Source organism: Enterococcus saigonensis (assembly GCF_011397115.1).
Lineage (GTDB): Bacteria > Bacillota > Bacilli > Lactobacillales > Enterococcaceae > Enterococcus_C > Enterococcus_C saigonensis.
In genome coordinates this window covers 2,434,235-2,549,577 of sequence record NZ_AP022822.1, presented here as the reverse complement: position 1 = coordinate 2,549,577, position 115,343 = coordinate 2,434,235, and the positions used below count along the sequence as shown (strand labels likewise).

General features: G+C 36.6%; 107 protein-coding genes and 3 pseudogenes (2 of these 110 running past the window's edge). 90 read left to right on the top strand and 20 right to left on the bottom strand.

Features of this window, described 5'->3' with window-relative positions:
- From EsVE80_RS12285 to EsVE80_RS12275, 3 genes are all read left to right on the top strand, one after another.
- A protein-coding gene (locus EsVE80_RS12285; RefSeq protein ID WP_173103948.1) for an ABC transporter substrate-binding protein crosses the window boundary here: on the top strand, positions 1-1,079 show its 3' portion. The gene continues 259 nt to the left of window position 1, outside the view; 1,079 of the gene's 1,338 nt are visible here — the last part of the coding sequence; the start codon falls outside the window, past its left edge; its stop codon occupies positions 1,077-1,079.
- Positions 1,080-1,147: 68 nt separating this feature from the next.
- A complete protein-coding gene (locus EsVE80_RS12280; RefSeq protein WP_173103947.1) occupies positions 1,148-2,029 on the top strand; it encodes an ROK family protein in 882 nt (293 codons plus the stop codon).
- A gap of 35 nt (positions 2,030-2,064) precedes the next feature.
- Positions 2,065-2,913, top strand: coding sequence for a MurR/RpiR family transcriptional regulator (locus tag EsVE80_RS12275; RefSeq protein WP_173103946.1), 849 nt, complete (start codon positions 2,065-2,067; stop codon positions 2,911-2,913).
- A 49-nt stretch (positions 2,914-2,962) separates the two neighbouring features.
- Here the strand turns inward: EsVE80_RS12275 and EsVE80_RS12270 are convergent, their stop codons facing one another.
- Positions 2,963-3,826 (bottom strand): LysR family transcriptional regulator, encoded by an 864-nt coding sequence (locus EsVE80_RS12270; RefSeq protein ID WP_173103945.1) that lies wholly within the window; start codon positions 3,824-3,826, stop codon positions 2,963-2,965.
- Positions 3,827-3,966: 140 nt separating this feature from the next.
- Here EsVE80_RS12270 and EsVE80_RS12265 point away from each other — a divergent pair, with 140 nt between their 5' ends.
- Together EsVE80_RS12265 and EsVE80_RS12260 are read left to right on the top strand one after the other, a co-directional pair.
- Positions 3,967-4,521, top strand: a complete 555-nt coding sequence (locus EsVE80_RS12265; protein WP_173103944.1) for a chromate transporter — start codon at positions 3,967-3,969, stop codon at positions 4,519-4,521.
- Positions 4,522-5,076 carry a chromate transporter gene (locus EsVE80_RS12260; RefSeq protein WP_173103943.1) on the top strand — a complete coding sequence of 185 codons (555 nt, stop codon included), beginning with the start codon at positions 4,522-4,524 and terminating at the stop codon, positions 5,074-5,076. It begins immediately after the preceding gene.
- Positions 5,077-5,199: 123 nt separating this feature from the next.
- Here the strand turns inward: EsVE80_RS12260 and EsVE80_RS12255 are convergent, their stop codons facing one another.
- From EsVE80_RS12255 to rsxC, 3 genes are read right to left on the bottom strand one after another with little or no spacing between them, the layout of a single operon-like run.
- Positions 5,200-5,775 (bottom strand): hypothetical protein, encoded by a 576-nt coding sequence (locus EsVE80_RS12255; RefSeq protein ID WP_173103942.1) that lies wholly within the window; start codon positions 5,773-5,775, stop codon positions 5,200-5,202.
- 11 nt (positions 5,776-5,786) lie between these two features.
- Positions 5,787-6,785, bottom strand: a complete 999-nt coding sequence (locus tag EsVE80_RS12250) for an RnfABCDGE type electron transport complex subunit D (RefSeq protein ID WP_173103941.1) — start codon at positions 6,783-6,785, stop codon at positions 5,787-5,789.
- Positions 6,775-8,100 (bottom strand): electron transport complex subunit RsxC, encoded by a 1,326-nt coding sequence (gene rsxC, locus EsVE80_RS12245; protein WP_173103940.1) that lies wholly within the window; start codon positions 8,098-8,100, stop codon positions 6,775-6,777. Before rsxC ends, EsVE80_RS12250 begins: the two co-directional genes overlap by 11 nt.
- A 341-nt stretch (positions 8,101-8,441) precedes the next feature.
- On the opposite strand from rsxC, the gene EsVE80_RS12240 reads away from it, so the two are divergent.
- Positions 8,442-9,884 carry an aldehyde dehydrogenase family protein gene (locus tag EsVE80_RS12240; protein WP_173104209.1) on the top strand — a complete coding sequence of 481 codons (1,443 nt, stop codon included), beginning with the start codon at positions 8,442-8,444 and terminating at the stop codon, positions 9,882-9,884.
- Between the two features lie 107 nt (positions 9,885-9,991).
- On the opposite strand, the gene EsVE80_RS12235 is transcribed toward EsVE80_RS12240, so the two are convergent.
- Positions 9,992-10,885 carry a diacylglycerol/lipid kinase family protein gene (locus tag EsVE80_RS12235; protein ID WP_173103939.1) on the bottom strand — a complete coding sequence of 298 codons (894 nt, stop codon included), beginning with the start codon at positions 10,883-10,885 and terminating at the stop codon, positions 9,992-9,994.
- A 117-nt stretch (positions 10,886-11,002) separates the two neighbouring features.
- A complete protein-coding gene (locus tag EsVE80_RS12230) occupies positions 11,003-11,197 on the bottom strand; it encodes a hypothetical protein (protein ID WP_173103938.1) in 195 nt (64 codons plus the stop codon).
- A 208-nt stretch (positions 11,198-11,405) separates the two neighbouring features.
- Between EsVE80_RS12230 and EsVE80_RS12225 the strand changes: the two genes are divergently transcribed.
- The 5 genes from EsVE80_RS12225 (at position 11,406) to EsVE80_RS12205 (ending at position 14,711) form a co-directional block, all read left to right on the top strand.
- A complete protein-coding gene (locus EsVE80_RS12225) occupies positions 11,406-11,873 on the top strand; it encodes a TspO/MBR family protein (protein ID WP_173103937.1) in 468 nt (155 codons plus the stop codon).
- 329 nt (positions 11,874-12,202) lie between these two features.
- Positions 12,203-12,520, top strand: a complete 318-nt coding sequence (locus EsVE80_RS12220; RefSeq protein ID WP_173103936.1) for a rhodanese-like domain-containing protein — start codon at positions 12,203-12,205, stop codon at positions 12,518-12,520.
- Positions 12,517-14,169: an FAD-dependent oxidoreductase gene (locus EsVE80_RS12215; protein WP_173103935.1), complete on the top strand. Its 1,653-nt coding sequence runs from the start codon at positions 12,517-12,519 to the stop codon at positions 14,167-14,169. Before EsVE80_RS12220 ends, EsVE80_RS12215 begins: the two co-directional genes overlap by 4 nt.
- Positions 14,162-14,467 carry a rhodanese-like domain-containing protein gene (locus EsVE80_RS12210; protein ID WP_173103934.1) on the top strand — a complete coding sequence of 102 codons (306 nt, stop codon included), beginning with the start codon at positions 14,162-14,164 and terminating at the stop codon, positions 14,465-14,467. Before EsVE80_RS12215 ends, EsVE80_RS12210 begins: the two co-directional genes overlap by 8 nt.
- Positions 14,451-14,711: a metal-sensitive transcriptional regulator gene (locus EsVE80_RS12205; protein WP_173103933.1), complete on the top strand. Its 261-nt coding sequence runs from the start codon at positions 14,451-14,453 to the stop codon at positions 14,709-14,711. Before EsVE80_RS12210 ends, EsVE80_RS12205 begins: the two co-directional genes overlap by 17 nt.
- Before the next feature lie 87 nt (positions 14,712-14,798).
- Here EsVE80_RS12205 and EsVE80_RS12200 read toward each other — a convergent pair whose 3' ends face one another.
- Complete coding sequence (locus tag EsVE80_RS12200; protein WP_173103932.1) at positions 14,799-15,821, bottom strand: LLM class flavin-dependent oxidoreductase; 1,023 nt, start codon at positions 15,819-15,821, stop codon at positions 14,799-14,801.
- Positions 15,822-16,338: 517 nt separating this feature from the next.
- Between EsVE80_RS12200 and EsVE80_RS12195 the strand changes: the two genes are divergently transcribed.
- From EsVE80_RS12195 to EsVE80_RS12130, 14 genes and pseudogenes are all read left to right on the top strand, one after another.
- Positions 16,339-17,097, top strand: coding sequence for a coiled-coil domain-containing protein (locus EsVE80_RS12195; RefSeq protein ID WP_173103931.1), 759 nt, complete (start codon positions 16,339-16,341; stop codon positions 17,095-17,097).
- A gap of 20 nt (positions 17,098-17,117) precedes the next feature.
- Positions 17,118-18,875: pseudogene (locus EsVE80_RS14095) on the top strand (glucosaminidase domain-containing protein).
- A 70-nt stretch (positions 18,876-18,945) separates the two neighbouring features.
- Positions 18,946-23,136, top strand: a complete 4,191-nt coding sequence (locus EsVE80_RS12185) for a pectate lyase-like adhesive domain-containing protein (protein WP_173103930.1) — start codon at positions 18,946-18,948, stop codon at positions 23,134-23,136.
- A 17-nt stretch (positions 23,137-23,153) separates the two neighbouring features.
- Complete coding sequence (locus tag EsVE80_RS12180) at positions 23,154-23,513, top strand: LPXTG cell wall anchor domain-containing protein (RefSeq protein WP_173103929.1); 360 nt, start codon at positions 23,154-23,156, stop codon at positions 23,511-23,513.
- Positions 23,510-24,274 (top strand): WxL domain-containing protein, encoded by a 765-nt coding sequence (locus tag EsVE80_RS12175; protein ID WP_173103928.1) that lies wholly within the window; start codon positions 23,510-23,512, stop codon positions 24,272-24,274. Before EsVE80_RS12180 ends, EsVE80_RS12175 begins: the two co-directional genes overlap by 4 nt.
- Before the next feature lie 19 nt (positions 24,275-24,293).
- Positions 24,294-25,061 carry a WxL domain-containing protein gene (locus EsVE80_RS12170; RefSeq protein WP_173103927.1) on the top strand — a complete coding sequence of 256 codons (768 nt, stop codon included), beginning with the start codon at positions 24,294-24,296 and terminating at the stop codon, positions 25,059-25,061.
- A 90-nt stretch (positions 25,062-25,151) separates the two neighbouring features.
- Positions 25,152-26,243, top strand: a complete 1,092-nt coding sequence (locus EsVE80_RS12165; RefSeq protein ID WP_173103926.1) for a DUF916 and DUF3324 domain-containing protein — start codon at positions 25,152-25,154, stop codon at positions 26,241-26,243.
- Positions 26,244-26,255: 12 nt separating this feature from the next.
- Positions 26,256-26,915, top strand: coding sequence for a hypothetical protein (locus tag EsVE80_RS12160; protein WP_173103925.1), 660 nt, complete (start codon positions 26,256-26,258; stop codon positions 26,913-26,915).
- A 10-nt stretch (positions 26,916-26,925) separates the two neighbouring features.
- Positions 26,926-27,531: a signal peptidase I gene (gene lepB, locus EsVE80_RS12155; protein WP_173103924.1), complete on the top strand. Its 606-nt coding sequence runs from the start codon at positions 26,926-26,928 to the stop codon at positions 27,529-27,531.
- 13 nt (positions 27,532-27,544) lie between these two features.
- On the top strand, positions 27,545-28,216 hold the full coding sequence (gene lepB / locus EsVE80_RS12150) for a signal peptidase I (protein WP_173103923.1): 672 nt from the start codon (positions 27,545-27,547) through the stop codon (positions 28,214-28,216).
- Between the two features lie 164 nt (positions 28,217-28,380).
- Positions 28,381-28,809, top strand: coding sequence for a MarR family transcriptional regulator (locus tag EsVE80_RS12145; protein WP_173103922.1), 429 nt, complete (start codon positions 28,381-28,383; stop codon positions 28,807-28,809).
- On the top strand, positions 28,802-29,668 hold the full coding sequence (locus EsVE80_RS12140; protein WP_173103921.1) for an NmrA family NAD(P)-binding protein: 867 nt from the start codon (positions 28,802-28,804) through the stop codon (positions 29,666-29,668). The genes EsVE80_RS12145 and EsVE80_RS12140 overlap by 8 nt, the downstream gene beginning before the upstream one ends.
- Positions 29,669-29,840: 172 nt before the next feature.
- Positions 29,841-30,659: a hypothetical protein gene (locus tag EsVE80_RS12135; protein ID WP_173103920.1), complete on the top strand. Its 819-nt coding sequence runs from the start codon at positions 29,841-29,843 to the stop codon at positions 30,657-30,659.
- A 330-nt stretch (positions 30,660-30,989) separates the two neighbouring features.
- Positions 30,990-34,547 (top strand): SpaA isopeptide-forming pilin-related protein, encoded by a 3,558-nt coding sequence (locus EsVE80_RS12130; RefSeq protein ID WP_173103919.1) that lies wholly within the window; start codon positions 30,990-30,992, stop codon positions 34,545-34,547.
- Between the two features lie 208 nt (positions 34,548-34,755).
- On the opposite strand, the gene EsVE80_RS12125 is transcribed toward EsVE80_RS12130, so the two are convergent.
- Positions 34,756-35,349 carry a TetR/AcrR family transcriptional regulator gene (locus tag EsVE80_RS12125; RefSeq protein ID WP_232061206.1) on the bottom strand — a complete coding sequence of 198 codons (594 nt, stop codon included), beginning with the start codon at positions 35,347-35,349 and terminating at the stop codon, positions 34,756-34,758.
- Between the two features lie 118 nt (positions 35,350-35,467).
- On the opposite strand from EsVE80_RS12125, the gene EsVE80_RS12120 reads away from it, so the two are divergent.
- From EsVE80_RS12120 to EsVE80_RS12005, 23 genes and pseudogenes are all read left to right on the top strand, one after another.
- Positions 35,468-36,169, top strand: a complete 702-nt coding sequence (locus EsVE80_RS12120) for an ABC transporter ATP-binding protein (RefSeq protein ID WP_173103918.1) — start codon at positions 35,468-35,470, stop codon at positions 36,167-36,169.
- A 10-nt stretch (positions 36,170-36,179) separates the two neighbouring features.
- A complete protein-coding gene (locus EsVE80_RS12115) occupies positions 36,180-39,941 on the top strand; it encodes an FtsX-like permease family protein (RefSeq protein ID WP_173103917.1) in 3,762 nt (1,253 codons plus the stop codon).
- A 205-nt stretch (positions 39,942-40,146) separates the two neighbouring features.
- Positions 40,147-41,076: an amidohydrolase family protein gene (locus EsVE80_RS12110; RefSeq protein WP_173103916.1), complete on the top strand. Its 930-nt coding sequence runs from the start codon at positions 40,147-40,149 to the stop codon at positions 41,074-41,076.
- A gap of 548 nt (positions 41,077-41,624) precedes the next feature.
- Positions 41,625-42,815 carry an IS256-like element ISLgar5 family transposase gene (locus tag EsVE80_RS12105; protein WP_002299749.1) on the top strand — a complete coding sequence of 397 codons (1,191 nt, stop codon included), beginning with the start codon at positions 41,625-41,627 and terminating at the stop codon, positions 42,813-42,815.
- A gap of 133 nt (positions 42,816-42,948) precedes the next feature.
- Positions 42,949-45,138, top strand: coding sequence for an ATP-dependent nuclease (locus EsVE80_RS12100; RefSeq protein WP_173103915.1), 2,190 nt, complete (start codon positions 42,949-42,951; stop codon positions 45,136-45,138).
- A pseudogene (locus tag EsVE80_RS12095) lies at positions 45,135-46,911 on the top strand (UvrD-helicase domain-containing protein). The gene EsVE80_RS12100 and the pseudogene EsVE80_RS12095 overlap by 4 nt, the downstream one beginning before the upstream one ends.
- A 199-nt stretch (positions 46,912-47,110) precedes the next feature.
- Positions 47,111-47,425: a YdcP family protein gene (locus EsVE80_RS12090; RefSeq protein ID WP_000421279.1), complete on the top strand. Its 315-nt coding sequence runs from the start codon at positions 47,111-47,113 to the stop codon at positions 47,423-47,425.
- Between the two features lie 20 nt (positions 47,426-47,445).
- Positions 47,446-47,823 (top strand): YdcP family protein, encoded by a 378-nt coding sequence (locus EsVE80_RS12085; RefSeq protein WP_001234191.1) that lies wholly within the window; start codon positions 47,446-47,448, stop codon positions 47,821-47,823.
- A gap of 9 nt (positions 47,824-47,832) precedes the next feature.
- The gene (locus tag EsVE80_RS12080; protein ID WP_000185761.1) at positions 47,833-48,606 is read left to right on the top strand and encodes a Mom family adenine methylcarbamoylation protein; all 774 of its coding nucleotides are present in this window, start codon (positions 47,833-47,835) and stop codon (positions 48,604-48,606) included.
- A gap of 21 nt (positions 48,607-48,627) precedes the next feature.
- Entirely contained in the window at positions 48,628-50,031 is a 1,404-nt protein-coding gene (locus EsVE80_RS12075; protein ID WP_001130244.1) for an FtsK/SpoIIIE domain-containing protein, read from the top strand.
- 181 nt (positions 50,032-50,212) lie between these two features.
- The gene (gene mobT / locus EsVE80_RS12070) at positions 50,213-51,397 is read left to right on the top strand and encodes a MobT family relaxase (protein ID WP_000426689.1); all 1,185 of its coding nucleotides are present in this window, start codon (positions 50,213-50,215) and stop codon (positions 51,395-51,397) included.
- 283 nt (positions 51,398-51,680) lie between these two features.
- A complete protein-coding gene (locus EsVE80_RS12060) occupies positions 51,681-51,902 on the top strand; it encodes a hypothetical protein (RefSeq protein ID WP_001009054.1) in 222 nt (73 codons plus the stop codon).
- A 59-nt stretch (positions 51,903-51,961) separates the two neighbouring features.
- A complete protein-coding gene (locus EsVE80_RS12055; RefSeq protein ID WP_001565981.1) occupies positions 51,962-52,723 on the top strand; it encodes an abortive infection family protein in 762 nt (253 codons plus the stop codon).
- A 66-nt stretch (positions 52,724-52,789) separates the two neighbouring features.
- Entirely contained in the window at positions 52,790-53,284 is a 495-nt protein-coding gene (locus EsVE80_RS12050; RefSeq protein ID WP_000870467.1) for an antirestriction protein ArdA, read from the top strand.
- A 55-nt stretch (positions 53,285-53,339) separates the two neighbouring features.
- Positions 53,340-53,978 carry a DUF6037 family protein gene (locus EsVE80_RS12045; protein WP_000248477.1) on the top strand — a complete coding sequence of 213 codons (639 nt, stop codon included), beginning with the start codon at positions 53,340-53,342 and terminating at the stop codon, positions 53,976-53,978.
- A gap of 71 nt (positions 53,979-54,049) precedes the next feature.
- Positions 54,050-54,445 carry a conjugal transfer protein gene (locus tag EsVE80_RS12040; protein ID WP_000723887.1) on the top strand — a complete coding sequence of 132 codons (396 nt, stop codon included), beginning with the start codon at positions 54,050-54,052 and terminating at the stop codon, positions 54,443-54,445.
- Positions 54,429-56,882: a conjugal transfer ATPase TcpF gene (tcpF, locus tag EsVE80_RS12035; RefSeq protein ID WP_000331165.1), complete on the top strand. Its 2,454-nt coding sequence runs from the start codon at positions 54,429-54,431 to the stop codon at positions 56,880-56,882. The genes EsVE80_RS12040 and tcpF overlap by 17 nt, the downstream gene beginning before the upstream one ends.
- The gene (locus EsVE80_RS12030) at positions 56,879-58,906 is read left to right on the top strand and encodes a CD3337/EF1877 family mobilome membrane protein (RefSeq protein WP_173103914.1); all 2,028 of its coding nucleotides are present in this window, start codon (positions 56,879-56,881) and stop codon (positions 58,904-58,906) included. Before tcpF ends, EsVE80_RS12030 begins: the two co-directional genes overlap by 4 nt.
- The gene (locus EsVE80_RS12025; protein ID WP_000768373.1) at positions 58,903-59,925 is read left to right on the top strand and encodes a bifunctional lytic transglycosylase/C40 family peptidase; all 1,023 of its coding nucleotides are present in this window, start codon (positions 58,903-58,905) and stop codon (positions 59,923-59,925) included. Before EsVE80_RS12030 ends, EsVE80_RS12025 begins: the two co-directional genes overlap by 4 nt.
- 16 nt (positions 59,926-59,941) lie before the next feature.
- A complete protein-coding gene (locus EsVE80_RS12020) occupies positions 59,942-60,871 on the top strand; it encodes a conjugal transfer protein (RefSeq protein ID WP_173103913.1) in 930 nt (309 codons plus the stop codon).
- A 313-nt stretch (positions 60,872-61,184) separates the two neighbouring features.
- Positions 61,185-61,232: pseudogene (locus EsVE80_RS14090) on the top strand (hypothetical protein); the annotation flags it as partial.
- 15 nt (positions 61,233-61,247) lie between these two features.
- Positions 61,248-63,167 carry a tetracycline resistance ribosomal protection protein Tet(M) gene (tet(M), locus tag EsVE80_RS12010; protein WP_000691737.1) on the top strand — a complete coding sequence of 640 codons (1,920 nt, stop codon included), beginning with the start codon at positions 61,248-61,250 and terminating at the stop codon, positions 63,165-63,167.
- A 100-nt stretch (positions 63,168-63,267) separates the two neighbouring features.
- A complete protein-coding gene (locus tag EsVE80_RS12005) occupies positions 63,268-63,453 on the top strand; it encodes a cysteine-rich KTR domain-containing protein (RefSeq protein WP_413926387.1) in 186 nt (61 codons plus the stop codon).
- Between the two features lie 57 nt (positions 63,454-63,510).
- Here the strand turns inward: EsVE80_RS12005 and EsVE80_RS12000 are convergent, their stop codons facing one another.
- The gene (locus tag EsVE80_RS12000) at positions 63,511-63,864 is read right to left on the bottom strand and encodes a helix-turn-helix domain-containing protein (RefSeq protein WP_173103912.1); all 354 of its coding nucleotides are present in this window, start codon (positions 63,862-63,864) and stop codon (positions 63,511-63,513) included.
- Positions 63,865-64,394: 530 nt separating this feature from the next.
- On the opposite strand from EsVE80_RS12000, the gene EsVE80_RS11995 reads away from it, so the two are divergent.
- The 4 genes from EsVE80_RS11995 (at position 64,395) to EsVE80_RS11980 (ending at position 66,962) form a co-directional block, all read left to right on the top strand.
- On the top strand, positions 64,395-64,817 hold the full coding sequence (locus tag EsVE80_RS11995) for an RNA polymerase sigma factor (RefSeq protein WP_000804879.1): 423 nt from the start codon (positions 64,395-64,397) through the stop codon (positions 64,815-64,817).
- Entirely contained in the window at positions 64,814-65,044 is a 231-nt protein-coding gene (locus EsVE80_RS11990; protein ID WP_000845143.1) for a helix-turn-helix domain-containing protein, read from the top strand. Before EsVE80_RS11995 ends, EsVE80_RS11990 begins: the two co-directional genes overlap by 4 nt.
- Before the next feature lie 497 nt (positions 65,045-65,541).
- Positions 65,542-65,742, top strand: a complete 201-nt coding sequence (locus tag EsVE80_RS11985) for a DUF3173 family protein (protein WP_000633907.1) — start codon at positions 65,542-65,544, stop codon at positions 65,740-65,742.
- A 26-nt stretch (positions 65,743-65,768) separates the two neighbouring features.
- Complete coding sequence (locus tag EsVE80_RS11980; protein ID WP_173103911.1) at positions 65,769-66,962, top strand: site-specific integrase; 1,194 nt, start codon at positions 65,769-65,771, stop codon at positions 66,960-66,962.
- A 160-nt stretch (positions 66,963-67,122) separates the two neighbouring features.
- Here the strand turns inward: EsVE80_RS11980 and EsVE80_RS11975 are convergent, their stop codons facing one another.
- The 4 genes from EsVE80_RS11975 to EsVE80_RS11960 all read right to left on the bottom strand — a co-directional run bounded on the left by EsVE80_RS11975 (position 67,123) and on the right by EsVE80_RS11960 (position 70,010).
- Positions 67,123-68,325: a tyrosine-type recombinase/integrase gene (locus EsVE80_RS11975; RefSeq protein ID WP_197745899.1), complete on the bottom strand. Its 1,203-nt coding sequence runs from the start codon at positions 68,323-68,325 to the stop codon at positions 67,123-67,125.
- Positions 68,318-68,521 (bottom strand): DUF3173 domain-containing protein, encoded by a 204-nt coding sequence (locus EsVE80_RS11970; RefSeq protein WP_173103910.1) that lies wholly within the window; start codon positions 68,519-68,521, stop codon positions 68,318-68,320. Before EsVE80_RS11970 ends, EsVE80_RS11975 begins: the two co-directional genes overlap by 8 nt.
- A gap of 48 nt (positions 68,522-68,569) precedes the next feature.
- Positions 68,570-69,421: a rolling circle replication-associated protein gene (locus EsVE80_RS11965; protein WP_173103909.1), complete on the bottom strand. Its 852-nt coding sequence runs from the start codon at positions 69,419-69,421 to the stop codon at positions 68,570-68,572.
- 217 nt (positions 69,422-69,638) lie between these two features.
- On the bottom strand, positions 69,639-70,010 hold the full coding sequence (locus EsVE80_RS11960; protein ID WP_173103908.1) for a hypothetical protein: 372 nt from the start codon (positions 70,008-70,010) through the stop codon (positions 69,639-69,641).
- Positions 70,011-70,192: 182 nt separating this feature from the next.
- Here EsVE80_RS11960 and EsVE80_RS11955 point away from each other — a divergent pair, with 182 nt between their 5' ends.
- The 3 genes from EsVE80_RS11955 (at position 70,193) to EsVE80_RS11945 (ending at position 73,107) form a co-directional block, all read left to right on the top strand.
- Positions 70,193-71,056 carry a helix-turn-helix domain-containing protein gene (locus EsVE80_RS11955; RefSeq protein ID WP_173103907.1) on the top strand — a complete coding sequence of 288 codons (864 nt, stop codon included), beginning with the start codon at positions 70,193-70,195 and terminating at the stop codon, positions 71,054-71,056.
- Positions 71,057-71,228: 172 nt separating this feature from the next.
- A complete protein-coding gene (locus EsVE80_RS13770; RefSeq protein ID WP_179957297.1) occupies positions 71,229-72,230 on the top strand; it encodes a hypothetical protein in 1,002 nt (333 codons plus the stop codon).
- Positions 72,220-73,107 carry a DNA-methyltransferase gene (locus EsVE80_RS11945; protein ID WP_197745898.1) on the top strand — a complete coding sequence of 296 codons (888 nt, stop codon included), beginning with the start codon at positions 72,220-72,222 and terminating at the stop codon, positions 73,105-73,107. Before EsVE80_RS13770 ends, EsVE80_RS11945 begins: the two co-directional genes overlap by 11 nt.
- Before the next feature lie 276 nt (positions 73,108-73,383).
- Here EsVE80_RS11945 and guaA read toward each other — a convergent pair whose 3' ends face one another.
- The gene (gene guaA, locus EsVE80_RS11940; RefSeq protein WP_173103906.1) at positions 73,384-74,949 is read right to left on the bottom strand and encodes a glutamine-hydrolyzing GMP synthase; all 1,566 of its coding nucleotides are present in this window, start codon (positions 74,947-74,949) and stop codon (positions 73,384-73,386) included.
- Between the two features lie 82 nt (positions 74,950-75,031).
- The gene (gene coaA / locus EsVE80_RS11935) at positions 75,032-75,955 is read right to left on the bottom strand and encodes a type I pantothenate kinase (protein ID WP_173103905.1); all 924 of its coding nucleotides are present in this window, start codon (positions 75,953-75,955) and stop codon (positions 75,032-75,034) included.
- Positions 75,956-76,195: 240 nt separating this feature from the next.
- Here coaA and EsVE80_RS11930 point away from each other — a divergent pair, with 240 nt between their 5' ends.
- The 23 genes from EsVE80_RS11930 to EsVE80_RS11820 all read left to right on the top strand — a co-directional run bounded on the left by EsVE80_RS11930 (position 76,196) and on the right by EsVE80_RS11820 (position 98,891).
- Entirely contained in the window at positions 76,196-76,768 is a 573-nt protein-coding gene (locus tag EsVE80_RS11930) for an SGNH/GDSL hydrolase family protein (RefSeq protein ID WP_173103904.1), read from the top strand.
- A 4-nt stretch (positions 76,769-76,772) separates the two neighbouring features.
- On the top strand, positions 76,773-77,378 hold the full coding sequence (locus EsVE80_RS11925) for a class I SAM-dependent methyltransferase (RefSeq protein WP_173103903.1): 606 nt from the start codon (positions 76,773-76,775) through the stop codon (positions 77,376-77,378).
- A gap of 182 nt (positions 77,379-77,560) precedes the next feature.
- Complete coding sequence (locus EsVE80_RS11920; protein ID WP_173103902.1) at positions 77,561-77,842, top strand: hypothetical protein; 282 nt, start codon at positions 77,561-77,563, stop codon at positions 77,840-77,842.
- A gap of 21 nt (positions 77,843-77,863) precedes the next feature.
- On the top strand, positions 77,864-78,787 hold the full coding sequence (locus EsVE80_RS11915) for a LacI family DNA-binding transcriptional regulator (protein WP_173103901.1): 924 nt from the start codon (positions 77,864-77,866) through the stop codon (positions 78,785-78,787).
- Positions 78,788-78,975: 188 nt separating this feature from the next.
- Entirely contained in the window at positions 78,976-79,986 is a 1,011-nt protein-coding gene (locus EsVE80_RS11910) for a LacI family DNA-binding transcriptional regulator (RefSeq protein WP_173103900.1), read from the top strand.
- 60 nt (positions 79,987-80,046) lie between these two features.
- Positions 80,047-80,361 (top strand): PTS sugar transporter subunit IIB, encoded by a 315-nt coding sequence (locus tag EsVE80_RS11905; protein ID WP_173103899.1) that lies wholly within the window; start codon positions 80,047-80,049, stop codon positions 80,359-80,361.
- Positions 80,362-80,422: 61 nt separating this feature from the next.
- Positions 80,423-81,769 (top strand): PTS sugar transporter subunit IIC, encoded by a 1,347-nt coding sequence (locus EsVE80_RS11900; protein ID WP_232061203.1) that lies wholly within the window; start codon positions 80,423-80,425, stop codon positions 81,767-81,769.
- A gap of 20 nt (positions 81,770-81,789) precedes the next feature.
- A complete protein-coding gene (locus tag EsVE80_RS11895; RefSeq protein ID WP_173103898.1) occupies positions 81,790-82,881 on the top strand; it encodes a DUF871 domain-containing protein in 1,092 nt (363 codons plus the stop codon).
- 5 nt (positions 82,882-82,886) lie between these two features.
- Entirely contained in the window at positions 82,887-84,884 is a 1,998-nt protein-coding gene (locus EsVE80_RS11890; protein ID WP_173103897.1) for a beta-galactosidase trimerization domain-containing protein, read from the top strand.
- Positions 84,885-84,905: 21 nt separating this feature from the next.
- The gene (locus EsVE80_RS11885) at positions 84,906-85,247 is read left to right on the top strand and encodes a PTS lactose/cellobiose transporter subunit IIA (RefSeq protein WP_173103896.1); all 342 of its coding nucleotides are present in this window, start codon (positions 84,906-84,908) and stop codon (positions 85,245-85,247) included.
- On the top strand, positions 85,238-85,555 hold the full coding sequence (locus EsVE80_RS11880) for a SemiSWEET family sugar transporter (protein WP_173103895.1): 318 nt from the start codon (positions 85,238-85,240) through the stop codon (positions 85,553-85,555). The genes EsVE80_RS11885 and EsVE80_RS11880 overlap by 10 nt, the downstream gene beginning before the upstream one ends.
- A gap of 151 nt (positions 85,556-85,706) precedes the next feature.
- Complete coding sequence (locus EsVE80_RS11875; RefSeq protein WP_173103894.1) at positions 85,707-86,726, top strand: LacI family DNA-binding transcriptional regulator; 1,020 nt, start codon at positions 85,707-85,709, stop codon at positions 86,724-86,726.
- Positions 86,727-86,850: 124 nt separating this feature from the next.
- Positions 86,851-88,152 (top strand): pyrimidine-nucleoside phosphorylase, encoded by a 1,302-nt coding sequence (locus tag EsVE80_RS11870; protein WP_173103893.1) that lies wholly within the window; start codon positions 86,851-86,853, stop codon positions 88,150-88,152.
- Between the two features lie 136 nt (positions 88,153-88,288).
- Positions 88,289-88,951 (top strand): deoxyribose-phosphate aldolase, encoded by a 663-nt coding sequence (gene deoC, locus EsVE80_RS11865; RefSeq protein WP_173103892.1) that lies wholly within the window; start codon positions 88,289-88,291, stop codon positions 88,949-88,951.
- 44 nt (positions 88,952-88,995) lie between these two features.
- Entirely contained in the window at positions 88,996-89,394 is a 399-nt protein-coding gene (locus EsVE80_RS11860; protein ID WP_173103891.1) for a cytidine deaminase, read from the top strand.
- A gap of 77 nt (positions 89,395-89,471) precedes the next feature.
- Positions 89,472-90,593 carry a BMP family lipoprotein gene (locus EsVE80_RS11855; RefSeq protein WP_173103890.1) on the top strand — a complete coding sequence of 374 codons (1,122 nt, stop codon included), beginning with the start codon at positions 89,472-89,474 and terminating at the stop codon, positions 90,591-90,593.
- A gap of 293 nt (positions 90,594-90,886) precedes the next feature.
- Positions 90,887-92,449 (top strand): ABC transporter ATP-binding protein, encoded by a 1,563-nt coding sequence (locus tag EsVE80_RS11850; protein ID WP_173104204.1) that lies wholly within the window; start codon positions 90,887-90,889, stop codon positions 92,447-92,449.
- The gene (locus EsVE80_RS11845; protein WP_332107360.1) at positions 92,442-93,593 is read left to right on the top strand and encodes an ABC transporter permease; all 1,152 of its coding nucleotides are present in this window, start codon (positions 92,442-92,444) and stop codon (positions 93,591-93,593) included. The genes EsVE80_RS11850 and EsVE80_RS11845 overlap by 8 nt, the downstream gene beginning before the upstream one ends.
- Complete coding sequence (locus EsVE80_RS11840) at positions 93,593-94,546, top strand: ABC transporter permease (RefSeq protein ID WP_173103888.1); 954 nt, start codon at positions 93,593-93,595, stop codon at positions 94,544-94,546. The genes EsVE80_RS11845 and EsVE80_RS11840 overlap by 1 nt, the downstream gene beginning before the upstream one ends.
- A 141-nt stretch (positions 94,547-94,687) precedes the next feature.
- Entirely contained in the window at positions 94,688-95,854 is a 1,167-nt protein-coding gene (gene deoB, locus EsVE80_RS11835; protein ID WP_173103887.1) for a phosphopentomutase, read from the top strand.
- A gap of 114 nt (positions 95,855-95,968) precedes the next feature.
- Entirely contained in the window at positions 95,969-96,787 is an 819-nt protein-coding gene (locus EsVE80_RS11830; protein WP_173103886.1) for a purine-nucleoside phosphorylase, read from the top strand.
- A 68-nt stretch (positions 96,788-96,855) separates the two neighbouring features.
- Positions 96,856-97,563 (top strand): purine-nucleoside phosphorylase, encoded by a 708-nt coding sequence (deoD, locus tag EsVE80_RS11825; RefSeq protein ID WP_173103885.1) that lies wholly within the window; start codon positions 96,856-96,858, stop codon positions 97,561-97,563.
- A gap of 143 nt (positions 97,564-97,706) precedes the next feature.
- Positions 97,707-98,891, top strand: a complete 1,185-nt coding sequence (locus EsVE80_RS11820; RefSeq protein WP_173103884.1) for an iron-containing alcohol dehydrogenase — start codon at positions 97,707-97,709, stop codon at positions 98,889-98,891.
- A 288-nt stretch (positions 98,892-99,179) separates the two neighbouring features.
- On the opposite strand, the gene EsVE80_RS11815 is transcribed toward EsVE80_RS11820, so the two are convergent.
- The 3 genes from EsVE80_RS11815 to rpiA all read right to left on the bottom strand — a co-directional run bounded on the left by EsVE80_RS11815 (position 99,180) and on the right by rpiA (position 101,468).
- Positions 99,180-99,866 (bottom strand): 2,3-diphosphoglycerate-dependent phosphoglycerate mutase, encoded by a 687-nt coding sequence (locus EsVE80_RS11815; RefSeq protein WP_173103883.1) that lies wholly within the window; start codon positions 99,864-99,866, stop codon positions 99,180-99,182.
- 136 nt (positions 99,867-100,002) lie between these two features.
- Positions 100,003-100,587, bottom strand: coding sequence for a recombinase family protein (locus EsVE80_RS11810; RefSeq protein WP_173103882.1), 585 nt, complete (start codon positions 100,585-100,587; stop codon positions 100,003-100,005).
- Between the two features lie 197 nt (positions 100,588-100,784).
- A complete protein-coding gene (gene rpiA, locus EsVE80_RS11805; RefSeq protein WP_173103881.1) occupies positions 100,785-101,468 on the bottom strand; it encodes a ribose-5-phosphate isomerase RpiA in 684 nt (227 codons plus the stop codon).
- A gap of 429 nt (positions 101,469-101,897) precedes the next feature.
- On the opposite strand from rpiA, the gene rpsL reads away from it, so the two are divergent.
- The 4 genes from rpsL (at position 101,898) to tuf (ending at position 106,373) form a co-directional block, all read left to right on the top strand.
- Positions 101,898-102,311: a 30S ribosomal protein S12 gene (gene rpsL, locus EsVE80_RS11800; RefSeq protein ID WP_003127956.1), complete on the top strand. Its 414-nt coding sequence runs from the start codon at positions 101,898-101,900 to the stop codon at positions 102,309-102,311.
- A gap of 63 nt (positions 102,312-102,374) precedes the next feature.
- Complete coding sequence (gene rpsG, locus EsVE80_RS11795; RefSeq protein WP_071864205.1) at positions 102,375-102,845, top strand: 30S ribosomal protein S7; 471 nt, start codon at positions 102,375-102,377, stop codon at positions 102,843-102,845.
- Positions 102,846-102,948: 103 nt separating this feature from the next.
- Positions 102,949-105,033 carry an elongation factor G gene (gene fusA, locus EsVE80_RS11790; protein ID WP_173103880.1) on the top strand — a complete coding sequence of 695 codons (2,085 nt, stop codon included), beginning with the start codon at positions 102,949-102,951 and terminating at the stop codon, positions 105,031-105,033.
- A gap of 152 nt (positions 105,034-105,185) precedes the next feature.
- Positions 105,186-106,373, top strand: coding sequence for an elongation factor Tu (gene tuf / locus EsVE80_RS11785; protein WP_173103879.1), 1,188 nt, complete (start codon positions 105,186-105,188; stop codon positions 106,371-106,373).
- Positions 106,374-106,522: 149 nt separating this feature from the next.
- On the opposite strand, the gene EsVE80_RS11780 is transcribed toward tuf, so the two are convergent.
- Together EsVE80_RS11780 and EsVE80_RS11775 are read right to left on the bottom strand one after the other, a co-directional pair.
- Entirely contained in the window at positions 106,523-107,245 is a 723-nt protein-coding gene (locus EsVE80_RS11780) for a nitroreductase family protein (protein WP_173103878.1), read from the bottom strand.
- A gap of 37 nt (positions 107,246-107,282) precedes the next feature.
- The gene (locus tag EsVE80_RS11775) at positions 107,283-108,704 is read right to left on the bottom strand and encodes an aminotransferase-like domain-containing protein (protein ID WP_173103877.1); all 1,422 of its coding nucleotides are present in this window, start codon (positions 108,702-108,704) and stop codon (positions 107,283-107,285) included.
- Between the two features lie 190 nt (positions 108,705-108,894).
- Here EsVE80_RS11775 and thiD point away from each other — a divergent pair, with 190 nt between their 5' ends.
- The 8 genes from thiD to rplC all read left to right on the top strand — a co-directional run.
- Positions 108,895-109,716, top strand: coding sequence for a bifunctional hydroxymethylpyrimidine kinase/phosphomethylpyrimidine kinase (gene thiD, locus EsVE80_RS11770; RefSeq protein WP_173103876.1), 822 nt, complete (start codon positions 108,895-108,897; stop codon positions 109,714-109,716).
- The gene (locus tag EsVE80_RS11765; RefSeq protein ID WP_173103875.1) at positions 109,716-110,264 is read left to right on the top strand and encodes an ECF transporter S component; all 549 of its coding nucleotides are present in this window, start codon (positions 109,716-109,718) and stop codon (positions 110,262-110,264) included. Before thiD ends, EsVE80_RS11765 begins: the two co-directional genes overlap by 1 nt.
- A 371-nt stretch (positions 110,265-110,635) precedes the next feature.
- Positions 110,636-111,694 carry a phosphate/phosphite/phosphonate ABC transporter substrate-binding protein gene (locus tag EsVE80_RS11760; RefSeq protein ID WP_173103874.1) on the top strand — a complete coding sequence of 353 codons (1,059 nt, stop codon included), beginning with the start codon at positions 110,636-110,638 and terminating at the stop codon, positions 111,692-111,694.
- A gap of 262 nt (positions 111,695-111,956) precedes the next feature.
- Complete coding sequence (phnC, locus tag EsVE80_RS11755; RefSeq protein WP_173103873.1) at positions 111,957-112,709, top strand: phosphonate ABC transporter ATP-binding protein; 753 nt, start codon at positions 111,957-111,959, stop codon at positions 112,707-112,709.
- 9 nt (positions 112,710-112,718) lie between these two features.
- Complete coding sequence (gene phnE / locus EsVE80_RS11750) at positions 112,719-113,519, top strand: phosphonate ABC transporter, permease protein PhnE (RefSeq protein WP_173103872.1); 801 nt, start codon at positions 112,719-112,721, stop codon at positions 113,517-113,519.
- 9 nt (positions 113,520-113,528) lie between these two features.
- Positions 113,529-114,338 (top strand): phosphonate ABC transporter, permease protein PhnE, encoded by an 810-nt coding sequence (phnE, locus tag EsVE80_RS11745; protein WP_173103871.1) that lies wholly within the window; start codon positions 113,529-113,531, stop codon positions 114,336-114,338.
- Between the two features lie 409 nt (positions 114,339-114,747).
- Positions 114,748-115,056, top strand: coding sequence for a 30S ribosomal protein S10 (gene rpsJ / locus EsVE80_RS11740; RefSeq protein WP_002290443.1), 309 nt, complete (start codon positions 114,748-114,750; stop codon positions 115,054-115,056).
- A gap of 28 nt (positions 115,057-115,084) precedes the next feature.
- Positions 115,085-115,343, top strand: partial view of a 50S ribosomal protein L3 gene (gene rplC, locus EsVE80_RS11735; protein ID WP_173103870.1) — the beginning only. It continues 371 nt past the right edge of the window; 259 of the gene's 630 nt are visible here — the first part of the coding sequence; the start codon lies at positions 115,085-115,087; the stop codon falls past the right edge of the window.

Genomic DNA, 115,343 nt, shown 5'->3' with positions numbered 1-115,343 from the left:
GTGTAGCTACGCAAACAAATACGTTACCAGATGTCTTTTTTGACTCTACCTTTGTGTTATCTACGTTTGCACATCAAGGTTTATTGGAACCTTTTAACGACGTCATTGATTCAAATAATGAAGCGGATATTTCAGAAGCAATTTGGAAGAATGTTCAAATTGAGGGGAAGACGTATTTTTATCCTTTCGCACAAAATCCGGGCACATTAGCTTACAATGCAGATATGTTTAAAGCTGCCGGCTTAGAGAAATATATTGGTGGTCAACATGAAATTGCCACATGGACAACGGATGAATTCTATCAAATTCTGACAAAATTAAAAGCAACCAATAGCAAAGTTGCCCCTTTGGGATTCTTTTGTAAAAACAATCAAGGGGATACGTGGAACATGATGTATTTGCGAATGTTTGGCAATCAATTCTTTGATGAAAAAGGTGAATTGATTACAAATGAGCCATCCGGTGTAAAAGCATTGAGCTTTTTGGAAAAACTAAAGGAAGAAAAGTTGATGGCGGCTGGTCCTGAATCTTTGGTAAGCAACGATGTGAATGCGATGTTTCAAAATCAGCAAGTAGCTGTAAGTTTTACCAATGCCATGCTTTTTAACGGAATGTTAGGGGCGATGAAAGACGGTACAGTGGAGAACTTCGATGCCAGACTTGCAAATGTACCTGGAGATAAATCACCGGTTTCTTTTACTTATGTACTAGGTTCAGGGGTGTTTAATACAAATGGGGAGAAGCGTAAAGCGCTTGCTCAAGATTTCGTTAAGTTTTATTCTGAAAATAAAGAGTTGGTGGAAGCAAGTACCAATTTCTTGCCGGTCCGCAATAGCGTAGCGGATGCACATAAGAAAGATTTGCCTTATTTGGATGCGTATTTAACCAATGATAAATACGTCGTGAATTTCTCCAATAATAGCCCTGGTTATGCAGAAATACGCAATGCTTTATACCCAGAATTACAGGCAGTAATGACTGGTGATAAAACACCGCAAGCTGCTTTAGATAATTTTGTCAAAACAGGAAATAAAGTTATTGATCGTGGCTTACGTCGTTCTAAAGCGTTGGAAAAGTAATAGTAAATAAGCCGGGAGTCTGGTGACTTGCCGGCTTATACTACTCTTTTAGGAAAGGAATTTTTGAGATGACAAATTATTTTTGTATTGATATTGGCGGCACTTCAATTAAAAGTGGTGTTTATAATGAAAAAGGAGAAGCAATTTCACCTAGTAAAACAACGCCTTGTCAAAATACTAAAACACAAAATATGATTTTGGACACCGTCCTTGACTTAACAGCTCGTATATCAGTAGAATATAGCATAGCCGGCGTAGCAATCTCTAGTTCTGGTGTAATTGATCCGGAAAAAGGAGAGGTGGCGTATGCGGGGTATACCATCCCAAATTTTCAAGGAACAAATTTTAAAGATGCTATCCGAGCGCATTTTGATTTACCTTGCGAAGTTGAAAATGATGTCAACTGTGTTTTGTTAGCTGAAGCGTGGCAAGGAAAACTATTGGAACAAAAAAATATTGTTTGTTTAGCGGTTGGAACGGGCGTGGGTGGCGCAATTTATCAAAATGGAAAGCTTGTACGTGGAATCAGCTTTTGTGCAGGAGAAATTGGTTATTTGAATGTCGACGGTCACAAATTTCAAGACCTTGCTTCGACAAACGCCTTAACAAAACGGGCACAAGAAGTGCTGCAAAAAGAGTTAAACGGACATGAAATCATGGCATTAGCTAAAGCTGGAAATCCGCAAATACTGCAAGTCTTAGATCATTGGTTAATAGATTTAGCCAAAGGAATCAGTACAATTATGTATTTACTAAATCCGCAACAGATTATTTTAGGCGGGGGAATTATGGAGCAAGTTGCGTTTTTGAAACCACGCTTAGAAGAAAAAATTACAGAACAGCTCATCTCACCAATTTTTGGTCAAAGCCAGCTTTATTTCGCAAAACTAGGCAATAAAGCTGGAATGGTGGGGGCGTTGTATCACTTTTTAACACGACAAAAAAATTAAACATTGCGTTGACAACGAGAAAAGGGGCCAATAGCATGGATATCCTACAAACTATCCAACAAAAATATAATGAATTATCCGATAAAGAAAAGGCTATTGCCAACTATGTTTTACAAAATGATAGCAGCTTGCAAAATATGAATATTACGAGTCTTTCTCAAGTAACGGGTGCCTCCACGTCAACCATTACGCGGTTTTGTCGTAAAATGGGTGCGGCCTCTTATGTCGATATGAAAATGAAAATTAACTCCATTTCCAATCAATTTGAAGTAAAACAAGATAACTATTTTGATCAGATTTATTATTACTATAATAAAATCATTGATCGAACCAATAAAAGTCTGGATAAAGAATTAATTTATGAAGCTATTCAAAAAATTAAGACAGCAAAGCGAATTTATATATATGGGTTAGGCAGTTCTGGCTTTACGGCAGAAGAGTTGAATTTACGTTTTTTAAAGATGGGTATGACAGCTCGGTGTCTAACCAATACCCATTTAATGTTAATTGGAAGTCGTTCTTTAACAGCAGATGATTTGGTAATTGCCATTTCGTCATCTGGCGCTACAGATGAAATTGTGGAGACATTAGATATATGCAAAGAGCAGGGAGCAGGAATTATTTCGATTACCTCCTTTGCAGACAGCTATATTTCTGAAATTAGCGATATTTCATTAGTTGTTTTTAGCAGTAATTTTGCTGATGAAAAGAAGTTTGTCAATACTCAGTTTGCGATTATCTATTTATTAGATATTATTACAACAATTTTAATGAGTGGAAAAGAAGAGTACGAAAGAAATTATGAAGAAGTCGATGAAATGATGACCAAACGTAATCGACATGCTAAACATAATATTCCTTCTAAAAATCATTTTACAAAATAAATAAGCGAGAGAATCAAATTCGATTCTCTCGCTTATTTTGTGTTAGCTGTTACAACAGTTCCCATAATTCTTCTAGAGCAGGTAAACGGTTAGCCCCAGCAGGACGCAATGCAGTAATTTCATTATGCAATTTTATCTTCGTAACGGAAACTGCGACCAATTCTTTTTTTTTCAAGTGCGTAACGACTAAAGAATACGGCAATAAACTAATTCCCATTTTATTTTTGGCAGCAGCAATTAGACTTGCAGAATCAGTGCTTTCCCACGTTGGAGAACAATGTAATCTTTTTAAGGTTAAAAAAGCTTCAAAAGTTTCGCGTACAGCTGAACCTCGCTCTCTTAAGAGGAGAGGCTGATTTAAAAGTTCGGATAAGCTCAGCGTAGGGGAAGCTTTTGGTAAAAAATCTGGTGCAGCAACAAAAACCAAGGGGTAGTCGGCAATTACTTTTTGTTGATAATTCCCACTAGGAACACGTCCTTCTAAAATAGCTAAGTCCACTTTACCGGCAGCCAATTTTTGAAAGCAGTCTTCAGCTGGAGAAATATGGACATTGATTTTTTGTTGAGGACGATTTTTTTTAAATTGATGTAATACTTTGGAAAGTGTGATTTCACCATATGTTATACAAGAAGCAAGCCGTAAAGGGGCAGTCTGTTCTAAATTTTGCAACTGATTTTCTACGCGTTGAAATTCTTCAATAAGTGGTGTAACCGTGGCAAGTAGTGCAACACCAGCAGCTGTCAGGGCAATTTGGCGGTGGAGACGTTCAAATAAAGCAGTCCCCGCTTCAGTTTCTAAATCTTTCATACTATGAGAAATAGCAGATTGCGTCATGAAAAGTTTTTGCGCAGCCCGGGTAAAACTTTTTTCTTTTGCTACAGTATAAAAAATTAAACATTGCCGATAGTGCATAGAATTTTCACCTCTTTTTATACATGAATTCTATTCATCTTATAATAGAAATAATAGCATTTCACACATGTTAAAACAAATCGTATACTTAAGTAATAAGGAAATACGACGCAAAAAATGAAATTAGAAGAGGTGAAAAAATGGAGAAGTTTAAGTTTTACGCTTGGCTTTGCCGGGTTAATTTATATATCAGTGCGTTTACTTTCGGTGGGGGCTATGTAGTAGTCCCGATGATTCGCAAATTTTATGTTGATGAAAAAAAATATTTTTCAAAAGATGACTTAATGGAAATGGCAGCAATTGCGCAATCCTCACCTGGGGCAATTGCAATTAATTTAAGTGTGTTAGCAGGGAAAAAAGCTGGTGGTTTTGCGGGCGCAATTTTAAGTGCTATCTGTGGCATTATTCCACCGATTGTCATTCTAGCTGTAATTTCTAGTTTTTACGTCGCTTTTAGTCAAAATATAGTTGTAATGGCTGTTTTGAGAGGAATGCAGGCCTGTGTGGCAGCTATGATTGTCGATTTACTCATTGATATGGTGCAATTAATTGTACAGGAGAAAAAACTGCTATTAACGTTTTTAATCCCTTTTAGTTTTATTGCAAATGCCTTTTTTCAGGTCAATGTTTTAGTGATCTTAGGAATAACTGCAGTTTTGTGTATATTGACGGTTTGGAAAAAGGGGGAAATTTAGATGATGCAATTATTTTGGCGCTTTTTAACCATAGGCTTTTTAAGTATTGGGGGAGGATATGCAATTATTCCCTTGATTCAAGAACAAATTGTCGATGAGCTGCATTGGCTATCTGAAAAAGTTTTTTCCGATATTATTACGATATCCCAAATGACACCAGGACCTTTAGCCGTGAATACTTCGACTTTTGTAGGAATGCAGCTTTTTGGTATTCCTGGGGCGATCGTTGCCACTATTGGTTGTATTTCAGGTGGTGTGGTCATCTCCTTAGCGCTAGCAGCATTTTTTCAAAAGAAGCGGGAGTCAAAACCAATTCAAGGATTATTAGCTGGTTTAAAAGCTGCTTCGGTTGGATTAATCATGTCGGCTGGTTTAACCATTTTGTTTTTAACACTTTTTAACAATAGTGATTTAGCACGTCTCAACTGGGCTAATTTAGATTGGATAGCGTTACTTTTAATGGGAATAATGCTTTTTATTATGCGCAAATCAAAAATTAATCCCATTTTACTAATGATTGTATCCGGCATCGTAGGCGGCATTATTTACAAGTAAAAAGGCTAACAAAACAAGGTCCCGCCATATCCAAATAGTAAACTGGGATAAAAATAGTTTTTCGAATTTTCCAGCCGGTTAACTGGCTAAATTATTTTTTGGGGGCTAGTTTAATTGGAAAAATTAAAATAATGCTGTGAAGAAAACACCTTTAAAAAAAGAAAGGCTTAAAAAAATCAACATTAGTACCGTAAATTGAATGGGCAAGCCTTGTAAAAGAGGTGGAATCGGCGCAATCTTTATCCGTTCCATAATGCCAGCTGAAACTAAGCTGACAACGAAAAAGAAAAGCAAACTTAGCAGGTAAAGATACCAAAAGCGTGAGAGACTTCCTGTTAGTGGTTCTGGTATAAGTGTTAAGTTTACAGCAAGCGGTAAAACAAAAAGATACGGTTGCAAAGAAGATGTAATTTTTTTTCTCGTTAGCACAAGTAAGCAGCCACTGGTTAACAAACTCATCAAACCGATCAAAAAAGGAAGCATCACGACTTCATTCGTACCATCTATCCCCCAAGAATTGTAGTAGAGCCAAAATAAACCTCCTCCCCCCAGTGCTGCAATGGTGATTAGAGCAGTAAGTTGGATTTGCCGTAGAAATGGCGTGGCGATTTTTTTGCCGATTTTTGCAGGGAACTGATTAACGCTAAATTGTACTATTAAAATAATGAAAAAACAGGTTAATCGCATGAGTAAAGACATCTTCTTTCCTCCTATCTTCTTAATTTTATTCCAAGTGGCAGTGTTGCTTGCTCGCCTAAGACACGGCGACGTAATATGCGATCAATTAAAGGTGTGGCGCAATTCATGGTCAAAATTGCGTAGCTGACGCCTTCATTTGTTGCACCCCAAAAACGAAAGACAATAATTAAGCAGCCAATACCAAAAGCATAGCAACATTCGCCCACTTTTGTACTGGGGCTAGAAGCGTAGTCTGTTGCCATAAAAACTGCTCCTAATAACAATCCTCCCCCTAATAAGTGACCGATGACCGTTTGCCATGGTGCAAAACCACCATCACCAGCAAAGAACCATGCGCCAATAGTAACCGTAGTTAAGATAATGAAAGGAATGTGGAGTTGAATAATATTTTTACGCCATAAAACAAAACCGGCTAATATAATTAATAAACTGCAGGTTTCACCAATTCGGCCACCTGTTAGGCCTAAAAAATTCTCCCATAGTTCAGCCGTACTTAATACTTCTGTCTTCATTTGTGCCAATGGTGTAGCTTTTGTGACAACATCTGGTGAATAATTAGCAAAAGGTGGGTTTGGCCAGCTGATTTTAAACATGTCTTGGAAAAATAAACCGACTAGTAAAGCTCGTCCCCCTAAAGCAGGATTTAAAAAGTTATAACCTAAACCACCAAAAAATTCTTTTACAACAATAATAGCAAAAACAGCACCGATAACTGGAAAATACCAAGGAGCAGAAGGTGGTAAGTTCATGGTCATTAAAACAGCTGTCACAATAGCACTCAAATCCCAAGTAAATTCTTTTTTCAAAAGTTTAAACCAAATCACTTCACATAATTGTGCCGTAATAATGGCAATTAAAAATAAAAGATAAACGTACCAGCCAAAAAAATAGCCCGCAATAAGGATAATTGGAAGTAAAGTAATTAACACCCACTTCATAATTTCACGGGTGGTGGAATCGCCGAACAGATGAGGGGAGTCTGCTGTTTGCAACGAAATTTTATTTGCCATCTTCTTGCGCCTCCTTTTGTGCCTTAATTTCACTACTAGCTTTAGTAATGGTAGCAGCTAAATTACGTTTAGCTGGACAAACATACGTACAACAACCGCAATTAATACAAGCTGTTGCCAATAATTGATCGCAAGTAAACAAATCGCCACTACGATAGGCCAAATCAATATTTTGTGGTTCTAAACGAACAGGACAGACTTCTACGCAACGATTGCAACGAATACAAGGTGATTCAGGGAGTTTGCCATCATGGGCTTCATTAAAAACGATAATGCCATTGCTGGCTTTCGTTAAGGGCAGTGACAAATCAGTGACACTTTTTCCCATCATGGGACCACCATGAATAATACGTGAGGGAGTTCCTACGAAACCTCCGCAGTAGTTGATTAAGTCTTTAACTTGTGTTCCGAGGGGAAAACAAATCACTTGTGGCGTTTTGACATCTCCGCATATAGTAACGTAACGATGGGTCAAAGATTTTCTTTCATCGACACTCTCCGCAATTGCAAAAGCAGTGGCAACATTAATTGTAAAAGCCCCCGTTTCCACGGATCGGCCCTCAAGAGGAGATTCAGCACGAAGTAAAGTTTCTAAAAGTTGACCTTCACCACCTTGAGGGTATTTGACCGGTAAACAGACGACATGACAATTGTCTATTTCAATAGCAGCATTTTTCATCGCTGCAATCGCTTTAGGCTTATCTTCTTCAATTCCAATTAAAATTTGCTTTGCTGCTAAAATTTCTCGGGCAATTTCACCACCGCGCAAAATTTTTCGACTTTCTTTTTGCATCAAAAAATCATCCGAAGCAATAAAGGGTTCACATTCGGCGCCATTTAAAATAATTGTTTGGACATCAATATGGTCGGCAGGATTCAACTTGACGTGGGTTGGGAATGTGGCCCCGCCAAGGCCGACAATTCCTGCAGCGCGGACTTTTGTTTCGGATGAAAGATTCTCGTCAATTAAGCTTTCTAGATGATTTTTAGATGGAATATGTTGAATGACTGCTGCTGTCTGTTTTCCTCCACCAAGTGCAGGAACATCACAAATGTCAATAACTTGACCGGTGATAGATGTATGGACATGACCACTAATATCGGCAGAACTTTTGGCAATAATTTCCCCTTTTGTGACAAAATCGCCAACTTTAACAATTAATTCATTTGGTGCACCAATATGCTGATCAAAAGGAATGACAACTTTTTGTGGTTCAAAGTAGGCAATATCTTTTTGGTGGACTTTAAATAATTCTTTTAATTTGTTCGTGCTAGAGTCAAAAAAGAAACCACCGGAAAAATGATTTATTTTCATGCTTCTCCCTCCTTTTGAAAACGGTTATATAGTTATCGTAACATAAGGAAAAAATTCACAAAAGAAATATGGGAAGTTATACACTGGTATTCTTAACTTGAAACTCTCTTAATAAAATCTTAAAAAATAAAAAAGCGACGTTTTAAATCCAGTGGGACGTGTTTTGAATGAAAATTTTAGCAATCACAAAAAGAAAGCGGATACATATTGTTTGAAGTCACTTTACATTCTTCTTTATACTGAAATTAACGGGTGTAAATACGTTGACTGATTTTTACACCAATCAAAAAGTAAACAAACAAAAATTAGGAGGAGATTTGGTGAAAAAAGTAGAAGAAATAATGGATGAAAAGTATTTAATGTACATTAATGGAGAGTGGACCAAAGGGGTTAAAGGTAAGACGTTAACGTCAAAAAATCCCAGTGATGGCGCCACGTTAGCAACCTTCATTAGTGCAGAAGAAGAAGATGTCGATAATGCAGTAAAAGCTGCAAAGACAGCATTTGCGACTTGGCGTGTAACGAGCGCAGAAGAACGTAGTAAGATTTTGCTAGAAATTGCAGATGTTTTAGAAGAAAACGCAGAAAAATTAGCATGGATTGAAACGTATGATAACGGCAAGCCTTTGCGGGAAACTAAAAGCGCAGATATTCCTTTAGTGGTTGATCATTTCCGTTACTTTGCGGCACTTGTGCGCTCAGAAGAAGGCGCAATTAAAGAGTTAGATGAACATACATTGACGATGGTTTTAAAAGAGCCAATTGGCGTTGTTGGTCAAATCGTACCTTGGAATTTTCCACTGTTAATGGCTGCTTGGAAAATTGCACCAGCCTTGGCTGCAGGAAATACGATTGTCATTCATCCTTCATCCTCTACGCCGCTTAGTTTATTAGAAGCGACAAAATTAATAGGTCCGCTATTACCAAAAGGAGTATTAAATGTTATTACCGGTAAAGGTTCTGAATCGGGAAATTATATGTTAACCCATCCTGGCTTTGATAAAATTGCTTTCACTGGTTCCACAGAAGTAGGCTATAAAGTAGCAGAGGGCGCTGCTAAAAATTTAATTCCTGCCACCTTAGAATTAGGCGGAAAATCAGCGCACATTATTTTTAGTGATGCTAATCAAGAGCGAGCTTTGGCGTTTGCTAAAAATGGAATTTTGACGAATCAAGGCCAAGTTTGTTCTGCGGGTAGTCGCTTATTAGTACAAGCCGATATTTACGATGATTTCATTGCCAAACTAACAGAAAGTTTCAAAGAAGTGAAAGTGGGATTGCCTTGGCAAGAAGATACTGAAATGGGCTCACAAATTAATGAAGGCCAAGTTGAGACAATTTTAGATTATATTAAAATTGGAAAAGAAGAAGGGGCACGGGTTGTTGTTGGTGGAGAGCGGTATACAGACGGTCCTCTAGCACAAGGCGCTTTTGTCAAACCAACAATCTTAGCAGATGTTACCAACGAGATGCGTGTCGCGCAAGAAGAGATTTTTGGTCCGGTAATCGTGGTGATTAAATTTAAAGATGAAAAAGAGGCTATTAAAATTGCCAATGATTCAGATTATGGTTTGGCTGGAGGCGTCTTTACTGAAAATATTAACAAAGCATTCCGCGTAGCACGCGCTGTTCGGACAGGTACCATGTGGGTGAATACCTATGGGGAATTACCTGCGGGGACGCCTTTTGGGGGCTATAAAAAATCCGGTATTGGCCGTGAAACATATAAAACAATCTTAGATGCCTACTCGCAAATTAAAAATATTTACATGTACATTGAGTAAAATAAATATTTGCTTTATTAGCTAAAAAAGCGGTCTACTTTTTTAATTAGAAAAGTAGACCGCTTTTTAATGGGGATTTTTGTGAGATTTTACAATCTTTTTTAGAATTAATCTTGTTCAATTGCTGTATAAATTGGTAAAAATCCGTCTAAAAATTCAATTGTTAAAGGTAAGGCGGGGCCTTTATCCCCATCGATACGACTATAAATTGTTTTTTGTTCCAACGGGTGTAATGTAATTTTTTTTGGCTTTAAATACGTCAAAGTATTATTTTTTCTTTGACGTAAATTTCCCGTCAAGACAAAAAATAGTAACTGAAATAATTTACGCAAGCGCATATTATGCAAAATACTAACATGAAACGCGTGAGGGCTGGATGGGACATAATCAATGCCGCCAACTAAATGTGTAGTTGTGAGTAAGAAAATCCAGACTTTCATTTTTTTGTCAAAATTTCCAGCATGAATATGAACGTGATAAGAAGCTTTTTGACTGATTTGCTTTAATCCTTTTAAAGGATAAATGAGCAAGCCGAATTTTCGCTTTTCACTTTGGCGAACTTGGTTGGAAATATCAGCTAAAGTTCCGAAGGTTAATGAACTGACAATCGCTTTTTGTCTGTCTTGACAAGAACCAATGCCAACGTATTTGATTTTTTGTTTTAAAATTAAAGAGATTGCCTGATTAAGATCTGTAGGAATTTCCCAACGCGTAGCGAAATTATTAACTGTACCGCCACGAATAACACCAAGAGGAATTGTCTTTTTTGCTTGTAAAAAGGCAGTGGCTACTAAATTGAGCGTTCCATCACCGCCAATTGAGATCAAGGCATCGTAATCTGTCAATGAGTTGCAAATCTTTTTAATCGCCTGTTCAGGATTGGGGGCAGTCAAAGGCTGGCACGTATGTCCTGCTTCTTCTAATTTTATAGCAATTTTTTTTGCTGTCTCTTCATTGTCACCATGTCCAGCCGTAGGATTATAAAAAATGGCATAATGCATGCTGATCACCTCTTCTTAACAGTAACACGTTTGAATACAATTAAAGCGTTTGAAGACTTAGACAATCTTTTAATTTCTTTGACGGAAAAATTTCAAAAGAATTTTTTGCACCTACTATTACTCGCTGTGTTTCGGTACTTTATTTTCGTGAGGAGTGATAAAGTCACTTAGGCGGGCAACGGCTAATTCATTTGTATCTAAGCACTCTACAATAGCTATATTTTGATATTGTTTTACTAGAATAACCTCGTGAATCCCTTCTAAACCTACTATTTTTGCTTGGCATGTTTGTTTTGCATGTATATTTGTCATAAGAGCACTATCCTTCATTTTTTAGGTAGAATACCGCATTTAGATAAAATAATCGAATAATTCGTCTTGTAAATAGCAAAATTATGAACTATTAATTTTAAATTTGACCAAAAACATTTATAACCCTATTTGAAAAGTGTAAGATAAATAAAAGAGACTATTTTAAAAGATAATTGCCTATCTTTTACGAATAGGGGAGGAGAAAACTATGAGAAAAATTGGGCAATGGTTGTTGTGTGTAGTGGGCGTTGAAGCGGTTGGCGTTTTATCGGGATTATTCGCTGGTGATAGTGCAGCAACATATGCGAAATTGAATACACCGCCTTTTTCACCCCCAGGCAATATTATTGGAATTATTTGGACTATTTTGTATGGATTAATCGGGACTGCGCTATTTTTCATTTTAGATGCGAAGGTAAGTAAAAAGGTCAAAAATCAAGCGCTATTTTTGTTTGCGTTACAACTAATTTTGAATTTTATTTGGAGTATTGTTTTCTTTGGTGGAGAGAATTTCTTTGGAGGAGTTGTTATTGTTTTACTATTATTAGGGACAGTTTTTGCTTGTCTCATTCGTTTTTATTCGATTCAACGATTAGCGACATTTTTATTTACACCGTATTTTATCTGGTGTGTGTATGCTGCATATTTGGCAATCGGATTAGCAATCAAAAATTAAAAAAGTTAAAAAACTACGGCGTAATGTCGTAGTTTTTTATAGTAAGAAGTAATTTTTACGAGGAAATCTGGTATTCCAATAAGTTCTGGGTTACTGTGCTGCGTAAATGTAAACTGGCGCTCCTTTTAAGGGGAAATTTTTCAAAGTTTAGTTTAAGGTTGACCGTATACAAAGAGTAAAATAATTTTTAAAAATACCTCTTATAGGTATTTGTTTATGGAAACTATCCAATTTTGATGCCTTTTTATTTGCTTCAATAACCTATTTAGTTTGACAAAGCGTTTTTTCTAGTGTTCAATATACCTATCAGGGTATATTGGGAGGGAAGTATGTTTTCATTTTTTTCAATGGTAAAAAGTATAACAATCAGGGAACTTGCGACAAAGTTAAATGATAATATTCTATTATTAGATGTTCGAACTCCGGCTGAATACCGTCAGGGGCATATTATAAAAGCGAAAAATGTCCCGTTAAACAAAATTGCCGCATACAAAGAAAAGGGCGACAAAGCTATCTACGTGATTTGTCAATCTGGGATGCGAAGTAAGCAAGCAGCACAACAATTGAAACGAAAAGGTTACAATGTCATAAATGTTAAAGGTGGAATGAATCAATGGTCTGGTAAAGTCAAAGGAGGAAAATCATGAAAGTAATTATTATCGGTGGGGTTGCAGGAGGAATGTCTGCGGCAACAAGATTGCGCCGGTTAGATGAAACAGCAGAAATCGTTGTTTTGGAGAAAGGGCCGTTTGTGTCTTTTGCCAATTGCGGCTTACCTTATTACGTTTCAGGGGAAATCTCAGCAAAAGAGGATTTACTTGTTCAAACACCAGCAAGCTTGCAGGCACGATTTAATTTAGATGTTCGCCCATTTCATGAAGCGACAGCCATTGATTCAGCAAAAAAAGAAGTAACGATTCAAAATCAAAATGAAGTTTATCGTGAAAAGTATGATTTTTTAGTGTTATCACCGGGAGCAAAAGCATTTATTCCCCCGATTTTGGGATTAGCAGAGGCAAAAAATGTTTTTACTCTCCGCAATGTGCCGGATTTAGATAAAATTATGCAGGCGCTAACGTCGGAAGTTAAATATGCAACGGTTATCGGGGCTGGGTTTATCGGTTTGGAAATGGCAGAAAATTTACAAAAAGCGGGATTGACTGTCACAATTATTGAAAAAGCACCTCACGTCCTGCCACCGCTAGATGAAGAAATGGCATGTTTTGTTCAAAATGAATTGGTGAAAAATGGAATCAATGTTATCACCGGACAATCGGCGGCAGCATTTCAACAGGCAGGTCAGGAAATTATTTTAGACGATGGTAGTAGTCTTAAATCAGATATTACTATATTATCTGTTGGTGTGCAGCCTGAAACTCAACTTGCTAAAGACGCGGGAATTCAATTAGGTTTAAAAGGTGGCATTGTAGTAGACGAAAATTATCAAACGAATTTACCAGGGATTTTTGCAGTCGGGGATGCAGTTGTGACAAAACAACGAATTACAAATGAAGAGGCTCTAATTTCTCTAGCCTCACCAGCTAATCGACAAGGACGACAAGTTGCAGATGTAATTTTTGGCTTGCCACGCAAGAATCAAGGCAGTATTGGGACGGCGATCGTACGCGTCTTTAATTTAAGTGCTGCCGTAACGGGCTTGAGTGAAAGAGCTGTGCAACAAGCCGGATTAGATTATGCGATTGTTCACGTTAGTGGCAAAGATCACGCAGCATATTACCCTGGGGCCACCGAATTAACCTTAAAATTAATTTTCAATCCCAAAACGGGAGTAATCTATGGTGCGCAAGGAGTAGGTCAAAAAGGTGTCGATAAACGGATTGATATACTTGCTACCGTAATTAAAGGTGGACAAACCATTTTTGATTTACCAGAATTAGAATTCACTTACGCACCACCCTTTGGCTCTGCTAAAGATCCTGTCAACATGCTAGGCTATAGTGCAATAAATATTGCAGAAGGACTTAGTCAAAATATTCAATGGTATAACTTGGCTGATGAAATGCAAAAGGGCAAACTATTACTAGATGTCCGCAGTAAATCAGAGTTAACCAATAATGGTAGATTCTCACAAGCCCTTCATCTTCCCTTGGATACTTTGCGAGACAATTTGAATCAATTAGATAAAACAAAATCTTATATTGTAACTTGCCACAGTGGTTTACGTAGTTATCTTGCAGAGCGAATTTTAAAACAAAATGGGTTTGATGTAGTAAATTTGGATGGTGCTTTTGCTTTATATAAAATGGTAAATCCCAAGGAGATTGATTATGAATAATACGATCAAAAATGATGATTTTGCTGAATTGTGGCAAAAAGAAACACTTATAGATGTTCGAGAAGTCGCTGAATATACTGAAAGACATATTCCTACTGCACAAAATATTCCCTTAAGTCAACTAGAAAATCGTTTTAATGAGTTGGATAAAAATGTACATTATTATATTATCTGCCAATCTGGTCGACGCTCGGCGCTTGCATGTGATCTCTTAGCGAATCAAGGTTATCAGGTCACGAATATTTTAGGTGGTATGGCAGAATGGAAAGGGAAGATAGCAGATGGCCAATTGCGATAAAAATATAATAAATCGCTTAAAACGTACAGAAGGACAAGTTCGTGGTATCCAAAAGATGATTGAAGAAGAAAAAGAGTGTGTGGATGTAATTACTCAATTGAGTGCCGTACGTTCCAGTATTGATCGCGTAATGGGCATTATTGTAGCCGAAAATTTAAAAAATTGTTTGGAAAATCCAACTCCGGATACAACAGTTCAACAACAAAAAATTGAACAGGCGATTCAAATGATTATTAAAAAATAGCAAAAAAACGACAAAACAACGGCTGTAGCTTGAAGTTTACCTTCAAGTTTGCAAGTAGTTTTGTCGTTTTTTGTACATAAAAATTTTTTAACGCCAACCCAAATCAGGAGCCACGTCTTTAATGATTGTTTCTAAAATGTGCATGTTGTATTCCACGCCCAAAGTATTTGGAATTGTAATTAAGACAGTGTCTGCTTCTTTAATTGCTTCATCTTCAGCTAATTCTTTTACCAATTTGTCTGGTTCGCCAGCAAAAGTACGCCCAAAAATTGTCGGATTGCGATGATAAGCTAAGTAACCAACTGAATCTTGTTGTGGTTGGCCATCTTGTCCGAATAACTGACGGTCCAAATCAGTTGTGATTGGTTGAATGGAACGAGTAACAAGTGTCCGAGGTTCAAAATCATGACCGGCTTCTTTCCAAGCTTGTTTAAAAGCACGTAATTGATTGGCTTGTTGCACATGGAAAGGTTCATTACTTTCATAATTTACTAAAGTAGAAGATTGTAAATTCATACCGTGTTTTGCTGCCCAAATAGCAGTTTCTTTTGAACCTGCGCCCCACCAAATACGTTGACGCAAACCTTCTGAATAAGGCTCAATCCGCAGTTTTCCAGGAGCTTGTGGGAACATAGGTTGCGGATTTGGTTCAGCAAAATGATTTCCTTCCAATAAATCAAGAAATTCTAACGTTCGTTCTCGGGTAACGTCTTTAATTTCTTCTTCAGAATAATCATAGCCAAAATATTTCCAACCATCTAAAACCTGTTCTGGTGAACCACGGCCCACACCTAGTTGCACGCGACCTTGTGTGATGATATCTGTTAAACCAGCATTTTCTGCCATCATATATGGGTTTTCATAACGCATATCAATTAAACCTGTACCCACTTCAATTTTGCTTGTTTTAGCACCAATTGCAGATAGAAGTGGAAATGGGGAACCAATTTGTGGGGCAAAATGATGAACGCGATAATAAGCGCCATCGATCCCAAGCTTTTCTGCTTCAACAGCCAATTCAATCGATTGTAAATAAGCATCGCTTGCGGTTTTAACTAATGAACCACGATCCATCCAATGACCAAAACTTAAAAAACCAATTTTTTTCATGGAAATTATCCTCCTTTTTACCTTACTTTTTGTAAGCTAAATATATTTTACTACTATTTTATTTAAAAAGCGATTAATTGTGCCGCAAAAACATCATAATTACGCTGCTAGTCAAAATAAATAATTTGTTTGAGGAACTTTGATAATAAAAGAAAACTTACGCAGAAAATGATTTTTGTCCCAATCAAATTTTTTTGAATTATAGAAAGTTTTGATAGAGAAAAAATGCTTTCAAAAGCAAATGGATTTTTAAAATACGGATAAATAAAGGAGTAAAGCCATAAAAGAAAATCTAATTCTCAGTTTTTTTCAAAAAAAAATAAAACTGTGATAAAAAAACAACTTTTTATTTTTATTTTTATTAAATAATCAAAATAAATTTGAGAAAAGTATTTCAAAAATTTTTATATACTAAAAATGTGGCCTAAAACTATTTAGGTAGAAAAAATGAAATCAACTTAGGTCGTTGACTTCATTTAAATTAGACGGAATTAAAAATTGGAAAGGGGAAAAGAATATGTTTGGTAAAAAAAAGAAAGATGATCTACTGGCAGAGTTGGAAGAATTAGGGTTCCACGATGAAGGTGATGATGAGGCTGTCAAAGAATTAGAAGAAAAGAATGCAAAATTAGCTAAAGAAATAGAAGCTTTGAAAGCTAAAAACCAAGTCTATGAACAAGAAAAAAAAGAAGCAATAGCAAAAAACCAAGATTTACAATTAACAGTAGAAAAGATGGAAAAAGAATTGGCTTCTGTTGAGGCAATTCCAGCAGATTATGAAGGACGCGTAGAAGAAATAGAGCGATTGAACAAAAAAATAGAGACATTAAAAGCTGAAAATAAGCAATTAACCACTAACTTAGAATTTGCGAGCAATCGGGCAATGGAATTAACTCAGCGGTTGGAAATGCAGACTGTAAAAATGGAATCTAACGAAACTGAAAACAATAGTTCTGCCGAATTTGCTGAACTTCAAACAAAATATCAACAAGTAAAAGATCAGTTGGCGACTTTAAAGTGTCAACAAGCAAAAGATGATTTAGAACTGACAAAAAATGAATTAGCAGATGTCTTAATTGAAGCCAAGTCAAAGGCTAAAGAAATTGTTCGTAAAGCAGAATTTGATGCACATGACATCAAGTTGAAATCGGAAGAAGAGCTTGCTGAATTAAGACAAGGTTGTATTCGTTATCAAAATTATATTGAAAAAATGCGCAATGATTCCATTTCATTATTGGATCAATTACTACAACAATCACAACGGGCTTCAAAATAAAAATATGAGAGGGGAATATTATGAAAAAAATAATTACGCTACTAACGGGCACCATTATTGCTGTTTCATCTTTTCCAGCGATGTTTCCAGAGCAAGCAAAAGCCAAAAATTTTGATAAAGATCAGAATAATCAAAATACAAAAAAAGAAAATAGTCAGTTAGAAGTTCCCCTCTCTAGTAATGATGAATTAGTTGAGACTACAGAATCTGAAGCTATCAAACAAAACAAAGAAAATTCTTCAGATTCTGATGAAAAATCTGACCTAGCCAAAGAAGAGGAAAAGACACCAACAGCTACTGATAGCTCTGAAGAACAACTGTTGTCAGAAACTACAAACTCTGAAGCTACGGAAGTTTTACCGAGCCAATCAGAAGTAGATGATGAAACCAAAGACAATTCCAACTTAAAAACAGAGAAAAGTAAAGATAAAGCAACAACTACCATAAAAGAAGTTGAAAAAAATATGGCTAGTAAGAAAAACAAGGATAATCCGATAGCAAAGAAAGTAAATAAAAATACCAAATTAGGTAACAAAAAGAAAGCGTCTGATTCTTATTCCAGTACGAATAGAAAAATTTCGCCAATCGCAAAACCTACGCTGAAAGATTCGAGTAAAATAACAAACAACGTATCAATTGGAGAAAACAGCTATACTTTTTCACCTAATTTTACAACGCAACGTTTTGTCCGGACAATTGGTGAAGATGCCAGACAATTGGGGCAAAAGCATGGATTATATGCGTCCGTTATGATTGCACAGGCTATTTTGGAAAGTGCATCAGGGAATAGTTAGCTTGCAAGTCCTCCTAATTACAATTTATTTGGTATTAAGGGAAGTTACCACGGGACAAGTGTTAATTTTGCGACACAAGAAGATGACGGAAGTGGTAATCATTTTACTATTCGGGCGAATTTCAGAAAGTATCCTTCCTACAAACAATCTTTGGAAGATTATGTGCAGTTGATTCGTGGAGGGCTTCCATATAATCATGGATTTTACAGCGGTGTGTGGAAAAGCAATACTCACTCGTATCAAGACGCAACTCGATTTTTAATGGGGCGTTATGCAACCGATACAAGTTACGCAGCTAAATTAAATGGCTTAATCAAAGCTTATGGTTTGACCCGTTATGATACACCGAATGGGAAACCTGAAAATATAGCAAGGTATTCATCGGTTGAAAATACAGAAAAATCTGAAAATAACGTGCGAGAAATGAATAGATATATTGATAAATCTTCAAAAGAAATATCTCAGTTAAAAGGTTCAATTAATCAAAATGAAAACAATGAGACAATCCAACACAAAGTGAAATCAGGGGAATCTTTAACGTTAATTTCTCAATTGTATCACATACCTATACACCAGCTTGTCTCTAGCAATAACTTAAATAGTTATCTTTTAACTGTAGGCCAAGTGTTAAATATTGGTAAAACAGTTCGCTTAAAAGAAGAAGAAACATTGCATTATCCTGAAAAATATTTTGAAACAAGCTTTGAACATTTTAGTAAGCCAGCAGGAAGTCATCTGTTTTTGAGATTGAACACACCCTTTTTCAAAAATTATTCCGTCAAGGCCTACAGAGAACGTCCTGCTGGTTTTTATAGTGTTCAACGTGGCGATACGTTAGCTAAAATCTCAAAGCGATTTGGTTTATCGATTCAGTCGCTACGAAGATGGAATAATTTAAACAGCTATTTAATTTATGAAGGACAACAACTGCGGTTAACACCTTGGTTGCATGATCCGCTTAACCAAGGTTTCATCACGATTTAGTGATTGAAAGTATCGTTCATTGCTTTTCTCCAATGAGCAGAAATCGACATAGAAAGGAGTTGAGAATTGAATGAAGAAAGAGAAAAAAGGGTTGATTGTTTTAATGGCAATTGCGGGTTTGTTGCTAGTTGGAAATGTTATTGGCTATTTACAACCGATTTTTGCGGGTGAAGATCAGACCGTCCAAACGACAGATGGTACAAATATAAAAACTACTGCTAGTTCAGCTATTTTAGAAGAAATTGACGACTCAGACAACCGTGATCACTCAACACAAGTCTCGTCATCTGAAACAGCTGAAGAAGCTGATGAATCAGATGAATCAGATGAAAAAATATCAAAAGCACGATTGATAAAAGCCGCAGCAGATGAAACCGCGGTTTGGGGTACAGAAGCAGCTGCGACGAAAATTATTGAAGTAGATAACTGGTCAGACTTTAATAAGGCAGTCACCAATGGTTTTTCAGGAGATGAAGCAGAAAAAAATGATGCGGATTATATTAAAGTAACCGCAAGTTTTTCAAATCCTCAGACTGGAACAGGGTCTAGTTCTGAACGCCCTACTCTTCCAGTTAATCGTGTAGATTTTGTTGTAGACGGACTAGGAAATACGATTCATTTCCATGGGACGTCATACAGTTGGCGCTCCAATAGTAGTGATGTCAGAAAAGTTTATGTCAAAGATTTAGCGATGTACGGAACGAATTATTACGGACCTTTTCAAATAGGAACTGCAACTTCACTTGAATCAGAATTAGCAATTGAAAATGTCTATTATGAAGGTGGCCAGTTAACCGCTTCATACCAAGCGACCATGCGTTTTATTGGTAAAAATACTATTAAATCTGTCAATAGTTACGAAGACCCCTTTACCCCTGGGAGAATTATTAGTACTCAAGGAAACCAATCGGGTTTAGAAGCTTTTCGCGCCGTCTTTGAAGAAAATAGTGAAACCGAGGTGGAAGTTGAAAATGGTAATGGTTTTATCTTAGCAAGTTACTATGGAAACACAGGCTCCACTTCAGGAGAAGACGCTTATGCGCTATTGAAAAGTAAAGCTAAAGTAAATATTACTACTCTTGGAAGTACCGGAGAAAACTATGGTGTTGGCTACTATGTTTTAGCGCTTAATAAAGGCGATGTCATTGTAGAAGACGAAGCGGAATTAACTTTGAATACAGCAAAGGATACAACTAAAGGTGGGATAGAACTTGCGGGCGGAACAAGCATTGATATTTCCAATAAGGCAAAAGTAAATATCAATATCAACGGCCAAATGGGTGGAACTAGAAATGCGATATCAATCGGTAATGATTCAATCCTGAAAGTTCGGGATGAAGGTGAGTTACACGTTAATTTGGCAAACCAAGGGAACGATAGCCGGGATGTCATCACTGCTGGTAGCGATAGTACTTTTGAAATTGGGCGAAAATCAGTTTTCAATATTAAGTTAGCAGATGGAACAGGCACGCGAAATCTGATTAATATTGGATCCGGGGGAGCTTTCCGCTTCGCTGATGCCTTCTCTATTGATTTAGATGCTCGAGCTAATACGAACGCTCATTTAATTAATATGTCAAATCCAGGTCATTTTATTGCCGATGTCCAAAAAGTATCTACATGGCTGAAATCAGATCCTACCACATTATATAAATCTTGGGCTCCAATTTATGGAGTAGATGTTACGTATAATGGTCGAAATCAAACAGGTTTAGTCGGACAAAGTGTAACGAGCAATATCACTGATGACTTCTTGGCGAATTATTATACGAGTGGACGCTCTGGCAGCGCTGTTCCGTCAGCTACCCATACCGGTTTTTCACGGGTTTTGTTTGAATTTATTGAGGATGTCAATATTGGCATAAACGATATTACAGATAATCCAAGTGAAGATACGCACAAGGAATTTAGTGGGGTTGTTAATCCCGATCCAGAGTACGGCAATGGAACTGCTATTACTTTTTACTATGTTGAACGGGATGATTATACAGAAGATGATCCGCCACCATTAGATCGACCAGTAGGAACACCATCTGTTGCTTCTCCTTTAGAGGGTGATAGTCGAGTTTTTCATACGATTGCTGATTCTTTTACAGGTGACTATCAGTTTACAGTTCCTGCCGAAGAACAAGCTAAATTAGTTGCCGGTCAAAAAATAATGGCTGTTGGTTGGTTAAATGGTAAGGAAAACTACGTTATTACGACCGTAAAAGATACAACTGCCCCAACTGCAGATGGACGGTCTTACATTGTTGAAAAAGGAGTAATGCCACCAAGTGCTGATGTCTTTTTAGAAAATATTCAGGATACAAACCCGATGGAGAATCAAACGTTTGCTATTTCTTACAAGACAGATATTTCTGAGTTAGTTCATCAGCCGACTAAAGAAGGCCATGTGATTGAAATTAACGTAACAGATGAAGCTGGCAATACAGCTACAGTTGAAGCCAAATTGATTGTTTACGGCGAAGGAACCGGCATTGATGCTAAAGATATTGAAATTGACGCAACAGACATAAAAGATAAAACAGAATCAGAAATTAAAGATTTTATTTTGTCTGAAAGTAGCGCAAGCGCATTTTATTTAAAAGATGGTGCTGAAGTTGATGTGACAGAGAAGATTGAAGTAGCAGATCTAGGTGGATTATCAACAGCATCTGGAGAATATACCGTTAAGTTAATTGTACCGGCAGATGTCGAAAATGGGTTACAAGAAAGTATCACAAAGGAAATAGTGGTGACAGTAAAAGATGTAGAACCTCCGACTGGTACAGGAAAACATACCTTGGTACCACTAAATAAAGCAGACTACCTCATTGGATCAGATGTCGATTTATTTAAGCTTTTAAGTACGTATCAGGATAATGTAACCGAAGCTGAGGAACTTCAAATTCGCTTGGTAGAAAATGCAAATGAAATTGAAACCTTAGTAAGTTCAGTCGGTAGTAAAGTTATTCATGTGATTTTAACGGATAAAGCCAAAAATGATAGTGAACCAATCGAAATCCCAATTACTGTAGTAGAAGGCGAAGTAAGCGGTAATGTTGCGATTACCGGAGAAGATTTTCGCTTAGATCGAAATGAATGGGAAAATGCAGTTACAAAAGATCAATTAAAAGAATTCATTTTAACAAATGGGCAAGTAGAAGCTGTGGAGCTGGTTGAAGGTGTAGTTACTTCTGTGACCGATACAGATAAAGTCAGTATTGATGTGGAAGAAGTCATCGTCGATAGTGCTCATGAAGAACAACCGATGACGATTACATTAACTGTCGACAATGGAACGGATAAAGTTTCTAAAACTATTCAAGTGACTTTTAATGATAAAACAGCGCCAACAGCAGATTCTAAACCGACAGAGATTAATATTGGGAATGTTAATGCCATTCAAAATGCAGATCCCAAAATATTTTTAGAAAACTTGGCCGATAATGTGAGTGAAGTAGAAAAGATAAGTGTAAAATTTGCTGAAAATCAAGATTTTGATGAAATGGTACAAACTCCAGGTACAAAAGATTTGCTGATTGAACTAGTAGACGAAGCCGGCAACAAAGCGACTATTACGGTAGAAATTACAATTTTTGATAATAGTTTAACGATTCGATTTGTCGATAGTAAAGATCAAGATATTGTGACACCAGTCGTAATTAGCGACAAGATTCCAGGCGATAAAGTTGATTTAACGGCAGACCAAGCTGTGTTAAAAGGATTGCAAGATGCAGAAGATTTACATTACTTGCTTTTAACTAGACCTGAAGATGAGGATCAAGTAGAAGTGACTTCCACCGGTAAAATTGTGAAATATGAATTTGACGGTACTTTATTTATCTCTTCTTATCCTGAAACATTGGATTTTGAAACACATCAAGTTTGGTTTTCTGACATTCGCGTGGATAAACCACAATACCAAGAACCATTAGTGATTTGGGATAATCGTGGCATAAAAGCTAACTGGACATTAACGGCAACCTTGACAAAGGACTTCACATTGCAAGCAGGAGATGTTGATGACCCAAACTTTGTTTTGACGGATGTCTTAAGTTATCAAAAAACTACTGATGAAAATTCAGCAGTGGTACTTCACGATGAAGCAGAAGCAGTTTATTCAGCACAGCATGCAGAAAATCAATCAGAGTACAACATTAGTGATACCTGGGATGAAAATGGTCCAGGGCTGAAATTTGAAGCACCTGCGTCAAAAGTCAAAAAACTTGGTGAATATCAAGCCGAAATTCTTTGGACACTAGGAGATGCGAAATAGAGGGGATGTGAGAAAAAATGAAGCGAAAGTTTTTTAGATTAAGTTCAATTGTAACAATCGCAATGATTTTTCTTGCATTGTTCGTCTCTTTTTCCACAGTAGATGCTGAAGAACAGGGGCAAAAATCGCAAAGTGTAACGACAGAAGGTGTCATTGTATTTGAAGAAGGTGAACATGGAAGTGTTGATTCCACGCAACAATCACAAAGTATTACATCAGTTGCAAAACCGAGTGGCACGTCAAAACCACATGGCAAAAGTTACCCAGCTACAGGGGAAATGATAAAGAAAAGTTTGATGTACACAGGTATTGGCCTCATCTTACTATTCTTCTTGTTACTTTTTTGGAAGAAACGCAAAAAGGAGGAGAAGAGATGAAAAAATTCTTTTTACTATCTTCTTTCCTTTTCTTGATGATGCCACAGGTGGTATTGGCACAAAGCGATACTGCTGGAACAGGAAAAATTGAATTTAATGATCAGCAACAAGTAGCCGATCCTGAAAATCCAGTAAATCCAATTGAACCAGAAGATTTAATTCCTCCTAGTTCAGATTTATTACGGTTGGATTATGTTCCGAGTTTAAATTTTTCAACACAAAAAAGTGATACAAATGATCAAAAATATGCAGCAAATGCCATGATGTTTGCAGATGACACAATGCCACGAGCACACTTTATTCAAGTAACCGATCGCAGAGGGACAAAGGCAGGGTGGAATGTTAGTGTCAGACAAGAAAAACAATTTGCTACAGCAGAGAATAAAGAATTAGACGGTGCGATGTTGTCTTTTGATTATTCTTGGACGAATGGTTCAGATAAAACCAAAGCGCCTGTTGTAAAAAAAGACATTATTGAAATGAAAATTGGGGAAACACAAGAAATCGCCAATGCTAAAAAAGGCACAGGTGATGGCACTTGGTTTATCTCATTTGGCGCATCACAAAATAATTTGCAGGGTGTAAAAAATACTTTAGAACCTAGACTTGATCGTGACGATCAAGTAATTATGCACGAGACATTTGATAAACCACTATTCTTAAATTCTGCTATTCAACTGGCAGTACCAGGACGAACAGAAAAAGTTATCGGTAAACCTTATAAAACAGAGCTAACTTGGATTTTATCTGAGTTACCATAAAAAATTGGAGGAAAAGAAGATGAAAAACATTACAAAATTAACTACGGCAGCATTACTAGGAGCTTTGGCGTTAGGTGTGGTTGCCCCAATCGCAAATGCAAATACAGAGCCAGAAAAAGAAGTTACGGGCAAAGGTGTGATTCGCTTTGATCAAAGCAATCCAGAAATTCCTGAAGTAACACCACCAGGAAAAGATGAACCTGAAATTGACGAACCCGGAATTAACCCAGATAAAGGGGCATTAATGATTGTATCGGTAACGGATTTAGACTTTGACACGCATTCAATTCCAGTCGGTAATGCGGATCGAGAATACTTTGCGAAACCTTTTACAACCAAAGAAACAGGTACAGAAAAAGATGTAACAATGGCACATTTTGTTCGCTATATGGATATTCGGGCAGATGGTCAACAAAATCATCATAGTATTACTGCGCAACTGACATCACCATTTACACACGAAACAAATACAAATAGCACACTAGAGGGTGCATCGATTATTTATAACGATATTTCCATTTTGCCAGTAACACCAACACCAACAGCGCAAGTTCCTCAAACTGGAGTTAAAACGAGTGTTGAAATTTCAGATGAGCCGGTTGAAATAGTAAACAACAATCAAGATGCAGATGGCGGTCGTGGTCTATTTGATTTAGTTTTTGGTTACGATGAAAATGATAATTATGATAATTACGATAGCGTATCCTTAAAAGTACCGGCTGCAGTAAATATGCAAGAAGGTGTATATACCGGTGAGGTTACGTGGACTATTGGTGATGCACGATAATTTGTAAGACATAGTTTTACCATTCAGACGGCTGCGGTGTGTGGTCATTTTCAAGTGGCCGTCTGATTAATGACTAAAGGGGTGTGTACCATGAATAAAAAGGCCTGGTTAGGAATAATCTTAGTCTACATAACAGGATTATTTCTCGGAAATGCAACTATCAGTTACGCTGATGAGAGCGGTGAGGTGGAAGGTGGCTTCTCTTATGAAGTCATCCGACCGGAAAATCAAATAGATAAAGGTGTCGGCTATTTTGATTTGTTAATGAAGCCGGAACAAAAACAGACAGTCAAAATAAAACTGAATAATACAAGTGATAAAGAAATTACCATTTTAGTAGGAGCTTATGGTGGAAAAACCAATAGTAGTGGTGTGATTGAGTATAGCAATAATGCGATTGAAAATGACAAATCCTTAAAGTATCCTTTTGAATCGATTGTAAAAGTTCCAAAAGAAGTCAAGCTTGCGGCAAGTTCATCAGAAGATTTAAACATTGAAATTGCAATGCCAAAATCAGAATTTGACGGCTATATTGCCGGTGGTATTTTATTACAAGAAAAAGATGCAGAAGGAGCAAAATCACAAAGTGAGCAAGGAATGGTTATTAATAAATTTGCTTACTTAACAGGAATGCTATTAAGTGAAAAAGATACAAATGATATAAAAGAAGATATGAAATTAAACAAAGTATATGCCACTTCAAAGAATCATCGAAATGTTATTAGCGTAAATTATTCCAATATCCAACCAGATTTCGTTGATGGCATGACGACAGATGTTCAGATCATGAAGGCAGATGCCGATGAAGTAGTATATGACGCTAAAAAATCTCAAATGCGTATGGCACCAAACTCAATGATTGATTTTCCAGTCAGTTTGGAAGGTTCTGAGATGAGGCCAGGTGATTATCGTGCTAAAATATTAGTGACAACAGAAAAAGGTGGACGTTGGGAATGGGGAAAAAAATTCACCATTACCGATGAAGAGGCAGATAAATATAACGCACGAGATTTGACTTTGGTTGAAGATCCAGGTCTTAATTGGCGGCTTATTGCGATGATTGTTGGGGGATTGTTGGTACTATTACTTATCATTTATTTAATTGTTCGCAAAATTAACAAAGAACGTAAGACAAAACAATTAATTGAGCAAAAATTAGCTGCAAAAAATAGAAAAAGATAGGAGTGCAGCGCAATGGAACTATTAGATTGGCTTTTTGTAATCCTCCTTTCTCTGGCGATTTTTACAAGTATATTCATACTTATTTCTGGCATTGGTTGGATAACTGAATATCAGAAATTAAATAAGGTCAGCGCAATGAAGCCTAGTAAAAAACACATGCGGGCTTGGTTGCGCTATCGCCTTAATTTGACAGATAAAGTAAGTAAGTATCGAAATAACGTTATTTTTGCCGTGATTTTTTCGATATTGTTTGCTGGTGGAAGCTACTATATTCGTTATTACCAATCCACGAGTCTAACAATAAAGGATTCTGAAAATGTTGTTCAAGGCTATTTCATTGTTCAAGAATTGGAAAAGTATTTAACTGAATTGCCAACCACCACTAACGAAAAGAAAGTGCAAAATACAATCTATGATTTATCGTCACGTTTAGTTAGTTATGGCTCCAATGTTCCAGAGCCGCGTTTAGGAAAAGACGAGAAACTGGTATTGAAACAATTGTATACACGAATGAAACAGTTGGGTATCAATTTAGCTGGACTTTCTATCGAGCAACTAAAAATTAAGGAAGTTAATTCCGGTTATCTGAAGGATATTAAACGAACACAGGACGCTCAAGAGCAAGTTTTTGCACAATTTAAAGTAGATAAATCAGCCCTCCAACAAGAATAGGAGGATACTGATGAAAAAAAGATTGAATCAACGGCAATTACAACTGATTGCGCAAAATATCCAAAGAAAAAGACGAAGAAGTCATATTCAAGATTTGCTTGTTACCTTTGGAATTTTTATTGCGGTGGTTGCGAGTTTATTTTTGATTTTTTTCCAAGTTGAGACAGTGAAAGATTTTAGCATGTTACCAAATTTGCAAGCAGGAGATCGATTAATTATAGGAAAATATGACGAAATTGAACGATTTGATATTATCGCTTTTCAAGTTCCAGGAAGAAAACAACAATCGATACGACGTGTTATTGGTTTGCCTGGAGAAGAACTTCGCTATCATGAAGATATTCTCTACGTTGGTACTCGCGAAATACCTGAACGCTTTTTAAGTGAAGAATTAATTAAAGCAAAAGATAACGCATACCAGCTAACTGCCGATTTTACTACTAATGATATTAGAGGGGTGAAAAATCAACGCATTCCCGCTGATTATTATTTAGTTTTGTCAGATAATCGTAGCTTTGGGATTGATAGTCGTGACTACGGATTAGTACCAAAGAAAGATATTTTTGGTGTTGTAGTAGGAATATTTTTACCAATTCCTCGTATGATGCAATTGTAGGAGTTGAAAAAGTATGATAGAAAAAAATCAAAAAAATTCTGAAATTGTGTCTCAAGTAGCTTCTAAAAAGAAGGTGCGAAAAAAATTAACGTCGGAGCAAATAGAATTAATTTTACAACACCGAAGAAAAGAGCAATTGCGACAATACTGGGATTTATTTTTATTACTGGTGACGATTGTATTGTGTGTGTTGTTCTTAATAAACTACAAAGCACATCAAATTGTCGGTGATTCTATGGCTTCCACGCTTCACAATGGGGATCGAATTTTAATCAAAAAAACGCAAGAAGTGCAACGTTATGATATTGTGACCTTTGTACCAGATAACCAAGACTCGCCGGATGAGACGTATATTAAACGTGTTATTGGTATTCCAGGTGATAAATTTATTATCCAGGGCTCAACATTGTATTTATTTCACCAAAAAAATGTAAATACAGAGTATGAGGCCCTTCGTTATGCAGTTAATTTGCCGGATAGTACACAGATTTTTAAGTTAGATAAAAAAATTGCTGATAATTTGCGTAATCAAACACAGATCCCTGAAAATGCTTATCTTGTATTAGGAGATAATCGCAAAAACTCTGAAGATAGCCGCATTATTGGCTTTGTACAAAAAAATGCGATTGAAGGAGTTATGAAATTACGTTTTTATCCATTTAACAAAATGGGTTGGGTACACTAAGTAATCTTTTAATATTGTGATAATAAAGAGTATCGAATTTTAAGACTGAGCGCAATAAGCTTAGTCTTTTTATATTTTAAAAATTAAGATTGATTTAGTAAATAGAGTGTACTATAATGAGCGAGTAGTAAATCTGATGTACTAAATAGTTGGGAGAAATAGTAATGGATAATTTCATGCATGCTTCGGAACAAATTGCGCTTTTTTGCCGCATGAATACGAATGTTAAAAAAAATTTGCCCATTCGCGCAAGTGAAATGGGGATGTTAATTTATTTGGTTAAAACACAAGGGGAAAAAACTCCGAATGCTGTCGCAAAGTTTTTTAATGTAACAAAAGCAATGGCCACCAATATGACAACGGCACTACTGAAAAAAGAATACATTATAAAAGAGCAGTCGTTAGTTGATAAGCGTAGTTTTAGTTTAATTCCAACCCAAAAAGCAATTACGTTAGTGGAAAATGCTTATACTGAATATTTTAAAACAATGAGCTTATTACAAGAAAAAATGGGGAAAGAAAAATTTATAGAATTTGTTGATTTGTTAGAGGTGGCAAATGCTATTTTAGTGGAGGAAAAAAATAATGGGTAGAATTTTAGTCACAGGAGCATCTGGTAATGTAGGAAAATACGTTGCGGAATATGTGTTAAAAAATGAACAACAGGTGACTGTTGCTGGTGTTCATACGAAAGTTTTGCAAGATATGTTTGGAGAAGATCCAAATGCTCGAATTGTACATTTTGATTTTACTGATAGTAAAACATATGCTGAAGCACTACAAGATGTAGAGACTGTTTTTATTATGCGCCCTCCTCATTTAGGCAATCCGGCTGATTTATATCCATTTATTGATGCGTTGAAAGATAGCGGTCATATTAAGTTGGTTAGCTTTTTGTCTTTAATTGGTATTGAACATAATCCGGTACCACCTCATTATAAAATTGAGAAATACATTGAAAAATCAAACGTACCTTATTGCCATATTCGGCCAAGTTTTTTCATGCAAAATATTAGTGGCGTCCATGCTTTTGAAATCAAGCATTTCAACAATATTGTGGTACCGGTGAAAAAGGCTTTGACAAGTTTTATTGATGCCGAAGATATTGGTGAAATTACAGCAAAAGTTTTGTGCGAACCTGAAAAGCATCAAAACAATGCCTATTCAATTACCGGTGGACAAGCCATTGATTATTATGAAGTTGCCATGATTTTAAGTGAAATACTGGGACGAAAAATACAGTATAGTAATCCTAGTCCGCGTTTGGCTAAAGAATATTGGCTAACTATTCGCGGATTGGATAAAGAATATGCGACAGTAATGGAGATGCTTTATATGATGACACGTTTAGGTACAGCCAAGAAAGTCACGACAACGTTTCACGATGTTATGGGGAAAAATCCGCGGACCTTTAAAGAGTTTGCTCATAAAAATATAAAAGCATGGGAATAAACACTAATAGCGAGTTGATTAATTTTAAATAACGAAAGACCTTATCTAAGTAATTTGGATAAGGCTTTTTTTATATGAGTTTGTAACTAATCTTGAACATGATAAAATATAGTCATAGGGGAATATTTTTAGGCAATAAAGTAGAATGAAAAAAAATTTGGGAGGAAAAAAGATGAAAAAAAGTGGCTTTTTATTTGTAATAATAGCATTTATTACCGCTGGGAGCGTCGTTACATATGGTACCATGCACTATAATAAGGAAGTACAAGCTGAACAATTAGCAATTCAAAAACGCGAAATAACGCAAAAGAAAATCGAAATTGTAAATAAAGCGGAACAAGCGGTTGAATTAGCTTATAAAACGCGAGACAAAAATCATATTGACGCTGCAAATCACGCGATAAAGAGAATAACAAGTGAAAATCAGCAAGTAAAATCTGCGTTACAAGTAAAAATGACAAAATTGGCTGCCCTATTAAAACAACTCGTAGAAGTAGAAAGTGCCATCAAAGACGCTGAAGATTCCCAAAAAGAATCGGATATTAAAACGGCACAAAAATTAATTGATAAAATGACAGATGAATATTTAAAGGCAGATAAAAAAGCTGCCCAACTAAAATTAGATGATCTAACCACAAAAATAAAAAAAGCGGCAGATGAAAAAGCGAAAGCGGAGGAAGCGGCAGCCCAGCAAGCAGCGCAACTAGAAGCAGAAGCAAATAATAGTAGTGAAACAGATTCCTCTTTTACAAATCAGTATGAAGAAGCAACCAATCAATCAGAATACACCCAGCCAAGTTATCCCAATTATACCCAACCCCAAGTTCCACCACAAAACAGTCAAGAAGAAAACCAATCAGAACAAGAGCATGAAAATGATATAGAATCAGAACCAGAATTAGTACCAAATGAATCAGAGCAAGAAGATAATGAAAATCCTAGTGGTATAGAAGATGACGAAAAGACAAGTAGCACAGATAATGCTAACTAGGCATGAAATAGGTGGCTTGATAGAAATGAAAAGTATTTCTAATAGAAAAGCAGTTGTCCAAACAAGGCCAAAGGGTCTTTGATTCACGGAGAATAAATTTTTATAACAAGACTGGAGCAAATTTTTCGCCCCAGTCTTGTTTTTGTTATTTTATTTTCCCGCTTTTAATTAAGAAGGATAGTCAGAGATAATTTAATAAAACAAAGACGCTTTAAAAGAAGTCATTAAAATAAAAAAAATATATGTATTTTGGTTAGAAAAATTTAGTAATCGCAATTACTTGAAAGAATCTTTTCATGGCTATATACTCCCTCAAAAGGAGGAATTGCGATGGAAAGGAAAATTGAAAAGTTAGGGAAAATGTTGTTTGTTGGAATATTACTCTTTCCAATTGTTTTATCTGTTATTTTTTCTCATTCTGTATCAGCGGCTGACAAGCCACTAAGGTTAGCATTTAAACCACAGCCTACTAAGGTGCTTGACCAAGGAGAATTAGTGGTTTCGACCACAAACCCAGAAGAATTAGAACTTCAGGTGACACCTAGTACAGGTTTTAGCCTAACCCAAGAAAGTGTACATTCCGAAAGCGTGACGTATCATTATCAAGCCAATAAAGTTGGGGAGTATGTAATCGCCGCTGTGCAATCAGGTGAAAAAGAAGAAACAGAAAAAGTAACCGTCTCGATCACACAAGCTACTGTTCAAAATTCATCATCTCATGAGACAACAGGTGCCAAAGCGTCTACGAACCCAGAAATAAAGAATAGCCAAGCACAAGATTCTAGTGTTACCCGCGATACGACAGCAGATATTTTGAAAAATACAACGGAAAGTTCGAGTAGTCTACCAATTAAAAAGGCCAATGATACCGGCATTGTTAGAGGGGCAGTGGTTCGCCCGCTTCCGACTTCAGATGAAGATAAATTAAGTAATCTTTGGTATTATAATGCCTATTTAACCGGACAACATTCTGCGAATATGGCTGATACGGAAGGTGCCATTGCAGTTAAAGGAGATAGTGTTTTCCCGGACGATTTGCAAACGTTTACTTACGGTGCTTCTTTTCGGGAAATAAATACCACAATTGGTGATCCTATTCGAGAAGATCAATTTGTAAATGTTCTGATCGGAGGAAAAATTGATAATCGTGCCACTAGTGAATGGGTAAAACCAGTCGTGGAAAATCGAACAACCAACGGTAAAACACAGGGCTGGTTGGTTGGTCGATTAAGTATGAATGATTGGATTTACAAAAATTTAGGAGAATGGTTTTCTGCGGTTGCGTATAAAACGAGTGATAATGTGATAGATGGCGCCTTTTCCAGTTTGCAAATGCAACAAGATCAGTTGACAGAAAAGTTGGATCAATTAACAAATAACTTGGGTGCTAAAGTTTATCAAGGTTCTGGAATTCAATTAATTGAATCTGCGCGTGATTCACGCGTCCTAATTTTAAAAATGGATCAGGCAACGGATCCTTTAGAGATTAAAACATTGGCAATTCCAGCAGCGTACTTACAAGGAGATCGCTACAAACAAATTATTGTGACCTCATCGGCTACAAAAATTATTATGAATGGCACAAGTATTGCTGGAGCTTTTCAACAAGAAAGCGGCACTTATCGTGAATTGGCAAGTAAAGTTTCTTTTTACTTACCCAACGCCCAAAGCATTACAAATTATCTTGAAGATGACGGTAGCTATCCGGATACTTCTTTGCCCGGAATAACAAATAATGGTGCAGACAATTATGGAAAAGACAATGGTAAAAACTATTATCATAGTTTTACTATTGGGAGTATCATCGCACCAAAAGCAACAGTGGTATATCATTCTGGAAGTATCAATGGCTATGTCTTTGTAAAGAATCTTCATCAACGTGATGGTATGGAAATTCACAATTTTTATAATCCGTGGTTACCAGAAATAGAGCAAGAAAAACAAGGAGAAGTTCTGTTACAAAAAGAAGATAGTCAAAACCATACTGTTTTAGCTGGAGCCGAGTTTGGTATTCGAAAAAAAGGTGCAACAAATTTTATTGCCGTTAAAGAAACAAATGCGCAAGGGAATCTAACCTTTAGTGATTTGGCGTATGGCGATTATGAAATTATTGAAACAAAAGCACCGGCAGGTTACGCGCTATCAACGACAATCCATTCAGTAGTAATAAGTGAAGAAAAGCCGACCATTCATTTAACGTTAGAAAATCGGAAAAAGACAGTTGCCCGCGTAAAAATTCAAGTTCATAAAGTTGATGCTGATACTCACGAAGCGTTAGCTGGAGCAGTCTTTGGGTTAAGAGGTTTACGGGAGCATAAGTTTTTTAAAGCGGAAACGAACACAAAAGGCAATGCAGAATTTGAAAATCTTATCCCAGGTTACTATGAGTTAGTAGAATTAACTTCACCAAGTGGCTACCAAGTTGATCGGCATCCACAAATTATCTATGTGGGAGAAAATCAAAAAAAAGCTGTGATAGAGGTTTCTAATAAAGTACAAGAAATAAAAAAAGGAAGTATTCAATTAACTAAGATTGATTCTTTAACTGGAGAACCGCTAGCCGGTGTGAAATTTGGTGTGAGAGAATTCGGTCAACGAGATTTTATTAGTAAAGAAACTGATCATAATGGGAACGTCAAATTCACAGATTTAAATGCCGGTGCTTTTTATACAGTTGCAGAATTACACTCTTTACCTGGCTATGAATTGACTCCACACCCGCTAGTGATACACGTAAACGAAGATGGACAAATGGTCAATTTAGGAAAATGGAGCAACAAAAAGACAACCATCAAAAAAGGCAGTCTGAAGATTCTAAAGTCTGATCAAGAAAGTGGGCAACCTTTACAAGGGGCAGTTTTTGGTGTCCGTGCACTTGGTCAAAAAGAGTATATGGAACAAAAAACTAATTCCAATGGGGAAGCATATTTTAACGAATTGGCCCAAGGTATTTATGAAGTCCGAGAATTACAAGCACCATCTGGATATAATGCGACTAATCTAGTCAAAAAAGTCAGCGTTGGCTATGACAAAGAAACTAATGTCACGGTAGAAAAATGGACCAATCATAAAACGCCACTTCAGCTAGGCAGTGGTAAGATTATTAAAACTGACGAAAATGGAGTGCCGTTAGCTGGCGCAGAATTCGCAATTCGCAATGAGCATCAACGTGATTTTAATCAGCACACAAAAACGAATGAACAAGGAGAAGCTTACTTTGATAATCTTCCTTTTGGTAAATATGATGTTATAGAGACAAAAGCTCCTGATGGCTACCAAGCCGATGGAAAACTTTATCATCTTTTTGTTAGCGATAAAGAAACAGATGAACAAACAATAACTATAATAAATCAAAAAAAGGGTAGTAGTACAGGTCAAGTAGCCCTTGAAAAGAGAGATGAGGATACAAAAGAAGTAATGTCCGGAGTGGTCTTCGCGTTAGAAAAGTCAGATGGTACATTACTTAACACATACAAAACAGATAAAAATGGTCGCATTTTCGTCAAAGACCTTGCTTTTGGCCGCTACCAATTTGTGGAGAAAAAAACATTACCAGGCTATGAATTGGATTCCACACCGTTAGCTTTTGTGATTACACATGAAAATGAAGCGCAGGTACTTTTTTTGCAAATGTCAAATAAGAAAGAACCAACAACAGAATCAACAACGGAATCACCAACGGAATCAACAACGGAACCAACAATAGAATCAAGCACAACCGCAACTGATACAACAAAGACACCGATATCTACTACAACAACTACATCAAATTCGTCCAACAAGAATCGTTATCCCCACACTGGCGATCAGCCAAATTGGTATTTACGCATTAGTGGTTTGGGCATGATAGTAGCTGTAGCCTATCTCTTTTATCGTAAAAGAAGATAAGTAGTTGCAATAAGTAAAAAAGTTCAACTTACTTTTAAAGTAGGTTGAACTTTTTTACTTTCATAATTAAGACTGACTGCATATACAGGTAACGTAAATCACTATGATGTTATAGTTTAGCACTTTTTTATGATGATTAGTTTATCAGAAGATGATTCGTACTTTTTGCAGGATTAACGATACAGCTTGGAATTTAACTGGAAAAAAATCACAATAAAAGTTCATTTGGTGACAGATGTTTGGTGAGGTCAATCATCCGTCCTATTTCTTCGGGAGATTCAACGCCTCCTTTGTGAATCCAAACCATGATGATTGCGACAATGCTAGATAATAGAATTTCAATCGCATATTCTTCTGGAATTCCTTTTTTGGAAAAATGTAACGGATCAAAGGTATCGATTTTCGCTAAGAGTGTTTCTTTCATGACCTCTTTGATAAGTGTAGGGAAATTAGGATCCCCACCTTTTTCTGATAGAGCAGAGATAAAATTGAAATCTTCTTTTAAATAATATAAAGCTTTTACGATGCGATCGTAAGGGATTAAATCAAATGACTGGTCAGATATTTTTGGTTGTGTAGCGGTATCTAACAGCATAATTTGTTTCAAATCATAGATAACTTCCATTTCTAACTTTTCCATTAAATCATATTTATCAACGTAATGGAGATAGAATGTTCCACGATTAATGTCAGCTCCTCGTGAAATATCACTGACTGTTAAATTGTCAAACCCTTTTGTATTTAATAAATGAATAAAAGTTTCTCTAATGTCATTTTTTGTTGAAGTGTGGCGTCTTTTCAAAATAAGTCCCCCTTAAATGAACACTTTTCAATATTGTGTCAATTGCATGTTTTGATAACTCATTCTATACTGAAATCATTCTTAAATCAACACGATGTTTTAATAAGGGGTGGATACGATGAGTTATATCGAAGTAAAAAACAGTTGGAAACGTTATAAAATGGGTGACACAATCATTGCGGCCAATAACGATGTCAGTTTTGAAGTTGAAAAAGGTGAACTGGCCATTATTTTAGGGGCCTCCGGTGCAGGAAAATCAACGATGTTAAATATTTTAGGCGGTATGGATAGCAATGATGAAGGGCAGATTTTTATTGATGGCAAAGATATTTCAAACTATAATGCCAAACAATTAACCCGTTATCGTCGCGAAGATGTCGGTTTTGTTTTTCAGTTTTATAATCTCGTGCCTAACTTAACTGCTAAGGAAAATGTTGAATTAGCTTCTGAAATTGTAGAAGGGGCAGCAGATCCAGTTACTACGTTAAAGAATGTCGGTTTAGCCAATCGAGTGAATAATTTTCCGGCACAACTTTCTGGTGGGGAACAACAACGAGTTTCCATTGCGCGGGCAGTGGCCAAAAATCCAAAGATTCTATTATGTGACGAACCTACAGGGGCCCTGGACTATGAAACAGGAAAACAAGTTCTTCAAATTTTACAAGACATGAGCCGGGTTCAAGGTGCAACAGTGATTATTGTAACGCACAATACGGCGATTGCCCCAATTGCTGACCGCGTCATTCGAATGCGAGATGCCAAGGTTCAAAGCGTTGATCTGAACCCAAACCCAACGGCAATTGCAGACATAGAATGGTAGGTGACGCGATATGAAGAAGAAAATGCTTTGGAAGGATGTTTTTAAATCCATCTCAAAGTCTAAAGGACGATTCTTTTCGATATTTGGATTGATGTTATTAGGTTCTTTTGCCTTGGTAGGATTGAAAGTAACCGGACCTGACATGCGGGCAACAGGTGAAAACTATGTAAACAAGTTAAATAGTGCTGATATTACCGTGATTAGCCCCCTTGGGTTGGACAATAACGATGTAAAGACCATTAATAAAGCAGAAGGTACGCAACATATTGAGTACGGCTACTTAAAGGACGTCGTCACAAAAGGTAGTGATGAAGGGATTCGCCTTTATTCTATGGGAGAAGACTTGTCAGGATACCATTTGGTGAAAGGGCAATTACCAAAAAAAGAGAATGAAATTGCCTTAGACAATAATCATAACGGAAAATACAAGATTGGTGACACCTATAAAGTAACTGAAAAAGCCGACGCTACTGGAACGAAAATTTTGAAAACCAATGCATTTAAAATTGTCGGTTTCGTCTATTCAGCAGAGATTCTTTCCAATATCAATATGGGTCAGTCTACAGCCGGCAGCGGGGAATTAAAAGGATATGGTGTTGTTACCCCGGATACGTTTGATTCCCAATACTATATGCTTGCTAGAATGAGCTTTAAAGACACCGCTAATGTTAATCCTTATTCAGATGAATATACGGATAAAATCCAAGCCCATAAAGATTCATTAAGTGAGTTGTTAAAAGACCAACCAGAAATTCGGTTAGCGGATATTCAGCAAGAGTATCAGAAACAGATTGATGATGGGCAGAAAAAAATTGATGATGCGAAAAAACAATTAGCTGATGCCAAAGAACAATTGGCCTCTGGTGAGCTGAAAATAACAGACGGTCGAAAACAGATTCAGCAAGCTCAAGATGCTATCAGCCAAGGAGAAACTCAATTAGCTAGTGCCCAAGAAGCTTTGACTACCGGGAAAACAACCTTAGCTGAAAAATGGAACCAACTGCAAGCCGCAAAAAGTCAGTTGGATGCCGCAAAAAGTTCATTAGATGCGGGGGCTGCACATTTGTCTGAAGGTGCAAATGCGATTGCCAATGGAAAAAGCCAACTGGCTACGGGTCAAAATCAGATTACTAAAAAAGAATCTGAGCTAGCAACAGCGAAACAAGAATATGAAGCTAAAAAATCTGAACTTGATACTGCCCAAACCAACTACAATGCGGGTAAGGTGAAGTATGATGCAGCAGAAAAAGAAATTAGCAACAGTGAGAAACAACTAAATGAAGGAAAAGCAAAATACGAGACGGGCTTAAAACAATTATCTAATGGCATCAATCAAGCCAATGCCGGATTGGCTCAAATTGAGCAACAATTGGCAGCAATCGACAAAGCCTTGGCGCAACCCAACTTGCCAGAAGACCAAAAACAACAATTAGAAGCGCAACAACAAGCACTGAATCAGAAAAAAGCAGAAGTTCAGCAGCAAGTGACGGAGTTGACAGCCAAACAAAGCGCTACGCAAGCAGAATATGATGCGTTTAAGACAAACACTTATGATCCGGGTATGGCTAAAGTAGCCGCTGCTAAAAAAGAACTGGCAGCTCAAAAGCAAGCACTGGATCAGGCCGCTGCTAAAATCAGTGCCGGCCAACAACAGCTTGCCAAAGCCCAAGCTCAAATTAATAATGGAGAGCAACAATTAGCAGCAGCTAAACAAAGTATCGCAGCAAACCAACAAGTCTTAGCCGAAAAACAACAACAGTATCAAGCAGCTTTGACTCAGTATAATAATGGTCAAGCAAGCTATAAACAAAATCAAGCAACCTATTATGCTGGCTTAGCCGAATGGACAAAAGGCGTAGAGACGCTAGATACGAAATCAGCGGAATACCAAGCAAATAAAGATAAATTAGCCGCTGCTAAGTCTGAATTGGCAAGCAAGGAGACGGATTTATCAGCCGCAAAAGATGAATTGGCTGAAAAGCAAAAAGAGTTTGATGAAAAAGAACCCGATGCCGAAAAAGAAATCAAAGACGCCGAAGAAAAGCTAAACGACGCTCAAGAAACCTTAGATAAGTTGAAAGCACCGGTTTATAGCTTGAATAGTCGCCGTGAGATTCCCGGGAGTGTCGGCTATAAGATGTATAGCACAATCTCTGAAATTGTGGATGCCTTAGCCAATGTTTTTCCGATTTTCTTGTACTTTGTGGCAGCCTTGGTCACTTCGACTACGATGGCGCGTTTTGTTGACGAAGAACGAATTAATTCAGGAACCTTGAAGGCTTTGGGCTACTCCAATAAAGATGTGTTGAAGAAATTTACTTTTTATGGCTTAGTATCAAGTCTCTTGGGAACGATTATTGGGATTATCCTTGGGCATACGCTATTACCATTCATTGTTTATAACGCCTATCATGATGGGTTTGTTTTCCAAAATATTGAATGGCATTTTAACCCATGGATTTCATTAGTAGCCATTTTGTTAGCGGTCATTAGTTCAATTGTGCCTGCCTGGTTAGTTGCAGCCAAGGAACTAAAGGAAAAACCAGCGCAATTGTTATTACCTAAACCACCAGCAGCTGGCTCTAAAATTCTATTAGAAAGAATTCCTTTCATTTGGAATAAAATGAGTTTCACTCACAAAGTAACTGCTCGAAATATTTTCCGTTACAAAAAGCGGATGTTGATGACAATTTTTGGTGTAGCCGGAGCGGTGGCATTACTATTTGCTGGATTTAGTGTACAACACTCAATTGGTGGGATTAGTGAGCGCCAATTTGGAGAGATTATTCACTATGATATGATCGTCGCTGAAAATGACCGACTACTAGACAAACAAAAAATCGAAATAGCAGATCAATTGCAAGAGACTGCAGTGAAGGAGTCTCTAGGAATCCACTATGAGGCAATGAGTAAAATAGCAGGAGACAACAAAGATGCCCAAGAAATTAAGCTGATTGTTCCCAGTGAGAAGGACCAATTAAAAAATTATGTGACATTGGATAATCGTAAAACGGGCGCCTCTTTGAAACTCCCAGATGATGGTGTGATTATCTCAGAACGATTGGCGAAATTGTTGAATGTAGAAACAGGGGATACAGTCACACTGAAGGACGCGAATAATGTTAGTCACAAGATGAAAGTTAACGAAATTACCGAGATGTATATGGGACACTTTGCCTTTACTAGCAAAGCCGGCTACGAACATATCTTTGGAACAGACTACCAAACGAATGCCTATTTAGTGAATTTAGAAAATAACTCTATTAGCAATACAGAAAAACAAGCAGCAAAATTCATGAATCTTGCGGGTGTTGAGGGGGTCGTTCAAAATACGACTTCGATTAATCAAGTTCACACCATTGTGAATTCTTTAAATAAAATCATGAAGGTTTTAATTGTAATTGCTGCCTTATTGGGGATTGTAATCTTGTATAACTTAACCAATATCAATGTCTCAGAGCGGATTCGTGAATTATCGACAATTAAAGTTCTCGGTTTTTATGACAAAGAAGTGACGATGTATATCTACCGGGAGACGATTCTTTTAACGATACTCGGGGTACTAGCAGGTTTTGGCGTAGGGGAGATACTACATCAATATATCATCACAGTTGTGCCACCAGATGATGTGATGTTCAATCCAGCTTTAGGGGGAGGAAGCTTCTTGATTCCGGCATTGATTATTGCAATAGTGACGACAATCTTGGGATTTGTTGTCAACCATCGCTTGAAGAATGTGGATATGTTAGAAGCGTTGAAGTCAGTCGATTAATTTCTAACCAACTAGCAGGAACTATTTATTGAAGAAACGTGATTTGAGACTGCTTTCTAAAATAAACACTTCCAGAAAAAGATAGTTTTTTCTGGAAGTGCAATTTTTAAGGGGACAAAAAACGAAAGTGACTACTTAGGTCAATGATATTTATTGGCTATAAGGTAGAAGTTAAGTTGCATTTTTAGAAAGGTTGAGAAAAAACATGAAGAGTATTGATTTACACACACATTATTTACCAAAAGGCTATGTAGCTGCTTTGGAAAAACATATTCCAGGAAATCCAGATGGCTGGCCAACACCAAGTTGGAGAATTGAAGATACGTTAGAGTTGATGGAAAAACAAGACATTGAATATTCAGTGTTATCACTTTCTTCTCCTCATATTAATTTTGGTTCACGCAATGAGACCATTGAATTGGCAGAAGAAGCCAATGAACTAGGAAAAGAATTGTCAGAAAAATATCCAGATCAGATTGGCTATTTTGCGTCATTACCATTGCCTTACGTTAATGAAACGCTAAAGGCGATAAAACGAGCAACCAATAAACAAAAGGCATTAGGATTTACGGTCCCTACCAACTCAAGAGGAGCGTATTTTGGTTCAGAAGTATTTGATGAAGTATACGAACAATTAAATGAACAAAACGCAATTGTTGCGCTACATCCGAATCAGCCACAATTACCGTTAAACGCAACGATTGATTTACCGATTCCTTTGATGGGCTTTTTCTTTGATACGACGATGACAATACTAAAATTATTTCAAACCCACTTTTTTGAAAAGTATCCTGACATCAAATTAATCGTACCTCATGCAGGCGCAGTGATGCCGATTTTGACGGATCGCGTAGCAGGGTATTTTCGAAATGTAGAAGGAATTGATGTTTACGATATCAGCAAAAAACTATATTTTGATACTGCTGGCCGTGTTTTACCACGTCAATTACCAGCACTAATGACACTAGCTGATTCAAATCATATCGTTTATGGCAGTGACGCACCATACACGGATAGAAAATCGGTTGAATTGTTACATCAAGAACTCATTCAAACAACTCTAATATCAGAAGAGGAAAAACAAAAAATATTCTATCAAAATGGAAATATGTTACTGAATCGTCCTTTTAAATGAGAAAAAGTAGTAAAAGACTACGTAGTTCCTATAATAGTTGTAATTTTTTTGTAGGTTTTAAAGTAAGAGTAATGTGATCTTACAAAAAGAGTAGAGAAAAAAGTCCTTGTCAGCCATCAATAGCTGACAAGGACTTTTTTTATACATGATACATACATGGTAGAAGCTTATTCCCACTCTGTTTTCAACGTAAAGTGTATAAAACAGAATGCGATACTATCAAGGGAGTTAAAACAATATACAGAACAGTAAAACACTATAAATAAAAATAAAAGTGCAATAAAAGTGCAATTTTTGCACCTAATCATACTCTGTTTATATATGAAAACTAGATTCTGAATCCAATATTTGGTTAACGAGAGGCGTTCGAATTTGAACGTCTTTTATATATTACTTTCAAATAAATATGAGGTAGAATACTATCTATTTTCTTTTTAACCCAATTGTTATAATGGAGAGTGTAAAATATTTTGTGTAAATAGAAAAAAGGAAGTCCCTTCTGTAGAATAGAGTTACCACAACACATTCACAGAAGAGAGGACTTCCCTATGAACGATTTTACTACAGAAATTCTAAAGACTCTAGCGAACAAAGGCGATTTGAATGAATTATTCCGTGTCCATTTGGAGAAAGCAGTCAATACGCTTCTCAAAACGGAGTTAACGGCTTTCCTAGATTACGAAAAGTATGATCGCATTGGTTTTAACACGGGTAATTCTCGTAACGGCTCCTATGACCGTACGGTCAAGACCGAGTATGGGGAACTTCATCTCCAGATTCCGCGCGACCGCAATGGTGAGTTCAAGCAACAGACTGTTCCTGCTTATAGACGGACGAATGACACGTTAGAGGAGACCGTCATTCACCTCTTCCGAAAAGGTATTACCATGTCGGAAATCGCAGACTTGATTGAGAAAATGTATGGGCATTACTACACGCCCCAAACCATGTCCAATATAACAAAATCATTTACAGAAGAGGTAACGGCGTTTAAAGGGCGGGAGCTTCATGACCGTTATGCTGCTATTTATATGGACGCAACGTATATTCCGTTAAAGCGGAAAACCGTCGCCAAGGAAGCTATTCATATCGCAGTTGGCATTCGCCCGGACGGATCAAAGGAAGTATTGAGCTATGCGATTGCACCGACTGAATCCATCACGATTTGGGAGGAAATTTTATTGGACCTTCAAGAGCGCGGTTTGAAAAATGTCCTCCTGTTCATCACGGATGGCTTAAAGGGGATGGTAGGAGCGATTAGTCGGTTCTATCCCAAAGCTCGTTTTCAACATTGTTGTGTACACGTTTCCCGTAATATCAGTCACAAAGTGCGTGTCGATGATCGTAAGGAAGTCTGTGATGATTTTAAAATGGTGTATCAAGCCTCATCTAAAGAGGTGGCGTTGGAAGCACGTGGTGCTTTTGCGGAAAAATGGAAAACCAGCTATCCAAAAGTGGTTGAATCGATTCTTTCGAACGATCACTTGCTCACTTTCTATGATTTCCCCTTGGCCATACGCAAGAGTATTTATTCTACGAACTTGATTGAATCCTTTAATAAGCAAATCAAGAAATACAGCCACCGCAAGGAACAGTTCCAAAACGAAGAGTCGATGGAACGTTTCTTAGTCTCGTCTTTTGATACTTACAACCAAAAATTCCTAGGTCGCAGTCATAAAGGCTTTCAACAGGCCGAAGGCGAACTTGAACAAATGCTAAGCCAACTGATTGAGAATTAGAAACAATCTGCAGTAGGGAAGAATCATTTACACAAAATTATTGACGCTCCCTTATAATGAGAACTTTTACTAACATAATTTATGATAAACTTACTATATAATCATATTAATTAAATAGTTAGGAGATCTGCTTATGTTTATATCTACTCTTCAAATTCGAAATTTTAGAAATTATGAATCCGAAATCTTTCGATTCGATAATGAGACAAATACTATTATAGGTGAGAATGATTCAGGGAAAACCAATGCTCTTACTGCATTGAGAATCTTATTAGATGATAGTTATTACTATAGTAGTAAAACACTGAAAGAATCAGATTTTTTTTATGGAATTCAAAATGGGTGGCAAGGGCATTGGATTATTATCTCTGCGACATTTGAAGGAATCAGCGAAGAAGAATTTGACAATGAGATTTGTGCTTCCATTTCTTTAAATTCTGAAAGTCAAACAATCTTAGAAGAATTGATTTCAAATGCAGATAAAGGTGTAGGTAGTATTTCTCTATTTATTAGACCTAACAAAGCTATTAGAAAGCAATTATTTGATATTTCCACTGAATTAGACTCTCATCAATTTAACGAATTTAGAAATTCTATTCGTCTATCCGACTATGAATTTTACTACACATCTAAATCAAATCTAAATTTCTGTATCAATGAAAATTATGATAAATTGGTAGGAAGACTCAATGACAATATAGCTAGTAATCCTGAAGAAGACGATGAAGCTCTTTTGGGCTCAAGAATTGACATGTCAGATATTTTCAAGCATATTTCGGTTGTTTATGTTGACGCTCTTCGAGATGTTCTTAGAGAAATGAAAAACAATCGAAACCCTGTCAAAAGAATCATGGAAACAATTGAATCAAAAATATCATCAGATAATGTTGAGTCATTAAAAACAATTATACAGCAATTAAATGAGACTATTACCAGTGTTCCTGAAATTAGGAAAATTGGCGAAAATATTAATCGGCAACTAAATAGCATAATTGGTTCAGTGTATTCTCCTAATCTTCTTCTTTCCTCAACTATGTCAGATGATATGGGTTCTTTAGCAAAATTTCTTTCAATGAAGCCAGAACAAAATATCGACTTAGACTTACTAGGGTTAGGACATCTAAATATGATTTATTTAGCTTTGAAAATAGTCGAATTTGAAGCGTGTCGTTCAAGAGAACTACTTAATATTATGTTGATTGAAGAACCAGAAGCTCATATTCATCATCATATTCAAAAAACTCTGTTCGAAGGATTAAATCTTCAAAAAAACTATACTCAGATTCTCATGACCACACATTCTGTACATTTAGCTGAAGTGTCTGAAATATCTCGGATGAATGTATTAAAATCGTTTAATGGCAAATCTATCGTTATGAATCCAGCAAATAATCTGAACTCATTTGCTAAAGAAAAGTTAAAAAAGAACAATCTAAATCTAATAAACGCAGTAGAGAGATATTTAGATGTTAAAAGAAATGGATTGCTTTTTTCTAAAGGTGTTATCTTAGTTGAAGGAGATGCTGAAGAAATACTTATTCCTCAAATAGTAAAAAAATTATTTGGTATAAACTTAGACGAACTTGGAATAGGTTTGATTAATGTTGGTAGTACTTCGTTTGAATATATCGCTAGCTTGTTTGACGATGATAGAATACAGAGAAAGTGTGCTATTGTAACTGATTTAGATGAACAGGCAATCCCATCAGAACATCGATTGTATAAAAGCACTGCACAAGAGAAAGGTCAAGCAAGAAAAGAAAAATTATCCTCCCTTTTTAATGAAAACAATTGGGTTAATTGTTTTTATGCTAATACAACATTTGAAATTGAGTTTTTAGATGTGAATAAAGAAAATATTCTAACTTATGTCAGTCCAATTATAGATGACGCATTCAAAGATAAAAAAACAATAACTGCTTATAAAGAAGAAATACAAAGTGAACAATATTTAGAAAGAAATTTAGCGATGTTAAAACTAGCCAATCATGTTGGTAAGGGGTGGTTTGCAATTGAGTTAGGTGAAAAAATTGACTTTTTAATCAAAATTCCTAAGTATATTCTTAATGCTATTGCTTTTGCATGTCAGGAAATAGTAGATCTCTCAATTTATAAAAAAATTCTACTCCATACAATCGACTTGTACGAGGAAACTACAGAATTGTCAGCTTTATCAGCTAGTTTAAAAACAAGTGATACAGCTGATTTGAATATAGCAATAATTTCTTTATTAGAGTACTTTGGTAAAGATGAGGATGTTGTGTATCTAATCAATCAGATAGAAAATTACACAAAAATACTTTATGCTGAGGTTTCAAAATGACAAATATCTTCGAAAAAATCGTAAATGATTTAAATTTAGAACAAAAAGATGTTGTGGAAAGTGAAGATAACCTTTATGTAAATGCATGTCCTGGGAGTGGGAAAACAAGGGTACTTACAAGGAAAATTGCTTACCAAGCAATTAAACACGATGGATCACTAAAAAGAATAATTGCTATCACATACACTAATAGAGCTGCTGAAGAAATTAAGGAACGCCTAAGTTTACTTAGTATAGATGATGATATTAATATTTGGGTGGGGACAATACATCAGTTTTGTCTTGAATTTATTATTTATCCTTTTAAAATGAATCTCTCAAGAGTATCAAAAGGATTTACAATTATTGATGATTATACTCAAAGAGCTTACGTCAGCCAAATTAATAATATGCTGAATTTAAATCTCAAAACGTATGAACTGAACAAAATTGATTTGTCACTTTCTCATGATTTTAAAATTAATGAAGTTCAGTATACTCAAGTTTCTGAAATGTATCACACTATGTTGGAAAAAAATAAAGAAATTGATTTTGATATGATTTTACTAGTAGCGTATAAAATTTTAACTGTAAACAGTAACGTTGCACGTAATATTGCTAGTAATATAAGGGCGATTTATGTGGATGAATTTCAAGATACTAGAGAATTACAATACAATGTAATAGCTAAATTACTTCAAAACAACCCTCAAATTCAGTCAATGTTTGTTGGAGATATTGACCAAGCAATTTATGGATCATTAGATGGTATAGCTAAATCAGTTGAAGAACTAGAAATGCTAACTAGTCACACTTTTCAATCAAAGACGCTACATGGCTGTTACAGGTCTAATCAGAGATTAGTAGACTTCTACTCTAATTTTCAGAGTTGTCCTTACGAGATTGAAAGCAGAGGGAATAATAAAAACGACCGTGGTTTTATAAGTTATGATTGCAAAGTTACTAAGGAGGATTTACCCAACATAATAAAAAATATAATAAAGGAAAAGATTGAAAGCGGCATTCATGAAAAAGATATTTGTGTACTTGCTCCTCAACACTATCCTCTGTTTTCACTGGGTGAGTATTTAAAGAAAGAATTACCGTATTGCAATTTTGATGCTATAAATATATCACCAATTAAGGTAAATAATCATAGTTTATTTTTCAAGTTAGCAATTTTGTACTTTACTGAATCAGGTGAAAAGGTTCGAAGAAGAAAGCTAATTGCAAACGATATTTTAATTATATTAAAAAATGAATTTGGAATAGAAGTTAAAGATTATTTTATTGACTTAGATTTATTACAGCTAATAAACAGTGTGAAAAGAATGTATAGTGGAGACGACAACGGTGTTGATTTATACAAATTTGTTACCAAACATATATTTGTTAATCTTAATATTGACGAGAAAAATTACCCGTCTATTTTTTATTAACGAAGTAGAAGATCGGATAAAAAATAATTCATTATCTAGTAGTGTATCTAGTTTTAAGAAGATGTTTAAATCTCGAGATGGTATCACACTTACTACAGCACATAAAGTTAAAGGAAATGAGTATGATACTGTTATCGCTATTAATCTTCTAAACGGGAAAATTCCTCATTGGAATGAAATTTTTAATGTTTCTGATAAAGGAATTAGTTCAGCGAGAAAACTACTATACGTAATTTGTTCAAGAGCAAAAAATAATTTATTTCTTTTCTCAGAGGTGGGTTATTTTACGAGTAAAGGAGACTTGCTTTATCCCACTCAATTATTAGATAAAATAGAATTTGATTATAATATTTAAAATACCTAGGTAGTCGTTGTTTTAAATATAGTAGGAATCGGACGCTCAGTACGGAGCGTCTATTTTTTTACCCAATTTTGAAAGGAAGTGAACTTATGAAAATAAAAAATCAAGAATCAAAAGGTCGCTCTCCCCCCTTTAAAACCATCACACAAATAAGATTCATTCAAACATAAAAACAGAAAGGATAGGTAAAAATATGGAACTTAAATATGTCATTCCCAATATGGAAAAAACATTTGGACAATTAGAATATGCTGGTGAAGGGAACATTGAACAACGTCGAATAAATGGCAGACCAACCATTCTCTCTCGTAGTTACAATTTATACTCAACGATTCAACGAGCAGATGATATTGTTGTCATTCTTCCCTCCGAAGCTGGCGAGAAACATTTTGAATCCGACGAAAAAGTCAAACTCATCAACCCACATATTACCGCAGAAGGTTATAAAATTGGCAATCGAGGATTTACCAATTACATTATGCACGCAGACGATATGGTGAAAGCATAAGAAAGGAAAGGTGAAAAAATATGAGATTAGCAGAAGGTATTGTGATTGAAAAAGACCAGACATTTGGCACATTGAAATTTTCCGCCTTGCGTCGTGAGGTTCGTATCCAGAATGAAGATGGTACGGTTTCCGAAGAAATTAAAGAACGTACCTATGACTTAAAATCAAAAGGACAAGGACGCATGATACAAGTCAGTATCCCCGCTTCTGTTCCTTTGAAAGAATTTGACTACAACGCAGAAGTGGAATTAATCAATCCTGTGGCAGATACCGTAGCGACGGCTACTTTTCGAGGGGCAGACGTTGATTGGTACGTGAAAGCAGACGATCTTGTATTAAAAGGACAGACAAAACCTCATCAGAAATATAAAAAAGAAGCGTCCGAAAGTGAAAAATAGGTGTTGCTTATGACAAACACACCATTGATTTTGAAAGAAATTCCGAAAGATGAAGCCATTTCTTTTATTCGGCAATACCATTATTCAAAGATACTCCCTAGATTGTGTAAATACTTTCTAGGGATTTTTTCAGAAGAAAAATTATTAGGCGTTGTGGAATTAGGCTGGGGTACGCAACCCCTACAAACCATACGCAAACTCTTTCCCGACAGTTCCCTTCAAACCACAGATTATTTAGAAATTGGAAAGATGTGTTTTCTTCCAGAAATGAATCAAACCAATTATTTTGGCAGTCAAGCTCTTTCAGCTCTAATTAAGTGGTTGAAAGAACATACGGACTGTCATTTTTTATATACACTGGCAGATGGAATTGAGGGAAAATGTGGCTATGTCTATCAAGCGTCCAACTTCTTTTACTGCGGGTATTTCAAGACAAGTGTCTATCGTGATAAGCAGTCATGGGAAAAGATACACCCTCGAAGTGCTCGCCTTTTATTAGAGGAAAATGCTCGCTTTGAACAGGTAGAGAAAAAGCATTGGCTTTCCCAGGCATTTTGCGAATACAAAGGGATTGAGAAAATCAATGGACGCATGTTTCGCTATCTCTATCCGTTGACAAAAGAAGCGAAAAAACTGTTAGGACACACTCTCTATCGACGTCATTATTATCCGAAAGAAAAAAATTTACGCTTTGAAAAGCGAATCGCTTATCAGAAATATGAAGCCATTTCTCAACCAACTTTTGATAAACAGGCTCGTATCTACAATACACAATTATTTTGATAGGTGGAAAGGAGGATTTTTATGCCATTGCTTCATGACAGAGGAGAGCGAATCAAAGCCAACGATAAGCACTTGGTCTATCATTTTGTACTAATTTCATTGCTGGTAGTTTTTCTAGTCGTCCTACTCCCTTTTCATTGGAGAGCGTTACAATCGGTGAACTGGCAAGCAGTTCAGTTAGATACATTTTTCTATCAACTTCATACGCCATACTTTTGGAGCAGTATTCTCACTGCTCTTTTTGTATGCGGACTTATCAGCTGGCTTTATTATCACTATCGTATAGATTCTATAAAACAGTTAGAGCACCGTCAAAAGTTAGCTCGTATGATTTTAGAAAATCATTGGTATGAAGCCGAAGAAACTCAATCAGAGGGATTCTTTAAAGATTTACCCAGCAAGAAAACCAAACAACGAATCCGCCATTTTCCTAAAATATATTATCGAATGAAAGATGGACTAATCCATATTCATGTAGAAATCACCTTAGGGAAATATCAAGATCAGCTTTTGCACCTAGAAAACAAACTAGAAACAGGATTGTATTGTGAATTAGTGGAAAAAACGTTGAAAGATTCTTATGTAGAGTATGTCCTACTTTATGATACTATTGGCAATCGAATTGGCATTGAAGACGTGGTAGCTCAAGATGGACGTGTCAAATTGATGGAATCGGTCTATTGGGAGTTCGATTCTCTCCCTCACATGTTAATTGCTGGGGGCACTGGTAGTGGAAAATCCTATTTTATTCTCACATTGATTGAATCTCTCCTGCATACAAATGCAAAGCTTTATATTCTTGACCCTAAAAATGCTGATTTGGCAGACTTAGGGGCGGTCATGAATAATGTCTATTACCGTAAAGAAGATATGTTGGCATGTATCAATCAATTTTACGAAGATATGATTGATCGCAGTGAAACCATGAAACAACACCCTAACTATAAAACAGGAGAAAATTATGCTTATCTTGGTTTGTCTGCCAATTTTCTTATTTTTGATGAATATGTGGCAATGATGGATATGCTAGGTCGTGAAAGTACCACCGTTATTCATAAACTCAAACAAATTGTAATGTTAGGACGACAAGCAGGCTTCTTTTTAATTCTTGCCTGTCAACGTCCAGACGCAAAATATTTTAGTGATGGGATTCGGGACAACTTTAACTTCCGTGTGGCTTTGGGTCGTATGTCTGAAATGGGCTTTGGTATGATGTTCGGAAGCGATACACAAAAACAATTTTTCTTAAAACCCATCAAGGGAAGAGGTTACGTGGATACAGGAAAAAGTGTGATTAGTGAGTTTTATACACCCCTTGTACCAAAAAGGTACGATTTCTTAGGAGAAATAGGAAAAGTCATTCAAAAAAAGCAATCTGAGCCTGTACCGCACGAAGTGAAAGGTACAGGTTCAGACTTGCTTTGATTGGTGTGGCGTTAGCCACGCCAATCCTTTAGCCCCCTCTATCTAACAGGGGGGCACAAATACAACTGAAAACAGGCAATTCTCATCAACCAATGTTGATGGTACAAAGGATTGCGGAAAATATGAAAGGTGTAAACTCAAGGGTCATAGTTTACATCTTTTTTAGATTGGAGGTTTGCGAATGGAAAACGAAAAAATTTGGATTAAGGAATTGAAAGAAAAGCGACTGGCTTATGGCGTTTCTCAAAATAAACTGGCGGTTGCTTCTCATATTACCAGACCTTACCTATCGGATATTGAAACAGGCAAGGCAGTCCCTACTCAACAGGTGAAAGAAGATTTACTGAACGCTTTGGAACGCTTCAATCCCGATAACCCATTGGAGATGTTATTCGACTATGTACGGATTCGATTCCCTACCAATGATGTGGCTCAAATTATCGGTGAGGTTTTACGTTTGAATATGGATTATATGCTACACGAAGACTTTGGCTATTATTCTTATCCCGAACACTATCGTTTCGGTGATATTGTTGTCCTAGTCTCTCATGATGTAAGTAAAGGTGTTTTATTAGAACTGAAAGGAAAAGGCTGTCGGCAATTTGAAAACTTTCTATTGGCTCAACATCGGAGCTGGTATGATTTCTTTCAAGATTGCATGGAACATAAAGGTATTTTCAAACGCTTGGATTTAGCTATCAACGATAAAACAGGGATTTTGAATATTCCAGATTTGGCAAAGAAATGTAAACAGGAAGAATGCATTTCCGTCTTTCGAAGCTTTAAAAATTATCGCAGTGGTGAATTGGTTCACCGTGATGAAAAACCATACATGGGAAACACACTTTATATTGGCTCATTAAAAAGTGAAGTCTATTTCTGTATATATGAGAAAGATTATGAGCAATACGTGAAAAATGATGTTCCCTTAGAAGACGCAGAAGTAAAGAATCGGTTTGAAATTCGGTTAAAAAATGACCGAGCCACCCAAGCCATGAAAGATTTATTGGCACATCAACAGGCGGAAAAAACAGCCTTTGAAATTATCAATCGCTATATCCGCTTTGCAGATAAAGACGACACTAAACGTCGGAGTGATTGGAAAACTAATGAACGTTGGGAATGGTTTATCGGTAAAAATCGTGGAGCATTACGCCTAACCACACAGCCAGAGCCTTATTCTTTTGAACGAACATTGAACTGGTTACATCATCAAGTCGCCCCTACATTAAAAATCGCAAGCATTTTAGATGTTCTCAACGGTACAACCATTATCTCCACCATGATTCAGGAAGCCAAACTGACAGAAAAACATGAGAAATTAATTGAACAACAACATCTAGCCATGGAGGATTTGATTACATGAGCCTTTTAACAAAAGAATTAAAGAAGTTAGGGTTTCAGTGTGGCATTGAGTTTCAAGCGTATATACAAAATACAGGGAAATATACGTCTCTCATTATTGAGGGAAAACGGCAAGCTGGTGATACCATCTATACCTATGATTTTTACAAGGTGAGATTTTATAATAATTATACCAATCGAGTAACCGTCTATGGAGAGCATTTAACCCCTTTTCAATTATTAAGGCGTGTAAAAAGCTATATCTATTATCGAGAAAAATATCTTAAGGAAAGGAGGACAATCACATGAATTTTGGGCAGAATTTGTACAACTGGTTCTTGGATAATGCACAGTCATTGGTATTGTTAGCGATTGTTGTCATTGGACTGTTTTTAGGTTTTAAACGAGAATTTTCAAAACTCATTGGCTTCTTGATTATTGCTCTAATCGCCGTCGGACTTGTGTTCAATGCAGCTGGCGTGAAAGATGTGTTATTAAACTTATTTAACCGAATCATTGGTGCTTAACAGATATTTTTCATGATAAAATAGGAAGTATATATTTTGTTATGAAAGGATTTATGAATATGTTTACAAATGATCAATTTAAATCTCTTTTAATTAAAACATTAGAAAGAAAGAGCTCTTCAAATTATTATGAAGGAGGTAACGAGATTGTTTCTAAAATGAAAATATCAGAGGTAACTTTAGATGAGACTGACGATTTTACTTATTATAAAGGATATAAAAAGGGCTGGAATACGCTTTGCACATATCTTAAAATAAGAGTTCCTTTTGATGATTTAGACTTTTTTGAAAGTCATAAAGATTTGATTACCCAGACAGCAAGCTCCATATATGATAAACAAGGTGATAATGTATTAGTGGATACTATTTTAGTACCACTTCCAGAGAATTACGAAGTAATTAACTTTAGTCAGTTGAAAATTAGTGATGTGGTTTCACAAGCTATTGAAGACGCTGAGTCTTTTATGAGTAATGGTGAATATCAACGTGCCTTTGACAGAGTTCACACTGCTTTTCATGGATATTTAATTGAAATACTAAAAAAATATGAAATTACAGTTCCTAGAGACGAAAATCTATCTAAATTATATAGTAGGATACAACAATTAATTGAAAAAGAAATTCAACCTACTGAACTTGCTGATATAGTGAAGACAACGATAAGGTCATCAAATGGAATGATTAGCTCTCTTAATGAAGCAAGAAATAGGCATTCACTTGCACACCCTAATACAAATATTATTGGAAAGAGAGAAGCAAAACTAATAATAGGTATTTCAAGTACAGTTACAGATTATATTAGCGGATACCTTGATAAGTAGCGTCATTAACTGATTGCTACTTTTTTTATGACTATTTTTATAAAAAGGATGTGATAAGAATTGGAAATGAAAGTCTATGTGGCAAATTTAGGACGGTATAATGAAGGTGAATTAGTCGGAGCATGGTTTACTCCACCAATTGATGAGGAAGAAATGGCAGAAAGAATCGGTTTAAATGAGGACTACGAAGAATATGCAATACATGATTTTGAGCTTCCTTTTGATGTGGACGAATACACGCCGATTAGTGAAATCAACCGTCTATGTGAAGCCATTCAAGAAATCGAAGGTACACCTATTTATAATGAACTCAAAGAAATTCAAGGCATGTGGTTTAGTAGCTTGGAAGAATTACTGGAAAACAAAGAGGATATTCATTGTTATAGTGATTGTGATTCGATGGAAGATGTCGCCCGTTATTACGTGGAAGAAACAGGACAGCTTGGTGAAGTCCCTTCCAATTTACAAAATTATATTGACTACCAATCTTTGGGACGTGATATGGAAATAGAGGGTAATTACCTAGTTACCTCTCATGGGGTATTTGAATATTGTCAGTAAGTTTAACAATCCGTGTTATAATTAAATTAATAAATAGCACGGAGAGGTATAAATTATGGTAAATGTATTTGAAAATCTTAAACTATTAAAACTAGACATGAAAGATAAAGGCTGGGTGATAGATTCCTTTTACTTTCGTTACAAACAGCAAAATTATATTGTACTTGTTAAGCTATTTGAAAAAGAGGAAAAAGTTCCAGAATATGCTCTGTTAAAACTAGAATTTTTAAAGGAAAACGATTTTTCAGATATGCTAGCTGTCTATGCTAATTCGGTAAAATTATATACAGACACGAAAACAATAAGAGAATATTTTGGTATCGAATACAGTAGTAACTTGGGAGATGTTTTATTTCAATTTAGCCAAACTCTTGCTCGATTTATTCCGACAGAAGTTAGTGAGAAGAAAAATGAAGACCAAAAAGAAGCCATGTGTTTCTCATTAAGTCAAAGTGATTCAGAAGATCCCAGAAAAAAATATTGTTTTTCAGTTAGAAGAAATCCTTTAAAGGGAAATGGTGAGCTGGGAAAACGAAGTCCTTTTAATGACAATAAAACGAGATTGTATAGACCCAGCTTATATGAACGATTAGGGTCAGATACCAATTTAAGTTTCAGATATTCAATGAATCCAGATGATGAAGAAACTGATGAAGGTATTATTGCAAAATGGACAAAAAATAAAATTGAATAGTTAAAGCATTGAAAGAGCAATCACCTATTTTGATTGTTCTTTTTCTATTTTTACGGAAAGGACGTGAAGACATGAAAAAAATAAGAAGTTACACCAGTATTTGGTCAGTAGAAAAAGTGATTTATGCGATTAATGATTTACAACTCCCTTTCCCAATTACCTTTACGCAAATGACATGGTTTATCGTTTCTTTGTTTGTCGTCATACTCTTTGGCAGTTTACCACCACTTTCTCTGATTGACGGAGCACTACTCAAATACTTAGGGATTCCCATTGTTCTCACTGGGTTCATGTGCCAAAAGACCTTTGACGGAAAGAAACCCTATGGATTTCTAAAGTCTATCATTACCTATGCTCTACGCCCTAAAGTAACCTACGCTGGCAAACAAATACGATTAAAAAAAGAAACAATGAATGAATCGATTACGATTGTAAGGAGTGAACAACTAGATGGCATATCCGATTAAATATATGGAAGATAATCTCGTATTTAATCATGATGGCGAAGTATTCGCTTATTATGAATTAATTCCCTATAATTACAGTTTTTTAAGTTCCGATGAAAAAATTCAAGTTCATGATAATTTCTGTCAATTGATTGCCCAAAATCGTGATGGCAAGATTCATGCTCTGCAACTAGCAACCGAATCAAGTATTCGAGCCACACAGGAACAATCGAAAAAAGAAATCACTGGACGATTAAAAGAGATAGCTTACGAAAAAATAGATGAACAGACCGAAGCGTTAATTTCTATGATTGGTGACAATCAAGTAGACTATCGCTTTTTTATTGGTTTTAAACTCTACCTCAATGAACAGGAAGTATCCGTAAAAAATGTTGGGAAAGAAATTCAAAAAGCATTTGCGGAATTCTTTCATGGTGTGAATCACAAATTAATGGGCGATTTTGTTTCTATGCCTATGGCGGAAATCGAACGCTTTTCTAAGATGGAACAGTTGTTAGAAAGTAAATTATCCAGACGCTTTCAGATTCGTAAATTGGAGAAAGATGATTTTGGTTATATTATTGAACATCTTTACGGGCAAACAGGTGTCCCTTTTGATGACTACGACTACCATTTACCGAAAAGATACGAAGATAAAAAAGTGTTGGTAAAGAAATACGATATTCTCAAACCCACTCGCTGTTTAATCGAAGAAAATCAACGCTATTTACGGATTGAACAGGAAGATACCACTACTTATGTGGCGTATTTTACAATTAATAGTATTGTTGGTGAATTGGATTTCCCTAATAGTGAAATTTTTTATTACCAGCAACAGCAGTTTACTTTCCCCGTTGATACCAGTATGAATGTTGAAATTGTCGCCAATAAAAAAGCCTTATCTACCGTTCGCAATAAAAAGAAAGAACTGAAAGATTTAGATAGCCACGCATGGGAAAGCGACAACGAAACCAGTACTAATGTGGTGGACGCTTTAGAATCTGTCGATGAATTAGAAAGTAATTTAGACCAAACCAAAGAATCTATGTACAAACTAAGCTATGTGGTACGGGTATCGGCAAAGAATTTGGACGAGCTGAAACAACGTTGTGATGAAGTAAAAGATTTTTATGATGATCTGTCTATCAAATTAGTACGACCTTTTGGCGATATGCTAGGCTTGCATAATGAATTTATTCCCTCAAGCAAGCGATATATCAATGACTATATTCAATATGTCACGTCGGATTTTTTGGCTGGTCTTGGTTTCGGTGCTACACAAATGATTGGTGAAAATTCTGGTATTTACGTCGGTTACAATCTCGATACAGGCAGAAATATTTATCTCCAACCTAGCCTTGCAAGTCAAGGAATTAAAGGCTCTGTAACAAATGCATTAGCGTCCGCTTTTATTGGTTCATTAGGTGGCGGAAAATCATTCTCTAACAATATGCTGGTCTATTATTCAGTACTCTTTGGCGGACAGGCAACCATTGTTGACCCAAAAGCTGAACGTGGTGAATGGAAAGAAACCTTACCTGATATTGCCCATGAAATCAATATTGTTAATCTCACGAGTGAGAACGACAATAAAGGGTTACTTGACCCTTATGTGATTTTAAAACTCCCGAAAGATTCAGAAAGCCTTGCCATTGATATTCTCACGTTCTTAACAGGTATTTCCAGCCGAGATAGCGAGAAGTTTCCTGTCCTGCGTAAAGCTATTCGGAGTGTAACTCAAAGCAAACAACGAGGGTTGTTATTGGTGATTGATGAATTGCGAAAAGAAGATACGCCCATCAGCAATAGTATTGCTGACCATATCGAAAGCTTTGTCGATTATGATTTTGCCCATCTGTTATTCAGTGATGGCAGTGTCACCCAATCCATTAGCTTGGAAAAACAACTCAATATTATTCAAGTGGCAGATTTGGTCTTACCCGATTCCAATAGCTCTTTTGAAGAATACACTACCATGGAATTATTAAGTGTGGCAATGCTGATTGTCATTAGTACCTTTGCTTTAGACTTTATCCACTCTGACCGTTCCATTTTTAAAATTGTTGACCTTGATGAGGCTTGGAGTTTTTTACAAGTGGCACAAGGAAAAGCTCTATCTATGCGATTGGTTCGAGCAGGACGTGCCATGAATGCAGGGGTCTATTTCGTTACTCAAAACGCGGACGATTTACTAGATGAAAAGATGAAGAATAATATTGGCTTGAAATTTGCCTTTCGTTCCACTGACCTAGTGGAAATCAAAAAGACCTTAGAATTTTTTGGTGTGGACAAGGAAGATGAAAACAATCAGAAACGCTTACGTGAATTAGAAAATGGACAATGTTTAGTTTCAGACATCTATGGTCGTGTAGGGGTTATGCAGTTTCACCCGATTTTTGAAGAGTTGCTTCATGCCTTTGATACCAGACCGCCTGTGCGAAATGAGGTGGAAGAATGACACAAAAACAAAAGAAATTTCTTCACTATAGTTGGATAACGCTCCTTTGTGTGGGCGTTATTTTACTTTTATTAGGCACGCTGGGCAATGCAGTACAAGCGACAGGCTTAGTTGATGAAACCATTGATACAAGCAATGAATACTCCAAGTATGGTTTGAATCAATATCAGCTTGATTATTATGTGGACAATAGCTGGGGCTGGCTTCCATGGAATTGGAGTGATGGCATAGGACAATCGGTGATGTATGGATTGTATGCCATTACTAATTTTATTTGGACAATTTCTCTTTATCTATCGAACGCCACAGGTTATTTGGTGAAAGAAGCCTATGCCTTAGATTTCATTAGTCAAACATCCCAAGCAATTGGCGAAAACATGCAGACGATTGCAGGCATTACACCGAATGGCTTTTCCAGTTCAGGGTTTTATGTCGGTTTCCTCCTTCTTTTTATTCTCATTGTTGGAATCTATGTTGCCTATACAGGATTGGTTAAGCGAGAAACGACGAAAGTGATACGAGCTGTTTTAAACTTTGTCGTGGTGTTTATTCTATCGGCTTCCTTTATTGCGTATGCACCCGATTATATTGCGAAAATCAATGATTTTTCCAAAGATGTCAGTACCGCCAGTCTGAATATTGGGACAAAAATTGTTCTTCCTAACACGGATAGTCAAGGGAAAGACAGTGTGGACATGATACGTGACAGCTTATTCTCTGTTCAAGTAAAGCAACCATGGCTATTGCTTCAATATGGCTCCACTGATGTAGAAGCGTTAGGGGAAGAACGTGTGGAAAGTTTATTGTCTACCAGTCCAGATACAAACAATGGTGAAGATAGAGAAAATGTAGTGATTGAAGAAATTGAAGATCATGACAATACCTATTTAACCCTACCGAAGACGATTTCCAGATTAGGAACAGTCTTCTTTTTGTTTGTATTCAATATTGGTATCTCGATTTTTGTTTTCCTTCTAACAGGAATCATGATTTTTTCGCAAGTGCTATTTATTATTTTCGCTATGTTTTTGCCAATCAGTTTCCTATTAAGTATGTTGCCGAGTTTTGATGGCATGGGCAGGCATGCCATTACCAAGTTATTTAATGTGATTATGACAAGGGCTGGTATTACCTTGATTATTACCGTTGCCTTTAGTATTTCCACTATGCTTTATTCGCTGTCAGCAAGTTCTCCCTTTTTCATGATTATGTTTTTACAAATTGTGACCTTTGCAGGGATTTATTTTAAACTGGGCGATTTAATGAGCCTATTCTCTTTACAAAGCAACGACTCTCAAAACATGGGCAGACAAGTGTTTCGCAGACCTCGTCAAATGATGAATCGACAAACCAGAAGATTTCAACGCAGTATGAGTAAGATTTTTCGTGGAAAAGCAGGGTCAACGAAGCAAAAGACAATGACAACAAAGCAGAATCAAACCAATAAAGCTAACCATACTCGTCAAAATGAACGGACTACACCAAAGAAAGAAACAGCACTTTCCAATGTGAAAAAGCAACAAGGCGGTATCGGGCAACGATTAGGTGAAAAGACAGCCCATGTATTGGACACGAAAAATCGTCTAGTCAATAAAAGAAAGCAGGCAAAACAACAGATACAGGCGACACCAACCCATGTCAAATATGCCCTTCATCAAGGAAAAGAGAATGTCACTCATAATGTAACAGACTTTAAACAATCTATGGCAGATACCAAAGCTCAACGCAAACAACAGCGTATGAACCAGCAGGAGCAAAAACGAAAGAACATTGCTCAAAAGCGTTTGGAGCTGGATAAAGCAAAAGAAAAAAGACGAAAAGAAAACCCATCATCTCCTGTTCAGAATAACCAGCAGCATGTTCGCAAGCGTCAGCAAACCGTCACGCCTGTTTTGTCACAAAACACTAAACGTGAAAATCATCAGCGACTATTGAAAAAAGAGCAAAAACAAAAGACACCACCGAAGCAATTCAATCAGAGGAAGCTAAATAAAAGAACGGATAAGCGAGGACAACAAACATGAAGCTAAAAATAACAGTGATTTGTAGTGTGGTCTTCTCTCTCTTCTTTTTTCTCTTATTATTCCTAGTCATTTTCTTTGCAGATGATACGGACAGTGGCGAAAACAACAAGGATTCTTCTATTCCACAAGGCGGTGTGACCGTTTCACCAGAAGTGTTGGCACACCGTCCGTTGATTGAAAAATATGGTAAGGAATATGGGATTGAAGACTATGTTTCTTATATCTTAGCCATTATGCAAGTGGAATCGGGCGGTACAGCAGAAGATGTTATGCAAAGTTCCGAATCTTTGGGTTTACCGCCCAACAGTTTGAGTACCGAAGAGTCCATCAAACAAGGGGTTAAATATTTCAGTGAATTATTAACCAGTGCAGAACAACAAGGAGTGGATATAGATTCTGTTATCCAATCTTATAATTATGGCGGTGGCTTTTTAAATTATGTGAGGAGTCATGGGAAAAAATATACCTATGAATTAGCCGAACAGTTTTCTAAAGAGAAGTCGGGTGGTCAAAAAGCAGACTATCCCAATCCCATAGCCATACCTGTGAATGGTGGTTGGCGATATAACTATGGAAATCAGTTTTATGTTCAGTTGGTTTCACAATACCTAACCGACACTTCCCCAACAGAATTTGATGATGAAACCGTGCAAGTCATTATGGACGAAGCCTTGAAATACGAAGGGTTTCCCTATGTCTTTGGAGGGGCGTCGCCTACCACCTCTTTTGATTGTAGTGGCTTAATACAATGGGTGTATGACAAAGCTGGCATTTCTCTCCCTCGTGTCGCCCAAGATCAGTATGACGCTACGCAAGAAATCTCTATGGAAGAAGCCCAAGCAGGCGACCTTATCTTCTTTCATTCAACCTATAATGCAGGCACATATGTGACTCATGTGGCGATATATTTAGAGGGAAATCGCTTTTATCATGCAGGCGACCCAATCGGTTATGGCGACTTAAGCAGTCGTTATTGGCAAGACCATCTGATTGGGGCTAGACGTGTTATTCATAACTAAGAAAGGAATGAATCAAATGATTATAAAAATCGAGCGAAAAGAAAAGAAGGAGAAACCAAAGAAATCTAAAAAACCGAGCAAGCAAAGAAAAGTTCCGATGATTAAAGTTGGCACGCATAAGAAATTAACCTTTGTTTTATGGGTTTTATTGATTGGTAGTGTCGGATTTGGAATCTATAAAAATTTTACTGCCATTGACACTCATATTGTCCGTGAAACAGAAATCATTAAACAGCAGATTGTCGATACCAACCAAGTAGAAAGTTTTGTGAAATCCTTTGCGAAAGACTACTTTTCGTGGCAACAATCCCAAGAAGCCATTGATAAACGAAATGAGAAATTGACCCATTATTTGACGGAAGAATTGCAGGTATTAAATGAAGAAATGATTCGTAAGGATATTCCTACTAGTTCTAGTGTGAACGATATACAGGTGTGGCAGGTTTCTCAAGTGAATGAGAACACCTTTGAGGTACTGTTTTCTGTTGAACAAGTTATTACCGAAGACAAAGACAAGGAAACTATATCGTCTAGCTTTCATGTGGTTGTCCATATAGATGAATCAGATAATATGGTTATTATCAAAAATCCGACAATGAGTAAGAAACCTCAAAAATCGGACTACCAACCCAAACAGCTAGAAAGTGACCATACAGTAGATACAGAAACGATGGACGAAATCATTAGCTTTTTAGAAACGTTCTTCCAGCTCTATCCTACCGCCACAGAAAAAGAATTGACTTACTATGTAAGTAATCATGTGTTACCTATGATTAACAAGGAATATGTTTTCGAGGAATTGGTGAATCCTATCTTTACCAGAAAAGATAACCAAGTAATCGTGAATGTCGCTGTGAAATATTTAGATCAAGAAACAAAGGCAACCCAAATCTCGCAATTTGAGTTGATATTAGAAAAACAAGATAATTGGAAGATTGTAAAATAACAAATATTGGTACATGATTACAGATACTTTGTAATCATGTACTCTTTTTGATAAAAAATTGGAGATTCCTTTACAAATATGCTCTTACGTGCTATTATTTAAGTGACTATTTAAAAGGAGTTAATAAATATGCGGCAAGGTATTCTTAAATAAACTGTCAATTTGATAGCGGGAACAAATAATTAGATGTCCTTTTTTAGGAGGGCTTAGTTTTTTGTACCCAGTTTATGAATACCTTTATCATGTGATTCTAAAGTATCCAGAGAATATCTGTATGCTTTGTATACCTATGGTTATGCATAAAAATCCCAGTGATAAAAGTATTTATCACTGGGATTTTTATGCCCTTTTGGGTTTTTGAATGGAGGAAAATCACATGAAAATTATTAATATTGGAGTTTTAGCTCATGTTGATGCAGGAAAAACTACCTTAACAGAAAGCTTATTATATAACAGTGGAGCGATTACAGAATTAGGAAGTGTGGACAAAGGTACAACGAGGACGGATAATACGCTTTTAGAACGTCAGAGAGGAATTACAATTCAGACAGGAATAACCTCTTTTCAGTGGGAAAATACGAAGGTGAACATCATAGACACGCCAGGACATATGGATTTCTTAGCAGAAGTATATCGTTCATTATCAGTTTTAGATGGGGCAATTCTACTGATTTCTGCAAAAGATGGCGTACAAGCACAAACTCGTATATTATTTCATGCACTTAGGAAAATGGGGATTCCCACAATCTTTTTTATCAATAAGATTGACCAAAATGGAATTGATTTATCAACGGTTTATCAGGATATTAAAGAGAAACTTTCTGCCGAAATTGTAATCAAACAGAAGGTAGAACTGTATCCTAATATGTGTGTGACGAACTTTACCGAATCTGAACAATGGGATACGGTAATAGAGGGAAACGATGACCTTTTAGAGAAATATATGTCCGGTAAATCATTAGAAGCATTGGAACTCGAACAAGAGGAAAGCATAAGATTTCAGAATTGTTCTCTGTTCCCTCTTTATCATGGAAGTGCAAAAAGTAATATAGGGATTGATAACCTTATAGAAGTTATTACTAATAAATTTTATTCATCAACACATCGAGGTCCGTCTGAACTTTGCGGAAATGTTTTCAAAATTGAATATACAAAAAAAAGACAACGTCTTGCATATATACGCCTTTATAGTGGAGTACTACATTTACGAGATTCGGTTAGAGTATCAGAAAAAGAAAAAATAAAAGTTACAGAAATGTATACTTCAATAAATGGTGAATTATGTAAGATTGATAGAGCTTATTCTGGAGAAATTGTTATTTTGCAAAATGAGTTTTTGAAGTTAAATAGTGTTCTTGGAGATACAAAACTATTGCCACAGAGAAAAAAGATTGAAAATCCGCACCCTCTACTACAAACAACTGTTGAACCGAGTAAACCTGAACAGAGAGAAATGTTGCTTGATGCCCTTTTGGAAATCTCAGATAGTGATCCGCTTCTACGATATTACGTGGATTCTACGACACATGAAATTATACTTTCTTTCTTAGGGAAAGTACAAATGGAAGTGATTAGTGCACTGTTGCAAGAAAAGTATCATGTGGAGATAGAACTAAAAGAGCCTACAGTCATTTATATGGAGAGACCGTTAAAAAATGCAGAATATACCATTCACATCGAAGTGCCGCCAAATCCTTTCTGGGCTTCCATTGGTTTATCTGTATCACCGCTTCCGTTGGGAAGTGGAATGCAGTATGAGAGCTCGGTTTCTCTTGGATACTTAAATCAATCATTTCAAAATGCAGTTATGGAAGGGATACGCTATGGTTGCGAACAAGGATTATATGGTTGGAATGTGACGGATTGTAAAATCTGTTTTAAGTACGGTTTATACTATAGCCCTGTTAGTACTCCAGCAGATTTTCGGATGCTTACTCCTATTGTACTGGAGCAAGCCTTTAGAAAAGCTGGAACAGAATTGTTAGAGCCATATCTTAGTTTTAAAGTTTATGCACCACAGGAATATCTTTCACGGGCATATAACGATGCTCCCAAATATTGTGCAAATATCGTAAATACTCAACTGAAAAATAATGAGGTCATTATTATTGGAGAAATTCCTGCTCGATGTATTCAAGATTATCGCAATGATTTAACTTTTTTTACAAATGGGCTTAGTGTTTGTTTAGCAGAGCTAAAAGGATATCAGGTTACCACTGGCGAACCTGTTTGCCAGACCCGTCGTCTAAATAGTCGGATAGATAAAGTAAGATATATGTTCAATAAAATAACTTAGTGCGTTTTATGTTGTTATATAAATATGGTTTCTTATTAAATAAGATGAAATATTCTTTAATATAGATTTGAATTAAAGTGGAAAGGAGGAGATTGTTATTATAAACTACAAGTGGATATTGTGTCCTATTTGTGGAAATAAAACAAGACTACGAATACGAGTGGATACTATACTTAAAAATTTCCCTTTATACTGCCCCAAATGTAAGAACGAAACTTTAATTAATGTTCAAAAAATGAATATAATAACAATCAAAGAGCCAGACGCCAAGACGCAGAGCCGATAATTTGAGAAATGAAACTCTCATCTTATCGGCTCTTTTTGTTTATCTGAATTTTACTGACTAGCCTTCAATATTTCTTGCTTCATTGATACCTTTTGCTAGTGCTTCCATTAAGGATAGTTCTTTGTCTGTAAAGCTATCCATGTATTTTTCTACCTGTAACCTTCGAGTGCTTTTAATCAAATTATCTGTAGGTAAGAAAAATTCATCAATAGATACATGGAGTAATGATACAAGATCATACAGCACTTGTGTACTTGGGTGTTGTCCTTTGTTTTCTATATTTGTTAAATAACGTGGGTCAATTTCAATCATTGTTCCCACTTGTTCACGAGTGAGACCCCGTTTCATTCGAGCCTCTTTAATCGCTAAACTAACGGCTCTAAAATCGTATTTATCTTCTTTTTTACGCATACTAAATCACCTCTATACATTTTACTGTTCCTATATAACCATAAACAGGTATAGAAAAACATGTTATATAGTTTATGAGTTCCTATAGAACACTGTGGAATTCATTAATGCGATGAATCCAATTTCAAATAGAAAGGTCGCTGATTTTATTTACCTATACAACTTTATAAAATTTAGTCATACTCCTAGAAAGTAGATAAAATTGGCGACTTAATGGAGGGAAAAGTCGCCATGAGAAAGATAATCTGTCATCTAGTTCTCTTAATTAAGTTCTTATCAAAAAAACTTATCCACCTGTACTGGATAGATATGACCATCAATGTGGTTTTGCAGATTACATAGATAGAAAAATCAAAGCATATGAACAGAGAAAACAATCTGTTTATGTGCTTTTTTGGTCACTTAATAAATATCTTTTAGGATTTCTCTTCATTTATGCAACAAATCCCCCTTTCGTGTCGGGGCTTAGTATGAAGGGAGATAAAGAAGCACATGCCACTCCCTTTCACGACAGAAAGGGGGTGAAAAGCATGAAACCATCTTCTTTTCAAGAAACCATAGAAAATCAGTTTGACTATATCTGCAAACAAGTTATTGAAGATGAACGAAAAGATTACTTCAAACATCTAGACAGACTATCAGCAAAAGAAGTCTCGTTTTCTGATATAGATAACTACCTTGTCAACTCTTTTTCTACTGTTGATACGTACGTCACTGATTTCCAACTATTTAAATTATTTGGATTAAGAATCAATGTTGAAAGTGATTTATTAAGTGAAGCCCTGCGTCATCTTTCAGAGAAAAAACGGAACATTATTTTACTTCATTACTTTATGGATATGAGTGATGTGGAGATTGCGGAGTTACTAAATTTGAATCGTTCGACTGTTTATCGTCATCGAATAAGTGGACTAGCCATGATTAAAGAATTCATGAAGGAGTGTAAAGAATGAAAACAGCCTATCCAAGGGTCCCCTTCCCCCTCATTGTAAAGGCGACAGATGGCGACGTGGAAGCAATTAATCAGATTGTTAAACATTATCGAGGGTATACCTCAAAACGTTCATTACGTCGCATGACAGACGAATATGGAAATTCTCATATGGTTATTGATGAAACCCTACGTGGCAGAATGGAAACGAAACTCATCTCTAAGATTTTATCGTTCGAAATTAAATAGTCCCATTTTTTCGTGGAAGCGTGTCGAATCGTATCCACGCTTCCCGATTTGGGAGGTTTGTTATTCCATCAAAGCATATTGTGTGTTCAGTAGGTTTTGATAGGCTAACAAGCCAAACGTTCTTTGACAACCAAATAAAGGCAATCGAATACGTTTCGGTAAGAAAAGAGCTGATGAACTAACACGCCATGACCTACAAAATTAGTGAGCGATTCATGTTAGTAATTCGAAAGTAATCTTTAGCAGGATTGCTGCCATGACTTTCTTATCGTGATAATGATACTCCCGTATAGCCATAGTCCGAGCGTTAGAAGCGTCACAGGCAATGGGTACGGCTACATGAGAACCATGCAGAAGTGAAATTCCTGTGAGCTTTGCTAGAGCTGTTCGATTGCTAAGATATTCTTCTCTTGTCAGTGTATTATTATAAAACTATTTGATATAATTATAGGTGAATATTGGAGTTTTCCTAGCCTATAATTGGGAAAGGAGTAATAATGATAACGGTCACAAAAAAGGATTTAGTTGAGCTAGGATATGGAACTTCTTTTTCAGCAGACATCATAAAAAAAGCAAAAGAATTGATGATTACAAAAGGGCATATCTACTATCAATCTCGAAAGCTAGATAGAGTCCCTCGTGAAGCTGTTGAAGAAATTCTAGGAATTCGGTTTTCAAATGAAAACAGGTCTGAGTAGTTTTTGCACAGTAAGGAGTAAAAACTATGGTTAAAGACCCAATAAAAAAAGCAAAGAATGGAACCTATTATTTTCGTGCAAATCTAGGTTATGATTCTAAAGGGAAAAAAATTCAAAAATATCGTAGTGGATTCACTACTAAAAAAGAAGCAAGAGAAGAATATTCGAAACTGCTATTGATGAAACCAGAAGAATTAAGTGAGAATAAGGATAAAATGACGTTTAAACATTATATCTTTGAAATTTTCCTTCCATGGTATAAGACACAGGTAAAGCTCAGAACATATGAAAATCGCTTACCAACTATTAAGAAGCATTTCTCTTATTTTGATAAAATGGCTGTTTCCGATATTGAGCCTATTGATGTGCAAAATTGGCAACTAAAATTATCAAAGAAGTGTAAGTCTTCTTATGTAAGAGCTGTTCAAGGACTATTTTCAGTTGCTATGGATCGAGCAATTGTCCTTGGGATAACCACCACAAATCCATCTAAGATTATTGGCAATGTGAAAAAGCAAAAGTCTAAAATTGAATTTTGGACAAAAGAAGAATTTGAAAAAGTAATCTCTCTAATTTACAAAGAAGATTACTATCAACACTTTTTATTTATCTCTCTGTGGTTTTTATTTATGACTGGAATGCGAATTGGTGAAGCTACTGCCATTCAATGGGAAGATATTGATTTTGACTCAGGAGTACTAACCATCAACAAAACACTCTATTACAAGAATCAATCGAATTATAGATTTGTTGAACCAAAAACAAAGGCGAGCGTTCGTCATATTGTATTAGATAAATGCACATTAACTTATTTATCCGAATGGAAGGAAGTACAACAAAATCTAATTCAGACAGACTTTGTAATGAGCTATAACGGTATTCCTACCCAAAAACATACACTATCATATGCTATTGAACGCTATGCTAAGCTGGCTGGTATCCATCGAATCAGAATCCATGGGTTACGGCATTCTCATGCTTCCTTGTTAATCAGTATGGGAGAAAATCCACTTATCATTAAAGATCGTCTAGGACACGAAGATATTGAGACGACTTTAGGAACGTATGGACATCTTTATCCTAACAGTAATTTCGAGGTAGCTAACAAATTAAATGGAGCCATTTCCTTTAAAGAAGCAAAACAAAATTATGATACTTCACCAAAGAATCAATTTACTGTAGACTACTTGCGAAACAAAGAAATGAAAAAAATGCAATAAAAGTGCAGTAAAAAGATAAGAAGAGCCAGAAACCCTTGGTATAAGAGGATTTCTAGCTCTCCTACAACTACTCCCACTCGATGTAAGTCAACCCTCCATAAACGTTGATTTAACAACATCCATAAAAGATAACATCCATCTTGGCAGGGATTTGGCAGTGTTATATTTTTACTGCCTGATTACCATTGAAATCAACTTTTGACTCCTTTGCAAAGTTGAAAATGATGTTGCCAGCCATCTGATCGGCGATACTTTCATCATTTCTACTCCACAGGTGAGCGTAGTGTTTCAAGGTGATCTCTGGGCTGGAATGGCCCAATCGTTGTGATACGACTAAAATATCTGCGTTAAATTCGTTGATCAAATAGCTTACGTGAGAGTGGCGCAATCCTTTGCCTTGAATGGCAGGAACGTTAGCTAGTTTTGCGTATCTCTCAATGATTCGCTGAACGGTGGAACGATATAAAGGTAAGTCGGTGTAACTTAGGATAAAATGTTCGACACCATGTTTCTTTTGGACGCTTTTCCAGCGTTTCAAAATTCTGACCGTATCATCATCCAGTGAGATTGTGCGCATACCGCTTTCTGTTTTGGTATAAGGCTTTCTGATAAAGTCGTTTTGATTTTTCATGTCGAGTGTATGATGGATACGCAGTTTTTTTCTCTTCAAATCTACATCAGTCCAATGGAGTGCTAGACCTTCACTGACACGAATTCCAGTCATATAATACAACCAGATTAGCACGAAGCTCATGTGTTCGTAAAAATCATCAATGAAGATTGTTGCTAGAACTTTTTGAAATTCTTCTTTGGTCCAATAAGGAACAATGGATTTACCTTTAGATATGGCTTTGGTTCGTTTGGAAATATTTTCGTTCATGAAATTCAACGTCACTGCATAGTCCAATGTTTTACGAAACATTCCGTACATTAGGGAGCAATAAGATTGAGAGTAACCACTGTCGTTCAATAGCCAGATTCGATAATTCTCGCAATCCTCAACAGTGATTTCTCGAAGCTTCATATCTCCAAAACGCTGTTTGATTTGTTCCAAACCAGTTTGTCTTGAATTCCATGTGCTGCGTTCAACACTTGACCGATAGTAGGGAATATATTTTTGTTCCATGAATTGGGCATAAGTCAGTTTGTAATTGATGTAACCATTTTGGAGCATAAAATCATTTTTCAATCGAGTTAGCTCTTTATAGGCTTCTCTGGCAGACTCAAATGGCTTTCCATTTTGATCTTTGCGTCCTTTTTTCTGAATTCGCTTGCCAGTTGCTTTGTCGATTCCCAATTCCAGTTGGTAAAAATATTTCCCGTTTTTATCCCGATAGACACCTACATATTTTGTTTTAGGCACTGTGATTCTCTCCTTCAAGAGAAACGCCTATGATTTCTTCTACAACCTCTCTTGGAACATAGCCCAATCGTTTATTGTTGTAAAACGGATACCCTTTTTGTACCATAATCTGTTTTGCTTGTCGAACGATCATCTTAGCAGTATGAGGTTTGTAGCCTAAACTTAATAGATCATCCTTACATATTGTTGACTTCATAACACTCACCTCTCAAATACAAGAACATTGAAACCACGAATGATGAATTCAATGAGTTTCTGTGTTCTTATCTTTCTTTATTTTTGTATATTTCACGTTACTCTCTTCAAATTCGACGACCTGTTCAAGGGCACCCGATTCATTAAGTTCCTCAGAAAATTTTGGTGATCGCCGGATATAATTTTTCGTGTGGAGAACTTCTTGACCATTTGTATCGTATTCTTGTTCGGTCAGTCTTTTTGTTTCTTTCGGTATTTTGAGATTTTGCGATTTGAAGAAGGCCTTTTTCTTATGCTCTTTGAGGTCCAAATCTTTGTCAAAATACTTGCTGAGGTATCTTCCGCGATTTTCCACCGCATCTACATCGATCTTATTGATCCAAACCAATCCATGCCCCCAAATTTTCATCAGTCGTTCATGAGGGACGAAAGGGAAGGAGAACAAGACAATGTGGTAATGGATAGCACCGCGTTTCTGCTTTTCCCACGTGGCCAAATACTTGATCTGGGATTTTTTCGTTTTATAAGTTTGGTAGTTTAATCGTTTAATAAATTTTTTGAATTCATCATTCGTGGTTTCAATGTTTTGAATGTTCTCTTTAAAGGTGAGTGTGAGAAATTTTGTGTTGTCGTCGAAATTCATATCAATCAAGCGAGCAATTTCAAAGCGCATATTTTTATAGTGTTTTTGTTTTCTTTTTAAGCTGTCATATTGTTTTTCTGCTGTTAGCTCGTCATATTTTTTATTGGGCTCATTTAAGTTGTTGATCCATTCAGGTGTTTGATGTTCATATTCTTCATTTTTCTTTTCATCCACTTTGTAAACAATCGGTTTTTCGTATTCCCAAATTTCTGTATACGTAGGAGTTTCAATGATTTTTTGATTGTAAGCTTTTAGCAATCATCATCGCTCCTGACATACTTCAAGGTTATTTAGTTTTCAATGAACGAGAACAACTTTTTTCGACAGATGTTGTCCTATAAATCAAGTAAAGGAGCAGAACTGCTACGCAGCCCTGCTAGACTGCTCATTTGTTGTGCGGTTTTTTTCGGAATGAACGGCTTTTGGCTGACGCCAGCCGCCCATTCCGAAAACACCCAACAAACGATCAGGGATATTAGTTGCGTGACTCTTTTGAATGATTGCTAGGATTCTCTGTTGGTTGTTTTGTCAGTAAAACTGCTGAGTCTGCCGTCGCAGATAATCCATAGCTGACAAACTGACCATTTGCCCGTCCCCAAGGTTTTATCGAAAGATTGTTAAAAGTGACCGTCGCGATCCCATTTTTCTCAAGTTCATCCAGCGTTACGACTGGTTCAGCGCTTCCAATTTTTACACTCATCTTTTCAAAACGCAGCTTGGGTAAGATACACTCGTAGCTCCATCCCAAAATTTCTCCATCTTTTTGCCATCGTGAGACACTAACGACTTGATACTCTTTTTCTAACTTTTCTTTTGGTAAGGTTAAATCACTGATTTTGATCGGCATATTTTTTCTTCCTTTCTAATATACGATTTGATATACGTTCGATTTAAAAAAATGTAGTGGTACCTCTACATTTACATCATATACGGTTTTAAATACGGTGTCAATAGTTTTTGCGGAAAAATATATACGAAACGATATACGTGTGGTATGCTGTATATGAAATCATATAGGAGGGATCAGAAATGTTTGGATTGTTACAACCAAATAAAGAAAAAGTCGGGAGACGACTAAAGCTGATCAAGGATGAAATGAATATCTCTTTTACAGAGTTTGGTAGTCGACTTGGATTGAAGAAGCCGACAATCAGTTCTTATGTCCAAGGATATAATTTAGCACCGCTTGATGTGATCGAGAAGGTGGCTAAGATCAGCGGGAGGTCTGTTGGCTGGTTTTACTTTGGGGAGACAGAAGAATATATTGCGGACTATCTGACTCTCACGGGACAAGGAGAGTTAGTTAAGGAATATCCGGATATTGTGAAGCAGATCAAGGAAGAATTCTTTACTGGGGACTTTAAAAATCCGGGCTGGGAAAATGAAGTTGGCTATCCAATGGAAGAATTCATCGATGATTGTTTCTCGGATTTCTCTCCAAGTATTTTAGATCGCTATATTGGTAAAATTGTTACGCAGCAGATTGATGAATCGGAGAAGTTGAAAAACTTATCAGATAAGGAAAAGGGAGAAGCCGTAGCTTTTGTCTATCAAGAAGTAATGGATTATGTTGAAATGAGCGGCGAAGTTAAGTATGGGGAAGAGGAGAAGGTTATTAGATTGGTTGAAGATTCGATCAGTAATCTGGCGAAAAGAGGAAAAATCGAATTTTCAGAAGAATATTTGGTTGGAAGGTTAGTGAATATTCTTGATGATGATGCTGAGACGGCAAGGATCATTTCAACTTTGTCGTTGAATCTTACAGGGAAAGCTTTTTCGCCGCTTTTTGGTGGGAAAGAGTTGATTGAGATTTTTCAAGCAATGCGTCCGGCTTTGATGAAGTTGTATGCGGAGAAGAGTAGGGATGAGTTGTATGATTGGTTTGAGAAATAGGAAATTAGCGGTTCATTGTGAGCATCTTTGATTCAAGGATAACGGTTAGGTGTACTTGAGGGAGTATAAGATATTGTTTTCTATATATTTAGATTGTGATATAATCCTTTGTTAGAATTAGAAAACAGTGATAACTTCAATGTAGTTTAAGCTTTTTTAAGGAGGTCAAAAATTGACAAAATCCATAAATGTAATTCAAAGTAAAAATAAGAAAATAATGGTTCACAAAGTAGATATCTCTCATGTTCGATTAGTTGAACTGTCCAAATTAGCTGATCAGGCAAAGCCTTTCTACGATTGGATAGAAAGAAGAGCCAAAAACGTGATGAAGAATTCATTAATGTTGGAAGACAATATAATGGTTATGGACAAAAAACAACTTTCCCAACTTATTGAAGATTGCTATTTTGATGATCCGGAAAAAGTCCCTTTGCTTTTTGATGGAGTAGGAAGAAATTATCCCCATAATAAAGCATGTTTCTATTTTTTTGCTTGGATTATAAGAGACGCACCACAACAAAGACTAGCTCCATTAATTTCAAGGATGAAAAAGCAAGATAAAGATTTGAAAAAGATTCAAGCAGAAATTGATGCGTTAGCAGCTCTTTTTATTGAATATAGGCAGAATGCTAAATATTTCAAATGGGAGTCTATTCGTGAAGTAGTTATTGATAGATTGGAAGGGTCGAGAAGAAGCATCAGCGGGCATGTGTTAGAAGCGAATATACGGGCAGCTCTAGCCACAGCGTTTCAAAATTTCTATTCAATTAATATTGATTATGGTATTTATGATAAGGTAGAAATTAAGAATAAGCAAATTTCAGTTGGGTCTGATACAATTGATGTCTCAGCGGATCTTATAAAAGATGATAAAATTAAAAATTTATTTATTCCTGTGAAATCTCGGGAAACTGAAGGTGGAGGACATTCCCACTTGTTTTCTAGAGACATAATTACAGCTGTACAAAATATAAAGTCAAATGTACCGGATGCACATATTGCTGTTGTAATAGTAGCTACAAATTGGGCCAATTCCGAAATTGAATCGATTTTGAAAGATATTGATATTGTTTTTCACTTTGATATGAATCCAAATGAGTTGACTATATTGGATGACGATTCACAACGACAAATAAATATATATATAGAGAAGGTTTTGAAAGGTGAAATATAATAGAATTATTCATGGAGATGTAATAAAAAATTCAATGAACTTAGAAAAAGAGTCAATCCAGACTATTATTACCAGTCCACCTTATTTCGGCTTAAGAAAATATGGTAAAAGTTTATCGGAAAAGGAAAGCGAGATAGGTCGAGAGAAAGAAGTTGATTCATATATTAATCATCTAGTGCAGGTGTTTGAACATTTGAAGCCTGCTCTGAAAAAGGATGGAATAGTTTGGGTTAACCTAGGGGACTCTTATGTGAAAGGAAATCTCCAAGGCGTACCGTGGAGATTTGCAATTGCAATGCAAAATAAAGGATGGATATTAAGAAGTGATATCATTTGGCATAAGCCAAATGCTATGCCGTCATCAGTGAAAAATCGACCTACCACAGATCATGAGTATATTTTTATGTTTACGTTAAGCGAAAAGAATTACTTTTATGATGCAGATGCTATAAGAGAAGAGCACGTGACATTTACTGAAAAATCAAAAATGAAAGGCGGAAGAAATCACTTAGGGAAAAAAGGCGGGACGCCAGAGAATGGGAAAAATGCTGGTAATTCTAATTTGCATGATGGAAGATGGGATCAGGCATTTCATCCTCTTGGAAGAAATAAACGTACAGTATGGAGTATACCATTAGGGAAATATAAAGGAGCTCATTTTGCGGTATTTCCAGAAAAATTAGTCGAAACTTGCCTACTCGCTGCAACAAAAGAAGGGGATACAGTTCTTGATCCTTTTTTTGGATCAGGAACTACCGGAGTTGTTGCATTGAAACATAATAGAAACTATATAGGGATTGAATTAGTGGAGGATTATGTGAAACTTGCAACTGAGCGCCTAAAAAATTGTATGCCACAGTTAGAATTATTTAAATGAATCCTAAACGGCTATTTCCGCTTTTGATTACTGTTGTTTTTTTGCAATCTAAGGAATCATTTATAATATGGTTTATATGTATTAACTCCTTATTTTCGCCTGATTCAAGTTTCTAACATAATAGCGATTTTTTATATAAAAACAACCAAACCCTGCCAGAAAATTCTTGGCAGGGTTTTTGGCAGGGAACTATTTGAATTTTAGTGTTTTTTGTCCGTTTTACATTCCAAGAAACGCTGTAAAATAGGCTTTCTCACTTCAATTTATAGTGGCTCTTTATTCCCACTCTACAGTTGCAGGTGGCTTAGAAGTAATATCATACACGATGCGATTGACGTGATCGACTTCGTTAACGATGCGGACAGATATTTTTTGTAAGACATCCCAAGGAATGCGGGCAAAGTCTGCGGTCATGCCATCAATTGAAGTAACAGCACGGATACCGACAGTATAATCATACGTACGACCGTCGCCCATTACACCAACAGAACGGATGCCTGGTAGGACAGTGAAGTATTGCCAAATGTCGCGGTCAAGTCCTGCTGCCGCAATTTCTTCTCGCAAGATAGCATCTGATTCGCGCACGATTTCTAATTTTTCTTCTGTTAATTCACCTAAAACGCGAATACCAAGTCCAGGACCTGGGAATGGTTGACGCCATACGATAGAATCAGGCATGCCAAGCTGTGTTCCTAATTCGCGAACTTCATCTTTAAATAAAGTATTTAATGGTTCAATCAATTTAAACTGCATGTCTTCTGGTAACCCACCAACATTATGGTGAGATTTAATCGTTTGAGCAGTTTCGGTTCCTGATTCAATGACGTCTGTATAAAGTGTTCCTTGTGCTAAGAAAGAAATTCCTTCTTCACCGGCAAGTTTGGTTGCTTCGTCATCAAAAACATAAACGAATTCATTACCGATAATTTTACGTTTTTGTTCAGGGTCAGAAATACCTTTTAGCTTATCTAAGAAACGATCTTTGGCATCCACTTTAATAATGTTTAAGCCAAATTTACCGCCAAGGCTTTCCATTACTTGTTTTCCTTCGTCTTTTCGTAAAAGACCGTGGTCAACGAAGATACAAGTCAATTGGTCCCCAATAGCTTTTTGTAATAAAACACCTACAACAGAAGAATCAACACCACCAGATAAACCGAGTAAGACTTTTTTGTCACCTACAGTTTCCCGAATGTGCGCAATTTGCATATCAATGAAGTTATCCATTGACCAATCACCTTTGCATTGACAAACATCCATTGCAAAATGTTTCAATAAATCATTACCGTACTCAGAATGACGCACTTCAGCATGGAACTGGATACCGTAAATCTTGTCTTCTTTGTTTTGGATGGAAGCAATTGGACAATCTTTACTTGTTGCTACAACTTCAAAACCAGCTGGAGTTTGTGTGACCAAGTCACCATGGCTCATCCAAACGTTTTGTTTTTTTGGTGTATCGGCAAAAAGTTCTGTATCGTCTGCAGTTACTTCTAATTCCGCTTTACCGTATTCTTTGTTTAGTGCAGGCTCTACTTTCCCACCTAATTTATAAGTGATAAGTTGCATGCCGTAACAAATACCTAGAACTGGGATCCCTAATTTCAAAATTTCTTCATCAATACCAAAGGCGCCTTCATCATAAACACTGTTTGGCCCACCAGAAAGAATAATTCCCTTTGGATTAATGGCTTTGACTTCTTCTGCAGTGATTTTATGGCTCATCAGTTCAGAAAAGACACCAAACTCACGGATGCGGCGTGTAATCAATTGGTTGTACTGGCTACCATAGTCCAAGACGATGATCTTTTCGACTGTCGGCAGGTGGTCAACATTTGTCACAGTTAAATCCCTCGATTCTTCAGATTATTTATTGTAAAGAAGTAAGCTTCTTACAAGCAGTTTAACAGGCGTGAAAATAAAATCAATATTTTCGCAAATAGATTTCATCAATTAAATGATGGTTTGTTTTATGGAGAATTATATCTGCTCTACTTCTAGTAGGCAAGATGTACTCTTCTAAATTTTTCAAATTCACATTTTGCCAGACGTTTTCAGCCATTTTTACCGCTTTTTTACGGTCACCAATTGCAAATTGATAATAATAATTAGCAGGGTCTAAAAAAGCAGTATCTAATAATTGCTCAAAGCGTTCCAAGTACCACTGTTCAATTAATTCGGGCTTGGCATCGACAAAAAGCGAAAAATCAAAAAAGTCACTAACGTAAATTTGTTGATTTTGAGGCAATTGTAGTGTATTAATACCTTCTACGATTAGAATGTCCGGCTGCTCGATTAGTTCAAACTCATCGGGAATAATATCGTAAACATTATGAGAATAAACCGGTACTTGAATAGATTTTTTACCCGATTTTACTTCGTTTAAGAATTGAATTAAACGTTCCATATCGTAACTTTCGGGAAATCCTTTGCGATCCATGATGCCTTTTTCAGCCAATATTTGATTTGGATATAAAAAACCATCTGTTGTAATTAATTGGACATTACGTCTTGGAAACAAACGGGAAAGCAAGGTTTGTACTAAACGTGCAGTGGTTGATTTTCCCACTGCTACTGAACCGGCGATACCAATAATAAAAGGCGGGGTTTTGACATAGCGATGTAAGAAGAGCCCCTTACTTAAGTTTAGTGATTCGGCTTCTTTCATATATAAATGAATCAAATGACATAAAGGGATATAGACATCTTCAACATCTTGCATGGATAGGCGGTCATTTAGACTTTTAATACTATCCAATTCTTCTTGGGTTAAGGGCATATTGTTACTATTATAAAATCCCTGCCATTCTTGACGGGAAATTTTGTAGTAATTCATTTTTTCCTCCATGAGCGACTCCTTTTGGCTATTTTTAAGTAAAGCCAACAACATTGCCACAGCGTATACTACAATATACGCTAAGACTTCGCGAACATTTTAACACATAATGGTAGCAAGTATCAGTAAAAACACAAATAAAATGCAGTTTAGCAGTCTTTCTGCTAGTATAAAGATGAGTAATATTTCAGAGCAAGTTGTAGAATAGTTTTACATTGAATTTAAAAAGAATCTTAAGGAGCGGGGAATACTATGAAGAAAATTATCATAATGGGTGACAGTATCGCAGCTGGCTTTTTTGAAGGGAAAGTCACAAATTTAGTAGATGAGTATGTGACAGAAACCTTAACAGGGATGGGTTTTGCCGATTATACGGTAGTTAATTTAGGTGAAAGAGGTGCCTCAAGTACAACTGCCTTAGAACAATTACCAAAAGCAAAAGCTGAAAATCCAGACTTTGTTGTAATTAATGTTGGTATTAACGATGCTATCAATAACCAGAAAAACGTTCAAGAGTACGGCGAAAATTTGAAAAAAATGATTCTAACTTTTCCAACTGAAAAAATGATTTTAGTTGGTCCAAGTTGGGTAGATTTGACGATTAAAACTGCCGGTAATAAAGAAACGCTGTTACAATACATCGCCGTGGCAAAAGATATCGCACAAGAAACCGGTGTGAACTACATTGATATGTATCATCATATGGAAATTTACCCAGACCCTGCTGAATTTTTACAAAGTGATGGTTTACATCCATCAAAATTCGGGTATCATTTATTAGGAGCGCTTATTGCGCGGGATATCAAAAATAAACTATTAGGATGAAATTATGAGTGATCATTATTATACCAATCAACCGAATGCAGACCATAAGTTTGCTGCGTTTGATTTTGAATTAAAAGGACGCAAGCTGCATTTTGTGACTGATAGCGGCGTTTTTTCCCGTAATACAATCGATTATGGTTCCAGAGTGTTAATTGAAAGTTTTTCCATCGATAACTTGCCAGCAGGAGCTCTTCTTGATGTTGGGTGTGGTTATGGTCCAATTGGTTTAGCATTGGCTGCGACTACTGATCGCTTTGTTGAGATGGTCGATGTCAACGAACGGGCAATTGACTTGGCACAACGTAATGCAGGGCGCAATCAAGTTGAAAATGTCGACATCCACACAAGTGATATTTATGCAGACGTGAAAAAGACAAGCTATGCTGCAATTTTAAGTAATCCCCCAATTCGTGCGGGCAAGAAAGTCGTTCATGCTATTTTAACTGATGCCTATCCGTTGTTGGTTAAAGGTGGCACCTTAACCGTAGTAATTCAAAAAAAACAAGGGGCGCCTAGTGCTGAGAAAAAAATGCATGCAGTCTTTGGTAACTGTGAAATTTTGACAAAAGACAAAGGCTATTATATTTTACAAAGTACAAAAGAAGACTAATTCAAAATAAAAGACAACCTTTTACGTGAAGATTTAAAAGTAAAAGGTTGTTTTTTTACGTTTAAAAGCAAACTTTTTCCTTGCTCTGAAACGAGTTTCATACATTATGCTCTAGTTGTAGCTGGAAAAGAAAAAGAACTTTTTCCCTAGTAACTATGAAAACTATGTAGGAGGAATGAAAAATGTTTACCTATGTGAAAGTAACTCAAAATGGTTGCAGCAAGCTTTGTTATGTTCAAGTTGAAGTAGTAGAAGGTAGAATTATCTTAACTGATGTCAGTGGTTTACAATCACGACAATTTCTATCTGAGAAAATTAGTGATTTGGATTGGCAAGTGTTTGATGAATATTATGGTGGCCGGCGCTTCTCCTTTGGTAAAGATGAAATGAGTTGTCAAGTTTATGAAGCAGGGTTAGCTGTGATAGACTATTTGTATCATCAATTGATGCAGGTAGCTGTATAATTTACAAATGAGGTGGGTATAGTGGCAAATATTCGCGATATTGCGAAGTTAACAGGTTATTCGGTGACAACAATTTCACGGGTTATCAATAATCATCCTTATGTTGCAGAAGAAAAAAGACAGCAGGTTTTGCAAGTAATGGCAGAACTAGATTATAAGCCTAACCGAACTGCACAAAATCTAAGTAAAGGTCGCACGCGGAATGTGGGAGTCATTGTTCCTTTTGTAGATCATCCATTTTACAATCAACTATTAAAAGGTATTATGAGAGCTGCTTTTGCCCACCAATACAAAATCACATTATTACCAACTAATTATGATGAAGAATTAGAAAGAAGTTATTTAGAAGAACTCGCTGCTAAAAGTTTTGACGGCTTGATCGTGACAACTAGAGCGAATCATATGGATGTCTTCTTACCTTACTTGGAGAAAAACAATATTGTTTTTTGTGAAGCTTCTGAGTTAGAAGAGGTTCGTTATGTTGCTATTGATCTGGCAGAATCGTTAAAAGAATGTATTCTTTACTTAAAAAAACAAGGTGTTAAACGATTAGGCTTAACGTTAGGACGAAGTAAACGGCTAAGTGGCAATTCCATCTTAACAATTGCACAAAGTAAAAAATACTTTCCAGACTTTAATACAGATAATATTTTTTGGGACTGTATTCATGCTGAAGATGGCTTTCAAGCTGCTGAATTTTTTCAAAAGCAGAAAGTAGACGGGATTATCACGAATGGGGATGAAGTTGCTGCGATGATTTTAGCGCAATATCCGCCAGATGCACAGCCGCTTATTATTGGTCGTGAAAACTTATTAGTGAGTCAACTACTGCATTTTTCAACCGTCGATCATCAATTAAAGCAGTGCGGTAAAGCAGCATTTCAACTTTTTTATGATGAAAAAAAGGCACATATAACAATTCCTCATCAGTTAATCATTCGATAACAACAGACCTCTTTGACAAGATCTACCAAAGAGGTCTGTTGTTTAGTTTGAAATATCAAAAAAGTACACAACTATATTAGATAAAGTAAGTATAACTATTTTATTGAACATTGTTCAATAAAAGGTTTTCAACAATCAGAAATCATGCTAAATTATAAATGTTAAGAAGTACAAAGTAGGAGGATAAAATGGTAACAATCAGAGAAGTAGCTAAAGAAGCGGGGGTTTCAATTGGTACGGTTTCCCGTTTCTTAAATGGTTATCAATTAAAAAAGAATAATATGACTACTATTCAAAGGGCGATTGATAAATTAGGTTATGAAGAAAATATTATTGCAAAGGGACTGAAAAATAATCGCAGTATGTCCATTGGTGTTGTAGTAAACTCTTTAACCGATGTTTTTGCAACTTCTATTGTTTCTAGTTTAGAAAGCTTTTTAGAAGTAAATAATTACAGTTTATTATTATGCGACTATCAAAATGATCACAATAGATTGGCTCATAAAATGGAATTTTTGAGAACACGTTCTGTAGATGGGATAGTTGTATTTCATTTGGAAGAGAACTTACCTATCTTAAAAACTTTGCAAGATGAGAATATTGCTATTGTTGCAGTTGATTCTCCAATCAAAGGGTTTAAAACAGATACAGTTCTCGTTGATAATTATCAAGCCTCTTATCAAGTAGTAGACAAATTATATGATATGGGTCATGAAAAAATAGGGATAATTGGCGGCCATACACATCGATATATTGGAGCAGAAAGACTGAATGGATATGTTGATAGTATGAAGAGTAAAAATATCTATGATAAAGAATTGGTAGTGGTCGGAGATTACACCAAAGAAGATGGTTACGAAGGAGCTATGGAACTATTAAAGAGAGGTAATATAACAGCGTTATACTCTACTAATTACTATATGACACTGGGGTCTGTACAGGCTATTTTAGAGCTGAAAAAGAAAATTCCAGATGATATATCAGTGGTCGGATTTGATCATTTTGAACTTAGTGATATTATCCAGCCAAAACTGACAGTGGTGGAACAACCAATTCAAGAGATGGGTGAAATGATTGGTAAATTGATTTTGGAACGTATAAAAGAAAAAAAAGAAGGGATGTTTACAACAATTGAATTAACAACAAATTTATTATGGAGAGATTCTGTAAAAAAAGTTAAAAAAAGTATTGCAAATTAAGCGTTTACAGATTATACTTTGGATGTAAAATTAAAACGGTTCAAAAATGGAGGGTGTTTTATGAAAGTATTATTAGCATGTGGCGGTGGCATGAGTTCTTCAATTTTAGCGGAGAATCTGGTAGCAGAAGCAAAAAGACAAGGAAATGAAAATTTCTCAATGGAAGCAACAGGTACAGAAGAAGTTTCACTAAAAATGCAACAAGAAAAGTGGGATGCTCTTTTATTAGCACCACAGGTTAGTTTTCGCAAAGAATTTTTACAAAAAGAGGCAGATGCTAACGATATACCGCTGATTCCAATTGAAGGTATTTTGTACACTCCGATGGGGATTCCTGATTTGTATAAATTAATTCAAGATAAAGTTCAAAAATAAAAGAAGGGAACTTCTTTTATAGGTTAAAATTAAACCGGTTCAAAAAAGAAAGGAGAAAATAATGAGTGAAGTAAAAAAATTCAATTTTAACAAGATTGTCCAAATTATGGGGAGGATTGCGAATAATCGTTACTTAACTGCTGTCAGAAATGGCATGAGTGTTATCATCCCAGTAACTATTATTGGATCTGTCTTTATTATCATGTTGAATTTACCAATTGATGCATGGAAAGACTTTATTGCGCCATTTGCAGATAAACTGAAAGTGCCAATGAACTTTACAATGGACTTCATGTCTGTGTATGTGTGTATAGGGATTGCTTCAAGTCTATGTGAGGACTATAAGCTAGATAAGGTATCAACAAGTGTACTCGCAGTACTTGCGTTTTTAATTGCTGCAATTTCTCCGGCTAATATTGACTCAGAAATTGCTGAAAAGGCTGGTTTAATGGTTAGTGGGACTGTTTTACCAATGGGAAATTTTGGCGCGGGTGGCTTGTTTACAGCTATTGTTATTTCTATTTTTACAGTCGAAGTTGTACGTTTCTGTGTCAGACGTAATATGATAATCAAGATGCCAAATGGTGTTCCAACTTCAGTTATTAATTCATTTGCAGCTCTAATACCAGGTGCCTTTGTGATTCTCACTTCTTGGATTATTAAAGTTGGTTTGAATTTTGATATTAATAGTACTTTACAGTGGATTTTCTCTCCAATTCGTTATTTTGCTGGCGATAATGTTTTATCCGTTATCGTACCTATTTTGTTAATTACAGTTGTTTGGATTTTTGGTATTCACGGAATGATTATTGCGACACCAATTCTTTATCCTTTTTGGTATGAAAACTTAAATGCAAATATTAATGCAGCTGCTGCAGGTCAAGCTATTCCTCACTTTATGACGGAACAATTTTTCCAATGGTTCATTTGGATTGGTGGTGCCGGTGCAACGCTATCATTAGCATTTTTAATGGCTTTTTTTGGTAAATCAGAATTTAGTAAAAAAATGGGACGCTTCACGTTGGTTCCTGGAATTTTCAATATTAATGAACCCTTAATATTTGGTGTTCCAATTGTGATGAATCCGTTTTTCGCAATACCATTTATTGTTGCTCCAATTGTAATGGGATTAATTAGTTATCTCGCTATGGGAGTGTTACACATCGTTAATTATCCAATTGCTATTGCTCCATGGACATTGCCAGCGCCTTTAGGTGCCATAATGGCAACAGGGCTAGATTGGCGTGCTGGTATTTTAGCGGTTGTAAATATTATTGTCGCAGGTATTATTTACTACCCATTTTTCCGAGCTTTCGATAAAAGTATGATAGAAAAAGAAGATAAGGCTGTAAAAAAGGAAAAAAAGATCAATGATACTAAGGAAAACATTGTTGTACAAGAAGTATAAATAAGAAAGTAGGAATTAATGTGTTAGGTATCTCAATTTATCCGTATAAAGAGAATATTGATGAAACACTTTTGTACATTGAAACCGCTGCTAAATATGGGTTTAAACGTGTCTTTACTAACTTATTGATGGTTGAATCAGGTAAAGAAAAAAGTGTAATTGAGAATTTAAAGATAGCTATACTTCACGCTAGAAAATTTGATATGGAAGTAATTCTTGATTTAAATCCTGCAGTATTCGAACAATTAGGTATTAGCTACCAAGATTTAACATATTTCAAAAAGATGGGAGCTACTGGGATTCGTTTAGATTCAACGTTTGACGGTTTAATTGAGTCTCTTATTACTTTTGATGATACCAATCTTGATTTAGAAGTAAATATTAGTAATGATACGTATTATTTGGAAAATGTTATTTCTTATGAACCAAATCGAAAACGGATTATAGGGTGTCACAACTTCTATCCACAAAGATTTACTGGTCTGGATTATGATTATTTTATCAAGTGTTCAGAAAAATATAAGAAATTAGGGTTAAGGACAGCAGCATTTGTCAGCTCTCAGACTGCAGATCACGGACCACATGATTACACAGATGGTCTGTGTACATTGGAAATGCACCGAGACATGCCGATTGAAGTTCAAGCAAAACACTTTATTGCTGTTGGTCTCATCGACGATATTATTGTTGCTAATGCATATGCAAGTAAGGAAGAATTACGCGCGCTTAGTAAAATTCGGACAGATCAAATTGAATTAGATGTTGAATTTTCGAAGGGTGTTAGTTTATTAGAAAAAGAGATTATAACTGAAAATCAACATTTTAATCGAGGAGACATCAATAGCTATAGTATTCGTTCAACTTACGTTAAATTGAAATATGGTAAATGTGATATTCCTGACAATAATTCACATGATTTAGTGAAATTTGGTGATATAACGCTGGGAAATAATTCTTTTGGACAGTATCGCGGTGAGGTTAATATTGTAAAACAGGAAATGCCTAATAAAGGTCACGAAAAAAATGTAGTGGCAAAAGTTACAAAAGAAAACCAATTTTTAATTCAATATATAAAGCCATGGACGAAATTTAGATTTAGAGAGGCAGAGTAGTAGCGATGAATAAATTACCTTATCGTCAAGTACATTTAGATTTTCATACTCCAAAGCTCCCCTTTACACTAGGGAAAAGTTTCAATAAAGAAGTTTTCCAAAAAACTTTAAAGGATGCTCATATAAACTCGGTTACACTAACTGGTAGATGTCATCATGGACATATCTATTATGATACAAAACTTCCTGCAAGGCACCCTCAAATGCAAGGGGATTTTCTAATGGAACAAGTAGATGCATGTCATGAAATAGGGATTAAATCTCCAATATATGTAACTGTTGGATGGGATTCTTTTTCTGCTGATAAGCATCCAGAATGGTTGGAGCGTAAACCAGATAACAGTATATATGGATTCCAAAATTATGGACAGATGGAACCTGGGTGGAAAACTCTTTGTTTTAACACACCATATCTTGACTATTTAAAAGAACAAATTAAAGATATGATGCTTCACTTTATATCAAAACTTGATGGGTTATTTTTTGATATTGTATGGCAGGATACCTGTTGTTGTAATTACTGTATTGATAAAATGATAAAAATAGGGTTGAATCCAGAATCTGAAGACGATAGAGTTATATTTGCTAAGCAGACAGAACAATTTTTAAAGGATGAAATTTATACAACTGTTCAGGAAATAGATAAAACTTGTCCAATTTTCTTTAATGAAGGGAATATTTTACCAAGTATTAGGTCAAACTTAAATGAATATAGTCATTTAGAAATTGAATCATTACCTAGCGGGGAATGGGGATATCAACATTTTCCTACGGTAGTAAGATATGCAAAGAACTTAGGCAAAGAATACGTAGGTATGACTGGCAAATTTCATAAAGTATGGGCCGATTTTGGTAGTTATAAAAATTTAGCAGCTTTAGAGTATGAGACTTTCTTAGCTTTAGCACACGGAGCTAAATGCTCTATAGGTGATCAAATGTATCCTGATGGCACACTTCAATCAGCGACATACGAGTTAATTGGAAAAGTATATAACCAAGTGGAGCAGCTGGAAGGTTATAACGACAATAGCGTTGCTTTAACTGAAGTCGCCATAGTTCATCCAGGAGTTACTACAGACAGTGCAAGTAAGGTTGATATTTCTTTGGCGGGAGCTGTTAACATTTTGAATGAAGGACAATATCAATTTGATATTGTTGACTTGGAAATGGATTGGAATCACTATAAAGTGATTATACTCCCTGATAAAATCACACTAACAAATAAGATAGAAAAAAAGATTAAAGATTATTTGGAAAACAATGTTGGGAAAATATTGGCAACCTATGAGAGCGGTTTAAATGAAAGAAATATTTTTTTACCTGAATGGGGAATTAATTATGTTGGAGAAAATTCGTTTAAGCCTACTTATGGATGCTATGGATTATTTTTTAATGATTTACCAAAAGGAGAGCTTGTATTACATGGATCTGGTATTTTAGTAGAGCCGATTGAAGCGGAAGTATTGGGTAAAGAAAAGCAACCGATGTATCAGCGTAACTATCAGCATTATTATTCTCATTTTCAGGCTCCGGTCAGCAAGTTTACTGGTCATCCCGTTGTAACTAGAAGCAACCGAGTGATGTATTTTACTCATCCGTTGTTTGAGATGTATAAGGTTCATGGTGTTTTACAATATAAACAACTTATTTTGTCGGCATTAAATGCATTATTAGAAGGACCAATTATCACGACAAGCTTGCCTTCAACAGGAGATGTTATACTTAATCATAATTATGAACAAAAAAAATTGATTCTCAATTTGTTACACTATTTACCACAACGTAAGGCGGTTGAACTAGATACAATTGAAGAGGTTATTCCTATTCATAATGTAAAAGTATGTATTTCTTTGGATAAGGCTTTATCCAAAAGTATTGAGATAAACTCTGTAACTGATGTCCGTAAACATCAAGAACTAGACTATGGTATTGAGGATAATAAATTAGAATTTACAGTTCCGATAGTAAATGGATACCAAATTATAGTTATTCAATATAAATGAGAAAGTGGTGTATGGTGTAGCATGGAAGGTCTAGAACTAATTTCATTTAATATAATTAGTAATGTTGGCAGCGCTAAATCAATGGTAATGGAGAGTATGCAGAAATCTCGGTTGGGAGATTTTGAAAGTGCTGAGAAATTAATTGAAGAAGCCAATAAGTATCTATTGATTGGTGAAAAGGAACATTTTAAAGTAATTACTCAGGAAGCCAAAGAAAAGAATGTAGAGTTAACAATTTTATTTATGCATGCCGAAGATCAATTGATGTCAACTGTTACTTTAAGAGATATTGCAAACGAGGTTCTTGAAAATTACAAAATGATGTATGATTTGAAAAAAATAATTGAGGGAAAATGTCAATAATGATAGCATTAGGTTTGATTGCAGGTGTGCTAACAGGAATTTCATTTATACCACAATCTATTAAAACAATTCGGACTAAAGATACATCTAGCATCTCACTATCTACATATATTTTGTATACACTAGGTGTAATGCTCTGGATTATCTATGGATTAATAATTGAGGATTTTGCAGTCTTTTTGACAAATATTGTAACAATTGTTCCGTGTGTAATAATTTTGGTTATTAAACTTGGCGAAAAGTCACGTAAAACTAAGTCGTTGAGTCATAATCATAAAGAGAATGGTAAATACATGTATAATAAATGAATAAAAGTCAAAAAAGGTTCAGATAGTAAATCATTTTGCTATCTGAACCTTTTTTACACGAAAATAAGAATTTTAAAAAGTTATTCATATAACAACCCGCTATTTTTTTAAAGTAGATTTTGGTACACTATGGCTTGTGGGGGGATTAAAAATGAAGTTGACTATTAAACAAATTGCTGAAATGGCAGGAGTATCTGTTACAACAGTTTCGCAAATTTTAAATAATAAAGGGACACGCTTTAGTAACGAAACGCGGCAACGGGTTTGGGATATTGTTAACAAGTATCACTATAAACCTGATTTTTTTGCATCTAATTTGATTAATCGTCGCTCCAAAACCATCGGAATGATTATTCCTGATGTGACAGATTTTTTCTTCTCAAAAGTAGTGGAGGGTGCAGAGCGTTATGTCAATCCGCTGGGCTATATGATTATCTTATGCAATTCCCAACAAAGCCAAGAAAAAGAAATTACGTATTTAGAAGAATTGAGCCACCGTTCTGTCGATGGTGTGTTGTTTGCAACACCGCATTTACTACCAAAGGGTTATGAAATCGGGAGTCCTATCTATCACAATATGCCAACAATTTTAATTGATCGTGGAATTAATCAGCGAAGTAGTGGTCGTTTAATTGTCAAAGATTACGAAGGAGCCTACCAAGCGGTAAATTACCTAATCAAACAAGGACACAAAAATATTGGCATGTTAAAAGAAAGTACCGGCTATTATCAATTGCAAGAGCGATTTAATGGCTATCGCCATTGTTTAAAAGACCACGGTATAGCATATAAAGGTCGCTACGTGGTGGAAAATGAGCTGACAGTTGCTGGAGGTTATCAAGCCGCTAAGGAATTGTTGCATCAAAAAGAGTTAACAGCAATTTTTTGCAGCAATGATTCAATGGCCATTGGTTGTTATCAGGCAATTTATGAATTAGGAAAAAAAGTACCAGAAGATATTTCAGTGATCGGTTTTGATGGCTTGAACTTAACAGAATATGTTACGCCACCGTTAACCACCGTTTTGCAACCAGCTTTTGATATTGGCTTTTATGCTGCAAAGTTTTTAGTCGATGCGATTGAGTTTCCAGAACGGCGGATTCCGAATAAAGTATTTGATACTAAATTAATTATTCGTGAGAGTGTGATGACCTTGACAAGCGAAGCGTAATACAGTATATTGCTTCTGTAAGCGCTTCATAAGCTTGAAGTTTATTAGGTAAACTGTTTTACTAAAGTGGTTTACCAATCGAATTATTGTTGTATAATAACACTGGACTTGAGGAGGAAAAGGCATGCGAATGGTCGATTTAATCGAAAAGAAGCGTGAGGGTCAATTGTTATCTAAAGAAGAGATTGACTTTATTATTACAGAATACACAAAAGGTGATATTCCAGATTATCAAATGAGCGCTTTATTGATGGCGATTTATTTTACAGATATGACAGACGAAGAAATTACGAACTTAACATTAGCAATGGCACATTCTGGGGAAGTTATTGATTTATCTTCCATTGAAGGAATTAAAGTGGATAAGCATTCTACCGGTGGTGTAGGGGATACAACTACTTTGGTATTAGCGCCATTAGTTGCAAGTGTTGGTGTTCCCGTTGCTAAAATGTCTGGCCGAGGTTTAGGGTTCACGGGTGGAACCTTAGACAAGTTAGAAGCGATTCCTGGATTTAAAATTGAAATTTCTGATGAAGATTTTATTCGGATTGTCAATGAAAGTAAAGTTGCGGTAATTGGCCAGTCAGGTGACTTAGCCCCAGCAGATAAAAAGCTTTACGCTTTACGCGACGTAACAGCAACGGTTAGCTCCATTCCGTTAATTGCCAGTTCAATTATGAGCAAAAAAATTGCAGCGGGTGCGGATGCCATTGTGTTAGATGTGACCACGGGCGATGGTGCTTTTATGAAAGATATCAAAGATGCCCGCCGTTTAGCGCATACAATGGTGCGAATTGGAAAGTTAGCCAATCGTCAAGTAATGGCCGTTGTTTCAGATATGTCACAACCTTTAGGTGAAGCGATTGGAAATAGTTTGGAAGTTGTCGAAGCAATCGAAACACTAAAGGGAAATGGTCCTGCTGATTTAGTTGAAATGTGTTATGCATTAGGCAGTCAAATGGTCGTGCTCGCCAAACAAGCCCAAACGCTAGAAGAAGCACAAAAAATGTTAGAAGAAGCACTGTCTTCTGGTAAAGCATTAGAAAAATTCAAAGAAATGATCAGAAATCAAGGTGGAGATGAAACTGTCGTAGATGAACCAAAACGCTTATTGACTGCACAATATGAAATTAGTTTACCAGCTAAAAAAAGTGGTGTTGTCACAAAATTAGTAGCCAATGAAATCGGGATTGCGGCAATGTTATTAGGTGCTGGTCGTAAGACAAAAGAAGATGAAATTGATTATGCGGTAGGTTTGAAATTGCACAAAAAAGTTGGCGACAAGGTTGAAAAAGGCGAATCACTTTTAACCATTTACAGTAACACCCAAGATGTATCAGAAGTCAAAGAGTTACTGTATCGTAATATTACGATTGGCCAAACAGGTAGTGAGCCACCATTAATCCATGACATCATCACGGAATAGGCATCTTCTTTATAATCAGTTTTTGAATTGACGGATAAATGGTAAAATAGACATAGTAAAAGTTCAGCATGAAAAAATTAGCTTGTTTTATTTTTTATAATATGCAAACTAAAAAATTTTTTAGGAGTTGTACAAAATGGAATTAAATCGCATGATTGACCACACAATTTTAAAAGCAGATGCTACACAAGAAGATGTTTTGCGTATTATTGAAGAAGCAAAACAATATCATTTTTATTCAGTCTGCATTAACCCTACTTGGGTGAGTTTTGCTGCGGAGCAATTAAAGGGTGAACCAACAGCGGTTTGTACCGTAATCGGTTTTCCTCTAGGAGCGAACACATCAGAAGTTAAAGCATATGAAACGACAGATGCTATTAACAATGGTGCCGATGAAGTAGATATGGTGATTAATGTTGGAGCTTTGAAATCAGCACAATACAAAAAAGTCCAACAAGATATTGAAGCAGTTGTGCAGGCAGCTAAAGATAAAGCATTAGTTAAAGTCATTATTGAAACAGCATTATTGAGTAATGAAGAAATTGTGAAAGCGTGTGAATTAGCCAAAGCTGCAGGGGCAGATTTTGTTAAAACGTCTACAGGTTTTTCAACTGGCGGCGCTGTTGTAGAAGATGTACGTTTAATGCGTCAAACCGTAGGGCCTCAAATGGGTGTCAAAGCTTCAGGTGGTATTCACAATGAACAAGAAGCAATGGCAATGGTAGAAGCTGGAGCGAATCGCCTTGGAACATCTGCTAGTGTAGCGATTGTGACAGGTTCACAAGGTGGCGGCTACTAAAATTAAATGAATAACGACTTGTAAATTTGAGGTCAGGTGAAAAAATGAAGGCAAAAGAAGAATGGATTAATGTGGCAACCGAGGCTTTAACAAAAGCTTATGTGCCTTACTCGCATTTTCCAGTGGGGGCGTGTTTAGTCACCAAAGCAGGAAAAATTTATCAAGGATTGAATATTGAGAATGCTTCGTATGGTTTAGCAAATTGTGCTGAACGGACTGCATTTTTTAAAGCAGTTTCAGAAGGAGAAAGAGAATTCAGTCATTTAGTGGTAGCTGGTCATACGCCAGAACCAATTTCACCTTGTGGCGCATGTCGTCAAGTAATGGCAGAATTTTGCTCGCCGGAAATGCCGGTGACTCTAGTCGGTGATAATGGCGTGACAAAAGAAACCACAGTAGGAGAATTGTTACCATATTCTTTTACAGATAAAGATTTTGACTAGTAGCTACTGGTCGCTAAAACATGTTCATTCAGTCAGGTTGGCTGTTGAAAAAATTACTTTTAGGGGGCTTTACAGAAATGAAAAAAGCAAAAATATTTGGTCTGGCAACAGTTGCGTTAGCATCCATTATGTTGTTAGGTGCCTGCGGTGGCGGCGGAAGTAACAGTACAGATAGCACAGGTGGCGGTGCAGATGAAGGTACAGATGCAAAACATAGTGCTGCAATTGTAACTGACATCGGCGGGATTGATGACCGTTCTTTCAACCAATCTGCTTGGGAAGGTTTACAAGCTTGGGGTAAAGAACATAACTTGAAAAAAGGAGTAGGTGGTTTTAACTACTTCCAATCTAACGATGCATCTCAATACACAACAAACATTGATAATGCAGTTTCAAATGGCTTCAAGACAGTATTTGGTGTAGGTTACTTATTAACAGATGCCATTGGACAAGCAGCAGATCAAAACCCTGACAATAATTTCGTTATTATTGATAGTGTGATTGATGGTAAGAAAAATGTTGTTTCTGCAACATTTAAAGACAATGAAGCTTCATATTTAGCAGGTTATGCTGCAGCTTATACAACAAAAACAAATAAAGTTGGCTTCATCGGTGGTGAAGAAGGTGCTGTAATCGACCGTTTTGATGCTGGTTTTACACAAGGTGTTAAAGATGCAGCGAAAAAATTAAACAAAGAAATTACAATCGAAAATGAATACGCAGCTTCATTTAACGATGCGGCTAAAGGTAAAGCCTTAGCAGCTGCAATGTATCGTGACGGCGTAGATGTAATTTTCCACGCTTCTGGTGGTACGGGCGCTGGTGTATTCTCTGAAGCAAAAGAATTAAACAAAAAATCTACTGAAGCAGAATTAAAAGATAAAAAAGTTTGGGTTTTAGGTGTGGATAGTGATCAAGAAGCAGAAGGTAAATTCCAAACTGCCGATGGTAAAGATGACAACTGTACTTTAGCTTCTACACTTAAAGGTGTGGGTGCTGCCGTACAAGATATTTCTAACCGTGCTTTAGAAGACAAATTCCCTGGTGGCGAACACTTGGTATACGGTCTTAAAGATGGCGGTGTTGACTTAACTGACGGTTTCTTATCAGATGACGCTAAAGCAGCAATCAAAGAAATTAAAACTGAAGTTGCAGACGGCAAAATCGAAGTTCCAGAAGTACCAAAAGACGTTAAATAATTAATTTTCAGGTCTTGTCTGTTTGACGGACAAGACCTGATTTTTCAAATGATTTCTTTAACGGTGAGTTTGAAAAGTTAATTTGCAGCTTTGAAATTTTTTAACGATTCGGTTGTAACCGTTACAAAATAAAACTTTTAAAACAAACTTAGCTTTAAGGAAAGCAATTTCCTGGCGGCAATGCCGCAAAAATTTTTGCATTTATAGATAACGTATTTAATTTTACAAGTTGCGCAAGACGAAAAGTAAGGATGTGAAAAAATTTGGCACAAGAAGAGAAATATGTCATTGAGATGCGACATATCACCAAAGCCTTTGGCGATTTCAAAGCCAATGACGATATCAATCTACGGGTCAAACCAGGAGAAATTCATGCTCTCTTAGGAGAAAATGGTGCTGGTAAGTCAACTTTGATGAACGTTTTGTCAGGATTGTTAGAGCCAACTTCTGGTGATATTTTTATGAACGGTCAAAAAGTTAATATCACAAGTCCAACTGCTGCCAATAAATTGGGCATCGGGATGGTGCATCAGCATTTTATGTTAGTGGATGCTTTTACCGTGACAGAAAATATCATATTAGGTAGTGAACCAACAAAAGCTGGCGTGATTGATCGTAAAAAAGCACGAGAAGAAATTATGCGGGTTTCAGAGCAATATGGTTTAGCAGTTGACCCAGATGCCTATGTTAGAGACATTTCAGTGGGGATGCAACAACGGGTGGAAATCTTAAAAACATTGTATCGCGGTGCTGAAGTATTAATCTTTGATGAACCAACCGCAGTTTTAACCCCCCAAGAAATTGATGAACTCATTGCCATTATGCATGGCTTAGTCAAAGAAGGAAAGTCGATTATTTTAATTACTCATAAGTTAGATGAAATTAAAAAAGTGGCTGACCAGTGTACCGTTATTCGACGGGGAAAAGGTATTGGCACAGTAACAGTCAAAGACGTTACCAGTCAAGAATTAGCAGATATGATGGTAGGGCGTGCTGTTTCCTTTAAGACACCGAAAAAAGATGCAAATCCCCAAGAAGTTATTTTGTCGGTTGAAAATTTAGTGGTGAAAGAAAGCCGCGGTTTAGAGGCTGTCAAGAACTTAAGTCTACAAGTTCGTGCTGGTGAAGTGTTAGGTATTGCTGGAATTGACGGTAATGGGCAATCTGAATTAATTCAAGCACTAACAGGCTTACGTAAAGTTGAAAGTGGGAAAGTTCTTTTAGATGGTGATGATATCACGAATAAAAAACCACGCCAAATCGTGGAAAAAGGTGTGGGCCATGTACCAGAAGACCGTCATAAATATGGCTTAGTGTTAGAAATGACTTTAGCTGAAAATATGGCATTGCAGACTTATTACCAAGAGCCATTAAGTAAGAACGGTTTTTTAAACTACGGTGAAATTAACGAAAAAGCGCGAGATTTAATTAAAGAGTACGATGTACGAACAACTAATGAATTGGTGCCAGCTAAAGCATTATCTGGTGGTAATCAACAAAAAGCAATCATTGCTCGCGAAATTGATCGAAATCCAGATCTGTTAATTGTTGCGAATCCAACTCGGGGACTGGACGTTGGGGCAATTGAATTTATCCACAAACGCTTAATTGAGCAACGGGATAAATTTAAAGCAGTATTGTTAGTCAGCTTTGAATTAGAAGAAATTCTAAATGTTTCTGACCGAATTGTTGTCTTACACGCTGGGGAAATTGTAGGGGAAGTTACACCTCAAGAAACGAGCGAAAAAGAACTTGGCTTGCTAATGGCGGGTTATTCATTGGAAGATGCGCGAGCAGAATTAGCCAAAGAAAGCACGCAAGCGCAAACGGAGGAAGTAGGTGAGGCAGTTGAATAATCGTTCTGAAAAAATCAGAAATCTACTAGTACCGGTTATTGCGGTTTTACTTGGTTTTATCATTGGTGGCATTATTATGGCAGCCTTTGGTTTTAATCCTGTTGCCGGTTATAGTCAAATGTTGAAAACCGCCTTTTTAAATCCACAAACAGGTGCCATTAATCCTCGTAATATTGGCGAAATCTTTGTAACGGCTGGGCCGTTAATCTTTACAGCCCTAGGATTTTCAGTGGCCAATTCTGCTGGATTCTTCAATATTGGTCTTTCTGGTCAAGCTTTATGTGGCTGGGTTGCTAGTATTTGGGTTGCTTTGGCTTTGCCAGACGCTCCTAAAATTATCGTTTTACCTTTAGCAATTATCGTTGGTGCGTTAGCTGGTGCAATCGCAGCGGCAATTCCAGGTGTTTTGCGGGCCTTTTTTGGTACGAGTGAAGTTATTGTTACCATCATGATGAACTATATTTTACTTTATACAAGTACTCATATTGTTAACAATGTGATGGACGAAAAGTTGATGAGTAATAAAGGTGTTACAAAAATGATTGGCGAAAATGGTTCATTACGAACAAACTTTTTAACTGAAATTTCCAATCATTCACGTTTAAATATGGGGATTTTTCTCGCTTTAATTTTCTTAGTCTTAGTCTATTTATTAATGAAAAAAACTACACTAGGTTATGAAATTCGTTCAGTTGGTTTGAATCCATTTGCATCAGAATATGCAGGAATGAGTAGTAAACGAACAATCATTGTTTCAATGGTTATTTCAGGTTGTTTAGCGGGTCTTGGCGGTGTAGTTCAAGGTTTAGGAACTTTCCAAAACTTCTTTGTTCAAGGAACGTCATTATCAATTGGTTTTGACGGAATGGCAGTCTCATTACTAGGAAGTGGCAGTTCAGTAGGTATTTTACTGTCAGCGTTACTATTTAGTGTCTTGAAGCTTGGCGGTCAAGGGATGCAAGTTGCTGGTATTCCATCAGAATTAGTTGATGTAGACATTGCGATTATCATCTTCTTTGTCGGTATTAGTTTTGTGATTCGTTTTGCCTTGGCAAAATTCTTTGGTCCGAAAAAAGAAGTTGCAGTTGTTACAGAAGTTGAAACCAATCCAAGTGATCAAGATGAAGAAGGAGGGAAAATCTAATGAGTATTGATTTAATTGCCTCAATTTTGACCCAGACCCTGATTTATTCCGCTCCTTTGATCTTAACTGCACTAGGTGGGGTATTCTCAGAACGTAGCGGAATTGTAAACGTTGGTTTGGAAGGAATCATGGTAATCGGCGCGTTTACTTCTATCGTATTTAATTTAGAAATGTATGAGCAATTGGGGGCAATGACCCCTTGGCTAGGCATTTTAGTGGGTGGCCTTGCAGGGATTGTTTTCTCATTGCTACACGCAGTGGCAACAATTAATTTTCGTGCAGATCATATTATTTCGGGGACTGTTATGAACTTAATGGCTCCAGCGTTGGCAGTCTTTTTGGTTAAAGCTATGTATGGCAAAGGCCAGACAGATAACATTAGTGGTACATTAGGTTACTATAGTTTTCCAGTTTTGAAAGATATTCCAGTAATTGGCCCAATTTTCTTTAAAGATACATTTTTACCTGCTTATGCCGCAATTCTGATTGCCATTTTAGCTTGGTTTATAATCTTTAAAACGAAATTTGGCTTGCGTTTGCGTTCGGTTGGGGAACATCCTCAAGCAGCAGATACACTGGGAATTAATGTTTATCTAATGCGTTATTCAGGCGTATTAATTTCTGGTTTTTTAGGTGGTATGGGAGGCGCAGTTTTTGCGCAATCTATTTCAGGGCGTTTTGCTATTACAACAATTGCTGGTCAAGGTTTCATTTCAATGGCCGCAATGATTTTTGGTAAATGGAATCCTCTTGGTGCAATGGGAGCGGCTTTGTTCTTTGGCTTTGCTCAAAACATCAGTATTGCCGGTGCCAAGTTACCGATTATCTCATCAATTCCAGATGTTTACTTACAAGCAGCACCATATGTTTTAACCATTTTGGTATTGGTAATTTTCTTAGGAAAAGCATCAGGTCCCAAAGCCAATGGTACCAATTATATTAAATCAAAATAGTTTGTTTAAGGGTGGGACTAAGGGACATTGTCGCTTTGTCCTGCTCTTTTTTATGGTTTAAAAGAGTTGTTTACAACTGCTAAATATTGCGACTTCTAGTAAGATAGAGGTAGCTTAAAATTATAGAAAGTAGGGAATAAAATGTTTAAACGTGTACATTTGATCGTGATGGATTCAGTTGGTATTGGGCAAGCACCGGATGCTGAAAAATTTGGTGATGTTGGTGCAGATACGCTAGGTCACATTGCAAAAGAAGCGGGTTTAACTATTCCGCACTTAGAACAATTAGGTTTAGGTAGTATTCGCCCATTAGATGGTGTTAAAGACGAAAAAGAGCATAAAGGGTATGCTACAAAGTTAGAAGAAATTTCTGTTGGCAAAGATACGATGACTGGGCATTGGGAAATTATGGGCTTAAATATTAAAAAACCTTTCCGTGTATTTCCAGATGGCTTTCCAGCTGAGCTATTAAAACAAATTGAAGATTTTTCTGGTCGTAAAGTTGTCTGCAATAAACCGTATTCAGGAACAGAAGTGATTAATGATTATGGTGAACACCAAATGAAAACAGGTGATTTAATTGTTTATACTTCTGCTGATCCAGTTTTACAAATTGCAGCCCATGAAGAAATTATTCCTTTAGAAGAATTGTATCGTATTTGCCAATTTACCCGGGATATTACAAAAGATGAGCCTTACATGATTGGTCGTATTATTGCGCGTCCGTATGTGGGAGAACCAGGTAATTTTACTCGTACAAGTAATCGTCACGACTATGCTTTGGATCCATTTGGTAAGACAGTGTTGGATTCTTTAAAAGATAACGGTAAAGATGTGATTGCAGTTGGTAAAATCAATGATATTTTTAACGGTCAAGGTATTACTGAAGCAATTCGCACAAAGAGTAATATGGATGGTGTAGATAAATTATTAGAGGTAATGAAAAAAGACTTTACCGGTTTAAGTTTTACCAACCTGGTCGATTTTGATGCGTTGTATGGTCACCGTCGAGATGTGGTGGGGTATGCGCATGCAATTGAAGACTTTGATTTACGCATTCCCGAATTGTTGGATAATATGGCCGATGATGATTTGTTGTTAATTACAGCCGATCACGGTAACGATCCAACTTTCCCTGGTACAGATCATACTCGTGAATATGTCCCATTGCTTGCTTACAGCAAACAAATGACAGGACAAGGCGCGTTACCGCAAGGCTTTTATGCAGATATTGCTGCGACAATTGCAGAAAACTTTGCTGTACCGGCTACTGAAAACGGGAAAAGTTTCTTAGCAGATTTAAAATAAAACATTTAAAACAAGCTGATAACAGAGAATTTCTTTAACTGTTGTCAGCGTAATCTTTTTTTCTATTTTCAAAGAAGATTATGTAAAACTTTAATTCAACTAGTGGAGGTCTTTATGACAGCGATTTTAGCACAATTACAAGAAACAACTGATTTTATCAAAGAACAAGGCGTAGAAGACGTTGAATTCGGCTTGATTTTAGGTTCTGGTTTGGGGGAATTGGCCGAAGAAATCACGAATCCCGTTGTAATTTCCTACAATGAAATTCCTCACTTTCCTGTTTCAACCGTAGTGGGTCATGCGGGTCAATTGGTTTATGGCGATTTAGCCGGTAAAAAAGTATTGGCGATGCAAGGGAGATTCCACTACTATGAAGGCAATTCGATGCAGACTGTTACCTATCCTGTGCGGGTGATGAAAGCTTTAAAAGCACATTCTGTGATTGTAACCAATGCTTGTGGTGGTGTGAATGAAACATTTGCGCCAGGGGATTTAATGTTAATTACAGATCACATTAATTTTATGGGAGCAAATCCTTTAATTGGACCAAATGAAGATAGTATGGGACCACGATTTCCTGATATGAGTCAAGCTTATACCCCAGAATACCGGACTGTGGCAAAAGATGTCGCAAAAGCGGCGGGATTGCATTTAAAAGAGGGCGTCTATATGGGATTTTCTGGTCCAACATATGAAACGCCGGCGGAAATTCACTTTGCTCGTACGATTGGTGCAGATGCAGTCGGTATGTCTACAGTACCAGAAGTAATCGTAGCTGCTCATAGTGGCTTGAAAGTTCTGGGGATTTCTTGTATTACTAATCTAGCTGCCGGTATGCAAAAAAACTTAAACCATGCTGAAGTGGTGGAAACAACAGAACAGGTTAAGGCAGAATTTAAAGCATTGGTGAAAGAAACACTAGCAAAGTTATAAGAAAACTGGCAGACTAATTTTAGTAAGATAAATTGTTTAACATAATTGACAAGGAGAGGAAGTTATTCATGAGCGTTCATATTGAAGCACAAGCCGGTGAAATCGCCGATAAAATTTTATTACCAGGAGATCCATTGCGGGCAAAATATATTGCCGAGACTTTTTTAGAAGATCCAATCTGCTACAACAACGTTCGAGGGATGCTAGGCTATACTGGTATTTATAAAGGTGAGCGGGTATCCGTGCAAGGAACTGGTATGGGGATGCCCTCTGCTAGTATTTATGCCCATGAGTTGATTAACTCTTATGGTGTAAAAAAACTAATTCGGGTGGGAACTTGTGGAGCTTTATCAGAAGATGTACACGTACGAGATTTAATTATCGCCCAAGCTGCAACGACTAGCTCCTCCATAGTACAAAAGAATTTTCAATCTTTCCACTATGCACCAATTGCCGATTTTACATTGTTGAAAAATTCTTATGAAATTGCCCAAGAAAAAGGGTTTACCACTCATGTGGGGAATATCTTGTCAGAAGATACTTTTTATAAAGACGATTTAACCGAAACGTTTGCTTTGGCAAATATGGGGATTTTAGGAGTAGAAATGGAAGCTGCTGCTTTGTATTATTTAGCTGCAAAATTCCACGTTCAAGCTCTTGCGATTTGTACGGTTAGTGATCATATGATTACTGGTGAAGAAACAACGGCAGAAGAACGCCAAATCACATTTAACGATATGATTGAAGTCGGCTTGGAAACAGCCATTAAAGAATAAGCAAATAGAGGTTTGTTTTGAAAAGGATATCTGCCTTTTCAGGCAGCCTCTTTTTTGAAGTTATCCGCTGAATTATCAGCTTCCTTTTATTTTGGCTTAGGAGTAAAGTGATAATATAAATTAATTTTAAAGGAGTAACAGGTATGAATAATTTTACGTTTAATGTAGCAACAGACATTCGGTTTGGAAAAGATCGATTTGAAGAACTAGCGCAAGTAATTGAAAAATTTGGTAAAAATGTATTGCTTGTATATGGCGGAGGCAGCATCAAGAAAAACGGCTTGTATGATCGAGTTTTAAAAGAACTAGCGGGGGTTAATATTATTGAACTGGCGGGTGTGGAACCAAATCCGCGGATTGAAACAGTAGCCAAAGGCGCAAAATTGTGTGCCGAAAATGAAATTGATGTGATTTTAGCAGTCGGCGGCGGTTCAACGATCGACTGTGCCAAAGCAGTAGCAGCAGTTCATGGCAGTTCAACAGACCAACCATGGGACGTGATTAAAAAGCGCAATTATGACGGGCCGGCTTTACCAATCGTTACGATTTTGACATTAGCTGCTACTGGTAGTGAAATGAATCGGGGCGCTGTGATTACCAATTGGCAAACCAATCAAAAATTAGGTATGGGCGGCCAAAATTTATTGCCAAAAGTTTCTTTTTTAGATCCGCAGAATACGTTTAGTGTCGGTAAATACCAGACTGCTGCAGGATCTGCAGATATTATGAGCCATTTATTTGAAAATTATTTTAACGTAACACCGGCGACAGATGTCCAAGATGGGATTAGTGAAGGATTGATGCGGACGGTGATAAAAAACTGTCCTATTGCTTTAGCTGCACCAGAAGATTATGATGCGCGAGCAAATTTAATGTGGGCTAGTACTTTAGCGCTAAACGGTTTAACCGGTAATGGGAAAGGAGGAACTTGGTCTTGTCATGCAATGGAGCATGAATTGAGTGCTTTTTATGATATTACTCATGGAATTGGGTTAGCAATTTTAACGCCCCGCTGGATGCACCATGTATTAAATGAAGAAAATGCTATCAAATTTGCACAATATGGTCGCAATGTTTGGGGGATTACAGAAACGGTTCCCATGTTGGCTGCTCGGATGGCAATTCAAAAAACTTATGATTATTTCAAAGCCTGTGGGATTCCCATGACCTTACCAGAAGTCGGGATTAAAGATGACAGTAAATTTGAAGTGATGGCCAAACAAGCTGTTTCATATAGTAAAATTGCAACGGAGGCTTTTGTACCGCTGCAAGTGGAAGATGTTGTAAAAATCTACCAAACTAGTATGACAGAGCAAAGTTATCTATAGGTGAAAGTAAAAAACGTTAAAAGTGCACAAATATACATGTTATTAAAGTAATAGCAGCGACAGAAAAGTTGAAAAAATTTTAGTAGCTGCTTTTTCCAAATTGCACTGCTAAAGTAATGAGAGTGAATTTCATAGTTATCAATGAGTAAAACATCTCTTTATTGCAGCAAAATAACAATAAAAGTATGCGATGTGATAGGAGATTTCACCAAAATAGTGAAGTGATTGTTGACTTAGCATAAAAAAGAACGAAAGCAAAATGCTTTCGTTCTTTTTAGTTGTTTAAGCTTATAAGTAGTATTTTTTAGCTACTGATAAATCATCATTTAATTCATAAACTAATGGTTGACCAGTTGGGATTTCAAGATCCATGATGTCATCATCAGAGATTCCTTCAATGTGTTTAGCCAAAGCGCGTAGTGAGTTACCATGGGCTGCAACTAAAACAGTTTTGTCGTCTTTTAATGCTGGCGCAATTTCATCTTGCCAGAATGGTAACGCACGTTCTAAAGTAACTTTTAAGTTTTCTCCACCGGGAACATCGCGAGGATCTAACATAGCATAACGACGATCGTTTGCTGCAGAACCTGGATCTGTTGCATCCAATAATGGAGGTAATGTGTCGTATGAACGACGCCAGATATGAACTTGTTCATCACCGTATTTTTCGGCAGTTTCTTTTTTATTCAAACCTTGTAACGCGCCATAATGACGTTCGTTTAAGCGCCATGATTTAACTTGTGGCACCCATAATTGATCTGATTCTTCTAGAATATAGTTACAAGTTTTGATAGCGCGTTTTAATACAGAAGTATAAGCGATATCGAATTCGATGCCGGCTTCTTTAATTTTGCGGCCGCCTTCTTTTGCTTCTTCAACACCTTCTGGAGCTAGGTCTACGTCAACCCAACCAGTAAATTGGTTTAATGCATTCCATTCGCTCAAACCGTGACGAGAAAATACTAATTTTGGCATGAATAACTCTCCTTTGTCATTTGGTTTCTGAAATTTTCAATTCCTTCCACATTGTACACTGTTTTTAGGCATTTTTCCACTAAAAAACGCACAACAACTTGTTTCTCAAAGGAAAAACAAGTTGTTGTGCATTCATTTAATTGGTGATTTTTTCCAATTCTTCAGGGGCTAAATTAATATATTTGTAGCATGTTCCTACTGATACGCCACACTTTGAAGAGATGAATTGGATTGTTTCTTTTTTATCGTAATAAAGCTGGCGAATTTTTTTCACCGTTTTTACATCGATTTTTGGACGACCCCCAATTTTTCCTTTTTGGCGGGCTTTATTTAAGCCGACTAGAGTACGTTCCTTGATTAAAGCGCACTCCATTTGAGCTAAACCTTCCATTAAGTTAAAGTAAATGTCACCCATTTCACTTCTTGTATCAATGTTTTCTGTCAAACTAACTAGGTGCAAATTCCGATTTTTAAATAGACTTGTTAGTTCTGTTAATTGCCGCGTAGAACGGCCTAAACGGTGTAAATCACATACGACTAAGGCGTCACCGGGTTGCATTTGTGCAATCACAGTATCTAAATCGGCGTGATTTTCCTCGTGGTATTTTTGTTCAAAAGTATCTAAAAATACCGGACCACAGCCATATTCCGTCAAAGACTTCACTTGGGAATCTAAATCATTGTCGTTGATTGTAGTGCGGGCATAGCCAAAAATAGTCATGGTAAATCCTCTCAGTCTTCATTTTCATTAAGAAAAATGTAGCACAAACTCCGTTAAAATGGTACCGTTTCTTTCAAAAAAACGCAAAAAAGCCCACGAAGTTGTACTCAGAAAAAATAGAGCTCTTTTAACAAGTAGTTTTTCAGTTCAAAAAAGCCGTTTCTGTCTCAAAGAAACGGCAATTTATTTTATAAAAATTAAGCGAAAGCAGGATTTATTAGTGTTTTAGGTCCATCATTTTCTCCTACGATAACGAGATTGGTCATATCCAAAAACAAGCCATGTTCCACTACGCCGGTCATATGAATTAATTCTTCAGCTAGTGCGTGGGGGTCAGCGATGACATCTAAATGCAAATCAATAATATAATTGCCACTGTCTGTGTGTAAAAATTCACCATCACTCGTTTTACGAAAAGTAGGTGCATAGCCGCGTGTGACAAAAATGTTAAAAATTTGTTGACTGCCAAAAGGAATCACTTCTACTGGTAGTGGGAAATTCCCTAAATTTTCCACCATTTTAGAACTGTCAACAATCCAAATCACTTTATCCGAATACGTAGCAACGATTTTTTCATATAAGAGAGCAGCACCACCGCCTTTAATCCCTAAAAATTGGGGATCAACTTCATCGGCTCCGTCAATGGTAATATCAATGTGGTCCACTTCATCAATTGAAGCCAATGGAATGCCTAGCTCTCTGGCTTGAATTAAAGTTTGGGTAGAAGTTGTCACACCCGTGATTTGTAAATTTTCTTCTTTAATCATGCGCCCAACTTCGGCTACCATATGATAAGCGGTTGAACCTGTTCCAAGACCTACTGTCATACCGCTTTTAATGTGTTTACAAGCTTCTTTTCCAACCATTTCTTTTAAATCCATCGTAATTTTTACCCCTTTGCAAACTAATTAATTTGACTCTATTTTAAAGCTTTTTTATAGGAAATGATAGCTTTCTGGCGTTTCTTTTACAGTTAAAAAACCATAAAGCATTTAAATAAGATATAAAATTTAAATTTTTTGCTTCTATAAAGAAAAGCGGATTCTGCCTGCTATTAAATAGAAAAATCGCTACTTAAAAAAATTACAAGAAGTCTGCAAAAGCTTTGCGTTTTTTATTGACACGTATTTCTAATCATGCTATTCTAACAAAGGTGCTTTGTCTACAGGTCTCTTAAAACAGACGTGCTGACTGTAAGAAAAGTACAACTGACGATTATGCACAAGGCTGCATTATTTTTTATCGCTGAAAAAGAACCACCTGGATGTGTGGAGCTAGAAAAGCGAATCAAGGAAGGAGGAAAACAAGGGATGCCTACAATTAACCAATTAGTACGTAAACCTCGTAAATCCAAGGTTGAAAAATCAAATTCACCAGCATTGAACAAAGGATATAACAGTTTCAAAAAAGCTCAAACGAATGTGAACTCTCCGCAAAAACGTGGGGTTGCCACTCGTGTGGGTACAATGACACCGAAAAAACCGAACTCAGCTTTGCGTAAATACGCCCGTGTTCGTTTGTCTAACTTGATCGAAGTAACAGCTTATATCCCAGGTATCGGCCACAACTTACAAGAACACAGCGTTGTTTTATTACGTGGTGGACGTGTAAAAGACTTACCAGGGGTACGTTACCATATCGTTCGTGGTGCATTAGATACGGCTGGCGTTAACGACCGTAAACAATCACGTTCTAAATACGGTACAAAACGTCCTAAAGCTTAATCTAGTTTAAAGACTATTATATAGAACACAATACAAAATGACTACGTAAAGGAGGAGTTACGGATGCCTCGTAAAGGTCCAGTTGCAAAACGCGATGTTTTACCAGATCCTATGTATAACTCAAAATTAGTAACCCGTTTGATTAACCGTGTTATGGTTGATGGCAAACGCGGGATTGCTGCAAATATTATCTATAATGCTTTTGACATTATTAAAGAATCTACTGGTAACGATCCATTAGAAGTCTTTGAACAAGCAATGAAAAATATCATGCCTGTCTTAGAAGTTAAAGCTCGCCGTGTTGGTGGTTCTAACTACCAAGTGCCAGTTGAAGTTCGTCCTGAACGTCGTACAACTTTAGGCTTACGTTGGGTTGTTAACTACGCACGTTTGCGTGGAGAACACACAATGGAAGAACGTCTTGCAAAAGAAATCATGGATGCAGCAAACAACACTGGTGCTTCTGTGAAAAAACGCGAAGACACACACAAAATGGCTGAAGCCAACCGTGCTTTTGCCCACTATCGTTGGTAAGATCTTTTTTGTTCTTACGAAAAAGACAATTCGATTGTTACACAAAGTAAGCTGGCAAAAGATTTCTTTTGCCGCTTTTTAAAGAGAGGAGCACAAGCAAGAAATGGCTAGAGAATTTTCGTTAGAAAAAACTCGTAATATTGGTATCATGGCTCACGTCGATGCAGGTAAAACGACTACGACTGAACGTATCCTTTATTATACAGGTAAAATCCATAAAATTGGTGAAACCCACGAAGGTGCTTCACAAATGGACTGGATGGAACAAGAACAAGAACGTGGTATCACGATTACTTCTGCTGCGACAACTGCTCAGTGGAAAGGCTATCGTGTCAACATCATCGACACACCAGGACACGTGGACTTCACAATTGAAGTACAACGTTCATTGCGTGTACTAGATGGTGCTGTTACGGTCCTTGACTCTCAATCAGGGGTTGAACCACAAACTGAAACTGTTTGGCGCCAAGCGACAGAATACCGCGTACCACGTGTTGTATTCTGTAACAAAATGGATAAAATTGGGGCAGACTTCTTGTACTCAGTTTCTACATTACACGATCGTTTAGGTGCGAATGCTCACCCAATCCAATTACCAATTGGTGCAGAAGAAGATTTCACCGGTATCATTGACCTTGTGACAATGAAAGCTGAAATCTATACGAACGATTTAGGTACTGAAATTCAAGAAACTGAAATTCCTGAAGAATACCTAGAACAAGCGCAAGAATGGCGCGAAAAATTAGTGGAAGCAGTAGCTGAAACTGATGAAGATTTAATGATGAAATATTTAGATGGCGAAGAAATCACGGAATCTGAATTAAAAGCTGGTATCCGTCAAGCAACTATCAATGTTGACTTCTTCCCTGTAATGGCTGGTTCAGCCTTCAAGAATAAAGGGGTTCAATTAATGTTGGATGCCGTTCTTGACTATTTACCTTCACCATTAGATGTAGAAGCAATTAAAGGGATTGATCCGAAGACTGACGAAGAAACAACTCGTCCAGCTGACGATGAAGCACCATTTGCCTCATTAGCATTTAAAGTTATGACTGACCCATTTGTAGGTCGCCTAACTTTCTTCCGTGTCTATTCTGGTGTCTTAGAAAGTGGTTCATACGTATTGAATGCTTCAAAAGACAAAAAAGAACGTATCGGACGTATCTTGCAAATGCATGCCAACACACGTAACGAAATCGACCGCGTTTATTCTGGGGATATCGCTGCTGCCGTTGGTTTGAAAGATACAACAACAGGGGACACGCTTTGTGCCTTAGATTCGCCAGTAATCTTAGAATCAATCGAATTCCCTGACCCAGTTATCCAAGTTGCTGTTGAACCTAAATCAAAAGCTGACCAAGATAAAATGGGTATTGCATTACAAAAACTTGCAGAAGAAGATCCATCATTCCGCGTTGAAACAAACGTTGAAACTGGTGAAACAGTTATCTCTGGGATGGGTGAATTACACTTAGATGTCTTAGTTGACCGTATGCGACGCGAATTTAAAGTTGAAGCAAACGTAGGTGCTCCTCAAGTTTCTTATCGTGAAACTTTCCGTGCTGGTACTGAAGCAGAAGGTAAGTTTGTACGTCAGTCTGGTGGTAAAGGTCAATACGGTCACGTATGGATTGAATTTACACCAAACGAAGAAGGTGCCGGTTTCGAATTCGAAAATGCCATCGTTGGTGGTGTGGTTCCACGTGAATACATTCCAGCCGTTGAAAAAGGTTTAGTTGATGCAATGGAAAATGGTGTCTTAGCCGGTTATCCATTAGTAGATATTAAAGCAAAACTTTACGATGGTTCATACCATGATGTCGATTCAAGTGAAACTGCCTTCCGTGTTGCAGCATCAATGGCATTACGTGCCGCTGCTAAAAAAGCAAAACCTGCAATCTTAGAACCAATGATGAAAGTTACTATTACTGTTCCAGAAGATTACTTAGGTGATATTATGGGTCACGTAACTGCACGTCGTGGTCGTGTTGAAGGTATGGAAGCTCACGGTAATTCCCAAATCGTTAATGCTATCGTTCCGTTAGCAGAAATGTTTGGTTACGCAACTACATTGCGTTCATCTACACAAGGTCGCGGTACGTTCATGATGGTATTTGACCACTACGAAGATGTACCAAAATCTATTCAAGAAGAAATCATTAAGAAAAACGGCGGAAAAGCTGAATAATTTTTGATGATTAGGATTTTTTTAAAAGAGCTATATTTTTTAAAAAAATTCGTGTACAATATTAACGATGATAAGGGCAAACTGTCGCTTATGACAGTTTACCTATCAAAAAATAAAAAACTATTACGTATTTTTAGGAGGAACATTTTAAAATGGCAAAAGAAAAATTTGACCGTTCTAAACCCCATGTAAACATTGGTACTATCGGACACGTTGACCATGGTAAAACTACTCTTACAGCTGCAATTACAACTGTATTATCTAAAAAAGGTCTAGCACAAGCTTCTGCTTACGATCAAATTGATGGTGCACCTGAAGAACGCGAACGCGGTATCACAATTTCAACAGCTCACGTTGAATATGAAACTGAAAACCGTCACTATGCTCACGTTGACTGCCCAGGACACGCGGACTACGTTAAAAACATGATCACTGGTGCTGCACAAATGGACGGCGCGATCTTAGTAGTATCTGCTGCTGATGGTCCTATGCCTCAAACTCGTGAACACATCCTATTGTCACGTAACGTTGGTGTTCCTTACATCGTCGTATTCTTGAACAAAATGGACATGGTTGACGATGAAGAATTATTAGAATTAGTTGAAATGGAAGTTCGTGACTTATTGTCAGAATACGATTTCCCAGGCGACGACACTCCAGTTATCGCAGGTTCAGCTTTGAAAGCCTTAGAAGGCGACGCTTCATACGAAGAAAAAATCTTAGAATTAATGGCTGCAGTTGATGAATATATCCCAACTCCAGTTCGTGATACTGACAAACCATTCATGATGCCAGTCGAAGACGTATTCTCAATCACTGGTCGTGGTACTGTTGCAACTGGTCGTGTTGAACGTGGACAAGTTCGCGTTGGTGACGAAGTTGAAATCGTAGGTATCGCTGAAGAAACTGCTAAAACTACTGTAACAGGTGTTGAAATGTTCCGTAAATTGTTGGATTACGCTGAAGCTGGCGACAACATTGGTGCATTATTACGTGGTGTGGCTCGTGAAGACATCCAACGTGGTCAAGTATTGGCTAAACCAGGTTCAATCACTCCACATACAAAATTCTCAGCAGAAGTTTACGTTTTAACTAAAGAAGAAGGTGGACGTCATACACCATTCTTCACTAACTACCGCCCACAATTCTACTTCCGTACAACTGACGTAACAGGCGTTGTTGAATTACCAGAAGGTACTGAAATGGTTATGCCTGGTGATAACGTTACTATGGACGTTGAATTAATCCACCCAATCGCGATCGAAGACGGTACTCGTTTCTCAATCCGTGAAGGCGGACGTACTGTTGGTTCAGGCGTTGTTACTTCAATCGAAAAATAATTCTTGAATTTTAGAAGCAAAATCTGCGGATTTTGCTTCTTTTTTTAGCCCAAATAAAAATCCCTATCCTTGCGTTTAACTAAACTCCAATAAGTTTTGTACGCAGTTATAGGGATTTTTTGTTAGCAAATTACGTGAATAACTAAATATTAAAGTAATTTTTGTTCTTTTAAATAGCTGTTTAACTCAGAGTTGCGTGCTTCTTTATAATAGTCGGCGAATTTTTTTGTCCAACTTTTTGTTTCTCTGGCTTCGGCGAATTCTTCCATAATCTGATCATAATCTTCAATTAATTGATAATCGTATTCTTGGTAAGTGTCATAATGTACTACTGTTTCTTCTGGTAAACGGGGTTTAATGTGCATTTCGACAGTTGGTTTCCCGATACTAAGGCCGGCAACAGGATAAACATAATCTGGTAAATTAAACAGCGTGCTGATTTCCGTGATATGATTGCGTACACTACCAACGACCACGCTCCCTAGTCCTAATGCTTCCACAGCAATTACAGCATTTTGTAAGGCTAAACTTGCATCAGTTGTGGCGATAAGCAAAGGATTTAAACTATCAGTAATGGCATAGGGAACTTTATTTTTAACTGCAACCATTTGCGTTCGCTTTAAGTTAGCTACAAATAATAAAAAGACAGAGCTGTGTAACATATGCGGATTGTTTGGATTTAGTGTCACTAGCTTTTCTCGCAGCGCTTGGTTTTGCACCACGATAATGGAGTATGCTTGGCCGTTCATCCAAGAAGGTGCTTGGCGGCTAGCATCCAAAATTTCTTGTAACTGGTTTTGCGTTAACGTGTAGTTTTCATCAAAATGACGATAACTACGATGGCTTTTTAGCTGTTCAATAATAGTATTCATTTTTAATTAACCTCCTAGATTTATAGCTTTAATCAATCTATTTTTTATTTAAAAGCTTAGAATTAATACGTTGCATTTTGTGTGCTAAAGATTCAGCAAGTTCAGGTGTGAGCGTTGTATAATTTATTCGCATAGACATTGTATCGTTACTAAAGAAAAAAGAAGGTGCGACTAAAAGATTTTCTGTAAAAAAAAGCTGCCAATCTTTGCGAGTTAAATTTTGATGCTGCCAAGTAAACCAGTAGTAAAGACCACCTTTAATTTCAGAGAAAGTCCAGTCTGCTTTAAATGGCGTAAAAGTCTCGCAGAGTAATTGGCTTCTTTTTTTTAGTTCGGTAATTAATTGCTTGTGCTGCAATGTATAAGCTGGATTGCTTAAGGCGATATTGGCAACTATTTGAGTGAATAAGTTGGTTTCACTGTCCAATAGTTTTTTTGTATTGGTCAATGAACGAATCAAATTTTGAGGAGCCAATAACCAGCCAATTTTAATGCTTGAACCAAAAATTTTCGATAAAGAACCGAGATATAACACTTGTTCAGGGGCGATTTCTTTTAATTTTGGAATAGGAGTAGTGAAATCCAATTCTCCAAAGATATCATCTTCAATAATGGGTACATAGTATTTACGGCAGATTTCAGTGATTTTTAGTCGTCGTTCATAGGAAAGACAACGGCTAGTTGGATTTTGAAAAGTTGGATTTAAATACAACAGTTTTACTTTTTTGGCTAAAATTTGTTTTTCCAATTCACGAGGCATGATTCCTTCTTGATCGGTTGCAATTCCTTCTAAGCGTAAACCTAGCGATTGAAAAAGAGGTAATGCAAATAAGAAAGACGGATCTTCAGTAGCAATCACATCCCCTGGACGCAAAAGGGTCTGTAGAATTAGCAAAATTCCTTGTGTGGAACCAGCGGTAATTAAAAGATCTTGATTAGCTAAAGGAAGCTGAAAATTTTCAACCAATTTTTTAGTAATTGTTTTTTTTAAAGGCAGGTAACCTGTTTCAGTTAGATTTTCTTCTTCTTTTACTATTTGATCCCAAGATAAAGCAGGAAATTTGAAATCCGGAATCAAATCGGATGGTAAGTCGCCACTGGCTAAATCGAGGGTCGCAAAATTATTTCGTAAGTGATTTTGTTGCTTATTGTAGGGGTCTTGTTGTTGATTACGGTTAGCCAATAAATGTTGCCATTGAAATTGTGGAGCTTGTCGTGATCCCCAACGACCTTTGGCGACTTCTGTTCCACTGCCTTGTTTACGCATAAGCCAGCCTAAACTTGTTAATTCTTCTAACGCGTGATTAACCGTAGAACGATTGATTTGATAGAATTCAGCCATTTTTCGCTCGGGCATTAGTCGATCTCCTGGAGCTAGTTTACCTGATTCAATATCTGCAATAATAACTTCCATTAATTGCTGAAACAAAGGGGTTTTACTTTTACGGTTTAAAGTCATAAGGCCCTCCTTTTTCGCATTGGTGTGGGTGCATATTTTGAATTTACTTTAAATGTAATTGGTTGGTTTTAAAATAAACCAATTGGTCGTTTCCGTCAAGGTAGAGAAGTTTTATACTTTAAGTTAATTTGGCATTAGGAGTGTTAGTGTTTGGAGTAAATAGATTATTAGTGATTAAAGGAGTGGTCCAATGAAAAACGTATTAACTATAGCGGGTTCTGATTCTACGGGCGGTGCCGGTTTAGAAGCTGATTTAAAGACCTTTGAAGAGTATGGTGTGTTTGGTTTTGCTAGTATTACTTCTATTGTAACGATGGATCCTACTGATGGTTGGTCTCATGAAGTGACGGAGTTGCCAACTGAATTATTGTTGAAACAACTTATTTCTGCTTTTGCAGGTACTTCTATGGCGGCTTTAAAAACCGGTATGATGGGAAATGAGGCTAATATTTTAGCGACGGTTGATTTTTTACAAAACAAGCACATTCGAAATATTGTCATCGATCCAGTGATTGCTTGTAAAGGGACTGCGCAAATCTTGCAACCAGAAGTGGTTACGGCAATAAAAAAATACTTATTACCTATCGCGACAATTACCACACCTAATTTAGTAGAAGCGGGAATCTTAGCTGAATTAGGAGATTTAACAAGCATTGCCGATATGAAAAAAGCGGCACAAGCCATCCAGCAACAAGGAGCTAAAAATGTCGTGGTAAAAGGTGGACACCGCTTAGGGGAAAATAAGGCGATTGACTTGTTTTATGATGGCGCTGAATTTGTAATATTTGAAAATGAATTATATCAAACCGAATTTAATCATGGTGCGGGATGCACATTTGCAGCAGCAGTGACAGCGGGTCTAGCTAAAGGAGTACCGATGAAACAAGCCGTCGCAATGGCAAAACAATTTGTTGCCGCTGCTATTAAAGCCGGAGTGCAAATTAACCCTTACGTTGGACACGTTTGGCATGGTGCATATAATAAAGCAGAAAAAAGAATGGTGGTTATGTGATGAAAAATCGAACTTCTGTACAGGGGATTGTTTTAGTGGCACTATTTACTGCCTTAACAGTCATTGGGACAACACTTAAAATTCCACTACCGACAGGGGCCTTTGTCCATTTAGGCAATGCGGTATTGTTGTTGGCAGTTTTATTACTAGGTTATTTTAAAGGATCTTTAGCAGGAGGGTTAGGCTTTTTTATTTTTGATCTGTTAAATGGTTATGCCACAGAAGCACCGTATTTTATTTTGGAAAGTTTTATTGTCGGCGCGGCAGCTTATGCCGCATTGCTGATTTTTAAGAAAAAGCCAACAGCGCTTTGGCAAATTGTTGTCATCGGCTTTGTAACGGGGCTTGCTAAAATCTGTATGACACAACTTAAAAATACAGTCATGTTAACAATAGCCGGAGCGGATATTCAAACAGCTTTTATTAGTGCTATGGCAAAATTGCCGGCAACATTCGTTAACATTACGATAACCATTGTAGTGGTTGCTTTTTTATACTTCCCCTTAAAAAAAGCATTGGCCGCCACGACAAAACGTTCTTTTATTTAGTTTGAAAGTAGCTATTTGTTCAGTAGTTTTAATAAGAGACAGCCCTGTATAAATAAAAATGCCAATAGCAACTTTCGTTCGTGTGTATTCAGTAATAATGTTCGGATTTTATTCGAAAAATTTTATTGTCAGAGGTCATTATTTTGTAAAATAATGATAAAAAAGTTTTTTTGGTAATTGGTAGTGATTAAGAAATTTCTTTTTATTATTGAATAATAAAATCAAACTTGCCTTTCAAGTATTATTTACCTAAAAACTAGACAAATTCCCTGCCTTATTTAAAAATATTCGTCTTTTCAAGGGTTATAAATTATGTTATTATTTGTTCGCAGTGAAATCTGTGCTGTAGTTATTCATTATGGGAGGATATTATGTTTAAAAAAGTTTTGAAAGTGGGTTTGGCAAGTGCGGCAGCAATGCTATTACTAGCTGGCTGTGGTAATTCTTCATCAAATGATAGCAAAGGTGAAAAAGATGCCGATGGAAACATCAAGTTGGAAAAGTTGACAATTGGTTTTGTCCCGTCTCGTGACGCAGACGAAATCGTAACAGCTACTGAACCTTTGAAAAATCTTTTGAAAGACCAAATGAAAAAAGAAGGCTATAACATTGAAAACGTGGATATCTCTGTTGGTACGAGTTATGAAGCGGTTGGTGAATCATTGTCTTCTGGTACGCTTGATGTTGGTTTCATTCCTGGTGGGACATATGTCTTATACGAAGATGGAACAGACGTATTATTAACTGCAACACGGAAAGGTTTATCGATTGATTCAGACGATGCGAAAGTTTGGAACGATGACAAACCGACGAAAAACACAGACGAACAAGTTGCTTACTACCGTGCATTAGTCATTGCAGGTCCTTCAGCAAAAGGGCAAGCATTAGCTAAAAAAGTTAATGCTGGTGAAAAATTAACTTGGGATGACTTAAATGGCGCTTCTTGGGCAATGGCAAATTCTTCATCTTCAGCAGGTTATATCTATCCAACTTTATGGATGAATAAAAACTACGATAAAACATTACTAGACTTAAAAGATGCCGTTCAATCTGACTCTTATGCAAGTTCATTTGCTCGTTTAGCAGCTGGTCAAATCGATGTTGTTATGGCATATGCCGATGCACGTTTAGACTATGTGGATACATGGACAAAAGAATTTGGTCGTAAAAATGATATTTGGTCTGAAACAAATGTTATTGGTGTAACCGATCCAATTTACAATGATACAATTAGCGTTAGCAAAAATGCACCAAACATGGATGCAAAATTGAAAAAAGCGTTAAGTAAAGCCTTTATTGAAATTGGTAAAACAGACGAAGGTAAGAAAGTAATCAGTATCTATAATCACGAGGGTTACAAAGAAGCAAAAGCATCTGATTATGATGATGAGAAAAAAGCACAAGAATTAATTAAAAAAATTAGCGAATAATCGCGCAACTAGCACTAAAAATAGGAAAGTAGGGGTTGTGTTATCAACACAATCCCTTCCTTTCTGTTTGAAATGCGAGAAATTTTACAGGATAAGCCGAAATTTTAATAGTTTTTAGTAAGTAAAAGCTTTTACCTATTATAAATAGTTAACGGTTATAAATAGTTAACGGTGAAATTAAAATTTCGTCTTATTGTGGGAAAAGGTTGTTTTTCGACAGTAATGAGTAATTATCAAAACTTCAGCGTGAAAGGATACAGCAATGATTAAATTTGAAGATGTGCAAAAAGTTTATCCTAACGGTACCGTTGCACTAAAAGATATCAATTTGGAAATCCAACAAGGTGAGTTTGTAGCAATTATCGGTCTTTCCGGAGCAGGAAAGTCAACATTAATCCGTTGTATTAATCGGATGCATGACATTAATTCGGGGACACTACTTGTGAATGATGTTAATGTGAGTCAATTAAAAGGAAAAGAAATTCGGGAATTTCGTAAGAATATCGGAATGATCTTTCAGTCTTTTAATTTAGTAACTCGTTCTACGGTTTTGAAAAATGTTCTCGTTTCTTCGGTGCCGGATATGCCTTTATGGCGTCGTACATTAGGAATTTTCCCTCACGAAGATAAAATTCGTGCGTTAGAAGCATTAGATAATGTAGGGATTTTGGATAAAGCTTATACCCGTGTAGATCAACTTTCTGGTGGGCAGCAACAACGGGTCGCCTTGGCGCGTACACTAGCTCGTAAACCAGGAATTATTCTGGCTGATGAACCAGTAGCTTCGCTAGATCCTGTCACTGCAAAATCTGTTATGGAAGATTTGCGTCGTATTAATCGCGAAATGAATGTTTCGATTCTTTTGAATATACACCATGTAGAATTAGCGTTGGAGTATTGTGATCGCGTGATTGGCATTCGTCAAGGAGAAATCGTTTATGATGGTCCGACAGACGTAGTCGACCAAAGCATTTTGGATGAAATTTACGGCAAAAATCAACCTGTGGAAGCGTAGGTGGTCAGCTTGTTTAAAAAGACATTAACTTTAAGTAATGGCAAACAAGTGACAAGCAAACGGTCATTTTTGCCTCTTTATATTTTCATTACTGTCATCTTCATGTTTGTAGCAGCAGATGTAACGAATTTTTCATTTAGTACTTTAATTTTAAGAAGCAAACAATTCTTCGTTATTATCGGTGATATGATTCCACCAAATTTTAAATACATGAATCGTGTTTGGGGACCACTATTAGAAACGATTAAAATGTCTTTATTAGGTTCAATTATCGGTTCTTTATTGGCAATTCCTTTTGCGGTATTATCTTCTATTAATATTGTCAAAAATCGTTTTGTTGCAGGCGTATTTAAATTTATTTTAAGTGTATTACGGACGTTGCCTACTTTAGTTGTAGCTCTAATTGCAACGTTTATCTTAGGTTTAGGCGCGTTTGCCGGTACGATTGCTATTTTTATGTTTACTATTTCCTATGTTGGTAAAATTATGTACGAACAAATTGAAACAATTGATATGCGAACTTTTGAAGCGATGGAATCTTTTGGCTTAACCAAAATTCAAGCTTTTCGGTATAGTATCTTACCAGAAATCTTGCCAAACTACTTATCTACTTCGATCTTTTGTTTTGAAGGAAATGTACGGTATGCATCTATTCTAGGGTATGTAGGTGCAGGTGGTTTAGGTCTACTATTAAATGAACGCTTAGGCTGGCGCGATTACGCTAGTGTGGGTTCCATTTTATTGATGTTGATTGTAACAGTTGCGTTAATCGAGATGCTAAGTGAATACTTGCGTCGGAAATTAAAATAGGGGGACGCCATGAATACATTAGTAGAAAAACAATTGGCAAAAGAGCCCAATAAAAAAATACAATATGCCACAATTGCTTTAATTGTCATTGGGATGTTTATCTGGTCTTTAACAGCAATTAAAATAAATAAAACCAGTACGGATGGTTCTCAAGTTGCCTTGAATATTTTAAAGGGCATTGTAACGCCGGATTTGAATTTTCTGTTTGATTTTTCTAGTACTGGCGTTGCCTATTTGTTATTTGAAACAATCTGTATCGGTTTTTTAGGAACAATTTTAGGTTCGATCTTTTCAATTCCGATTGCTTTTTTAATGTCACCAAGTATCATGCCAAAACCAGTCTATGTTTTGACGCGCTTTTTAGTGGTTATTATTCGGACAGTGCCAGCATTGGTTTATGGTTTGATGTTCGTCCGAGTAACGGGAACTGGGCCTTTTGCAGGGGTGATGACTATGTCGGTTACTTCCATTGGGATGGTGTCTCGTTTATATGTTGATGCGATTGAAACCATTGATACAGGAGTCTTGGAATCGATGAGTTCGATTGGTGCAACAACATTTGATAAAATTCGTTTTGGTATTTTACCGCAATTATTAAGTAATTTTGTTTCGATTACGATTTATCGTTTCGATATGAACTTGCGGGACGCTACAATTTTAGGTTTAGTCGGTGCAGGTGGTATTGGTTCGCCGTTGATGTTTGCTATTAATGGTTACAAGTGGAACCAAGTCGGCTCAATTCTAATTGGCTTAATTGTTTTAATCTTAATTGTCGAAGTTGTCTCAAATAAAATTCGAGCAAAATTAATTAATGGCTAAAAATAAACGGCACTTCTGCTTTGGCAGAGGTGCTGTTTTGCTTAAATGGGATGGCCGTGTCAAAATTTAAAGTTTTGAGAAGATTGTGCTATTTTCTATTAAGTTAAGAAAACGAAGAGGGTAAAAAAGTTCAACTATTTCGCATTCGTAGTTGTAAGCAGTTGCAAGTGAAAAAGTGCAAAAAAATGCATGAAATCAATAAAAAATCCTTGCGAACAGAGGCTAGATATACTATAATCATAAAGGTGCTGCTTACAAAACGTGAAAAGCACTGGTAGGATAAGGTTTTATTCTGCCGGCTACGAAACGAGAGGTTGCGACACGCCCGGACGCTTTGCCATGGACGAGCGTGACGGAAATTTTCGTGGAGCTATGTCTACTTTTCAAAATAGGCGAAGGAGGGAAAATAATGGCAAAACAAAAAATTCGTATCCGTTTAAAAGCGTATGAACATCGTATTTTAGATCAATCAGCGGATAAAATCGTGGAAACTGCAAAAAGAACTGGAGCTTCTGTGTCAGGTCCAATTCCATTACCAACAGAACGCAGCTTGTACACAATTATTCGTGCGACTCATAAATACAAAGATTCTCGCGAACAATTCGAAATGCGTACTCACAAACGTCTAATCGACATTGTGAATCCAACACCGAAGACAGTTGATGCTTTAATGAAGCTAGACTTGCCAAGCGGCGTTAACATTGAAATCAAACTATAATTAATTAAATTAAGATGGAGGTGTAATCATGACCAAAGGAATCTTAGGGAAAAAAGTGGGAATGACTCAAATCTTCACTGAATCTGGTGAGTTAGTACCTGTAACAGTTGTTGAAGCTACTCCAAACGTAGTATTACAACTTAAAACAGTGGAAAACGACGGCTATGAAGCAGTTCAAGTCGGTTACCAAGATATGCGTGAAGTTTTATCAAACAAACCTGCGCAAGGTCATGTTGCAAAAGCAAACACGGCCCCTAAGCGCTTCATTCGCGAATTCAAGGATGTTG

Coding starts and splice junctions, on each gene's coding strand:
- EsVE80_RS12275 (WP_173103946.1), top strand. CDS start 2,065: ATGGATATCCTACAAACTATCCAACAAAAATATAATGAATTATCCGAT.
- EsVE80_RS12215 (WP_173103935.1), top strand. CDS start 12,517: ATGAAAGTAATTATTATCGGTGGGGTTGCAGGAGGAATGTCTGCGGCA.
- EsVE80_RS12240 (WP_173104209.1), top strand. CDS start 8,442: ATGGATGAAAAGTATTTAATGTACATTAATGGAGAGTGGACCAAAGGG.
- rpsG (WP_071864205.1), top strand. CDS start 102,375: ATGCCTCGTAAAGGTCCAGTTGCAAAACGCGATGTTTTACCAGATCCT.
- EsVE80_RS12045 (WP_000248477.1), top strand. CDS start 53,340: ATGGTAAATGTATTTGAAAATCTTAAACTATTAAAACTAGACATGAAA.
- EsVE80_RS12030 (WP_173103914.1), top strand. CDS start 56,879: ATGACACAAAAACAAAAGAAATTTCTTCACTATAGTTGGATAACGCTC.
- EsVE80_RS12075 (WP_001130244.1), top strand. CDS start 48,628: ATGCCATTGCTTCATGACAGAGGAGAGCGAATCAAAGCCAACGATAAG.
- EsVE80_RS12040 (WP_000723887.1), top strand. CDS start 54,050: ATGAAAAAAATAAGAAGTTACACCAGTATTTGGTCAGTAGAAAAAGTG.
- EsVE80_RS11910 (WP_173103900.1), top strand. CDS start 78,976: ATGGTAACAATCAGAGAAGTAGCTAAAGAAGCGGGGGTTTCAATTGGT.
- EsVE80_RS12170 (WP_173103927.1), top strand. CDS start 24,294: ATGAAAAACATTACAAAATTAACTACGGCAGCATTACTAGGAGCTTTG.
- EsVE80_RS12055 (WP_001565981.1), top strand. CDS start 51,962: ATGTTTACAAATGATCAATTTAAATCTCTTTTAATTAAAACATTAGAA.
- EsVE80_RS11955 (WP_173103907.1), top strand. CDS start 70,193: ATGTTTGGATTGTTACAACCAAATAAAGAAAAAGTCGGGAGACGACTA.
- EsVE80_RS12250 (WP_173103941.1), bottom strand. CDS start 6,785: ATGGCAAATAAAATTTCGTTGCAAACAGCAGACTCCCCTCATCTGTTC.
- EsVE80_RS11815 (WP_173103883.1), bottom strand. CDS start 99,866: ATGCCAAAATTAGTATTTTCTCGTCACGGTTTGAGCGAATGGAATGCA.
- EsVE80_RS12025 (WP_000768373.1), top strand. CDS start 58,903: ATGAAGCTAAAAATAACAGTGATTTGTAGTGTGGTCTTCTCTCTCTTC.
- EsVE80_RS11760 (WP_173103874.1), top strand. CDS start 110,636: ATGTTTAAAAAAGTTTTGAAAGTGGGTTTGGCAAGTGCGGCAGCAATG.
- EsVE80_RS11775 (WP_173103877.1), bottom strand. CDS start 108,704: ATGACTTTAAACCGTAAAAGTAAAACCCCTTTGTTTCAGCAATTAATG.
- EsVE80_RS12165 (WP_173103926.1), top strand. CDS start 25,152: ATGAATAAAAAGGCCTGGTTAGGAATAATCTTAGTCTACATAACAGGA.
- EsVE80_RS11925 (WP_173103903.1), top strand. CDS start 76,773: ATGAGTGATCATTATTATACCAATCAACCGAATGCAGACCATAAGTTT.
- rpiA (WP_173103881.1), bottom strand. CDS start 101,468: ATGGATTTAAAAGAAATGGTTGGAAAAGAAGCTTGTAAACACATTAAA.
- EsVE80_RS12225 (WP_173103937.1), top strand. CDS start 11,406: ATGAGAAAAATTGGGCAATGGTTGTTGTGTGTAGTGGGCGTTGAAGCG.
- EsVE80_RS12265 (WP_173103944.1), top strand. CDS start 3,967: ATGGAGAAGTTTAAGTTTTACGCTTGGCTTTGCCGGGTTAATTTATAT.
- EsVE80_RS11820 (WP_173103884.1), top strand. CDS start 97,707: ATGAATAATTTTACGTTTAATGTAGCAACAGACATTCGGTTTGGAAAA.
- EsVE80_RS12185 (WP_173103930.1), top strand. CDS start 18,946: ATGAAGAAAGAGAAAAAAGGGTTGATTGTTTTAATGGCAATTGCGGGT.
- rpsJ (WP_002290443.1), top strand. CDS start 114,748: ATGGCAAAACAAAAAATTCGTATCCGTTTAAAAGCGTATGAACATCGT.
- EsVE80_RS12195 (WP_173103931.1), top strand. CDS start 16,339: ATGTTTGGTAAAAAAAAGAAAGATGATCTACTGGCAGAGTTGGAAGAA.
- fusA (WP_173103880.1), top strand. CDS start 102,949: ATGGCTAGAGAATTTTCGTTAGAAAAAACTCGTAATATTGGTATCATG.
- EsVE80_RS11900 (WP_232061203.1), top strand. CDS start 80,423: ATGAGTGAAGTAAAAAAATTCAATTTTAACAAGATTGTCCAAATTATG.
- EsVE80_RS12270 (WP_173103945.1), bottom strand. CDS start 3,826: ATGCACTATCGGCAATGTTTAATTTTTTATACTGTAGCAAAAGAAAAA.
- EsVE80_RS12180 (WP_173103929.1), top strand. CDS start 23,154: ATGAAGCGAAAGTTTTTTAGATTAAGTTCAATTGTAACAATCGCAATG.
- EsVE80_RS12130 (WP_173103919.1), top strand. CDS start 30,990: ATGGAAAGGAAAATTGAAAAGTTAGGGAAAATGTTGTTTGTTGGAATA.
- EsVE80_RS11860 (WP_173103891.1), top strand. CDS start 88,996: ATGAAGGCAAAAGAAGAATGGATTAATGTGGCAACCGAGGCTTTAACA.
- EsVE80_RS12255 (WP_173103942.1), bottom strand. CDS start 5,775: ATGTCTTTACTCATGCGATTAACCTGTTTTTTCATTATTTTAATAGTA.
- EsVE80_RS11930 (WP_173103904.1), top strand. CDS start 76,196: ATGAAGAAAATTATCATAATGGGTGACAGTATCGCAGCTGGCTTTTTT.
- mobT (WP_000426689.1), top strand. CDS start 50,213: ATGGAAAACGAAAAAATTTGGATTAAGGAATTGAAAGAAAAGCGACTG.
- EsVE80_RS12205 (WP_173103933.1), top strand. CDS start 14,451: ATGGCCAATTGCGATAAAAATATAATAAATCGCTTAAAACGTACAGAA.
- EsVE80_RS12160 (WP_173103925.1), top strand. CDS start 26,256: ATGGAACTATTAGATTGGCTTTTTGTAATCCTCCTTTCTCTGGCGATT.
- EsVE80_RS11855 (WP_173103890.1), top strand. CDS start 89,472: ATGAAAAAAGCAAAAATATTTGGTCTGGCAACAGTTGCGTTAGCATCC.
- EsVE80_RS11850 (WP_173104204.1), top strand. CDS start 90,887: ATGCGACATATCACCAAAGCCTTTGGCGATTTCAAAGCCAATGACGAT.
- EsVE80_RS12060 (WP_001009054.1), top strand. CDS start 51,681: ATGAATTTTGGGCAGAATTTGTACAACTGGTTCTTGGATAATGCACAG.
- EsVE80_RS11905 (WP_173103899.1), top strand. CDS start 80,047: ATGAAAGTATTATTAGCATGTGGCGGTGGCATGAGTTCTTCAATTTTA.
- EsVE80_RS11960 (WP_173103908.1), bottom strand. CDS start 70,010: ATGCCGATCAAAATCAGTGATTTAACCTTACCAAAAGAAAAGTTAGAA.
- tcpF (WP_000331165.1), top strand. CDS start 54,429: ATGGCATATCCGATTAAATATATGGAAGATAATCTCGTATTTAATCAT.
- phnE (WP_173103871.1), top strand. CDS start 113,529: ATGAATACATTAGTAGAAAAACAATTGGCAAAAGAGCCCAATAAAAAA.
- EsVE80_RS12110 (WP_173103916.1), top strand. CDS start 40,147: ATGAAGAGTATTGATTTACACACACATTATTTACCAAAAGGCTATGTA.
- EsVE80_RS12145 (WP_173103922.1), top strand. CDS start 28,381: ATGGATAATTTCATGCATGCTTCGGAACAAATTGCGCTTTTTTGCCGC.
- lepB (WP_173103923.1), top strand. CDS start 27,545: ATGATAGAAAAAAATCAAAAAAATTCTGAAATTGTGTCTCAAGTAGCT.
- EsVE80_RS12100 (WP_173103915.1), top strand. CDS start 42,949: ATGTTTATATCTACTCTTCAAATTCGAAATTTTAGAAATTATGAATCC.
- EsVE80_RS12050 (WP_000870467.1), top strand. CDS start 52,790: ATGAAAGTCTATGTGGCAAATTTAGGACGGTATAATGAAGGTGAATTA.
- deoC (WP_173103892.1), top strand. CDS start 88,289: ATGGAATTAAATCGCATGATTGACCACACAATTTTAAAAGCAGATGCT.
- EsVE80_RS11780 (WP_173103878.1), bottom strand. CDS start 107,245: ATGAATACTATTATTGAACAGCTAAAAAGCCATCGTAGTTATCGTCAT.
- EsVE80_RS12105 (WP_002299749.1), top strand. CDS start 41,625: ATGAACGATTTTACTACAGAAATTCTAAAGACTCTAGCGAACAAAGGC.
- EsVE80_RS12260 (WP_173103943.1), top strand. CDS start 4,522: ATGATGCAATTATTTTGGCGCTTTTTAACCATAGGCTTTTTAAGTATT.
- EsVE80_RS11985 (WP_000633907.1), top strand. CDS start 65,542: ATGATAACGGTCACAAAAAAGGATTTAGTTGAGCTAGGATATGGAACT.
- lepB (WP_173103924.1), top strand. CDS start 26,926: ATGAAAAAAAGATTGAATCAACGGCAATTACAACTGATTGCGCAAAAT.
- EsVE80_RS12020 (WP_173103913.1), top strand. CDS start 59,942: ATGATTATAAAAATCGAGCGAAAAGAAAAGAAGGAGAAACCAAAGAAA.
- tuf (WP_173103879.1), top strand. CDS start 105,186: ATGGCAAAAGAAAAATTTGACCGTTCTAAACCCCATGTAAACATTGGT.
- EsVE80_RS11765 (WP_173103875.1), top strand. CDS start 109,716: ATGAAAAATCGAACTTCTGTACAGGGGATTGTTTTAGTGGCACTATTT.
- EsVE80_RS12115 (WP_173103917.1), top strand. CDS start 36,180: ATGAAGAAGAAAATGCTTTGGAAGGATGTTTTTAAATCCATCTCAAAG.
- EsVE80_RS11810 (WP_173103882.1), bottom strand. CDS start 100,587: ATGACTATTTTTGGCTATGCCCGCACTACAATCAACGACAATGATTTA.
- EsVE80_RS11885 (WP_173103896.1), top strand. CDS start 84,906: ATGGAAGGTCTAGAACTAATTTCATTTAATATAATTAGTAATGTTGGC.
- EsVE80_RS12000 (WP_173103912.1), bottom strand. CDS start 63,864: ATGCGTAAAAAAGAAGATAAATACGATTTTAGAGCCGTTAGTTTAGCG.
- EsVE80_RS12120 (WP_173103918.1), top strand. CDS start 35,468: ATGAGTTATATCGAAGTAAAAAACAGTTGGAAACGTTATAAAATGGGT.
- EsVE80_RS11880 (WP_173103895.1), top strand. CDS start 85,238: ATGTCAATAATGATAGCATTAGGTTTGATTGCAGGTGTGCTAACAGGA.
- EsVE80_RS11970 (WP_173103910.1), bottom strand. CDS start 68,521: ATGAAGTCAACAATATGTAAGGATGATCTATTAAGTTTAGGCTACAAA.
- deoB (WP_173103887.1), top strand. CDS start 94,688: ATGTTTAAACGTGTACATTTGATCGTGATGGATTCAGTTGGTATTGGG.
- EsVE80_RS11870 (WP_173103893.1), top strand. CDS start 86,851: ATGCGAATGGTCGATTTAATCGAAAAGAAGCGTGAGGGTCAATTGTTA.
- rpsL (WP_003127956.1), top strand. CDS start 101,898: ATGCCTACAATTAACCAATTAGTACGTAAACCTCGTAAATCCAAGGTT.
- EsVE80_RS12085 (WP_001234191.1), top strand. CDS start 47,446: ATGAGATTAGCAGAAGGTATTGTGATTGAAAAAGACCAGACATTTGGC.
- EsVE80_RS12280 (WP_173103947.1), top strand. CDS start 1,148: ATGACAAATTATTTTTGTATTGATATTGGCGGCACTTCAATTAAAAGT.
- EsVE80_RS11875 (WP_173103894.1), top strand. CDS start 85,707: ATGAAGTTGACTATTAAACAAATTGCTGAAATGGCAGGAGTATCTGTT.
- phnC (WP_173103873.1), top strand. CDS start 111,957: ATGATTAAATTTGAAGATGTGCAAAAAGTTTATCCTAACGGTACCGTT.
- EsVE80_RS11830 (WP_173103886.1), top strand. CDS start 95,969: ATGACAGCGATTTTAGCACAATTACAAGAAACAACTGATTTTATCAAA.
- EsVE80_RS11980 (WP_173103911.1), top strand. CDS start 65,769: ATGGTTAAAGACCCAATAAAAAAAGCAAAGAATGGAACCTATTATTTT.
- EsVE80_RS12210 (WP_173103934.1), top strand. CDS start 14,162: ATGAATAATACGATCAAAAATGATGATTTTGCTGAATTGTGGCAAAAA.
- EsVE80_RS12175 (WP_173103928.1), top strand. CDS start 23,510: ATGAAAAAATTCTTTTTACTATCTTCTTTCCTTTTCTTGATGATGCCA.
- coaA (WP_173103905.1), bottom strand. CDS start 75,955: ATGGAGGAAAAAATGAATTACTACAAAATTTCCCGTCAAGAATGGCAG.
- EsVE80_RS12080 (WP_000185761.1), top strand. CDS start 47,833: ATGACAAACACACCATTGATTTTGAAAGAAATTCCGAAAGATGAAGCC.
- rsxC (WP_173103940.1), bottom strand. CDS start 8,100: ATGAAAATAAATCATTTTTCCGGTGGTTTCTTTTTTGACTCTAGCACG.
- EsVE80_RS11840 (WP_173103888.1), top strand. CDS start 93,593: ATGAGTATTGATTTAATTGCCTCAATTTTGACCCAGACCCTGATTTAT.
- EsVE80_RS11995 (WP_000804879.1), top strand. CDS start 64,395: ATGAAACCATCTTCTTTTCAAGAAACCATAGAAAATCAGTTTGACTAT.
- EsVE80_RS12200 (WP_173103932.1), bottom strand. CDS start 15,821: ATGAAAAAAATTGGTTTTTTAAGTTTTGGTCATTGGATGGATCGTGGT.
- EsVE80_RS11920 (WP_173103902.1), top strand. CDS start 77,561: ATGTTTACCTATGTGAAAGTAACTCAAAATGGTTGCAGCAAGCTTTGT.
- EsVE80_RS12230 (WP_173103938.1), bottom strand. CDS start 11,197: ATGACAAATATACATGCAAAACAAACATGCCAAGCAAAAATAGTAGGT.
- thiD (WP_173103876.1), top strand. CDS start 108,895: ATGAAAAACGTATTAACTATAGCGGGTTCTGATTCTACGGGCGGTGCC.
- EsVE80_RS12235 (WP_173103939.1), bottom strand. CDS start 10,885: ATGCATTATGCCATTTTTTATAATCCTACGGCTGGACATGGTGACAAT.
- EsVE80_RS11990 (WP_000845143.1), top strand. CDS start 64,814: ATGAAAACAGCCTATCCAAGGGTCCCCTTCCCCCTCATTGTAAAGGCG.
- EsVE80_RS12090 (WP_000421279.1), top strand. CDS start 47,111: ATGGAACTTAAATATGTCATTCCCAATATGGAAAAAACATTTGGACAA.
- EsVE80_RS11890 (WP_173103897.1), top strand. CDS start 82,887: ATGAATAAATTACCTTATCGTCAAGTACATTTAGATTTTCATACTCCA.
- EsVE80_RS12135 (WP_173103920.1), top strand. CDS start 29,841: ATGAAAAAAAGTGGCTTTTTATTTGTAATAATAGCATTTATTACCGCT.
- EsVE80_RS12140 (WP_173103921.1), top strand. CDS start 28,802: ATGGGTAGAATTTTAGTCACAGGAGCATCTGGTAATGTAGGAAAATAC.
- deoD (WP_173103885.1), top strand. CDS start 96,856: ATGAGCGTTCATATTGAAGCACAAGCCGGTGAAATCGCCGATAAAATT.
- EsVE80_RS12220 (WP_173103936.1), top strand. CDS start 12,203: ATGTTTTCATTTTTTTCAATGGTAAAAAGTATAACAATCAGGGAACTT.